This window comes from Comamonas sp. w2-DMI, assembly GCF_040187735.1.
GTDB lineage: Bacteria > Pseudomonadota > Gammaproteobacteria > Burkholderiales > Burkholderiaceae_C > Comamonas > Comamonas terrae.
In genome coordinates, this window is record NZ_JBANEL010000007.1 from 109,765 (window position 1) to 223,972 (window position 114,208).

At 65.9% G+C, this 114,208-nt stretch carries 101 protein-coding genes (1 of these 101 cut by a window edge); 53 read left to right on the top strand and 48 right to left on the bottom strand.

Annotated features, from left to right (window positions below; all coding sequences use genetic code 11):
- From rbbA to V8Z74_RS09785, 17 genes are all read left to right on the top strand, one after another.
- On the top strand, positions 1–2,160 hold the 3' portion of the coding sequence (rbbA, locus tag V8Z74_RS09705) for a ribosome-associated ATPase/putative transporter RbbA (protein ID WP_003050052.1). Its footprint begins 606 nt before the window's first position; only the last 2,160 of its 2,766 coding nucleotides appear in the window; the start codon falls outside the window, past its left edge; it ends in the stop codon at positions 2,158–2,160.
- 1 nt (position 2,161) lies between these two features.
- On the top strand, positions 2,162–3,292 hold the full coding sequence (locus V8Z74_RS09710; RefSeq protein WP_349709022.1) for an ABC transporter permease: 1,131 nt from the start codon (positions 2,162–2,164) through the stop codon (positions 3,290–3,292).
- A 49-nt stretch (positions 3,293–3,341) separates the two neighbouring features.
- Complete coding sequence (locus tag V8Z74_RS09715; RefSeq protein WP_349709115.1) at positions 3,342–3,803, top strand: phasin family protein; 462 nt, start codon at positions 3,342–3,344, stop codon at positions 3,801–3,803.
- On the top strand, positions 3,793–4,539 hold the full coding sequence (phbB, locus tag V8Z74_RS09720) for an acetoacetyl-CoA reductase (protein WP_349709023.1): 747 nt from the start codon (positions 3,793–3,795) through the stop codon (positions 4,537–4,539). The genes V8Z74_RS09715 and phbB overlap by 11 nt, the downstream gene beginning before the upstream one ends.
- A gap of 85 nt (positions 4,540–4,624) precedes the next feature.
- Positions 4,625–7,114, top strand: coding sequence for a DUF3141 domain-containing protein (locus V8Z74_RS09725; protein WP_502879497.1), 2,490 nt, complete (start codon positions 4,625–4,627; stop codon positions 7,112–7,114).
- Positions 7,111–8,535, top strand: a complete 1,425-nt coding sequence (locus tag V8Z74_RS09730) for a bifunctional enoyl-CoA hydratase/phosphate acetyltransferase (RefSeq protein ID WP_349709024.1) — start codon at positions 7,111–7,113, stop codon at positions 8,533–8,535. Before V8Z74_RS09725 ends, V8Z74_RS09730 begins: the two co-directional genes overlap by 4 nt.
- Before the next feature lie 43 nt (positions 8,536–8,578).
- Positions 8,579–9,331: an SDR family NAD(P)-dependent oxidoreductase gene (locus tag V8Z74_RS09735; RefSeq protein ID WP_349709025.1), complete on the top strand. Its 753-nt coding sequence runs from the start codon at positions 8,579–8,581 to the stop codon at positions 9,329–9,331.
- 79 nt (positions 9,332–9,410) lie between these two features.
- The gene (locus V8Z74_RS09740; RefSeq protein ID WP_349709026.1) at positions 9,411–10,649 is read left to right on the top strand and encodes an acetate/propionate family kinase; all 1,239 of its coding nucleotides are present in this window, start codon (positions 9,411–9,413) and stop codon (positions 10,647–10,649) included.
- A complete protein-coding gene (gltS, locus tag V8Z74_RS09745) occupies positions 10,646–11,848 on the top strand; it encodes a sodium/glutamate symporter (RefSeq protein WP_349709028.1) in 1,203 nt (400 codons plus the stop codon). Before V8Z74_RS09740 ends, gltS begins: the two co-directional genes overlap by 4 nt.
- A gap of 143 nt (positions 11,849–11,991) precedes the next feature.
- The gene (locus tag V8Z74_RS09750; protein ID WP_020307805.1) at positions 11,992–13,743 is read left to right on the top strand and encodes a PHA/PHB synthase family protein; all 1,752 of its coding nucleotides are present in this window, start codon (positions 11,992–11,994) and stop codon (positions 13,741–13,743) included.
- An 87-nt stretch (positions 13,744–13,830) separates the two neighbouring features.
- Positions 13,831–14,325, top strand: a complete 495-nt coding sequence (locus V8Z74_RS09755) for a universal stress protein (protein ID WP_018715727.1) — start codon at positions 13,831–13,833, stop codon at positions 14,323–14,325.
- Complete coding sequence (locus V8Z74_RS09760; RefSeq protein ID WP_018715726.1) at positions 14,322–15,395, top strand: lipid A deacylase LpxR family protein; 1,074 nt, start codon at positions 14,322–14,324, stop codon at positions 15,393–15,395. Before V8Z74_RS09755 ends, V8Z74_RS09760 begins: the two co-directional genes overlap by 4 nt.
- A 203-nt stretch (positions 15,396–15,598) precedes the next feature.
- The gene (locus tag V8Z74_RS09765; protein WP_003050021.1) at positions 15,599–16,495 is read left to right on the top strand and encodes a ribose-phosphate pyrophosphokinase; all 897 of its coding nucleotides are present in this window, start codon (positions 15,599–15,601) and stop codon (positions 16,493–16,495) included.
- A 38-nt stretch (positions 16,496–16,533) separates the two neighbouring features.
- A complete protein-coding gene (locus tag V8Z74_RS09770; protein WP_020307802.1) occupies positions 16,534–18,864 on the top strand; it encodes a phosphoketolase family protein in 2,331 nt (776 codons plus the stop codon).
- An 83-nt stretch (positions 18,865–18,947) separates the two neighbouring features.
- A complete protein-coding gene (locus tag V8Z74_RS09775; RefSeq protein ID WP_020307801.1) occupies positions 18,948–20,306 on the top strand; it encodes an MBL fold metallo-hydrolase RNA specificity domain-containing protein in 1,359 nt (452 codons plus the stop codon).
- Positions 20,303–21,820, top strand: coding sequence for a thymidine phosphorylase family protein (locus tag V8Z74_RS09780; RefSeq protein ID WP_020307800.1), 1,518 nt, complete (start codon positions 20,303–20,305; stop codon positions 21,818–21,820). Before V8Z74_RS09775 ends, V8Z74_RS09780 begins: the two co-directional genes overlap by 4 nt.
- 187 nt (positions 21,821–22,007) lie before the next feature.
- A complete protein-coding gene (locus tag V8Z74_RS09785) occupies positions 22,008–22,898 on the top strand; it encodes a LysR family transcriptional regulator (protein ID WP_349709030.1) in 891 nt (296 codons plus the stop codon).
- A gap of 18 nt (positions 22,899–22,916) precedes the next feature.
- Here V8Z74_RS09785 and V8Z74_RS09790 read toward each other — a convergent pair whose 3' ends face one another.
- Positions 22,917–23,210, bottom strand: coding sequence for a helix-turn-helix domain-containing protein (locus tag V8Z74_RS09790; protein WP_003050003.1), 294 nt, complete (start codon positions 23,208–23,210; stop codon positions 22,917–22,919).
- Positions 23,211–23,316: 106 nt separating this feature from the next.
- On the opposite strand from V8Z74_RS09790, the gene V8Z74_RS09795 reads away from it, so the two are divergent.
- The gene (locus V8Z74_RS09795; RefSeq protein WP_020307796.1) at positions 23,317–23,964 is read left to right on the top strand and encodes a substrate-binding domain-containing protein; all 648 of its coding nucleotides are present in this window, start codon (positions 23,317–23,319) and stop codon (positions 23,962–23,964) included.
- Positions 23,965–24,047: 83 nt separating this feature from the next.
- Here V8Z74_RS09795 and V8Z74_RS09800 read toward each other — a convergent pair whose 3' ends face one another.
- The 3 genes from V8Z74_RS09800 to trpE all read right to left on the bottom strand — a co-directional run bounded on the left by V8Z74_RS09800 (position 24,048) and on the right by trpE (position 27,363).
- On the bottom strand, positions 24,048–25,328 hold the full coding sequence (locus V8Z74_RS09800) for a tyrosine-type recombinase/integrase (protein WP_003060765.1): 1,281 nt from the start codon (positions 25,326–25,328) through the stop codon (positions 24,048–24,050).
- Positions 25,329–25,510: 182 nt separating this feature from the next.
- Complete coding sequence (locus V8Z74_RS09805; RefSeq protein ID WP_066475577.1) at positions 25,511–25,867, bottom strand: chorismate mutase; 357 nt, start codon at positions 25,865–25,867, stop codon at positions 25,511–25,513.
- Entirely contained in the window at positions 25,864–27,363 is a 1,500-nt protein-coding gene (gene trpE, locus V8Z74_RS09810) for an anthranilate synthase component I (RefSeq protein WP_349709033.1), read from the bottom strand. Before trpE ends, V8Z74_RS09805 begins: the two co-directional genes overlap by 4 nt.
- 434 nt (positions 27,364–27,797) lie before the next feature.
- Here trpE and V8Z74_RS09815 point away from each other — a divergent pair, with 434 nt between their 5' ends.
- Positions 27,798–28,427, top strand: a complete 630-nt coding sequence (locus tag V8Z74_RS09815; protein ID WP_502879498.1) for a chalcone isomerase family protein — start codon at positions 27,798–27,800, stop codon at positions 28,425–28,427.
- A gap of 24 nt (positions 28,428–28,451) precedes the next feature.
- On the opposite strand, the gene speE is transcribed toward V8Z74_RS09815, so the two are convergent.
- The 3 genes from speE to rpe form a co-directional block, all read right to left on the bottom strand.
- Entirely contained in the window at positions 28,452–29,735 is a 1,284-nt protein-coding gene (gene speE / locus V8Z74_RS09820) for a polyamine aminopropyltransferase (protein WP_349709034.1), read from the bottom strand.
- 125 nt (positions 29,736–29,860) lie between these two features.
- Positions 29,861–30,544 (bottom strand): phosphoglycolate phosphatase, encoded by a 684-nt coding sequence (locus V8Z74_RS09825; RefSeq protein WP_066475572.1) that lies wholly within the window; start codon positions 30,542–30,544, stop codon positions 29,861–29,863.
- 108 nt (positions 30,545–30,652) lie between these two features.
- Positions 30,653–31,336 (bottom strand): ribulose-phosphate 3-epimerase, encoded by a 684-nt coding sequence (rpe, locus tag V8Z74_RS09830; protein WP_066475571.1) that lies wholly within the window; start codon positions 31,334–31,336, stop codon positions 30,653–30,655.
- A 31-nt stretch (positions 31,337–31,367) separates the two neighbouring features.
- Here rpe and apaG point away from each other — a divergent pair, with 31 nt between their 5' ends.
- The 4 genes from apaG to V8Z74_RS09850 all read left to right on the top strand — a co-directional run bounded on the left by apaG (position 31,368) and on the right by V8Z74_RS09850 (position 36,420).
- Entirely contained in the window at positions 31,368–31,775 is a 408-nt protein-coding gene (gene apaG, locus V8Z74_RS09835) for a Co2+/Mg2+ efflux facilitator ApaG/CorD (protein ID WP_349709035.1), read from the top strand.
- Between the two features lie 70 nt (positions 31,776–31,845).
- Entirely contained in the window at positions 31,846–33,810 is a 1,965-nt protein-coding gene (gene tlpB, locus V8Z74_RS09840) for a transporter-like protein TlpB (RefSeq protein ID WP_066475566.1), read from the top strand.
- Positions 33,811–34,007: 197 nt separating this feature from the next.
- On the top strand, positions 34,008–35,306 hold the full coding sequence (locus tag V8Z74_RS09845; protein WP_066475564.1) for a cation:proton antiporter: 1,299 nt from the start codon (positions 34,008–34,010) through the stop codon (positions 35,304–35,306).
- Positions 35,296–36,420, top strand: coding sequence for a YbdK family carboxylate-amine ligase (locus V8Z74_RS09850; RefSeq protein WP_066475563.1), 1,125 nt, complete (start codon positions 35,296–35,298; stop codon positions 36,418–36,420). Before V8Z74_RS09845 ends, V8Z74_RS09850 begins: the two co-directional genes overlap by 11 nt.
- Before the next feature lie 20 nt (positions 36,421–36,440).
- Here the strand turns inward: V8Z74_RS09850 and V8Z74_RS09855 are convergent, their stop codons facing one another.
- The 3 genes from V8Z74_RS09855 to V8Z74_RS09865 are packed head-to-tail and all read right to left on the bottom strand — an operon-like array spanning position 36,441 to position 39,203.
- Positions 36,441–37,421, bottom strand: a complete 981-nt coding sequence (locus tag V8Z74_RS09855; protein WP_349709037.1) for a Bug family tripartite tricarboxylate transporter substrate binding protein — start codon at positions 37,419–37,421, stop codon at positions 36,441–36,443.
- A 37-nt stretch (positions 37,422–37,458) separates the two neighbouring features.
- Complete coding sequence (locus tag V8Z74_RS09860) at positions 37,459–37,824, bottom strand: AtuA-related protein (protein WP_349709039.1); 366 nt, start codon at positions 37,822–37,824, stop codon at positions 37,459–37,461.
- Entirely contained in the window at positions 37,821–39,203 is a 1,383-nt protein-coding gene (locus tag V8Z74_RS09865) for an acyclic terpene utilization AtuA family protein (RefSeq protein ID WP_349709040.1), read from the bottom strand. Before V8Z74_RS09865 ends, V8Z74_RS09860 begins: the two co-directional genes overlap by 4 nt.
- A gap of 70 nt (positions 39,204–39,273) precedes the next feature.
- Between V8Z74_RS09865 and V8Z74_RS09870 the strand changes: the two genes are divergently transcribed.
- From V8Z74_RS09870 to V8Z74_RS09895, 6 genes are all read left to right on the top strand, one after another.
- Positions 39,274–40,191 carry a LysR family transcriptional regulator gene (locus V8Z74_RS09870; protein WP_349709041.1) on the top strand — a complete coding sequence of 306 codons (918 nt, stop codon included), beginning with the start codon at positions 39,274–39,276 and terminating at the stop codon, positions 40,189–40,191.
- Between the two features lie 39 nt (positions 40,192–40,230).
- Positions 40,231–41,169, top strand: coding sequence for a ketopantoate reductase family protein (locus V8Z74_RS09875; protein ID WP_349709042.1), 939 nt, complete (start codon positions 40,231–40,233; stop codon positions 41,167–41,169).
- 12 nt (positions 41,170–41,181) lie between these two features.
- Positions 41,182–42,162, top strand: coding sequence for a thiamine-phosphate kinase (thiL, locus tag V8Z74_RS09880; protein WP_349709043.1), 981 nt, complete (start codon positions 41,182–41,184; stop codon positions 42,160–42,162).
- Positions 42,163–43,083 (top strand): bestrophin family protein, encoded by a 921-nt coding sequence (locus tag V8Z74_RS09885; protein WP_349709045.1) that lies wholly within the window; start codon positions 42,163–42,165, stop codon positions 43,081–43,083.
- A 118-nt stretch (positions 43,084–43,201) separates the two neighbouring features.
- A complete protein-coding gene (locus tag V8Z74_RS09890) occupies positions 43,202–43,678 on the top strand; it encodes a phosphatidylglycerophosphatase A family protein (protein WP_502879504.1) in 477 nt (158 codons plus the stop codon).
- A 17-nt stretch (positions 43,679–43,695) separates the two neighbouring features.
- Positions 43,696–44,187, top strand: coding sequence for a CinA family protein (locus tag V8Z74_RS09895; RefSeq protein WP_349709048.1), 492 nt, complete (start codon positions 43,696–43,698; stop codon positions 44,185–44,187).
- Here V8Z74_RS09895 and V8Z74_RS09900 read toward each other — a convergent pair whose 3' ends face one another.
- Both V8Z74_RS09900 and V8Z74_RS09905 read right to left on the bottom strand, forming a co-directional pair.
- On the bottom strand, positions 44,188–44,505 hold the full coding sequence (locus V8Z74_RS09900; RefSeq protein ID WP_349709050.1) for a helix-turn-helix domain-containing protein: 318 nt from the start codon (positions 44,503–44,505) through the stop codon (positions 44,188–44,190).
- Positions 44,506–44,668: 163 nt separating this feature from the next.
- Positions 44,669–45,505, bottom strand: a complete 837-nt coding sequence (locus V8Z74_RS09905) for a YecA/YgfB family protein (RefSeq protein WP_349709051.1) — start codon at positions 45,503–45,505, stop codon at positions 44,669–44,671.
- Positions 45,506–45,692: 187 nt separating this feature from the next.
- Between V8Z74_RS09905 and V8Z74_RS09910 the strand changes: the two genes are divergently transcribed.
- Entirely contained in the window at positions 45,693–47,396 is a 1,704-nt protein-coding gene (locus V8Z74_RS09910; protein WP_349709119.1) for an FMN-binding glutamate synthase family protein, read from the top strand.
- A 142-nt stretch (positions 47,397–47,538) separates the two neighbouring features.
- Complete coding sequence (locus tag V8Z74_RS09915; protein ID WP_349709120.1) at positions 47,539–48,318, top strand: RIO1 family regulatory kinase/ATPase domain-containing protein; 780 nt, start codon at positions 47,539–47,541, stop codon at positions 48,316–48,318.
- Between the two features lie 85 nt (positions 48,319–48,403).
- On the opposite strand, the gene V8Z74_RS09920 is transcribed toward V8Z74_RS09915, so the two are convergent.
- The gene (locus V8Z74_RS09920) at positions 48,404–49,723 is read right to left on the bottom strand and encodes a dicarboxylate/amino acid:cation symporter (protein WP_349709052.1); all 1,320 of its coding nucleotides are present in this window, start codon (positions 49,721–49,723) and stop codon (positions 48,404–48,406) included.
- A 202-nt stretch (positions 49,724–49,925) separates the two neighbouring features.
- On the opposite strand from V8Z74_RS09920, the gene V8Z74_RS09925 reads away from it, so the two are divergent.
- The gene (locus V8Z74_RS09925) at positions 49,926–52,574 is read left to right on the top strand and encodes a hybrid sensor histidine kinase/response regulator (protein ID WP_349709054.1); all 2,649 of its coding nucleotides are present in this window, start codon (positions 49,926–49,928) and stop codon (positions 52,572–52,574) included.
- A gap of 132 nt (positions 52,575–52,706) precedes the next feature.
- Here V8Z74_RS09925 and V8Z74_RS09930 read toward each other — a convergent pair whose 3' ends face one another.
- The 6 genes from V8Z74_RS09930 to V8Z74_RS09955 all read right to left on the bottom strand — a co-directional run bounded on the left by V8Z74_RS09930 (position 52,707) and on the right by V8Z74_RS09955 (position 60,061).
- Positions 52,707–54,509: a CotH kinase family protein gene (locus tag V8Z74_RS09930; protein ID WP_349709056.1), complete on the bottom strand. Its 1,803-nt coding sequence runs from the start codon at positions 54,507–54,509 to the stop codon at positions 52,707–52,709.
- A 443-nt stretch (positions 54,510–54,952) separates the two neighbouring features.
- Positions 54,953–55,591: a response regulator gene (locus V8Z74_RS09935; protein ID WP_349709057.1), complete on the bottom strand. Its 639-nt coding sequence runs from the start codon at positions 55,589–55,591 to the stop codon at positions 54,953–54,955.
- A gap of 108 nt (positions 55,592–55,699) precedes the next feature.
- Positions 55,700–56,680: a Bug family tripartite tricarboxylate transporter substrate binding protein gene (locus V8Z74_RS09940; protein WP_066475519.1), complete on the bottom strand. Its 981-nt coding sequence runs from the start codon at positions 56,678–56,680 to the stop codon at positions 55,700–55,702.
- Positions 56,681–56,772: 92 nt separating this feature from the next.
- Complete coding sequence (locus tag V8Z74_RS09945; protein ID WP_349709059.1) at positions 56,773–57,039, bottom strand: DUF2783 domain-containing protein; 267 nt, start codon at positions 57,037–57,039, stop codon at positions 56,773–56,775.
- A 148-nt stretch (positions 57,040–57,187) separates the two neighbouring features.
- Positions 57,188–58,861, bottom strand: a complete 1,674-nt coding sequence (locus tag V8Z74_RS09950; RefSeq protein ID WP_349709060.1) for an FAD-dependent oxidoreductase — start codon at positions 58,859–58,861, stop codon at positions 57,188–57,190.
- A gap of 234 nt (positions 58,862–59,095) precedes the next feature.
- Complete coding sequence (locus V8Z74_RS09955) at positions 59,096–60,061, bottom strand: MBL fold metallo-hydrolase (RefSeq protein ID WP_349709061.1); 966 nt, start codon at positions 60,059–60,061, stop codon at positions 59,096–59,098.
- A 148-nt stretch (positions 60,062–60,209) separates the two neighbouring features.
- Between V8Z74_RS09955 and V8Z74_RS09960 the strand changes: the two genes are divergently transcribed.
- A complete protein-coding gene (locus V8Z74_RS09960) occupies positions 60,210–61,037 on the top strand; it encodes an IclR family transcriptional regulator (protein ID WP_066475512.1) in 828 nt (275 codons plus the stop codon).
- Positions 61,038–61,046: 9 nt separating this feature from the next.
- Here V8Z74_RS09960 and V8Z74_RS09965 read toward each other — a convergent pair whose 3' ends face one another.
- On the bottom strand, positions 61,047–61,892 hold the full coding sequence (locus V8Z74_RS09965; RefSeq protein ID WP_349709062.1) for an IclR family transcriptional regulator: 846 nt from the start codon (positions 61,890–61,892) through the stop codon (positions 61,047–61,049).
- 181 nt (positions 61,893–62,073) lie between these two features.
- Between V8Z74_RS09965 and V8Z74_RS09970 the strand changes: the two genes are divergently transcribed.
- On the top strand, positions 62,074–63,060 hold the full coding sequence (locus tag V8Z74_RS09970; RefSeq protein WP_349709065.1) for a Bug family tripartite tricarboxylate transporter substrate binding protein: 987 nt from the start codon (positions 62,074–62,076) through the stop codon (positions 63,058–63,060).
- A 168-nt stretch (positions 63,061–63,228) separates the two neighbouring features.
- On the top strand, positions 63,229–65,580 hold the full coding sequence (locus V8Z74_RS09975; protein ID WP_349709066.1) for a cytochrome P450/oxidoreductase: 2,352 nt from the start codon (positions 63,229–63,231) through the stop codon (positions 65,578–65,580).
- A gap of 15 nt (positions 65,581–65,595) precedes the next feature.
- Here the strand turns inward: V8Z74_RS09975 and V8Z74_RS09980 are convergent, their stop codons facing one another.
- Positions 65,596–67,446: a methyl-accepting chemotaxis protein gene (locus V8Z74_RS09980; protein ID WP_349709067.1), complete on the bottom strand. Its 1,851-nt coding sequence runs from the start codon at positions 67,444–67,446 to the stop codon at positions 65,596–65,598.
- A gap of 158 nt (positions 67,447–67,604) precedes the next feature.
- Here V8Z74_RS09980 and V8Z74_RS09985 point away from each other — a divergent pair, with 158 nt between their 5' ends.
- A complete protein-coding gene (locus tag V8Z74_RS09985; protein ID WP_349709068.1) occupies positions 67,605–68,723 on the top strand; it encodes a 3-deoxy-7-phosphoheptulonate synthase in 1,119 nt (372 codons plus the stop codon).
- 105 nt (positions 68,724–68,828) lie between these two features.
- On the opposite strand, the gene V8Z74_RS09990 is transcribed toward V8Z74_RS09985, so the two are convergent.
- Together V8Z74_RS09990 and V8Z74_RS09995 are read right to left on the bottom strand one after the other, a co-directional pair.
- A complete protein-coding gene (locus V8Z74_RS09990) occupies positions 68,829–69,338 on the bottom strand; it encodes a GNAT family N-acetyltransferase (protein WP_349709069.1) in 510 nt (169 codons plus the stop codon).
- Positions 69,339–69,960: 622 nt separating this feature from the next.
- Complete coding sequence (locus V8Z74_RS09995) at positions 69,961–70,281, bottom strand: DMT family transporter (protein WP_066475500.1); 321 nt, start codon at positions 70,279–70,281, stop codon at positions 69,961–69,963.
- A 273-nt stretch (positions 70,282–70,554) separates the two neighbouring features.
- Between V8Z74_RS09995 and fos the strand changes: the two genes are divergently transcribed.
- Positions 70,555–70,965 carry a fosfomycin resistance glutathione transferase gene (gene fos / locus V8Z74_RS10000; RefSeq protein WP_349709071.1) on the top strand — a complete coding sequence of 137 codons (411 nt, stop codon included), beginning with the start codon at positions 70,555–70,557 and terminating at the stop codon, positions 70,963–70,965.
- On the opposite strand, the gene V8Z74_RS10005 is transcribed toward fos, so the two are convergent.
- From V8Z74_RS10005 to V8Z74_RS10035, 7 genes are all read right to left on the bottom strand, one after another.
- A complete protein-coding gene (locus tag V8Z74_RS10005) occupies positions 70,956–71,462 on the bottom strand; it encodes a putative toxin-antitoxin system toxin component, PIN family (protein WP_349709072.1) in 507 nt (168 codons plus the stop codon). The two genes, fos and V8Z74_RS10005, sit on opposite strands and share 10 nt — an antisense overlap.
- Positions 71,459–72,748, bottom strand: coding sequence for a THUMP domain-containing class I SAM-dependent RNA methyltransferase (locus V8Z74_RS10010; protein ID WP_349709074.1), 1,290 nt, complete (start codon positions 72,746–72,748; stop codon positions 71,459–71,461). Before V8Z74_RS10010 ends, V8Z74_RS10005 begins: the two co-directional genes overlap by 4 nt.
- Positions 72,749–72,905: 157 nt before the next feature.
- Positions 72,906–73,301 carry a D-ribose pyranase gene (rbsD, locus tag V8Z74_RS10015; RefSeq protein WP_349709076.1) on the bottom strand — a complete coding sequence of 132 codons (396 nt, stop codon included), beginning with the start codon at positions 73,299–73,301 and terminating at the stop codon, positions 72,906–72,908.
- Complete coding sequence (locus tag V8Z74_RS10020) at positions 73,298–74,323, bottom strand: ribokinase (RefSeq protein ID WP_349709077.1); 1,026 nt, start codon at positions 74,321–74,323, stop codon at positions 73,298–73,300. Before V8Z74_RS10020 ends, rbsD begins: the two co-directional genes overlap by 4 nt.
- A 143-nt stretch (positions 74,324–74,466) precedes the next feature.
- Complete coding sequence (locus V8Z74_RS10025) at positions 74,467–75,459, bottom strand: ABC transporter permease (RefSeq protein ID WP_349709078.1); 993 nt, start codon at positions 75,457–75,459, stop codon at positions 74,467–74,469.
- A complete protein-coding gene (locus tag V8Z74_RS10030; protein WP_502879500.1) occupies positions 75,456–77,075 on the bottom strand; it encodes a sugar ABC transporter ATP-binding protein in 1,620 nt (539 codons plus the stop codon). Before V8Z74_RS10030 ends, V8Z74_RS10025 begins: the two co-directional genes overlap by 4 nt.
- A 112-nt stretch (positions 77,076–77,187) precedes the next feature.
- Positions 77,188–78,135, bottom strand: a complete 948-nt coding sequence (locus V8Z74_RS10035; RefSeq protein ID WP_349709080.1) for a sugar ABC transporter substrate-binding protein — start codon at positions 78,133–78,135, stop codon at positions 77,188–77,190.
- 189 nt (positions 78,136–78,324) lie between these two features.
- Between V8Z74_RS10035 and V8Z74_RS10040 the strand changes: the two genes are divergently transcribed.
- From V8Z74_RS10040 to V8Z74_RS10050, 3 genes are all read left to right on the top strand, one after another.
- Entirely contained in the window at positions 78,325–78,663 is a 339-nt protein-coding gene (locus V8Z74_RS10040; protein WP_349709082.1) for a tRNA-binding protein, read from the top strand.
- A 24-nt stretch (positions 78,664–78,687) separates the two neighbouring features.
- Positions 78,688–79,920, top strand: coding sequence for a DUF711 family protein (locus tag V8Z74_RS10045; RefSeq protein ID WP_349709083.1), 1,233 nt, complete (start codon positions 78,688–78,690; stop codon positions 79,918–79,920).
- 174 nt (positions 79,921–80,094) lie between these two features.
- A complete protein-coding gene (locus V8Z74_RS10050; protein WP_349709085.1) occupies positions 80,095–81,018 on the top strand; it encodes an aspartyl/asparaginyl beta-hydroxylase domain-containing protein in 924 nt (307 codons plus the stop codon).
- 87 nt (positions 81,019–81,105) lie between these two features.
- On the opposite strand, the gene V8Z74_RS10055 is transcribed toward V8Z74_RS10050, so the two are convergent.
- The 8 genes from V8Z74_RS10055 to V8Z74_RS10090 all read right to left on the bottom strand — a co-directional run bounded on the left by V8Z74_RS10055 (position 81,106) and on the right by V8Z74_RS10090 (position 89,174).
- Positions 81,106–82,722: an RNA polymerase factor sigma-54 gene (locus tag V8Z74_RS10055; protein WP_349709086.1), complete on the bottom strand. Its 1,617-nt coding sequence runs from the start codon at positions 82,720–82,722 to the stop codon at positions 81,106–81,108.
- A 6-nt stretch (positions 82,723–82,728) separates the two neighbouring features.
- On the bottom strand, positions 82,729–83,493 hold the full coding sequence (gene lptB, locus V8Z74_RS10060; RefSeq protein WP_245633329.1) for an LPS export ABC transporter ATP-binding protein: 765 nt from the start codon (positions 83,491–83,493) through the stop codon (positions 82,729–82,731).
- 5 nt (positions 83,494–83,498) lie between these two features.
- Positions 83,499–84,158 (bottom strand): lipopolysaccharide transport periplasmic protein LptA, encoded by a 660-nt coding sequence (lptA, locus tag V8Z74_RS10065; protein ID WP_349709087.1) that lies wholly within the window; start codon positions 84,156–84,158, stop codon positions 83,499–83,501.
- Positions 84,159–84,269: 111 nt separating this feature from the next.
- Positions 84,270–84,920, bottom strand: a complete 651-nt coding sequence (locus V8Z74_RS10070) for a thiol:disulfide interchange protein DsbA/DsbL (RefSeq protein WP_349709088.1) — start codon at positions 84,918–84,920, stop codon at positions 84,270–84,272.
- 173 nt (positions 84,921–85,093) lie between these two features.
- Positions 85,094–85,819 (bottom strand): SPOR domain-containing protein, encoded by a 726-nt coding sequence (locus V8Z74_RS10075; protein ID WP_349709089.1) that lies wholly within the window; start codon positions 85,817–85,819, stop codon positions 85,094–85,096.
- Positions 85,820–85,841: 22 nt separating this feature from the next.
- Complete coding sequence (gene argS / locus V8Z74_RS10080) at positions 85,842–87,551, bottom strand: arginine--tRNA ligase (RefSeq protein ID WP_066475475.1); 1,710 nt, start codon at positions 87,549–87,551, stop codon at positions 85,842–85,844.
- Between the two features lie 81 nt (positions 87,552–87,632).
- Entirely contained in the window at positions 87,633–88,079 is a 447-nt protein-coding gene (locus tag V8Z74_RS10085) for a DUF2214 family protein (protein ID WP_349709090.1), read from the bottom strand.
- Positions 88,080–88,238: 159 nt separating this feature from the next.
- Positions 88,239–89,174 carry a LysR family transcriptional regulator gene (locus V8Z74_RS10090; RefSeq protein WP_066475471.1) on the bottom strand — a complete coding sequence of 312 codons (936 nt, stop codon included), beginning with the start codon at positions 89,172–89,174 and terminating at the stop codon, positions 88,239–88,241.
- A 941-nt stretch (positions 89,175–90,115) separates the two neighbouring features.
- Here V8Z74_RS10090 and V8Z74_RS10095 point away from each other — a divergent pair.
- From V8Z74_RS10095 to V8Z74_RS10110, 4 genes are all read left to right on the top strand, one after another.
- Positions 90,116–92,308, top strand: a complete 2,193-nt coding sequence (locus tag V8Z74_RS10095) for a malate synthase G (protein ID WP_349709092.1) — start codon at positions 90,116–90,118, stop codon at positions 92,306–92,308.
- 228 nt (positions 92,309–92,536) lie between these two features.
- Positions 92,537–92,752, top strand: coding sequence for a cysteine-rich CWC family protein (locus V8Z74_RS10100; RefSeq protein ID WP_349709093.1), 216 nt, complete (start codon positions 92,537–92,539; stop codon positions 92,750–92,752).
- A gap of 48 nt (positions 92,753–92,800) precedes the next feature.
- Entirely contained in the window at positions 92,801–92,989 is a 189-nt protein-coding gene (locus V8Z74_RS10105; RefSeq protein WP_349709094.1) for a 4-oxalocrotonate tautomerase, read from the top strand.
- 77 nt (positions 92,990–93,066) lie between these two features.
- Positions 93,067–93,255, top strand: coding sequence for a 4-oxalocrotonate tautomerase (locus tag V8Z74_RS10110; protein WP_066475458.1), 189 nt, complete (start codon positions 93,067–93,069; stop codon positions 93,253–93,255).
- Between the two features lie 156 nt (positions 93,256–93,411).
- Here V8Z74_RS10110 and V8Z74_RS10115 read toward each other — a convergent pair whose 3' ends face one another.
- From V8Z74_RS10115 to V8Z74_RS10160, 10 genes are all read right to left on the bottom strand, one after another.
- A complete protein-coding gene (locus V8Z74_RS10115; protein WP_502879501.1) occupies positions 93,412–94,302 on the bottom strand; it encodes a 2-hydroxy-3-oxopropionate reductase in 891 nt (296 codons plus the stop codon).
- Positions 94,303–94,327: 25 nt separating this feature from the next.
- The gene (locus V8Z74_RS10120) at positions 94,328–95,116 is read right to left on the bottom strand and encodes an HpcH/HpaI aldolase family protein (protein WP_349709096.1); all 789 of its coding nucleotides are present in this window, start codon (positions 95,114–95,116) and stop codon (positions 94,328–94,330) included.
- Between the two features lie 15 nt (positions 95,117–95,131).
- Complete coding sequence (garD, locus tag V8Z74_RS10125) at positions 95,132–96,694, bottom strand: galactarate dehydratase (protein ID WP_349709098.1); 1,563 nt, start codon at positions 96,692–96,694, stop codon at positions 95,132–95,134.
- A gap of 168 nt (positions 96,695–96,862) precedes the next feature.
- Positions 96,863–97,864: a Bug family tripartite tricarboxylate transporter substrate binding protein gene (locus V8Z74_RS10130; RefSeq protein ID WP_349709099.1), complete on the bottom strand. Its 1,002-nt coding sequence runs from the start codon at positions 97,862–97,864 to the stop codon at positions 96,863–96,865.
- Between the two features lie 52 nt (positions 97,865–97,916).
- Positions 97,917–99,212 (bottom strand): glucarate dehydratase family protein, encoded by a 1,296-nt coding sequence (locus V8Z74_RS10135; protein ID WP_349709100.1) that lies wholly within the window; start codon positions 99,210–99,212, stop codon positions 97,917–97,919.
- 22 nt (positions 99,213–99,234) lie between these two features.
- The gene (locus V8Z74_RS10140) at positions 99,235–100,530 is read right to left on the bottom strand and encodes a TRAP transporter large permease (RefSeq protein ID WP_066475447.1); all 1,296 of its coding nucleotides are present in this window, start codon (positions 100,528–100,530) and stop codon (positions 99,235–99,237) included.
- An 8-nt stretch (positions 100,531–100,538) separates the two neighbouring features.
- Complete coding sequence (locus tag V8Z74_RS10145) at positions 100,539–101,021, bottom strand: TRAP transporter small permease (protein ID WP_066476136.1); 483 nt, start codon at positions 101,019–101,021, stop codon at positions 100,539–100,541.
- Positions 101,022–101,121: 100 nt separating this feature from the next.
- Positions 101,122–102,087 carry a TRAP transporter substrate-binding protein gene (locus V8Z74_RS10150; protein WP_349709101.1) on the bottom strand — a complete coding sequence of 322 codons (966 nt, stop codon included), beginning with the start codon at positions 102,085–102,087 and terminating at the stop codon, positions 101,122–101,124.
- Between the two features lie 79 nt (positions 102,088–102,166).
- On the bottom strand, positions 102,167–103,117 hold the full coding sequence (locus tag V8Z74_RS10155) for an SMP-30/gluconolactonase/LRE family protein (protein ID WP_349709102.1): 951 nt from the start codon (positions 103,115–103,117) through the stop codon (positions 102,167–102,169).
- A gap of 156 nt (positions 103,118–103,273) precedes the next feature.
- Complete coding sequence (locus tag V8Z74_RS10160) at positions 103,274–104,080, bottom strand: NAD-dependent epimerase/dehydratase family protein (RefSeq protein WP_349709103.1); 807 nt, start codon at positions 104,078–104,080, stop codon at positions 103,274–103,276.
- Between the two features lie 61 nt (positions 104,081–104,141).
- Here V8Z74_RS10160 and V8Z74_RS10165 point away from each other — a divergent pair, with 61 nt between their 5' ends.
- The 9 genes from V8Z74_RS10165 (at position 104,142) to V8Z74_RS10205 (ending at position 114,091) form a co-directional block, all read left to right on the top strand.
- Positions 104,142–104,960, top strand: coding sequence for a FadR/GntR family transcriptional regulator (locus V8Z74_RS10165; RefSeq protein WP_349709104.1), 819 nt, complete (start codon positions 104,142–104,144; stop codon positions 104,958–104,960).
- Positions 104,961–105,195: 235 nt separating this feature from the next.
- Complete coding sequence (locus V8Z74_RS10170) at positions 105,196–106,176, top strand: Bug family tripartite tricarboxylate transporter substrate binding protein (RefSeq protein WP_066475439.1); 981 nt, start codon at positions 105,196–105,198, stop codon at positions 106,174–106,176.
- Between the two features lie 45 nt (positions 106,177–106,221).
- Complete coding sequence (gene kdgD, locus V8Z74_RS10175) at positions 106,222–107,133, top strand: 5-dehydro-4-deoxyglucarate dehydratase (RefSeq protein ID WP_066475438.1); 912 nt, start codon at positions 106,222–106,224, stop codon at positions 107,131–107,133.
- A 58-nt stretch (positions 107,134–107,191) separates the two neighbouring features.
- Positions 107,192–108,169: a Bug family tripartite tricarboxylate transporter substrate binding protein gene (locus V8Z74_RS10180; protein ID WP_066475437.1), complete on the top strand. Its 978-nt coding sequence runs from the start codon at positions 107,192–107,194 to the stop codon at positions 108,167–108,169.
- Between the two features lie 233 nt (positions 108,170–108,402).
- A complete protein-coding gene (locus V8Z74_RS10185) occupies positions 108,403–109,368 on the top strand; it encodes a 2-hydroxyacid dehydrogenase (protein ID WP_349709107.1) in 966 nt (321 codons plus the stop codon).
- A 37-nt stretch (positions 109,369–109,405) separates the two neighbouring features.
- Positions 109,406–110,743, top strand: coding sequence for an enolase C-terminal domain-like protein (locus tag V8Z74_RS10190; protein ID WP_349709109.1), 1,338 nt, complete (start codon positions 109,406–109,408; stop codon positions 110,741–110,743).
- A 67-nt stretch (positions 110,744–110,810) separates the two neighbouring features.
- A complete protein-coding gene (locus V8Z74_RS10195; protein ID WP_349709110.1) occupies positions 110,811–112,259 on the top strand; it encodes an aldehyde dehydrogenase family protein in 1,449 nt (482 codons plus the stop codon).
- A gap of 8 nt (positions 112,260–112,267) precedes the next feature.
- Positions 112,268–113,206, top strand: coding sequence for a DMT family transporter (locus tag V8Z74_RS10200; RefSeq protein ID WP_349709111.1), 939 nt, complete (start codon positions 112,268–112,270; stop codon positions 113,204–113,206).
- A gap of 117 nt (positions 113,207–113,323) precedes the next feature.
- Complete coding sequence (locus tag V8Z74_RS10205; protein ID WP_066475431.1) at positions 113,324–114,091, top strand: class II glutamine amidotransferase; 768 nt, start codon at positions 113,324–113,326, stop codon at positions 114,089–114,091.
- Positions 114,092–114,208: the final 117 nt, after the last annotated feature.

Sequence of the window (114,208 nt, forward strand, 5' to 3'; positions counted from 1 at the left end):
GCCACGGCCTACATGGATGAGGCCCAGCGCTTCGACTGGCTGGCCGCCATCGACGACGGCAAGGTCCTCGCCACCGGTACGCCGAAGGAATTGCTGGAGACAACAAACAGCCCGAACCTGGAAGAGGCATTCATCCGCCTGCTCCCGGAAGAGAAAAAGCGCGGACACCAAGCGGTTGTCATTCCGCCTCTGCCTGAGGACGGCGCGGACGATATCGCCATCGAAGCCGAGGGGCTGACCATGCGCTTTGGCGACTTCGTTGCTGTCGACAGTGTCTCCTTCCGTATCCGGCGCGGTGAGATCTTCGGCTTCCTCGGTTCCAACGGGTGCGGCAAGTCCACGACGATGAAGATGCTCACCGGCCTGCTGCCGGCGAGCGAGGGCCGGGCCTGGCTGTTCGGCCACGAAGTGAACCCGCATGATCTGGGCACCCGCCGCCGCGTCGGCTACATGTCCCAAGCGTTCTCGCTCTACAGCGAAATCACGGTACGCCAGAACCTGGAGTTGCACGCCAAGCTGTTCAGCGTGCCCCCGAAGGACATTCCGGGCCGCGTCGAAGAGATGGTGGAGCGCTTCGGCCTGGTGGACGTCATCGACAGTCTGCCGGCCAGTCTGCCTCTGGGCATACGCCAGCGCCTGTCGCTGGCCGTTGCCATGGTGCACAAGCCAGAGTTGCTGATTCTGGACGAACCGACCTCCGGCGTCGATCCGGTGGCACGCGACGCGTTCTGGCGGCTGCTCATCGAGCTGTCGCGGCGCGACCGGGTGACGGTCTTCATTTCCACCCACTTCATGAACGAGGCCGAACGCTGCGACCGCATGTCGATGATGCATGCGGGCAAGGTGCTCGACAGCGACGTGCCCGCCAGACTGGTTGAGAAGCGTGGTGCCAAAACCCTGGAAGAGGCCTTCATCGGCTACCTCGTCGAAGCGGAGGGCGGCACGGCCGCCCCGGCCAGCCAGCCTCCGGCTGCCGACCAGGCGGATCAGCCACCCGCGGTGCCCGCCGAACACGGCGGCGGTCACTCCGCTGGCGGTTTCAGTCTGCAGCGCATGTTCAGCTATCTATGGCGCGAAACGCTGGAACTGCAGCGCGACCCGGTGCGCGCCACGCTGGCGCTGGGCGGTTCGCTGCTGCTGATGTTCGTGATCGGCTTCGGCATCACCATGGACGTCGAGGACCTGAGCTATGCGGTGCTCGATCGCGACCAGACCACGCTTAGCCAGAACTACACGCTGAACTTGGCCGGATCGCGCTACTTCACCGAGCACGCGCCGATCATCGACTACGAGGACCTTGATCGACGCATGCGCAACGGCGAACTGTCGCTGGCCATCGAAATCCCCGCTGGCTTTGCCCGCGACGTGTTGCGGGGCCAGAACGTGCAGATCGGCGCCTGGCTCGACGGCGCCATGCCGCAGCGCGCGGAAACCGTCCAGGGCTACGTTCAGGGCATGCACCAGCACTGGCTGCAGATACAGGCCAGCGAGCGCGGCGGCGCCAGCATGGCTGGCAACACCAACGTCGAGACGCGCTTTCGCTACAACCCCGATGTCAAGAGCCTGCCGGCCATGGTGCCTGCGGTGATCCCTCTGCTGCTGCTCATGCTGCCGGCCATGCTGACCGCGCTGGCGGTGGTGCGCGAGAAAGAGACGGGATCGATCACCAATCTCTACGTGACGCCGGTCACGCGCATCGAGTTCCTGCTTGGCAAGCAGTTGCCCTATGTCGGCCTGGCCATGGTGAACTTCCTGCTGATGAGCCTGCTCGCAGTGACCATCTTCGGTGTGCCGGTCAAGGGCAGCTTCTTCACCCTGGCGCTGGCCGCGCTGATCTTCTCCTTCGCCGCGACAGGCATGGGGCTGCTGGCCTCGGCCGTTACACGCAGCCAGATCGCGGCCATGTTCTTCGCCATGATCGGCACCCTCATACCGGCCACCCAGTTCGCCGGCCTGATCGATCCCGTGTCCTCGCTCGAAGGCTCCAGCAAGTTCATCGGCGAGATCTACCCCGCCACGCACATGATTTCCATCAGCCGTGGCGTATTCAGCAAAGCGCTTGGCCTGGCCGACCTGACAGGGCCGCTGTGGTCGATGCTCATTTCGGTTCCGGTCATTCTCGGCGTGGCTGTTTTGCTACTCAAGAAGCAGGAGCGTTGAGATGCGCAGAAGAAACCTGGCCAACATCTACGACCTTGGTGTCAAGGAGCTGTGGAGTCTTTGGCGCGATCCGATGATGCTTGTGCTCATCGTCTACGTGTTCACCGCGTCGGTCTACACCAAGGCCACGTCCATGCCGGAGACGCTGCACAACGCGCCCATCGCCATCGTCGATGAAGACAATTCGGCGCTTTCCCAACGGATTGCCTCGGCGTTCTACCCGCCGCAGTTCACGCCACCGGCCATGATCGACTATGGAAGCGTAGATCCGGGCATGGATGCCGGGCAGTACACCTTTGCCCTGGTCATTCCGCCCAACTTCCAGCGCGACGTGCTGGCAGGGCGATCACCCGCCGCGCAGCTCAATGTCGATGCCACCCGCATGAGCCAGGCCTTCACCGGCAGTGGTTACATCCAGCAGATATTCACCGGTGAAGTCAACGAGTTCGTCAAACGTTATCGCAGCACCACCGCGCCACCCGTGGATCTGGCCTTGCGCGCGCGCTTCAACCCCGCCCTCGACAAGGCCTGGTTCGGCTCGGTGGTGCAGATCATCAACCACATCACACTGCTGTCCATCATCCTGACCGGCGCAGCGCTGATCCGGGAGCGCGAACACGGCACCATCGAGCACCTGCTGGTGATGCCGGTTACACCCGCGCAGATCATGCTCTCCAAGGTCTGGTCGATGGCCCTGGTCGTGCTGATTGCCTCCTTCCTGTCGCTCACCCTCATGGTGCGCGGCGTCCTGGGCGTTCCCGTCGAGGGTTCCATTGCACTGTTCTTCGCTGGCGCGGCGCTCAGTCTGTTCGCCACCACCTCGATGGGCATCTTCCTCGCCACCCTGGCGCGCAACATGCCGCAGTTCGGCATGTTGATGATGCTCACCATCCTGCCGCTGCAGATGCTCTCGGGTGGCTCCACGCCCCGCGAAAGCATGCCCGAGATCGTGCAGAACATCATGCTGATTGCACCCACCACCCATTTCGTGGAACTGAGCCAGGCCATCCTCTACCGGGGCGCCGGCCTGGAGACGGTATGGCAGCCCTTCCTGGCGCTGGCCCTGATTGGCACGGTGCTGTTTTTCCTGTCGTTGGCACGCTTTCGCAAAACGATCGGCCAGATGGCCTGATCGTTTGACCGCCCGATTGGGCATTTCAATCCAAGCAAGGAGTTTGACCATGAGCAATGAAACCATCCCCCTCAACCTCTTCAAGGCGAACCTGGAACTGCAGTTGCGCCTGCAGCGCCTGATGCAGGAAAACGGCCAGCAATGGCTGGAGAACGCCACGCGCGCGGGCAAAGACGGCATTGCCGAGTCCGGCGCGGAAATCGAAAGCCTGCTCAAGGCCCAGAATTGGCAGGAGTTGGCCACGCTGCCCGCGCAGGCCTTCTGGCGTCAGTTTCAGCACCAGATGGGTGGCGCGCAGGCACTAACGCAAGTCGCAATCAAGAATCAGACCACCTTCACCCAAGGCCTGCAGCAAGCCATTCAGGACTGGCAGAAATCGGTCACGCAGGCCGTAGGCCAGGCAGATGCGATATTGCCGTTCCAGGATATTTTCAAGCAATGGGGAGCGGTGTGGGCCAAGGCACAGGACAAGGACGCACCAGCCAAGACAGGTGGTCGCAATGCCGGCTGAGCAACGCACTGCACTGGTCACCGGCGGCAGCGGCGGCCTGGGCGAAGCCATCGCCCGGGCCTTGCACGATGCGGGCCATACCGTGCTCATCGTCCATTCGCCGGGCAATGCCAGCATTGGCGCGTGGCTGAAAACCCAAGCCGGCGAAGGTTACGACTTCGCCGCCTACGGCGCGGATGTGGCCGACCATGCCTCCTGCCAGGAGCTGGCCGGCCTCATCCATGCAGACGGTCACCACATCGACATTCTGATCAACAACGCGGGCATCACGCGTGATGCTACGTTCCGCAAGCTGAGCTACGCCGATTGGGATGCGGTCCTGCGGGTCAATCTCGACTCCGTTTTCAACGTCACCCGGCCATTCATCGACGGCATGCTCGAACGCGGCTGGGGCAGGATCATCAACATCTCCTCCATCAACGGCTCCAAGGGGCAGTTCGGCCAGACCAATTACTCCGCCGCAAAGGCCGGCATGCATGGCTTCACTAAAGCCCTCGCGCAGGAGGTGGCGCGCAAGGGCGTGACGGTCAACACCGTCTCGCCGGGGTATCTGGATACGAAGATGGTGACGAGCATGTCGGAGGAAGTGGTTAAGCAGGTGGTTGCCGGTATTCCCGTGGGTCGTCTGGGACGGCCTGAGGAAATCGCCGCACTGGTTGCATTCATCGCCAGTGAGTCTGCGGGGTTCATGACCGGCAGCAACGTGTCGATGAATGGTGGCCAGCACATGTACTGAGTGAGGAAGGGCCGGCAAGACGATGTGCCTGCGGCCCCTTTCCATTCAATTTTTCAGTTTCATCATAGAGGGAGTGCCCATCGCCATGAATCGAGACACCACGACATCACCAGCGGCCGATTGGGGGCAGTTGCTGTGGGACCCGTTGCGACTATCGGCGATGGCAAGCGAGTATGCAGTGGATGCCTGGCAGCGATCCATTCTGTATGCCGACGTTCGCCGCCAACGCGGCAACCAGTACCAGGAGCATTTGCAGGAGCAGACGCCGAACGTACTCGACTTCGCCTCTGAGGTCATCATGTCCGGGCTGGACCTTCCGCAGCCGGTCAACTATGGCCTCGTACGTATCCTGCCGCCAGCCGACACGACGAGCGATCCCCACAAGCGACCGTTCGTGGTGGTCGATCCACGCGCGGGCCACGGCCCAGGCATCGGCGGCTTCAAACCCGATAGCGAGGTCGGTGCTGCTCTGAAGGCAGGCCATCCCTGCTACTTCGTAGGCTTTCTGCCCGATCCCGTTCCCGGCCAGACCGTCGAAGACGTCATGCGCGCCGAAGCGGCCTTCGTGCGCAAGGTCGGCGAGCTGCACCCCGACAGCCGCGGCAAGCCTGCGGTCATCGGCAATTGCCAGGCAGGCTGGCAGATCCTGATGGCAGCCGCCGTCTGGCCCGAACTGTTCGGGCCGATCATCGTGGCCGGCGCGCCACTGTCGTACTGGGCGGGCGACATGCCGATGCGCTACGCGGGCGGTCTGACCGGCGGTAGCTGGTTGACGGCATTGACCAGCGATCTGGGCGCCGGCCGCTTCGACGGCGCCTGGCTGGTACAGAACTTCGAGAACCTGGACCCGGCCAATACGCTGTGGAGCAAACAGTACAACCTGTACGCCAATGTCGACACGGAAGGCCCGCGCTACTTGCAGTTCGAAAAGTACTGGGGCGGCCACGTCTTCCTGAATGACGTGGAGATGCAGTACATCGTCGATAACCTGTTCATCGGCAACAAGCTGAGCACCGCCCAACTGATGACATCCGATGGCGTGCGCATCGACCTGCGCAATATTCGCTCGCCGATCGTGGTGTTCTGCTCCTATGGGGACAACATCACGCCACCGCCCCAGGCCCTGGGCTGGATCACCGACCTGTACCGCAACGACCTGGACGTGCTGGGACATGACCAGACCATCGTCTACGCTACCCATGACAGCATCGGACATCTGGGAATCTTCGTCTCCGGCAGCGTCGGGCGTAAAGAGCACCAAGAGTTCGCCGCCAACATCGACGTCATCGACGTGCTGCCGGCCGGTATCCACCGCATGCTGGTCGATGAAAATCCAGACGGGTCGCAGGAAGGCGAGCCGACCGGGAACGCCTACCTGACTCGGATCCAGCGCAGCAACATCGATGAAGTCCGTGAGATCGTCCGTCCCGACCCTGAGAACGATCGCCGGTTCGCCGCCGTTGCGCGGATCTCCGAGGTCAACCTGGCTTGCTACCGCAGCTTCGTGCAGCCATGGATGCGTGCCCTGGTCACGGACCAGGGTGCGAAGTGGCTGGAGCCGCTGCATCCGCTGCGCATGGGCTATGAATTGTGGTCTGACAGGCATCCGCTCGCCGCCGCAGTACATGAGGCTGCGCAACACGTGCGCGACCATCGTCAGCCCGTCTCCGAGGCCAACCCTTTCCTGCAACTGCAGGCGCAGTTTTCCACCGCCGTCGAACAGATGCTGGATCAATTCCGTGATTGCCGCGACCAGATCTACGCACAGGCGTTTGACACGCTGTACAGCCTGCCGCTGGTGCAGGCCATGACTGGACAGAGCCTGCACGACGATGCACCGCCGCGACCCCGTCCCAGCGAGACGCCCGAGCATCGCCAGTATCTGGCGCAAGAGTTGACACGGCTCGAAGCGGATATTCACAGCGGCGGGATCACCGAAGCCTCCATACGGGCGCTGTTCTTTGTGCTGGCCGCGCGTGGCGAGGCCGACGGGCGGCACTTCCGGCACGCAGAGCAACTGGTGCGTCCCCACCTGGGCAGCGACTTCGACATGCAGGCCTTTCGCCACCTCGTGCGTCGTCAGGCTTTGCTCATGAGGCTCGACAAGGACGCCACGGTGTCCGCCATCCCCGGATTGCTGAACGACATAGCGCCTGATGAGATCCGCCAGGTGGCGGGAATGATCGTGCAAGTGATTGGCAGCGGCGGTGTGCTGTCCGCACAAGAACAAACCAGGCTGGAACAGGTTTCTACCTTGTTCGAGCAGGCCGAGCGCCAAGCGCAGGCGGCTTCGGCGCCCGCCGTGATAAGTCCCGCCACTGATACCTCCGCTACGGTCGTGGACGCGAAGTCGACAACCGCCATGCCACGCTCTGCCAGTGGCACATCCGCTGCGGTCGAGGATGCGAATGCGGCGCCAGCCATGCCGAGCTCCGCCAGTGACACCTCCGCTCCGGCCATAAACACGACCTCCAAGACATCCTCTCCAAAGCCTAAGGCGCCTCAGAAGAAAACGGCGTCGAAGACGCCAGCCGCGCCGCGGACAAGTCAAACACGGCGAGGGAAAGACAAATGACGACGTCCTCCGCACCGGTCGATGGCGCCGCCGACGCATTGCAGGTTTTGCGCAACCGCACCTTCGACGAGATCGCCATTGGCGACAGCGCCAGCCTCGAACGCGCGTTTTCGCCGCAAGACATCCAGATGTTCGCGCTGCAATCGGGCGATGATGTGGATCCGGAATCTTCGGTGTCTTCGCCCTCGCGGGACACCACCGAGGCCATTTGTGCAAACGTCCTGATCTCGGCTGTGCTGGGAACACGCCTGCCGGGGCCTGGAACCCAATATGTCAGCCAGAACCTGCGCTTGCTCGGAGCCGTTCGGCCCGGCGACAGGCTGACCGTGCAGATGCAGGTGAGCAGCAAAGACACGGCCACCCATCACGTCACGCTGGACTGCACCTGCACCAGCCAGGAGGGGGTGGCGGTTTTCCAGGGCCAGGTAGAGGTCGTAGCGCCCACTGAGCGCATTGAAAGAACGCGCACGGCGTTGCCGGAAATCCACCCGGATGCGCAGGGCCACACAGGCCTGCAACGCCTGCTGGCGCACGTCGCGCACTTGCAACCGATTCGGGTGGCCGTCGCCCATCCCTGCGATGCCCCCAGTCTGTCCGCTGCGCTCGAAGCACGCCACGCGGGGTTGATCGAGCCGGTGCTGGTCGGGCCACGAGGGCGGCTCGAAGCAGTCGCCACCGAGGCCGGGCTGGATCTGGCCGACGTCGCCATTGTGGACGTCCCGCACAGCCACGCCGCTGCGCAGCAAGCCGTCGCCTTGGCAGCCGCAGGTGAAGTCGAAGCCCTGATGAAAGGGAGCCTGCACACCGACGAACTGATGTCCGCGCTGGTTTCGGCAGCAGCGGGGTTGCGCACCAAGCGCCGGGTCAGCCATTGCTTCCTGTTGCAGACACCGGCCTATCCGCGCCCGTTCATCGTCACCGATGCAGCGATCAATATCGCCCCGACTCTGGAACAGAAGGCAGACATCATCCGCAACGCCATCGAGCTGGCGCAGGTGATCGGCGTGCGCGAACCCAAGGTCGCAATCCTGGCCGCAGTCGAGACGGTCAGCCCGACGATGACGGCCACGCTGGACGCTGCGGCGCTGTGCAAGATGGCCGATCGCGGCCAGATCACTGGCGGCCTGCTCGACGGGCCGTTGGCCTTCGACAACGCGATCTCCATCGCCGCTGCGCGCACCAAGGGGATCGTCTCCGAGGTCGCCGGGCAGGCCGACATCCTTGTCGTGCCTGACCTGGAGAGCGGCAACATGCTTGCCAAGCAGTTGATATTCCTGGGCGGCGCAGCCAGCGCCGGAATCGTCCTCGGAGCGAAAGTGCCGGTCATTCTGACCAGCCGCGCCGACTCGCGCGATACACGCATCGCCTCATGCGCGATTGCACTGATGCTGGCGCACCACTATCGGCTGTCACCCCCGTGAATCGACTTATCAGCAACGTATCCACCCCATTGGAGGAAACACTATGAAGTACTCATTTTCTGGCCGCGTAGCCCTGGTCACCGGTGCAGGATCCGGCATTGGCGAGGCCATCGCGCGACTTCTTGCGAGTAACGGCTTGAGTGTCGTCGTCTCGGATGTCAGTGCCGACAATGCCGAGCGCGTCGCCAAGCTCATCAACACCGATGGCGGCCAAGCCGTGGCCAATGTGGCCGACGTGGCATGCATCGATGAGGTCCAGGCTGCCGTGGCCTGCGCGGTCGATACGTTCGGCGACCTTCATTTTGCCGTCAACAACGCCGGTATCGGTGGCGACCAGAGCCCGGCGGGAGAACTGGACCCTGCCGCCTGGCGCCGGGTGATCGATGTCAACCTGAACGGCGTGTTCTATGGCCTGCGCCATCAGATTCCCGCCATCCTGCGCTCGGGAGGCGGCGCCATCGTCAACGTCTCCTCCATCCTGGGGGTGGTGGGCGACGCAGCGAACCCTGCGTACGTCGCAGCCAAACATGGCGTGACCGGGCTGACCCGCTCGGCAGGACTGGCCTATGCGTCCAAGGGAATCCGGATCAATTCGATTCATCCCGGTTACGTGCGTACGCCCATCCTGGATTTCCTGGATGAATCGGCCCTCCAGAAGGCCGTTGACCTGCATCCGATCGGTCGTCTGGGTACATCGGACGAAATCGCCCATGCCGTGGCGTTTTTGCTGTCGGAAGGAAGCAGCTTCCTTGTGGGCACCCAGCTCATCGCCGATGGCGGCTACACGGCGCGCTGAGTCTGAAGACGATGAGACAGCAGACACCCCCGCACACCTCGGCGAAGTCGCGCGGACGGCGCGCAGAGAGGACGACCTGATGGACGTCACCATGGCCCGCTCCGGGCGCCGCGAACACGGACTGATCCTTGTGCTGAACTGCGGTTCATCCAGCATCAAGTTTGCGGTGTTCGATTCCTCGGCCGCGCCACTGCCGCGTCAGGCATTGTGGAATGGCAAGGTGCAGGGAATCGGCGGCGCCAACCCGGATTTCGGAGAGACCGGAGTTGCGCCGTTCTCGATCGAACTGGACACGGCACATCCGTATCGCGCCGCACTGCGCCTCATCCGCGATCGTGTCAGCCAGCGGCTCGACGGCCGCCGGATCGGTGCGGTCGCCCATCGTATCGTCCACGGCGGCAGTAAATACTTCATGCCCGTGCGCGTGGACGCGAATGTCCTGGCCGACCTCAAGGGCTACATTCCTCTGGCCCCGCTGCACCAGCCATTCGCGCTCGAAGCCGTGGAGATCCTGCTGCGGGAGCAGCCCGATCTGCCACAGATGGCCTGCTTCGACACGGCCTTCCACCACACTTTGCCCCAGGTCGAGAAGGTCCTGCCGTTGCCCTATGCCGCATGGGAGCGCGGTCTGCGTCGGTACGGGTTTCACGGCCTGTCGTATGAGTACATGGCAGTGGCCTTGCCCGAACGCCATGGCGACGCCGCGCGCGGTCGCACCGTCGTTGCCCATCTGGGCAGTGGCGCCAGTCTGTGCGCCATGCGTGGACTCAAAAGCGCGGCCACCACCATGGGCTTCTCCGCGCTTGACGGCCTGATGATGGGCACCCGCACCGGCGCGCTCGATCCGGGTGCGGTGCTCTACCTGATGGAAATCGAGAAGCTCTCACTGGAGCAAGTGGGGCGCGTCCTCTATCACGAGTCCGGCCTGCTCGGCGTTTCGGGAATCTCGGCCGAGCCGCGCGTCATTGTCGGACACGAGAACGATGCAGGCGAAACGGGGGAGCGAGCGCGCTTGGCACTGGCCCTTTACGTGCGCCGCATCGTACGCGAGATCGGGGCCTTGGTCGCCGTGCTGGGTGGCCTGGACATGCTGGTGTTCACGGCGGGTGTCGGTGAACACAATGCGTTCATTCGCGAGCGCATCTGTGCGGCGCTGGGCTTTTTGGGCATTGCCTTGGATACCGATGCCAACGCCAGCCACGCGGCGACGATTTCCAGCGATCACAGTCAGGTCACCGTGGCGGTCGAGCCCACCAACGAAGAGTGGATAGCCGCCAGCCACGCACTGTCCTGCCTGGACAGGGAGAAGGCGCGATGACGATCGATGCCTTCCATGGATTCACGCTCGCCATCCTGCTGTTGTTCGTGGGCAAGGGCTTGGTTGCGCGTTGGGGCATCTTGCGTCGATACAGCATCCCGGAATCCCTGGTGGGCGGCTTGGCCTGCGCCCTGGTTGTCTTCGCCCTGTACTACGGTGCGGGGATCGTCATCAGTTTCGATCTCGAAGCGCGTGACGCGCTGCTGCTGTACTTCTTTGCGGCCATTGGCCTGGGTACCGACGCCCGCACGCTGCGCCATGGTGGACGGCCCTTGCTGATCCTGTCGGGGTTGGCCATCGGGTTCATGGTGCTGCAGAACCTGGCCGGGATGGAGATGGCACGCGCCTTCGGCCTGGATCCGCGCACCGGGCTGATGGTGGGATCGATTTCCCTGACAGGAGGCGTGGGCACCACCTTGGCCTGGTCCGATCACTTCGTTCACAACCTCGGCATTGCGCAAGCGCAGGAACTGGGATTGGCAGCGAACATGATCGGCCTGATCGCGGCCTGCACCATCGGCGGCCCGATCGCAAGCCTGCTCATGCACAGGCATCGGCTTCAAGCCGGAGACAGCGCCCTGGAAATTGGCACGCTGCACAGCAATGAGCAGCATGCCCGCCTGGACTACTACGGCGTGCTGCTGGCATTGCTCTGGCTCAACTTGGCCTTGATGCTGGGATACGGAATCAATGCCTTGGTAGCGCGTACCCCCGTCACGCTGCCCGCCTTTGTGGGCTGCCTGCTGGCCGGAATTCTCCTGCGCATGGTGGCCGACTGGATGAGGCCGAGTGGGCGCGGGCGTCTATGGAACTGGCCGAGCATGCAGCCGGGCATCGCTTTGATCTCCGACATGTCATTGGGCCTGTTTCTGACCATGGCGCTGATGGGCCTCAGACTCTGGGAGCTGCAGCCTGTACTTGCCTTCATCACCGTGGCAATGCTGGTGCAGATCATCCTGGTCATCGCATTCGTGCTTCTGATCGTTTTTCGGGCAATGGGCAGGGATTACCAAGCCGCAGTGATGTGCGCCGGTTTCGGCGGAATCGCGCTGGGATCTACCGCCACCGCCATCGCCAACATGACGGCGGTCACTCGGGAGCATGGCGCTGCGCGCGAGGCGTTCATTGTGGTGCCCTTGGTATGTGGGTTCGTCATCGATATTGCGAACGCACTGGTAATCAGCCTGATGGCCGGTTAGGCGAAGCGAAACAGCGGAGCGAGCTGGCAGATGGATACATCGCTGACGCGCTGGCGAGGCGTCGTCGCCCAGGAAATCGCAATCGACTCCCGTTTTCAAGCAAGGGGCTCTTTCTACTTGTGCAGAAATAGAGGTAATACGCTTTGACGAATAAAAAGAACGGCAATATCGACTCAGCCATCAATCCGAAGTTGGATGGGGATGCCCATGTCGCTTGGGCACAGGCTTGGTCGTCTATTTCGCCGGAGACATCGTTGCTCGCGTGGGTGGACTGGGCGAGCCATTTAGCAAACAGTCCTGGCAAGCAAGCCGAGCTTTTGGCGTTTGCAGCCTCCCTGTCCGAGCAATGGATGGCCGTATTGAAGAAGAATCCGGCCAACCCGGACCGGGGAGCCACCGCTCCTGACCGGTCACCTGTCAATGACCGCCGCTTCAACGATCCTGCATGGGATCAATGGCCCTACGACCTTTTCCGCAGTTCATTCGTCAATCAGACCAAATGGTGGGAGCAGGCCACGCAGGGGGTGTGGGGAGTGGATCCGAAACACCAACGCCTGCTGGCGTTTGGCGCCAAACAGTGGCTGGAAATGCTTTCGCCCGCCAACGCTGCGGTTTTCAACCCCGTTGTCCTGAAAAGAACCATCGCAGAGCAAGGCGCCAATCTAGCGCGGGGGACGTCCAACTTTCTCGACGACTTGCGTCGGCAACTATCCGGCCAGCCTCCCGCGGGAACGGAGAACTTCGTCGTTGGGCGCGACGTAGCGGTCACGGAAGGAAAAGTCGTTCTGAGAAATCGACTGATCGAACTGATTCAGTACACGCCCACTACCGAGAAAGTCCATCCCGAACCGATCCTGATCATTCCTGCCTGGATCATGAAGTACTACGTACTGGATCTGTCACCGCATAACTCGCTGATACGGTATCTGGTTGCGCAAGGGCATACGGTTTTTTGCATCTCCTGGAGAAATCCGGATGCTGAGGATCGAGATTTGGGCATGGATGAGTACCTGGAGTTCGGCCTGCATGCAGCGCTGGACGCTGTGACTTCCGTCGTCCCCGGGCATGGAGTCCACGCGGCTGGTTATTGCCTGGGCGGAACGCTACTGGCCATTGGTGCTTCAGCCATGGCGCGTGATGGCGATACGCGGCTGGTGTCGGTAAGCCTGCTTGCCGCACAGACGGACTTCAGCGAACCGGGCGAGCTGAGTCTTTTCATCAACGAGAGTCAAGTGGCGCTGTTGGAAGCCAGCATGGCTCAAACCGGTTATTTGACCTCCGACCAGATGAGCGGAGCTTTTCAGCTACTGCGTTCCTACGATCTCATATGGTCTCGCATGATTGACGAATACCTATTGGGCGATCGCCGGGCAATGACCGACCTGATGGCTTGGAATGCCGATGGGACTCGCCTCCCCGCGAAGATGCATTCGCAGTATCTCCGACGCCTTTACCTGAATAACGATCTCAGCGCGGGGCGTTATCCCGTCACGGGTCGCCCCGTTTCAGTGGGAGACATCGCTGTACCGGTGTTTTGCGTCGGCACTGCCTCGGATCATATTGCGCCTTGGCGCTCGGTTTACAAGCTGCATCTCCTGTCTTCGGCCGAGCTGACTTTCGTGCTGACCACTGGAGGACACAACGGCGGCATCGTGAGCGAGCCCGGCCGAGGTAACCGCCAATATCAAATCCATACCCGCGCGGCCGGTGATGGATACATGGCGCCGGATGAGTGGCAAGCGACGATGCAGACGCATCCGGATTCCTGGTGGCCCGCATGGTCGGCGTGGCTGCGAGAGCGTTCCGGTGATGTTGTTGCGCCTCCGCTCATAGGTGCTGAATCCAGTGGATACCCCACTGTTTGCGACGCCCCAGGGGAATATGTACGCAACTGAATAAGCGTATCCCGCGTCCGCTATTGCGACACGGTATACGCAATATCTGTTCGTCATCCCGTTCTACTCTGATAACTGGAGACATTCATGTACTCAAGAATCCTGGTTCCGCTCGACGGAAGTCCTACTGCCGATTTGGCGCTCCACCACGCTGCGGTGCTGGCACGCCTGAATGGCGCAACCATCGTCTTGCTGCACGTCATCGAGGAGATGAAGCACAGCAACGGCTTCGAGAGGCCGAGGATCTATATTGAAGAAGTGAGGCCGGGCTTCCTGGCGGCCGGGCAGAAGCTGCTGGACGAGGCGGCGCTGCGGCTGAGGCAGGAAGGCCTGGCGGTTGAGACCGTCCTTCTGGAAAGCAAGGGCGAGCGCGTCTCGGTGCTCATCGCTCAGCAGGCACTGACCACTCAATGCGAGTTGGTGGTGTTGGGTACTCACGGACGCCGGGGCGTGGACAGGCTGCTGATGGGAAGCGATGCAGAGCAGCTCGCTCGCATCGCACCAGTTCCGGTGATGCTGGTGCGCCAGCCCCAATCGGTCATTGCGACTGCAACCCCTGGGCAGGGTGGCACGCCAGCGTGACGAAGGTTCAGTCCACCGACCAAACTGAATGGAGGCTGAAAGTCGCAGCCCCCTTGCTGCTGCTATTGCTGAGCGCCTCCGCACAGGCCCAGTCCTGCCACCAGGACAACCCGCTGCGCTCAACGGGAACGCTCAATCTGCGGATCGACAACGACATGTTCGGCGGCATTGGACAAGACCAAGGGTACTCCAACGGGTTTCTCGCCAGTTGGGTTTCCCCCAACCTCGTGGACTATAGCGATGACCCTTGTCTACCGCGTCTCGTCCGTGGGCTGAATCGCTTTCTCACGATGCTCCAACCCCAAGGCTTCGACGAACAGAACATGACCATCGGCTTCGGGCAGATGATGTACACCCCGAACGACAAAACGCGCAGCGATCTCATCAAGGATGATCGTCCTTTCGCGGGCGCCTTGATGTTGAGCCTTGGCTATAACGCGAGGCGGGGCGATACGCTGCGCACTTCGCAACTCCGCGTGGGGGTGGTGGGGCCCTCCTCCCAGGCCAGGCAAGTCCAGAACTGGTGGCATGACACCGTCGGAGTGGACAGATTCAATGGCTGGAGACATCAACTGCGCGACGAACCCGTGCTGCAGTTGCTCCACGAACGCCGAACACGAGTCATCAGGCAAGAAAACGTCAGCGGTTGGGGTTGGGATCTGACCCGCCACTGGGGCGGCAGCTTGGGCAATTTCGCCACCTACGCGAATGTCGGCGGAGAACTGCGCTATGGCCTACGCCTGCCGGACGACTTAGGCACCGCACCGCTGCGCCCGGCTGGAGAAAACACCTCGCCCGTGCGTAAGACCGCTGGCAGCAACTGGAACGGGCACCTGTTCGTGGCACTCGACGGTCGCTGGGTTTTGCACGACATCACGTTGGACGGCAATACGTTCAAGTCCAGTCATAGTGTTGATAAACGGCCATTCGTGGCCGATGTGGGCTATGGCATCGCGATGACTCAGGGCAACTGGCGCATCGCGATAGCCCGCTACCACCGCACCCGCGAATTTCGTGGACAAAAGGAAATCCCGGTCTACGGAACGATCACCGTAGGACGGCGATTCTGATGCAGATCGATTCCTTGAACGCCATGCAAGCCACTCTGTTGCTGTTCATGACAAGAGCCTGGTTGCTTGTGGAGCTACCACGTCGACGCAGTACTGCCAATGCCGTCGTCATTAGCCAGTTGGCAAGGTGAACACAGCGAGCTGAACGATAAGGCACCCGCGCTCGATAAGAGACCAAGGACAACAAATAAGGAGATAAATGGATGCAACGACTCACCCTGGCCCTACCCGGCAATGAAGATCTGGCCCGCGGCATCGCGCAGGCATGCGGCAGCGAAGCCGGCCGCATCGAAACGCGCCGATTCCCCGATGGCGAGAGCTATGTCCGGTTGCATGGCGAACCTGCCGATCGGATCGTGGATGTGATTTGCACGCTGGCCCATCCTGATCCGCAGTTCCTGCTTCTGGCTTTTGCCGCTGACGCGGCGCGCGAACTTGGCGCGCAAGAGGTGAACCTGATCGCACCGTATCTGGCCTACATGCGCCAGGACAAGCGATTCCATGACGGAGAAAGCGTGACGTCGCGGTCCTTCGCACGTCTGGTCTCATCGACCTTCGACAAGCTGCTCACGGTGGATCCGCATCTGCACCGCTATCCGACACTATCAGCGGTCTACACGATCCCCACCATCACCTTGCATGCCGCACCACTGCTGGCCGACTGGATCGCGAATCATGTCGAAGAACCTTTGATCGTGGGCCCCGACGAGGAAAGCGAGCAGTGGGCCGGCGCCATCGCGTCCCGCATCGGCGTACCGCACGCTGTGCTTCGCAAGACACGCCATGGCGATCGCAGCGTGGACATCGATGTTCCCGACCTGTCGATCTGGCGCGGCAGAACGCCGGTGCTTGTGGACGACATCGCATCATCAGGCCGCACGCTCGCCGTCGCGGCGCGCAAGCTCGCCGAGCAAGGAATGCGCAAGCCGGAGTGCGTAGTGGTGCATGCCCTGTTCGCCGAGGATGCCTGGGCCCAATTGACACCGTTGTTTGCCCGAATTACGTCCACCGACGCAGTACCGCATCCGAGCAACCGGATTGGTCTCGCTTCGCTGATTGCCGACGCTCTCTCTAGCGGGAAAACCGATCCGCGAGGCTGATCTTTTTATCGATCCAACTATTTTCAAGGAGACCTGAAATGTCCTCTCAAGCTAACCTCGCAACCGATTGGCGTGCTGGTTACGGGCCCATCGCGCACAGGTCTGAAACCATCGAACGTATGCAGGCCCTAGTGCAACGTCTGGTCGCGCAAAGGCGTATAGCAGACGAAGCCTCGGCCCATGCGCTGCTGGCTGCAGCCGACCGGGTGGCCTGCACGGCCATGAGCGTAGTGGCGCATATGACCTATGCCCGGCGCATCGACCGAAGCGGCTGCCCACTGGGCTCCGATGATTTCAAACAAACGCCCGAAGGCCACACCGGCGGCTCGCTCAACATGGTGCCAGCCTTCGTGGGTTATCTGTTGGCCAACGCGCTGACCGGGACGACACGCGGCTGGCTCATGGGGCAGGGGCACTGCGTGGCCGCGATCGAGGCGGTGAACGCACTGACCGGCGATGTATCCGCCGCCCAGCGTGGACGCTACGACCGCAGCGAGGCGGGCCTGTCGCGTTTGATCGCGGACTTCTACTCCTATGCCATCGATAAGCAGGGTCGGCCCGCGGTACCGCTGGGTAGCCATGCCGGGCCGAACACGGCCGGCGCGATCTCCGAAGGCGGCTATCTGGGGTTCGCCGGGCTGCAGTATGTGCACACGCCGTTGCCGGGAGAAAGCCTGGTGGCATTCCTCAGTGATGGCGCTTTCGAGGAACACCGTGGCTCGGACTGGGCGCCGCGCTGGTGGCGCGCCGAGGACTGCGGCTTCGCCATCCCGGTCATGATTCTCAACGGACGGCGCATCGAGCAGCGCACCCAGATCGTGCAGGAAGGTGGCGCTACCTGGCTGGCCGAAGATCTGCGCCACAACGGCTTCGATCCCGTCATCGTTGATGGACGTGATCCGATGGCGATCGCATGGGCCATTGTTGAAGCCGAAGACACGCTGAGCGCCTTCGCCGCACGCTCGGATCGGCGCTATCCGGTCAAGCTGCCCTACGTGATCGCCGAGACGGAGAAAGGTTTTGGCTTCCCGGGCGCGGCGACCAATGCCGCCCACAACCTGCCGCTGAACGGCAATCCGCGCGAGGATGCGCAGGCACGCGAGGCCTTCAACGCAGGGGCTGCGGCGCTGTTCGTGCCCGAGAGCGAACTGGAAAACGCGCTCACCGTCCTTGCGAATCACGGCCAGAGCCAGCGCTCGCGCGAAAGCGAGCACCCCATGGCCCTACGCCATCCAGCGAGCCCTCATCTGCCGATGCCGGCCTGGGCGCCAACGGAGGTATCGGGCAGCGCCATGTCCGCACTGGACCGTTGGTTCGTGGAGCTGGTGCAGGCAAATCCACAGTTGCGCATCCGGATCGGCAATCCCGACGAACTGGCCAGCAACAAGATGGGGGCCACTCTGGCGCTGCTCAAGCACCGCGTCAACGTGCCCGAACCCGGCGTCCCGGAATCGACGGATGGCTCGGTGGTCACCGCACTCAATGAAGAAGCCGTTGCGGCCGCCGCCCTCGCCAACAAAGGGGGGCTGAACCTGATCGTCAGCTACGAGGCATTCGCGGTCAAGATGCTTGGATTGATGCGCCAGGAGATCATCTTCGCGCGTCGGCAGAAGGAGCTGGGCCAGCCGCCAGGCTGGATCTCCGTCCCGCTGATCGTCACATCCCACACCTGGGAGAACAGCAAGAACGAGCAGTCACACCAGGACCCGACCATTGGCGAAGCATTGCTGGGGGAGATGTCGGACACCGCACGCGTGTTGTTCCCGGTGGATGAAAACACGGCGTGCGCCGCGTTGCGAGCGGTCTACGCCAGCCGCGGCCAAGTGGCTTGTGTGGTGGTCTCCAAGCGCGACACGCCGAATCACTTCAGTGCCGCCGCGGCTCAATCGCTGATCGAGCATGGAGCAGCCCATGTAGCCGGCGATCCGTCCACCGCACAACTGCAATTCGTAGCGATTGGCGCCTACCAGTTGGAGGAAGCGCTCAAAGCCCATGCCCGCCTGGAGCACCATGGGCTTGCGTCGTGCATCACCGTGGTGGTCGAGCCCGGCCGTCTACGCATTCCGCGAGACGAACTTGAGGCCGCCTTCGTGCTCGGTGACGAATCCCTGCAAGCGCTCTTCCCGCCTCACCTGCCGCGCGTGTTGATAAGCCATACCCGCCCTGAGCCGATGCTGGGCGTGCTTCGCCGCATTGACAGCGGCCCTTCGAAGACGCGGGCTTTGGGCTACATCAACCACGGCGGCACCCTCGATGTGGCTGGAATGCTGATCGCCAATCGATGCACCTGGGTGGATGCCATCTATGCCGCTGCGCAAGTGACCGGCTGGAACAGTTCGCAGGCTGCTGCTGCCGCGACCGACGCGTGAATTTCAAGTGGTTCTGACACGGTCCGCAGTGACCGCGCCAGCTCCTGATTTCACAACCCACCAACAAGCGAGGAGACAACTTCATGCTCTCACTGACCAGCCTGGGCGGTGCCGGTACCGTCACCGGCTCCAAACACCTGATCACATATGGCAGTACCCGCATCCTGATCGACTGCGGACTTTTCCAAGGACTGAAGAACCTGCGCGAGCTGAACTGGCAGCATCTTGTCGTTGAGTCCAAGGACATCGATGCGGTTGTACTGACGCACGCGCACCTGGATCATTGTGGATATCTCCCCCGATTGGTGCTGAACGGGTTCCGCGGGAAGATTTTCTCGACGCCAGCCACACGGGACGTCGCCGAACTCATCCTGCTCGACAGTGCTTGGTTGCAGGAGAAGGATGCCGAGTTCGCCAACCGGAAGGGATTTTCCAAGCACAAGCCAGCCCTTGCCCTGTATCGGGTCCGAGATGCCGAACGCACGCTCTTGCAGTTCAAGCCCGTGCCACTGCATCAGGAGACGGTATTGCCGGGCGGTGCACGCCTGGTTCTACGCAGGGCCGGCCACATTCTTGGAGCGGCGACGGCGCAGATCGACATCGGCGGCAAGCGTTTGGTGTTCTCCGGCGACCTGGGCCGCTATGACGATGCGGTCATGCCTGATCCTGAACCCGTCACGGAAGCGGACTACATCATCATCGAGTCCACCTATGGCAATCGTCATCATGACCGTTCCGATGCCGTCGAAGCGCTAGGCGACATCATCGAGCGTACGACTCGCCGCGGAGGCACCGTAGTGATTCCCGCTTTTGCCGTAGGACGCGCGCAGTCGTTGATCTATGACCTATGGCTGTTGCGACAGCGCGGTCGGCTCCGCAACGTGCCCGTCTATCTGGACAGTCCCATGGCCACCAGCGCAACTGCGCTGCTGCACCGCCATGCCGACGACCACAAGCTCGCTCAACACGATTTCGAGACGGCATTCTCAGAAGTCACATACGTGCGCGACGTTGAAGAGTCCAAGGCGCTATCGGCGAATCGATACCCCAAGGTGATTATTTCCGCCAGCGGCATGGCCACCGGCGGCCGCGTGCTGCATCACATAGAAGCGTTTGGCGGTAGCCATCAGAACACGCTGCTGTTCTCTGGATTCCAAGCAGCAGGTACGCGCGGGCGCAAGCTGCTTGAGGGCGCTCGCGAAGTCAAGATCCATGGACGCTGGATGCCGATCAAGGCAGAGGTCGCCGAGCTTGCGATGTTGTCGGCTCATGCCGACAGCGATGAGCTGATGCGATGGCTGCGCGGCTTTACCAAGGCGCCGGAAAGAGTGTTCATTGTTCACGGTGAATCTGATGCCTCTGAGGCGCTGCGCGAACGTATCCAGCGCGAACTCAATTGGCACGCATCGGTGCCCATGCAAAACCAGGAGTTCGCCCTGTGAGTGCCCGCATCACGCCCCAGACACCCGCCTTGCAAGCATTGCGCATGCGACTGCATGCCCAGCATCAACCCGTCGTCTTGATGCGTACCGATTGCCATGTCTGCCGTGCCGAAGGGCTGGCACCGCGGTCACAGGTACTGATCATTGCCGGCGACCGCACTGTGCAAGCGCTACTGTACCAAATCGACAGCGATCTGCTCAAAACCGGACAGATCGCTCTGTCCGAGGCCGCCTGGGATGCCCTGGACATTCATGAGGGCGATCTTGTGCAGGTTCGGCATCCTCCGCTGCTCGAATCGTTGTCGGCCGTGCGTGCGCGAATTCACGGCCACCGACTGCAAACGACGGAGTTGCAGGCGATCGTCCGTGATGTGGTCGATGGTCGCTATACCGATGTCGCACTTTCGGCCTTCCTGACCGCAACGGCGGTACTGCCTCTGGATATGCAAGAGACCATCCATCTCACCCGTGCGATGGTCGATGTCGGGGATCACCTGCAATGGCAGGCTCCGATTGTTGTGGACAAGCATTGCGTGGGCGGATTACCGGGAAATCGCACCACGCCGTTGGTGGTTGCCATCGCCGCAGCCAATGGATTGGTGATGCCCAAGACCTCATCACGCGCCATCACCTCTCCCGCTGGCACCGCGGACACCATGGAAACGCTGGCTCCTGTAGACCTGGACCTGGATACGCTCAGAAAGGTCGTGGAGAAAGAGGGTGGATGCGTGGCGTGGGGCGGCGCGATGCACCTCAGCCCCGCGGACGACATCTTCGTGCGTATTGAGCGTGAACTGGATATCGACACGCAAGGACAACTGATTGCCTCGGTGTTATCCAAGAAGATTGCAGCAGGGGCGACCCACATCGTGATCGATATTCCGGTTGGGCCAACCGCAAAAGTCCGCAGCCGGGAAACTGCCGAGCATCTTGCGCATCACCTTTCGGAAGTCGCCGCGTCATTTGGCCTTGTATTGCGTTGCCTGTTTACAGACGGGAATCAGCCTGTCGGCAGAGGTATCGGCCCGGCGTTGGAGGCGCGCGACGTGTTGGCCGTATTGCGCAACGAGGCGGATGCGCCGCAAGACCTATGTGACCGCGTGGCGTTGGTGGCGGGCGCGGTGCTTGAGCTTGGCGGCGTCGCCAAAGAAGGGGAGGGACTTCGGTTGGCTCATGAGACGATCAGCAGTGGCCGCGCGTGGGAAAAATTTCAGAGAATCTGCGCGGCTCAGGGGGGATTTCGTGAGCCGCCCCAAGCTCTCTATGTCGAACCGCTTTTGGCAACCACTTCAGGCCGAGCAGTACACATCGACAACCGTAAGCTTTCTCGTTTAGCCAAATTGGCCGGTGCGCCTGAGAGTCCAGCCGCAGGGATTCAATTGCAGGTGCGCTTAGGTGACGAGATAACACGCGGACAACCATTGATGTTTTTGCATGCGCAAACCTCTGGAGAGATGGCCTATGCACTCGCATACGTACAAGGCATTGGGGACATTGTAAAGATTGAACCTTAGCGCCGTGGATAAACAGGGCTCTTGAATGCTCGGTCAAACACAGCCCGGCCTCTCGTTTGGAAAAGTTGAACGCCTACATCTCATGCTCAAGAACATATGAAAAAACATCGCTTAAAAGAAGTTTTCAACCTGCATCGCGTGGAGCAAACAGAAGGAGGTCGTCAGCGCCTGAATAGGAACATTGCTCATGGAACTGCGGCACCTGCGTTGCTTTATCGTTTTGGCCGAAGAACTTCATTTCACACGGGCGGCTGAGCGTCTTCACATTGAGCAACCTCCTCTGTCCCGCGCCATCAAGGAGCTTGAGGACGAGTTAGGCGCTGTGCTCTTCGACCGGGACCGCCGGGGCACCCGACTGACCGCTGCGGGTGCCGTGTTCCTGCAGGACACTCGCCGGCTATTCACCGTCCTGGAGCAGGCCCGCGAGAACGTCAAGGCTGTCGCGGCGGGCTTGCGAGGCAGCCTGCGCATCGCCGTATCCGACGGCGCGCTCGATCCCCGGCTGTCGGCGTTTCTAGCCCGTTGCCGTGCCGAAGAACCCGAGATCGAGATACGGATGTCCGAAGTGCCTTTGGCCGAGCAGTTGCGCGGCCTGCGCTCGGGCGACTTCTGCATCGGATTCGCTCATACCGCCGACGTCGGTGATGGCATCGTCGCCGAACCTATCTGGCAGGACCCGCTGGTGGTCGCCTTGCCAGCCCGGCACGCACTGCTCGTCCACAAGGAGGTTCCACTCCATGAACTCCGGGGGCATCCTCTTGTCCTGTGCGATCCCCAGGTGTGCGAAGGCTACTGCCGCGAGTTGGCGCGCCTCCTGCAGACCCAGGAACACAAACTGAATGTCGTTGAGGAGGTTTCCTCGCTGGACATGATGCTCACCTTGGTCGGTGCCGGCTACGGCGTGGGCTTCATGACGGCGACCAAGATTCCGGTCAGCCAGCGACCGGACGTGGTGATCCGTCCATTGGCGCTGGATACAGCCGTGATCACCACCTACCTGCTTCGACTCGAAAGCAGCAACTCATCGGCTTCGCTGATGCGATTTATCGACCGCCTCCGGGACCCTTCGAGCGACTGACGCAACGGACCGCACCACTTAAGATTGGGCATCGGCACGAAGATTGCGTTCCGTTGCACTCATCAGCTCTGCCGCACTTATGCTGAGGGCAGCGGAGATTTTCAGTATCAATGCGAGCGTGGGCATGTGCTCCCCACGCTCGATCTTGCCCATATGCGAGCGAGCTATACCAGCCATGGACGCGAATTCATCCTGAGCGACTCCCTGCGCCAAGCGGGCAGCACGCACCGCTTGGCCGAAGGCCAGTGCCGGCTCGGCTTCATAGGTGGTTGTGCCAGGGGGGCGGCCCGGTTGAACGCTGCGCTTCTGCATCACCAGAAGCGTCGATCAATCGACCGAATTTAACCACGTTAAAGATATCTCTTTTGGCTATCATGGTGGCTCGCCTTTTTGATCCGATCGCTTTGTGGGGGCTCTCATGCACGACGCCACCAGCCAGTTTTCCTTTTCCAATTTCAGGCTTGCCATAGCGCCTGGCGTACCGTCATCGCATCTTTCGGCATTGCTTGCGTTGCAGCGTGCGGAAGAGCCGGAAGTCACCATTTCGTTTCATGAGGTCACAGCCGATGATTTGATTGCGGGACTTCGGGAAGGCCGCTACGACGCGGGCATGACGCTTGAAGGATCGAGCGATCCGTCGCTGAAAAGCCAACCTCTATGGACCGAGAACATGGCCGTCGCCATGCCGTTGCGCTTTCCCTTACTTGACCAGGCGAAGCTCACGATCGCCGAACTGTTGGACTACTCCGTCTTTCGCTGGCCTGCAGAGAATTGCCCTTTGCTGGATCAGCGGCTGCCTTCTCTTCCCGCGGTGAGTCAACAGAACATTCAGCGTGTCTCTTCCTTCGAGATGATCGCGCTATGGGTCGCTGCCGGCTACGGCGTCGGGGTATCCGCGCAATCGCGCATTGAGCATGCGCAGGGATGGGGCATTCACACACGGCCGCTGTCTGACGGACCCTACGAGATCGTGACCCACCTGCAGCGGCCCTGCGGACAAGCCGACGTTGTTTCAGAGCGGTTCGAGCGCAGAGCACTGCAGGTCGCCAAGAATGCTCCAACCTAGTCGAGTGCCAATGTCCTCGTTCTGCGTCTTCAGTTCAAGGTGCTACACGTGCATTAGGCATTCCACTCGCCAAGCAGCAGACATCACTCGCGCTCTATGACACGGAGCAGCGCCGTTCTACGCTTCGACATGGGGCCAAACGCCTTCGTGACCCCTTCAACGGGTTTCCCTGCCTGCAATGAGTCAAGGATGTCAGCCCAGTCCTGCATGATTACCTTGCGGGACTCCACAAACTTCGTGTGATCGTAGGGCGCGCGCGATGAGTCCTTGCTCTTTTTGGAATGAGCGAGTTGAAGATCGACCCGCTTCTCCGGATATCCCAACAGTCCAAGGATCGTCGTTGCGGTCGAGCGGAAGCCATGGGACGAAAACCGTCCGCCATAACCCATGCGCTTGAGTGCTTGATTGAGCGTCGTTGCCGACATCACTTGTCCCGGCTTTCTGTAGCTCGGGAACAATACTTTGCCGCCGCCAGTTAGAGCATGTAGTTCCCTAAGAGCGGCCACCGCCTGCCGTGACAGGGGAACCAGATGGGGGCGTCGCATCTTCATGCGCTCGGACGGAATCGACCACATGGCGTTGTCCAGGTCGAACTCTTCCCAGGAGGCCTTGCGCAGTTCTACGGTGCGCACGTAGGTCAAAGCCATCAGCTTGAGGGCGAGGACTGTCGTCTGGTAACCCCCTTCGTTGTCCACACGATTGAGAAAGTCCGGGATCTCTGCCCATGTCAACGGAGGGTTGTGGCGGACCTGAGGGCGCTTGACCAGTCCCTTGAGCAAGGCGGCAGGATCGTATTCGCAGAGACCTTGGGCAGCCGCATAACTGAAGATTTGCCCACACCACTGGCGGATGAGGATCGCCACAGTCTTCGCGCCACGAGCCGCCACATCCTTGATGATGGGGCGCAGATGTGGAGCCCTGATGCTGCTGATCGGCAACTTGCCAATCCGGGGGAAAACATCCTTCTCAAGGTAGCTGGTGACCTGGTTGGTGTAGTACTCGCTCCAGTGAGCATTGCTGACGATCCACTCCCGAGCAACGGTCTCGAACGTGCGTTCGTATGTGTCGGCCTGGAGGGCGATCGCCGCCTTTTTCTCCACGATGGGGTCGAGGCCCTTCTTGACCAACGCCTTTGCCCGGTCCCGTTCCGCACGGGCTGCCTCCAGCGTGACCTTTGGGTACACCCCGATTGAGTACACCTGTTCAGCGCCGCCCAGCCGGTAGCGGTACCACCAGAGCTTGGAGCCGTTGGGCTGAACGCGCAAAAAGAGGCTGCCTCCGTCCCGGAGTTGGTACACCTTGGGCCTGGGCTGCGCCGTTTCCACTTTGCGCGCCGAGAGAAGATTGAGTGCTGTGAGTGCCATGTGTATAACGCCTCCAGTTTGGCCCGTTACACACTCCATTACACACATGAGCACTGGATTTGTCCAGCTTTCAGAATCGCTCGATGGACGATCAACCCTTTAAAAACATAGACTTAGAGTTGTTCCATGGAGGTTGATAGACGCCAGTAGACCTCAATCGTAGTTATCGATCATCAGGAGCTTCATGCTTGCTCTCCGGCGAGTTGATCGGAGCCCGGCCCGCGCGAACCTGCGCGCAGGCGGACAAATTCGCGGTGCTCGTAGGCGATGCAGGCCTCCATCAGCTGGCGGTAGACGGCCTCCATCACATCGGGCTGGCCGCCCTCCTGCTCGGTGCGCTCGCGCACGCGCTGCACGATGGCCTCGATGCGCGCCTCGTCGCGCACCTGGTTCACATCGCCCTTGATGCGCGCGGCCTGCGTCATGTAGCCGATGCGCGTGACCAGCAGCGGCACCAGCACGTCGTCCAGCGCGTTCACTTGGCGGCGCACATCTTCCATGGTGGTGCAGCGCTGCACCAGATCGATAGCCTTGCTCATTCCAATCCCTCTTCCACCAGTTCCGCGGCGCGCAGCAGGGCGCGGGCCTTGTGCTCGGTTTCCTTCCATTCCAGCTCCGGCACGGAGTCGGCCACCACACCGGCCGAGGCCTGCACGTAGAGCGTGCCGTCCTTGATCACGCCGGTGCGGATGGCAATCGCCAGATCCATGTCGCCCGCGAAGCTCAGATACCCGCAGGCGCCGCCGTAGATGCCGCGCTTGGTGGGCTCGAGCCGGTCGATGATTTCCATGGCATGCACCTTGGGCGCACCGGTCAACGTGCCCGCGGGGAAGGTGGCCTTGAACACGTCCATGCTGTCCATGCCGTCCTGCAGAATGCCTTCCACGTTGCTCACGATGTGCATGACGTGGCTGTAGCGCTCCACGGCGAAGGCCTCGGTCACCTTGACCGTTCCGGTCTTCGCGATGCGGCCGATGTCGTTGCGCGCCAGGTCGATCAGCATCACGTGCTCGGCGCGCTCCTTGGGGTCGGCCACCAGTTCCTGCTCGGTGGCCTTGTCGGCCTCGGGAGTGGCGCCGCGCGCCCGCGTTCCGGCCAGCGGGCGGATGGTGATCTTCCGCCCCTCGGGCGTGTTTTCCTGGCGCACCAGGATCTCGGGGCTGGCGCCCACCACATGGAAGTCGCCCAGGTGGTAGAAGTACATGTAGGGGCTGGGGTTGAGCGAACGCAGCGCGCGGTACAGCGACAGCGGCGAGGCCGTGAAGCGCTTGTGGATGCGCTGGCCCACCTGCACCTGCATGAAGTCGCCCGCGGCGATCAGCTCCTTGGCCTGCTGCACGGCGGCCAGATAGTCCTGCTTGTCGAAGCTGCGCTGGGCCGGATGGCTTTCGCCGGCGCGGATCTGCGGCGCGCTCACCGAATAGCGCAGCTGGTCCTTGAGCTGGCGCAGCCGCTTCTTGGCGCGCGTATAGGCCTCGGGCTCGCCGGGGTTGGCGTAGACGATGAGGTAGAGCTTGCCCGACAGGTTGTCGATGACGGCCACCTCCTCGCACTGCAGCAGCATGATGTCCGGCGTGCCCAGCGAGTCCGGCGGGCAGGACTTCTCGAGCTTCTTCTCGATGTAGCGCACCGCGTCATAGCCGAAGTAGCCGGCCAGGCCGCCGCAAAAGCGCGGCAGCCCGGGCGTGAGCGCGACCTTGAAGCGCTTCTGGTAGGCGGCGATGAAGTCCAGCGGGTTGCCGCCGGCCGTCTCCACCACCTGGCCGTCGGTCACGACCTCGGTGCGGGCCTCGTCGCCGAAGCCGCTGGCACGCACGAAGCTGCGCGCCGGCAGGCCGATGAAGCTGTAGCGGCCGAAGCGCTCGCCGCCCACGACGGATTCCAGCAGGAAGCTGTACTTGCCGTCGCCGTTGGCATGGGCAAGCTTGAGGTAGAGGGAAAGCGGTGTTTCGAGGTCCGCAAAGGCCTCGATCAGCAGCGGGATGCGGTTATAGCCTTGGGCCGCGAGAGATTTGAATTCCAGTTCCGTGATCACGGGACAGCTCCGGGATACATGGCGCATCACTCACCTGCACGAATGCCTTCGGAAAACGCAGGTGACGCTTGCTGTGCTGGTAATGCGCCGGTTCATTCCAATTGGCCCGGGACGGGCCTCGGGTGCACGCCGGGCTCGTGCCGGAGTGCGTTCAGCGGTTCATGTGGGCAGGCTTGCGCCAGGGCCAGGCTCCCCGGTCTCCACAACCTGTAATGAACGTACGGTGAATGAACATGATGCGCGCAAGTGTAGCGCATCCCTGTGGCACCACCCAAAGACCCGCAGCCCCGCTCCCCGGAACAACCCGTATTGCTGCGTGCCGGCCCCGACGCCATCATGCGCCGCACGCAAAACAGCCACGGCCTGCGCAAAACAGTTTCACCGGTCACGCACCGGATGCGGCGCAGGTCCGGCACAAGAATGGAGGAGACAGCATGCCCATCCCCACCCCCTGCCGCGCTGCCTGGGCGGCCGCCACGCTGGCCGGGCTCCTGGCCGCCGCGGCACCGGCCATGGTCCGGGCCGCCGACAACGCCAACGCGGCCGTGCAGACGCTGCATGGCGTGCGCTACGAGCCGCACGCCGAGGTCGGCGGCCAGAAGCTGCGGCTCAACGGCGCGGGCACCCGCTACAAGGCTGTCTTCAAGGTCTATACCGCCGGCCTGTACCTGGAAAAGCCGGCCCGCAGCCTGCAGGAGATCGCAGCCCTGCCCGGCCCCAAGCGCATGAGCGTGACCATGCTGCGTGACATCGACTCGTCCGAACTGGGCAAGCTGTTTTCGCGCGGCATGGAGGACAACATGGAGCGCGCGGCCTTTTCCAAGCTGGTGCCGGGCGTGCTGCGCATGAGCCAGATCTTCACCGACCACAAGAAGCTGCTGGCCGGCGAGACCTTCACCGTCGACTGGATTCCCGGCCACGGCACGCAGGTCACCGTCAAGGGCCAGCCTCAGGGCGAGCCGTTCAAGGAGCCGGAGTTCTTCCAGGCCCTGCTGGGCATCTGGCTGGGCCCGCATCCGGCCGACGAGCAGCTCAAGAAGGCATTGCTCGGCGAGGCCTCCTGACACGGCAGCGCAGGCCGCTGCGGATCACTCCGCGTTCAGCAGATCGCGGTAATAGCCGGGCAGGGCGAACAGCGCGCCATGCACTTGCGCGTTGTAGTACCGCAGATCGCCCACCCGGCGCTGCTGGAGCCGCTCGGCCACCTGCTGCGCCGTCAGCGCCGTGGGGTCCAGGCTGTCCGAAGCCACGGCCAGCCCCCAGTAGGCCCCGTACAAGGGGATGTACAGGCCGTAGCAGCGCACCACCGCAAACTGCGCGCGCAGGCGGCGCGTCAGAGCGGCCACCTGCGGGCCGTGGAATACCGGGCTGCCCAGGTGCAGCACCAGCGCGCCATCCGGCTCCAGCACACGCTTCATGCGCTGCAGCGCGGCCGGCGCATAAAGGCTTTCGGCCGGCGTATCGGGATCGGTCAGGTCCATGAGCACCAGGTCGAAGCGCTCCTCGGTACGGTCGACCAGGGCCATGCCGTCGCCGATGCAGATCTGCACGCGTGCATCGTCGAGGGCGCCGCGGTGCACGGCCTGCAGGTGCTGGCGCGCGCACTGCACCACGGCCTCGTCGAGCTCGGCAAGCACCACCCGCTCCAGCCCGTGCTTGAGCAGCTCCTCGGCCGCACCGCCGTCGCCGCCGCCGAGGATCAACGCCTTGCGCGGCGCGGCATGCGCCGTGGCGGCCGGGTGCACCAGCGCCTCGTGATAGAAGAACTCCTCGCCTTCCGAGGTCATGAAGCGCCGGTCCAGGCGCAGCACCTTGCCGAACTGCGGCGTGTGCAGCAGCTCCAGCTGCTGGTAGGCCGTCTGCCGGGTTTCGCAGGGCACGGCCTCGTAGCCGAAGCGCGCATGCGGCGCCAGCTGCTCCATGGCCCATTGCGGCGCAGCATCTGCCGCGGCAGCGGGCACGCAGGCCGCCACTTCAGGCGGGCGGGCCGCCGCCAGGCCGATATCGCCGCGCATCAGCTGCTGGCGCACCGCGCGGGCCGGCGCGTAGGCGGCAATCACGCCCTCCATCAGGGCCCGGGCCTTGCTGGAGTTGTCGGCCGAGAAGTTGCACACATAGACGTCGATGGTGACGCTGCCGGTCTCGGGCCAGGTATGGATGGCCAGATGCGACTCGGCCAGCAGCACCGTGCCGGTCACGCCTCCGGGCTGCCCGTCATAGGGCGGGAACTTGACCCACTTGTCATCCACCAAGGTCAGGCCCGAGGCCTGTGTCTGCTCGCGGCACAGCCGGGCGATGGCGTCGGCATCGAGCATGTAGCGCTCGTGGCCCGAGCATTGGTAAAGATCGGCGGTCAGGTGCAGTCCGTGCATGTCGCGTGAGTCCTCCTTTGTTCCACGCCGGACCCGGGTCCGGCGCTGACGACACAAAGCCGACGACTCTAGCAAACAGGCCTATCCGCACCTTTTCCTGCCAGAAATGCGGACAAAAATCCCTATCACCCCGCAAGCTGCGCCAGGCTGTCCAGATGCGCCTGCGCCGCCACGGCCGTGATGGGCTGGCCATGGTTGTAGCCGTAGGTCATGAGCACCACGGGGCAGCCTGCGGCCTGGGCGGCCTGGGCATCGTTGCTCGAATCCCCGACCATCAGCGTACGTGCCGGCTGGCTGCCCAGGGCCTCGCAGGTCTTGAGCAAAGGCATGGGATCGGGCTTCTTGCGCTCGAAGGAGTCGCCGCCGAACACCTGATCGAAGAAACCGTCCAGGCCCTTGGCCGCCAGCAGCGGCCGGGTGAAGGACAGCGGCTTGTTGGTCAGGCAGGCCAGGCGCAGCCCGCGTGCCTTGAGCGCCTCCAGGCCTTCGCGCACGCCCGGGTAAACGTCTGCGAATTGGCCGTTGATGGCCAGGTAGTGGTGCTCGTAGCGCTGCCAGGCCCGCGGATACGCACCTTCCACGTCCTGGGCGCCCACATGCGCGAGCACGGAGCGGATCAGGTGTTCTGAGCCCTTGCCCACCATGTGTTCGATGGCCTGTGGTGCGATCGGCGGCAGCTGCAGGTCGGCCAGCATGCGGTTGAGCGCCTCGGCGAAATCGCCCAGCGTGTTCACCATGGTGCCGTCCAGGTCCACCATCACGGCGTCGAGTTCCAGAGCCTGGCTGGAAGCGGGCAGGTTCAGTTGCATGACTATCAATTCAATAGCTATCAGCGCTTGATGGCAGAGCGCCAAATACCAAAAAAACCAGGAATCCTGCAAGCTCCTGGCCTGCAGGCTCCCGCGCGCAAGGCCCGGTCAACCGGCCAGGTTGGCGCGCATGGCGTTGATCACGGCCTTGTAGTCGGGCCTGCCGAAGATGGCGCTGCCGGCCACGAAGGTGTCGGCGCCGGCATCGGCCACGGCGCGGATATTGCTCTCCTTGATGCCGCCGTCCACTTCCAGGCGGATGTCCTTGCCGCAGGCCTCGATGCGCTTGCGCACGGCCTCGATCTTGCGCAGCGTGCTGTCGATGAAGCTCTGGCCGCCGAAGCCCGGGTTCACGCTCATCAGCAGGATCAGGTCGAGGTCCTCGATCACCCAGTCCAGCACGTCCAGCGGCATGGCGGGATTGAAGGTCAGGCCGGCCTTGCAGCCGTGGGCCTTGATGTTCTGGATGCTGCGGTGCACGTGGGCCGAGGCATCGGGGTGGAAGCTGATGTAGTCGGCCCCCGCCTTGGCGAATGCCGTGGCCAGTTCGTCCACAGGCTGGATCATCAGATGCACGTCGATGGGCACGGGCCGGCCGTCGGGCGTCACGGCATGGGGCTTCAGGGCCTGGCAGACCATGGGGCCGAAGGTCAGGTTCGGCACGTAGTGGTTGTCCATCACGTCGAAGTGGATCCAGTCGGCGCCGGCGGCGATGACATTGCGCACCTCTTCACCCAAACGGGCGAAGTCGGCTGACAGGATGGAGGGGGCAATACGGTAGGTGGGGCTCATGGGGCAGGATTGTCGCAGTTACCATTGCACCATGCCGATGAACGAGTTTCTGGTCCAAGTCCAGCCCGCCTACCTGCCCGAGCAATCGGCGCCGGCCGCTGGCGTCTATGTGTTTTCCTACACCATCACCGTCACCAATGCGGGGGACGTGCCTGCGCAGCTGATCGCGCGGCACTGGATCATCACCAACGAACTGGGCCATGTGGAAGAGGTCAAGGGCCTGGGCGTGGTGGGGCGCCAGCCGCTGCTGCAGCCGGGCGAATCGTTTGAGTACACCAGCGGCTGCCAGCTGCGCACGCCCACGGGCACCATGCAGGGCACGTACCTGTGCGTGAATCATGAAGGTGAAACCTTCAGCTGCGAGATTCCGCTGTTCGTGCTGCAGATGGACGGCTCCTGCGACCTCATGCCCACACCCGAAAAGCGCGTGCTGCATTGATGAGCACCGCCTCCCACCCGATCTTTTCCTTTTCCGGCGGCCGCCACGGCGCACTCCTTACTCACCGCGCATGAAGCGAACCACTCTCGACCTGGAAGGCCTGATCGCCCAGCTCAACCCCGAAGCGGACCTGGCCCAGCGGCATCTGTGGCTTATCCACCTGTTCGAATGGATACGCGCGCCCAAGCCGTCGACCGACCTGGCCGTGGAGCGCGTGCGCACCGTGGTCGAGGCCTTCGAGGCGCGCCCCGAGGCGCGCGCACGGCTGCAGGCCTGGTGGCTCAAGCTGATCTCCACGGTGGACATCACGGCGCTGCTGGCCGACTTCGGTTTTGCGCCGCGCACGGCCATGATGAGCGAGGTGGCCGAGCGCATGCGCTACAAGCTGCTGCCCAGCACGCCCGAGACGGTGGACGCCTCGGAACTCTTCATGCTCGCCCTGCCCGATGAATTCGACGCGCGCTGGCTGCATGCCGTGGACGCCGAGCTGATGCAGCGCATCGCCGCGCTGATCGCGCCCCATGAGGAAAACACCGTCAGCTTCTGGGAAACCAGCCTGCTGGATGCCATCACCTATTGCGCAGGGCAGATCCTGTCCAGCGGCTTTGCGCCCGAGCTGCGCCTGCGCATGAGCGAGAAGGACCGCGAGGAAAAGCCCTTCCATGCGCTGATCCACGATGTGGAGAATTTGCGCGTGGAGGTGCTGCTGCCGCTGCGCACCAACGACCGGCGCGACGCCGCCGCGGCCCGGCTGCGCGAGCGGCTGGATGCGTGCCGCGCTGCCGTGGCCTCGGTCTATTCCTACTTCGAGGCCGAGGGCATTTCCGTGGGTCTGGTGTTCCGCCTGCGCCAGCTGCGCGCGCGCATTCTGCGCGTGCGCCGCCTGCTCGACTGCCTGCTGGCCGCCAACCGCGCCTACGAGACTTCGGAGCTGCTGGCCAACCTGGTCTCCGTGGGCATAGAGCGGCGCAGCGTGCGCGCCCTGCTGTCCACCAATACCTCGCTGCTGGCCGCCAAGGTGGCCGAGCGCAGCGCCGAGACCGGCGAACACTACATCACGCGCGACGGCTCCGAATACCGCCGCATGCTGGCCAAGGCAGCAGGCGGCGGCCTGGTGATGGCCTTCACCACGCTGGCCAAGTTCGCGCTGTATGCGCTGGGCCTGTCGGTGTTCTGGTCGGGCTTGGCGGCGGGCCTGAACTACGCCATCAGCTTCGTGCTGATCCAGATGCTGCACTTCACGGTGGCCACCAAGCAGCCGGCCATGACGGCGCCCGCCATGGCGGCCAAGCTCAAGGACCTGCAGAACGAGGAATCGATCACCGCGTTCGTGGACGAGGTGGCCCACCTCGTGCGCTCGCAGGTGGCGGCCATCTTCGGCAACGTGCTGGTGGTGGGCCCGGCCGCCCTGCTGCTGTCGCTGGGCTTTGCCCGGCTCGCCGGCCATGCGCCGCTGGACGGGCCCCATGCCGTGGGCGTGCTCAGCTCGCTAAGCCTGCTCGGTCCCTCGGTGCTGTTTGCGGCCTTCACGGGCGTGCTGCTGTTCGTCAGCAGCCTGATCGCCGGCGGCGTGGAAAACTGGTTCGTGCTGCGGCGCATCGATTCCGTGATCCGCTTCAACCCCGCCATCACGCGCGCCCTGGGTAGCACGCGCGCCAACCGCTGGGCGCTGTTCCTGCGCAAGAACATCTCGGGCCTGGCCTCCAATATCTCCCTGGGCCTGATGCTGGGGCTGGTGCCCGCATTCGCCGGCTTTTTCGGCCTCGGCCTGGAGGTGCGCCACGTCACGCTGTCCACCGGGCAGATCGGCGTGGCCGCGGCCACGCTGGGCTGGGAGGCGCTGCATACCCACATTTTCTGGTGGGCCGTGGCCATGCTACCCTTTAACGCAGCACTGAATGTTGGCGTGAGCTTCTACCTCGCATTCCGCGTGGCGCTGCGCGCGCACAACGTCAGCGGCGTGGACCGGTCGCGCATTTATGCGGCCATCCGACGGCGCATGTGGCGTTCGCCACTGAGTTTCTTCTGGCCATAGGGCCTGCGCCACACAGCCAGACTTCACGATCCGGGAGCGGTACTTGCCTCCGCCCCCTGGCCCCGATCCCAGGCCTTCCGCCGGGCCCGCCCTCAGCGGGATCTGCACGGCAAACGCCAGGCGTTGCCAGGGACGGGGCAATCTTTGCGGCGGAGCGCCTGCGCGCCGCCGCGCCACGACAGAGCAAAGGAGAGCCTATGAACGACATCCTGAATCTCTGGTCACAGTGGCTGCGCCCCTCGGCGGGGCTCGCAGCCGTGCACTGGGCCATCTTGCTGGCACTGGCCTCGATCGCGGGCTATCTGTGCCAGCGGCACATGGGCATGCCCAAGGTCGTCGGCTATTCGCTCGTGGGCGCGCTGGCCGGCTTCCTGGGCTTTTCGGGCGTGCAATGGCCGCTGCAGGGCGCCGTGCTGTTCCTCGTGGAGCTGGGCGCCTCGGTGGTGCTGTTCGAATGCGGCGGCCGCATCACGCTGCGCTGGTTCCGCCACAACCCCATGGTGCTGGTGCAGAGCATTCTGGAGTCCGCGCTCAGCTTCACGGCGGTCTATCTGCTGCTGCGCCTGATCCAGCTGGATGCCAAGATCGCTGCCCCCCTGGCCATCATCGCCATGGCCTCCTCGCCCGTGCTGCTGCGCCGCGTGGCCGAGGACATGCATGCGGCCGGCCCCGTGACCGACCGGGCCATGGTGCTGGCCACCCTGTCCACGCTGTACATGCTGACGCTGGGCAGCGCACAGGCGCAATCGGTGGCGCGGCCCGAGGCATCGCTGCTGGGCACGCTGGCCTCGATCATGGTGGTGCTCGGCGTCTCCGCGGCCATGGCCGTGCTGCTGGGCCTGCTGATGCGCCTGTCGCTGCGCATCATGAGCCCGACCAGCGAGAACACGTCCATTCTGATGCTGGCGCTGATCGCGGCCACCACGGCCGTCTCGTCCCACCTCGGCGGCTCTGCCCCGCTGTCCGCCCTGCTCGGCGGGCTGCTGCTCAAGCACCTGCACCCGCGCCCCTGGGCCTGGCCGCGCCAGATGGGCACGGCCTCGACGCTGCTGACCATGCTGATGTTCGTGCTGGTCTCGGGCGTGGCAGCCACGGCATCCTGGGGCGGCACCGTGGTGCTGGCCGTGCTGGCCCTGGTGGGCGCGCGCCTGCTGGCCAAGACCGTGGGCGTGACGCTGGGCAACCTGGGCTCGGGCACGAGCTGGCGCCAGTCGATCTGGGTAGCCTGCGCGATGACGCCCATGTCGGCCGTGGCCCTGCTGATCACCTCGCAGTATGTGCTGGCCATGCCCCAAGCCGGCCCCCTGATCGCGGGCATTGCCCTGCCCGTCATCCTGCTGCTGGAGCTGGCCGGATCGGCCGTTGCCACCTGGGCGCTGCACCGCGCCGGCGAAGGCGCCGGCTGGCGCGAGATACGCCACGAAACCGGCACGCCCAGCCAGACTGCGCCCGCACCGCTGATGCCCGACACCTCGGAGGACCGCCATGCCGCTTGAGCCATTCCACGATTCTTCGCCGCTGACGCTGGGTGTGGAGCTGGAGCTGCAATTGCTCAGCAGCCACGACTACAACCTGGCCCCTTACGCGCCCGACATGCTGCGCCTGATGCACAAGGAATCCGTGCCCGGCAGCGTGGTGCCCGAGATGACCAGCAGCATGATCGAGATCTCGACCGATGTCTGCCACAGCGCCTCCGAGGTCCATGCCCAGCTCGCGCAGACGCGCGACGCCCTGGTGCGCAGCGCGGACAAGCTCAACATCGCCGTGGCCGGCGGCGGCACGCATCCGTTCCAGCTGTGGCACCAGCAGCGCATCTACGACAAGCCGCGCTTCCAGGAGCTGTCGGCGCTGTACGGCTATCTGAGCAAGCAGTTCACCATCTTCGGCCAGCATGTGCACATCGGCTGCCCGAGCGCCGATGCGGCACTGGTCATGCTGCACCGCATGTCGCGCTACATCCCGCACTTCATCGCGCTGTCGGCTTCCAGCCCCTTCGTGCAGTCGCAGGACACGGCCTTCGACTCGGCGCGGCTGAATTCGGTGTTCGCCTTCCCGCTGTCGGGCCGCGCGCCCTGCGTGCTGCGCTGGTCCGAGTTCGAGCAGTACTTCGAGAAGATGACGGCCACGGGCGTGGTCAAGAGCATGAAGGACTTCTATTGGGACATCCGCCCCAAGCCCGAGTTCGGCACCATCGAGGTCCGCGTCTTCGACACGCCGCTGACCATCGAGCGCGCCGCGGCCCTGGCCGGCTATGTACAGGCGCTGGCGGCCTGGTTCCTGGATACGGAGCCCTTCACGCCGCAGGAGGACGACTACCTGGTCTACACCTACAACCGCTTCCAGGCCTGCCGCTTCGGCCTGCAGGCCGTCTATGTGGACCCGGCCACGGGCCAGCACATGCCGCTGGCCGAGCACATCGCGCGCACCATGGATGCCATCGCGCCGCAGGCCGAGCGCCTGGGCGCGGCCAAGGTGCTGCAGACGCTGCGCAGCGACGTGCAGGCCGGCAGCAACGACGCGCGCTGGCTGCGCGACCGCCAGCGCGAGGAGCAGTTGCTGGCCGAGGTTTCGCGCCAGGCATCGCTGCGCTTTCGCGGCACGGCGGCCTGAGGCGGGCGCGGGACAGCAGCCTATTCGGGCTGTATGCCCGCCGCCTGGATCACCTGGCCCCACTTGCGGGTTTCGGCCGCCTGGAAGGCCGCCAGCTCCCGGGGCGACGCGCTCCAGCCCTCGGAGCCCGACATCTCGAAGAAGGATTGGGCGCCCGGGCTGTGCACGGCGTCGGACAGCAGGCGGTTGAGCTTGGCCACCACGGCCTGGGGCGTTCCGGCCGGCGCATAGGCGGCAAACCAGTAGCCCATGTCATAGCCCTTGACGCCGGCCTCTTCCAGCGTGGGCACATCGGGCAGCTGCGGGCTGCGCCTGGTGGTCGAATAGGCCAGCGCGCGCAGCTTGCCGGACTTGATCTGGGGCACGCCGGTCGAGGTGTCGGTGATCATCAGATCGATCTGGCCGCCCAGCAGATCGGTGATGGCCAGCGGATTGCTCTTGTAGGGCACGTGCATCAGGTCCACGCCGGCCAACTGCTTGAGCATTTCGCCAGCCACGCGGCTCGACGAGCTGCCGCTGCCGAACGACAGCTTGCCGGGCTGCTTCTTCGCCGCGGCCAGCAGGTCTGCCACGCTCTTGTACGGCGCATCGGCGCGCACCACCAGCACCTGGCCGCCCTTGCCCAGGCCGGCCACGGGCGCGAAATCCCTGACCGCGTCATACGGCAGCTTCTTGTACAGGTGCTGGTTGGCCGCATGCGTGGTGTTGGTGGTGATCAGCACCGTGTAGCCGTCAGGCGCGGAGCGCGCCACCTGCTGGGCCGCGATCATGCCGCTGGCGCCGCCCTTGTTCTCGACCACCACGGGCTGCCGGCTGGCCGTGCTCACGGCCTGGCCCAGTGCCCGCGCCAGCTGGTCCGTGGCACTGCCGGCCGCAAACGGCACGACAAAGGTGATGGGCTTGGACGGATAGTCCTGCGCCAGTGCGGGCGCCGTGGCCGCCACGGTGCAGGCGGCCAGCGCCAGCAGGTTGCGGCGCGAGAAATGGCGGGAAATGTTCATGTCTGTCTCCTTTGTTGTGGTGAATGGTCCGAGGGGGCTATTCAGGCGCCAGATGCGGCAGCAGCGCGGCCGGCACGTCGACCGGCATCTGCAGCAGCCAGTACGACAGCGCCTTGCCATGGCTGTCGAGGTTGAGCGCGTCGTTGACGCCGCCGTCCAGCATCTCGTCCAGCACCCAGTTCATGGCCTGCAGGCGTTCCAGCACGAAGCGCTGCACGCGCGCAGGCTGCCGCGCCGCGAAATGCGCGGCCACCCGCTGCTCGGTGACCTGCTCCACCAGCACCGGCCAGCAGGCGGCATTCCAGGCGATCAGGCTGATGTTGGAGCGGTTGCCCTTGTCGCCCGTGCGTCCGTGGGCCAGGCGGTACAGCGGCACCGTGCTTGTCTGTGGCGTGCTGTTCATGCAGTGTCCTCCCCGGCCCAGTTCCAGCCCGTGGCAATGCAGTGCTGCGGCAGCAGGCAGGACACCGTGCCCAGCCGCGCGCGCAGCGCCGTGCGCACCCCGCCGCCGCCGGCCGGCCCGCAGGTGTAGAGCGCATTGACCTCGCGCGGCAGGCGCTGCGCCTCGGCCCGGGTGGGGCGCAACCAGGCAGCGCGCAGGCGCACGTCCTGGTGCGTGCCAACCGACGGGGACAGCGCTTCGCGCCAGCGGCCGGCGTCATCGCCCAGCACGCTGGCCACGCCTATCCAGTCCAGGCGCAGGCCGCCTGCGGCCTCGCCGCCCAGGCGTTCGCGCAGCACGTCACCGGCCAGCCGGGCACGCTCCAGTGCCCGCGGGCCGGCATAGGAGATTTCGCCCTCGGCCAGCCAGCCCGAGGCATGGCAGACATTGACCTTGTAGTGGCCGTTGTGCGCATGGCCGCGCACGCCGCTCAGGCGCACGGCGTCGGGCCCCGCCTGGCGCACCTCGGCGTCACGGAGATCGGCCACCACATCGGGCGTGAGGTAGGCGGCCGGATCGTGCACCTCGTACAGCAGCTGTTCCTTGACCGAGCGCTCGCTGACCAGGCCACCCGTGCCCTCGGGCTTGGTGATGGTGCAGTCGCCCGAGCTGTCGATGATGGCAATGGGATAGCCGAGCCGCGCCAGGCCCTGCACGTCCTTGAAGCCGGGATCGGCGAAATAGCCGCCCGTGACCTGGGCCCCGCATTCGAGCAGATGGCCGGCCATGGTTGCGCGCGCCAGACGGTCCCAGTCGTCCCAGGCCCAGCCGAAATGCGCCACGGCCGGCCCCAGGGTCAGAGAAGGGTCGGACACGCGCCCGGCCACCACGATCTCGGCGCCGGCTTGCAGGGCCTCGGCGATCGCCCTCGCACCGATATAGGCATTGGCGCTGACCAGCGCTTCCTCGGGGAAGTCCTTGCCCAGCGCGGACCGCAGCGCCTCGCGGTGCGCCGGGCCGCTGACATCGTCGCCATGCACGACGGCGATGCGCGGCGCACGCAGGCCCAGGCGCCTGGCCAGCCCGGCAATGCAGCGCGCCGCCCCCTGCGGGTTGGCTGCGCCGAAATTGCTCACGATGCGTATGCCGTGCGCCAGGCAGTCGGCCAGCACGGGCTGCAGCAATTCTTCGAGCAGCGGCTCGTAGCCGGCATCGGGTTGCTCGCGGCGCGCAAGCTGGGCCAGGGCCAGCGTGCGCTCGGCCAGGGTCTCGAAAATCAGGCAGGCGGGCTGGCCGCTGGCCGCCAGGGCCTGCACCACGGGCGCGGCCGCGTCGGTGCGGTCGCCCGAGAAGCCGGCCGCGCATCCCACCCGCAATGGAGGTTTTTCCAGGTTCTGCATGGGAGCCAATGTAGGCAACGCCTGTTAATCTGTGAAATCGATTATTCAGATCGACTCATCCAAATTCCAGATGAATATTTCTTCGCGGCAGCTCGACGCCTTCATCGCTTTGGCCCGGCTCAGCAATTTCACGCTGGCAGCCCGGCGCTGCCATCTGTCGCAGCCGGCTTTCAGCGCCTTGATCAAGGGCCTGGAGGACGGAGTGGGGGTGCGCCTGTTCGACCGCAGCACGCGCCATGTGGCGCTGACTCCGGAAGGAGCGCAGTTCCTGGAGGCCGCGCAGCGCATACGCACCGATCTGGGCGACGCCGTGCAGGGCCTGCGCGAGGCGGCGGCCCTGCAGCGCGGGCGCGTGTCCATCGCCCTGCTGCCTTCGCTGGCTGCGGCCTGGCTGCCGCCCGTGCTGGCGCTGTTCCATGCACGCCATCCGGGCATACTGCTGCAGGTGTCGGACCTGCTGTCCGAGCCCTGCATCGCCCAGGTGGCATCGGGCCAGGCGGACCTGGCGCTGGCCGCCATACGCGCCGACACCGAGGAACTGCAGGCCGAGTGGTTCTGCGCCGACCAGTTGCACCTGGTGTGCCGTACCGGCCATCCGCTGGCCGCGCTGGCGGCGCCGCGCATGGCCGATCTGCAGCCCTACCCCTTCATCCAGCTGGCGCGCCACAGCAGCGTGCGCCAGTACCTCGAATCCCAGGCCGCTGCGCCCGCGCTCGACACCCTGCTCGAAGTCGAGCATCTGGCCACGGTGATGGGCATGGTGCGCGCGGGCCTGGGCATCAGCGTGGTGCCGGCACTGGCCCTGTTCCACTTCGGCCAGCCCGATCTCGTGACCCGGCCGCTGGACGATGCCCACCGCCGGCGCGACCTGTATCTGGTGCGCAGGCGCCACCGCAGCCTGTCGCCAGCCGCCCAGGCCTTTCATGCGCTGGCACTGGAGCACCGGCCCCGCACCACCGGCGGGGCGCCAGCGGATGCCGCACAATAGCCTGTACGACTTGCGCAAGTCCCGGCCCGGTTACTGCATATGACTTCCTCTCCTACCGATCTTCCCGCCCCCGCACGCATTGCCGTCATGGGCGCCGGCGCCGTGGGCTGCTACTACGGCGGCATGCTGGCGCGCGCGGGGCACTCCGTGGTGCTCATCGGCCGGCCCGCGCATGTGCAGGCCGTGCAGCGTGACGGCCTGCGGCTGCAGACCCAGAGCTTCGACGAGCGCATACGCCTCGAAGCCAGCTGCGACGCGGCTGCCGTGGCCGGTGCGCAGCTGGTGCTGATGAGCGTCAAATCCACCGATACCGAGGCGGCCGCCGAGCAGCTGCGTCCCCACCTCGCTCCGGACGCCCTGATCGTCACGCTGCAAAACGGCGTGGACAACGCGCGCCGCCTGCGCGCGGCCCTGCCCGGCCAGGCCGTGGCCGCCGCCGTGGTCTATGTGGCGGTGGAAATGGCGGGCCCCGGCCATGTGCGACACCATGGGCGCGGCGAGCTGCTGCTGGAACCGGCGCCGGCCAGCGCGGCAGCGGCCGACCTGCTCCACAGGTCCGGCGTGCCCACGCAGATTTCGGCCGATGCGGAGGCCGCGCTCTGGACCAAGCTCGTCATCAACTGCGCCTACAACGCGCTCTCGGCCATTGCGCGCCAGCCCTACGGCCCGCTCGTGCAGCAGGCTGGCGTGGCGCAGGTGATGGACGACGTGGTCGGCGAATGCCTGGCCGTGGCGCGCGCCGAGAACGTGGTGCTTTCGGAGCCGAAGATACGCGAGGCCGTGCACGGCCTGGCGCGCAGCATGCCCGCACAATACTCGTCCACCGCCCAGGACCTGATGCGCGGCCGCGGCACGGAGATCGACCACCTCAACGGCCACATCGTGCGCCGCGGCGCCGCTCACGGCATTCCCACGCCGGCCAACCGCGTGCTGCATACACTGGTCCACCTGGTGCAGCACCAGCCCTCACACGACTGAAAAGAACCTACCGTGGGTGAATTCGACCTGATCCGCCGCTTTTTCCAGCGCCCCGTGCGCCATGCCGCCCTGGGCGTGGGCGACGATTGCGCGCTGCTCGCGCCCCGGCCCGGCATGCAACTGGCCATCTCCAGCGACATGCTGGTCGAAGGCCGCCACTTCTTTGCCGATGTCGACCCCGCCGCGCTGGGCCACAAGGCGCTGGCAGTGAACCTCAGCGACCTGGCCGCCTGCGGCGCCAGGCCGCTGGCCTTCACGCTGGCCCTGGCCCTGCCCAGGGCCGACGAGGCCTGGGTCGGCGGCTTTGCCCAGGGCCTGCTGGCGCTGGCCGACGTGCATGGCTGCGAGCTGATAGGCGGCGACACCACGCAAGGCCCGCTCAACATCTGCATCACCGTGTTCGGCGAAGTGCCTGCGGGCCAGGCCCTGCTGCGCAGCGGCGCCCGGCCGGGCGACGACATCTATGCCAGCGGCACGCTGGGCGATGCGCGCCTGGCGCTGGAAGCCATGCTGGGCCATGTGGCCCTGCCCCTGGAAGCGCTGCAGGCCGCGCGCCGGCGGCTGGAACGCCCCACGCCCCGCGTGGCCCTGGGCCTTGCGCTGCGCGGCATTGCCAGCAGCGCACTGGACGTGAGCGACGGCCTGACCGGCGACCTGGGCCATATCCTGCGGGCCAGCGGCGTGGGCGCCACGCTGGATGCGCAAGCCACTTCGCAGTTGATAGCTGCCCGCGCACTGTTTACAAGCGCCGACAGCTCTTTGCCGCCAGATCTCCTGCACCAGTGCACGCTGGCGGGCGGCGACGATTACGAGCTGGCGTTTACGGCACCGGCATCCCGCCGCGAGGCCGTGCAGGAGGCCGCCCGGCATGCCGGCGTGCCGGTCACGCGCATCGGCACGGTGGAGGACGCGCCCGGCCTGCGCGTGGTGGACGGCAACGGACAGCCGCTGGCCGCGCGCTACGCCTCGTTCGACCATTTCGGGAGCATCTGAGTGATCGTCCGCGACCGACCCTCCCTGCTGCGCCTGTTCCTCATCGTGCGGGGCTCGGTGATCGTGAGGATCTACCCTCAGCTCCTGCTGCTGTTTGCGCTGTCCTGCCTCGTGATCACACTGCACCGCGCCTACCCGGGCTCGGTGCCGGCCATGCCCAGCGCACCGTTCTCGCTGCTGGGCATCACGCTGTCGATCTTCCTGGGTTTTCGCAACAACGCCAGCTATGACCGCTGGTGGGAGGCACGCAAGGACTGGGGCCAGCTGCTCTACACCATGCGCGACTTCGCCCGCCAGACCCAGCTGCTGGAAGATCTGCCGGACGGCGCGCAGCCGCGGCGCGAACTGCTGCAGCTGGGCGTGGGCTTCACGCACCTGCTTGTCGATCACCTGCGCTCTGCCAATCCGCGCGGCAAGGCCGCGGCCTGGCTGCCGTCCGCGCTGCAGCAGCAATTGCCGGCCAGCCGCAACGCGCCCGATCTGGTGCTGCGCCACATCGGGGCCCGGCTGGCGCAGCTGCGCCGGCAAGGCCGCATCAGCGACATCGAATACAGCCTGCTGGACGCCACCGTGGGCCGCATGTCGCTGGTGCTGGCGGCCTGCGAGCGCATCCGCAACACGCCCGTGCCCTTCGGCTACACGCTGCTGATGCACCGCACGGCCTATCTGTTCTGCTTTCTGCTGCCCTTCGGCTTTGTCGATTCGCTGGGCTGGGCCACGCCGTTCGCCACCACGCTGATCGCCTATACCTTCTTCGGGCTCGACGCGCTGGGCGAGGAACTCGAAGAGCCCTTCCACCTGCACCCCAACGGCCTGGCGATCGCGGCCATGGCCGACGTGATCGAGATCAATCTGCGCGAGGCGCTGGGCGAGACGGACCTGCCGCCGCTGCCCATGCCCGTCGCCGACCTGCTGACCTGACGCAATGACCGACAACCTATCGCAAGACCTGCCGCAAGCGCCCATGCATGCCGCGCCAGACGCTATCCATATAAAAGCGCCACAGGACGCCCCCATCGCGCATCCCTCGGTGGCCTTCATGCTGCGCCACCCGGCCCATCTGATCGCCATCGGTTTCGGCTCGGGCCTGCCGCGCATCGCACCCGGCACCGTGGGCACGCTATGGGCCTGGGTGGCCTACCTGGTGCTGCAACTGTGGCTGGACAAGGCGCAGATCGGCTGGCTCATCGCCGCCGGCATCCCCGTGGGCTGGTGGGCCTGCACGGTCACGGCACGGCACATGCGCGTGGCCGACCCCGGCCATGTAGTGTGGGATGAGATCGTGGCCTTCTGGATCGTACTGTGGCTGACCATGCCCATGGGTTTCTGGGGCCAGTGCGCGGCGTTTGCGCTGTTTCGCTTCTTCGACGCGGTCAAGCCGCAGCCCGTCCAATGGGCCGACCGGCTGTTCAAGGGCTTCGGCCCGCGCGGCGGCTGGGGCATCATGTTCGACGACCTGGTGGCCGCCTTCTGCGCCCTGCTGGTCATGGCGCTCTGGAAGCACTTCACCCACTGACCCGGCAAACTGCACCCATGTCCACGACTACTCCCCAATTGGTAGAACAGCTGGCCGAACGCCTGATGGAAAAAGGCTGGATGCTGGCCACGGCCGAAAGCTGCACAGGCGGCATGATTGCCGCGGCCTGCACCGACCTGGCCGGCTCCAGCAACTGGTTCGACCGCGGCTTCGTGACCTACTCCAACGAGGCCAAGCAGGACATGCTGGGCCTGCCCCAGGCACTGATCGCCGCGCACGGCGCCGTCAGCGAGCCCGTGGCCCGTGCCATGGCCAGCGGCGCCGTGGCGCATTCGCGCGCACGCTGCAGCGTGGCCGTGACCGGTGTGGCCGGCCCTGGCGGCGGCAGCGAGGCCAAGCCCGTGGGCACGGTCTGGTTCGGCTGGCATCTAGAGGGGGACAGTCCGCAAACGCATGCCGAGTGCCTGCGCTTCGACGGCGACCGCGCCCAGGTACGGCAAGCCACCGTGCGGCATGCGCTGCACAGACTGCTGCAGCTGATGGCGTGACTAGGACTTCAAGGCCCTGACGAGCTTGAGCGCAATGTCCTTGAGCGGCGCATCGAGCTGGCGGTAGCTTTCCAGCAGCCGCAGTTCGTCTGCGGGCAAGGCCGCCGGCTCGCTCTCCAGCCCTGCCGTCAGCTCCAGCGCCGTGGTCTGCAGCGCCAGCGCCACACGCGCCAGGGTGTCGTTCCTGAGCGTGCGGATGGCGCCCGATTCGATCTGCGACACGGCCGAGGCCGTGATGCCCGCCGCCTCGGCCAGCCGCGCCTGGCTCATGGCCAGCGCATGGCGGCGCGCGCGTATGCGCTCACCAATATGCTTCATGGTCTGCGTATCTGCCAACAGAAATGGAACCGAGCTGGGCGCTCGAACTCGCGCGCACCAGGCCAGAGACATCGAGCAGGGGCCGCCCCGCAGCGAGGAGGTCGTCCCGTTGCACGTCGCCCCTTACAGGGGGAGCGGTGCAGCCGCTCAGGGGGTGGCTATATCATCCTCCGTGGCACTTCTTGAACTTCTTGCCGCTGCCGCAGGGGCAGGGGTCGTTGCGGCCGGGCTGTTCGCCCTTGACGATGGTTTCCTGGCGCGGGCCCATGCTCTTCCAGATGCGGCGCAGGTCGTACAGCGCCCAGATGGCTTCGCCGAAGGCGTTGACGCGCTCTTCGCTGGTCGAGGCGGGGCCGTCCTCGTCGTACATGCAGATCGTGGGCGTGCCGGTATCGTCCTCGGTCAGGGCCACGATGGCGTCCAGCGCTTCGTCCAGCCACTGGGCGGCCTCCTTGTCGCGCGGCGCAGCCCACTCCTCGGCCCAGTTCTCCACGACGAACATGAAGCCCAGCGCCCAGATCTGGCCGAACGAGGGGATCTCGCCATCCTCGACCTCGGCGCGCTCTTCTTCGGGCAGGCTCAGGATGGCGCCCCGCGTGTCCATGGCTTCGGGGTGGAAGGCGCGCTCGTCCTCCAGCGACTTCACGTCGGCGTCCAGCTGGGCTCGGGCCTCGGCCATGCGCAGCTCGAACAGCTCCAGGAAGCGCGCCTGCTGGGCTTCGTCCTTGAAGACTTCCAGCGTGGGCAGGGCCTCACCGGGCGCGACTTCGAGCGAGGCGCCATCGCCCAGCAGCATGGGCAGGTATTCCTCCGGGCCAATGGGACGGCGCGTGCAGACCAGGGCGGTCAGGAAACCGTCGCAGAACTCCCACTGGGGGATTTCCTCGCCGCGCGTGCGCAGGTCGTCGAGCAGATCGTCCAGCTCTTCGAGGCGGTCGGCGTCGAGCGCAGGTTCCAGGCCGGCTTGCAGTTCGGTATCGGGGGTGGCTTTGTCTTGCATAGGAAGGCTTTTATGATGGTCCGGCGTCCGTCTCCAACAACAGAGCAGGCGCAGGGCCGAAGATGGGGCGCTGCATCGCGCAGTGGATGCAGGTGTCGAGGCTGGCAGTTTAGCGGCCGATCATCAACATGCCCCGCCACAGGAATATCGCAGGAGTTTGCCGGTGCGTCTCAGAGACAGCTTTCCCATGCGCTACAGCGCGTTCTTCATCTGTGCAGCGGTATGCGCGATATCGCTGTACACGACGGCGGTACACGGTCGGGGCCTGTGGTGGCTGCTGGCCTCGGCCATCCTGGTGCTGCTCGGCCTGTGGGACCTGCGCCAGAGACAGCACGCCGTGCTGCGCAACTATCCCCTGCTCGGGCATTTGCGCTTTCTCTTCGAGTACATCCGGCCCGAAATCCGCCAGTACTTCATCGAGGGCGACACCGAAGCCCAGCCTTTCTCGCGCTCGCAGCGCTCCCTGGTCTACCAGCGCGCCAAGAGCCAGGTGGACAACCGCCCGTTCGGCACGCAACTCGATGTCGGCGCGCACGGCTACGAATGGGTCAACCACTCCATGCTGCCGACCAAGCTGGCTTCGCACGATTTCCGGCTCTGGATCGGCGGCTCGCCCGACAGCCCGTCGCCCTCGGTGGAGCCCTGCACCCAGCCCTACCATGCCAGCGTCTTCAACATATCGGCCATGAGCTTCGGCGCGCTGTCGGCCAATGCCATCCTGGCGCTGAACCAGGGCGCCCGGATGGGCGGCTTCATCCACGACACGGGCGAGGGATCGATTTCCGAGCACCACCGCGTGCACGGCGGCGACCTGATCTGGGAAGTGGCATCGGGCTATTTCGGCTGCCGCAATGCGGACGGCACGTTCAGCGAGGAGAAATTTGTCGCCAACGCCACCAGCCCCCAGGTCAAGATGATCGAGATCAAGCTCAGCCAGGGCGCCAAGCCCGGCCACGGCGGCGTGCTGCCCGGAGCCAAGGTCACTCCTGAAATCGCAGCTGCCCGGGGCGTGCCTGTGGGCGTGGACTGCATTTCGCCTTCCAGCCACAGCGCCTTTGCCACGCCCGTGGAACTCATGCATTTCATCGCGCGGCTGCGGCGCCTGTCGGGCGGCAAGCCCACGGGCTTCAAGTTCTGCGTGGGCCATCCGTGGGAATGGTTCGCCATGGTCAAGGCCATGCTGGAGACCGGCATCACGCCGGACTTCATCGTCGTCGACGGAGCCGAAGGCGGCACGGGCGCAGCACCCGTCGAGTTCGTCGACCATGTGGGCGTGCCGCTGCAGGAGGGCCTGCTGCTGGTGCACAACACGCTGATCGGCGTCAACCTGCGCGAGCGCATCAAGATCGGCGCGGCCGGCAAGGTGATCACTGCCTTCGACATCGCGCGCATGATGGCCTTGGGCGCCGACTGGTGCAATTCGGGCCGAGGCTTCATGATGGCCCTGGGCTGCATCCAAGCCCAGACCTGCCATACCGGCACCTGCCCCACGGGCGTGACCACGCAGGACCCGGTGCGCCAGCAGGCACTGGTCGTGCCCGACAAGGCCACGCGCGTGGCCAACTTCCACCGCAACACCCTGCACGCGCTGCTGGAGCTGGTCCAGGCCGCAGGCCTCACGCATCCCAACGAGATCACGGCCCACCATATCGTGCGCCGCATGAACGATACCCAGGTCAGCCTGCTGTCCAACCTGGTGCTGCGCGTGGAGCCCGGCTCGCTGCTGGGGCCGCTGGACCGGCAGCACAAGGTGTTCCAGAACTACTGGCCGCTGGCCGACGCCCACAGTTTCCAGCCACTGCAACCGCCCATGCTGCGCCCTTCGGCGCCAGGCCATTCGGCGGAGGCACAATCGCAGGTTTCGCCTTCGCGCGAGGGCATCTGGACCTGAGGGCGCATCGTAGCCCTCGCCGCCCAGCCCCTCGTGCTTTTTCCAGTCTCCAGCTTTCGCCGTGCCAGCCGCCTCCACACCCCCGCTTTCCGAACACCCGCCCCAGCCCGTGGTGGACTACGACGCCTTTCTGGCCGCGCACATGGCGCAGCCGCACGGCATCATGCGCTACGACCTGGAAAGCGAGACGCTGTGGGTCAAGCGGGCCAACGCGGGCAACCCCGGATGGCATTACCGTCTGCTCGATGTTCTGGCCGGCCTGCTGCGCCTGCCGGTGCTGGAGCCCGTGCCCAATCCCGGCGGAGCAGAAACCATACGCACCGAAGTCCGGCGCCTGCGCAATTTCGCCGCTGCGGGCCTGCGCGTACCCCAGGTGCTGGCAGTCGCGGAGACGGCTTTCGTGATGCGCCACCTGGGCCGTCCCGGCCAGGAGGCGCCTTCGCTGAGCAATGCCATCGAACACGCCATCGCCCAGGGCAGCGAGGCCGTGCTGGCGCTGTGGCGCCAGGGCCTGCTGGCCATTGCCGAAGTCCATACCAGGGGCGAGGTGCTGAGCCAGGCCGCAGCGCGCAACATGGTGTGCTGCGCCGACGGCGTGATCGGCTTCATCGACTTCGAGGACGACCCGGCCGCCCACCTGCCGCGCGCCGTCTGCATGGCGCGCGATGCGCTCAACTATGCCCAGTCCACCGCACTGTTTCTGCAGCAGGCTGGCGCCATGAAACAGGCACAAACGCACTGGGCCGCTTTCGTGCAACGACTGCCGGACGACGCGCAGCAGGTACTGGTCCGCACCGTCAGAAAGCTGAGCTGCGTGCGCTTTCTGCCACGCAGCAGGCGACTGGGCCGCGATACGCTGCGCGTACTGGCCGCCCACGATTTGCTGGCCGCAGCGCCTGTGCAACTGCTTGCAAAGCCATAGCATCCGTCGCCCGGCAATATGCGACCCCATCAAGAAAGCCCCGCATTGCGGGGCTTTCTTGATGGGAGTCATGATGGCAAAGGCTTCAGATCTTCAACGCCAGATCATTCGCATCCTCGACCTGGCCATCCAGCGCCGCATTGAGCTGCTCGTAGTCCAGCGCATTCTCCCAGCGCGACACCACCACGGTGGCCACGGCATTGCCGATGAAGTTGGTCAGCGAGCGGCATTCGGACATGAAGCGGTCCACGCCCAGGATCAGCGCCATGCCCGCCACGGGCACCTCGGGCACCACGGCCAGCGTGGCCGCCAGAGTGATGAAGCCTGCTCCCGTCACGCCGGCAGCGCCCTTGGAAGACAGCATGGCCACCAGCAACAGCGCGACCTGGTGCCCCAACGTCAGATGCGTGTCGGTTGCCTGGGCGATGAACAGCGCTGCCAGCGTCATGTAGATGTTGGTGCCGTCCAGGTTGAAGGAATAGCCGGTGGGAACCACCAGGCCCACGACGGACTTGCTGCAGCCGGCACGCTCCATCTTCTGCATCAGCGAAGGCAGGGCCGATTCGGAGGAGGACGTGCCCAGCACCAGCAGCAGCTCATCCTTCAGGTAGCGGATCAGCTTGAGCACCGAGAAGCCGCAGGCATGGGCCACGGCGCCCAGAACTACCAGCACGAACAGTGCCGAGGTGATGTAGAAGGTCATCACCAGCTCGGCCAGGTTGACCAGCGATCCGAGGCCGAACTTGCCGATGGTGAAGGCCATGGCCCCGAATGCGCCGATGGGGGCCGCCTTCATCACGATGTTCACCAGCTTGAACACGGGCTTGGTCAGCGCTTCGAAGAAGTTCAGCACGGGTTTGCCGGTTTCGCCCGCCAGCGCCAGGGAAACGCCGAACAGCACGGCCACCAGCAGCACCTGCAGGATGTTGTCGCCGACGAACGGACTGATCAGGGTCTTGGGAATGATGTCCATCACAAAACCGGTCAGCGTCATCTCGTGGGACTTGGCCACGTAGCCCTTGACGGCGGTCTGGTCCAGATCGGCCACATTGATGTGCATGCCGGAGCCCGGCTGCATCACATTGGCGACGATCAGGCCCACGACCAGCGCCAGGGTGGAGAAGGTCAGGAAATAGGCCATGGCCTTGCCGAAGACACGGCCCACCGTGCTCAGATGGCTCATGCCGGCAATACCGGTCACGATGGTCAGAAAGATCACCGGCGCGATGATCATCTTGATCAGCTTGATGAAGGCATCGCCAAACGGTTTCATGGCCTCGCCGTAGGCGGGCTCGAAGTGGCCCAGCAGCACGCCGGCGACGATGGCGAGCACCACCTGGAAATACAGGTGGCGGTAGAACGGCAACCGCTCGTGCGGGGCGGCCTGGGGGGAGATGGCTTGCATGATGCGCCTCGATGGAAACAGATGGCGAAAACAAATCGCAGATTCGCACCACGGTGGTGCTGGGTTGTTTCGGTTTGTACTGCGCAAGCCTTTGCCAGCCGATAACCTATTGGTATTAGAGAGGCGTCCTCCCTAGGCAAAACACCCCTCAACCAAGGGTAATCACCTACCCTCTCAATCCTCTTTCCACCTGTCTCTGACCATGCCTGCACCACGCCGACGCCTGTACTGGACCCTGCTGATCGTGACCGCAGGCATGCTGGCGTGCATGCTGCTGGCCAGCCAGGTGGCGCGCCAGCGCTCGCTGCACGGAGAAAGCCAGAACGTGCAGCGCCAGCTCATGCTCTATGCCCAGGCCCTGGGACAGCGCATAGACCGCTACCGCACCCTGCCCGAAGTGCTGGCGCTGGACCCCGAACTGCGCGCCGCCCTGACCCATGCGCTGACACCGGACGAGGTGGACAGGCTCAATCGCAAGCTCGAGCAGGCCAACGGGGCCAGCCAGTCGTCCACGCTGACGCTGCTCGACCTCAGCGGCCGCGCGCTGGCGGCCAGCAACTGGCGCGATGCGCACAGCAACGTCGGCGTCGATTACAGCTTCCGCCCCTATGTGCAGCAGGCGCTGGCCCAGGGCAGCGGGCGTTTTTACGGCATCGGCATGACCACGGGCCTGCCCGGCTACTTTCTGTCCGAAGCCATACGCGACGAACGCAACCGCATCACGGGGCTGATCGCGATCAAGATCGCCCTGCAGGAACTGGAACGCGAGTGGCGCCAGTCGCCCGACATCGTGCTGGCCTCGGACCGCCATGGCGTGACCTTTCTCGCCAGCCGCGACGAATGGCGCTACCGCCTGCTGCATCCGCTGACCCGCCAGGACGAGCAGGAGCTGGAGGCCACGCGCCAGTACGCCGACCAGCCGCTGCAACCCTCTCGCTACCGCATCACGGCGCAGGCCGGCGAGGGCGACGTGCTGGTGCAGCTGGACGAACCGGCGGAGCCAGGACCTTTTCTCTGGCGAAGCCAGCCCTTGGCCGAGACCGACTGGCAGCTGCATCTGCTGCACAACACGCAAGCCACCACGGTGGCGGGCCGCTGGGCCGCGGCTGCTGCGGCCGGCCTGTGGCTGGCCCTTGCCCTGCTGGTGCTGTTCGTGCGGCAGCGCCAGCGCCTGGCAGCCCTGCGCCAGCGCAGCCGCCAGGAACTGGAAACCGTGCTGCACCAGCATGCGCAGGAGCTGCGCACCGCGCAGGACGGCATCGTTCAGGCCGCCAAGCAGGCGGACACGGGGCTGTCGCGCAGCCTGCAGCATCTGCCACAAGGTGTTGTGGTGATAGACAGCGAGCTGCGGCTCGTGGCATGGAACTCGCGCTATGTGGAGCTGTTCCGCTTTCCGCCCGAACTCATGCGCGTGGGCCAGCCCATCGAGGACCTGATCCGCCACAACGCCAGGCGCGGGCTGCTGGGCCCGGGTCCCACGGAGGACGCGATTGCGCGCCGGCTCGCGCATCTGCGCAAAGGCACGCCCCACTTGCATGAAAGCGCCAAGAGCGACGGCACGGTGCTCGAGATCCGTGGCAACCCGCTGCCCGAAGGCGGCTTCGTGACCAGCTATGCCGACATCACCAGCTACAAGAACGCCGCGCGCGAGCTGCGCTCGCTGGCCGACGCGCTGGAGCTGCGCATCGCCGAGCGGACCCGCGACCTGGACCAGGCCCGGCACGAGGCCGAGGAAGCCAACCGCTACAAGACCCGCTTCGTGGCCGCAGCCGTGCACGACCTGCTGCAGCCGCTGAACGCCGCGCGCATGTTCAGCTCGCTGCTGCGCAGCCATCTGCACGACGATGCCGGCCGCCGCGTGGCCGAGAGCATAGACGGCGCCCTGGCCGCGCAGGACGGCATTCTCAACAGCCTGCTCGACATCTCGCGCATGGAGTCGGGCCAGCTCGAAGTGCATGTGCGGGACTTCGCCCTGGGGCCGCTGCTGCAGGTCATGCATCACAACTTCGGCATCATTGCGCAAAGCCGCGGCCTGCGCCTGACCGCTGTGGACTCGCGCTACGCCATCCGCAGCGACGAAGCGCTGCTGCGCCGCATCCTGCAGAACCTGCTGTCCAACGCCATACGCTATACGCCCAAAGGCCGCGTGCTCATCGGCTGCCGGCGCCAGGGCGACCAATTGCGCATCGAGGTACACGACCAGGGCCCGGGCATTCCCGAAAGCCTGCAGCGCGAGATCTTCGAGGAATTCCGCCGCCTCGGCGAAGGCCATGACGAGGACCGCGGCGCCGGCCTGGGCCTGGCCATCGTGGAGCGCCTGGGCAGGCTGCTGGGCCATGAGATCGGGCTGCGCTCGCAGCTGGGCCGCGGCAGCGTGTTCTGGGTCTGCGTGCCGCTGGCCCCGGCCGCGCCGCAGGCGGCGCCAAGCGCTCCGGACGCCATCGCCCGCGAACCCGACCAGGATGCGCCTTTGCTCGGTGCCACTGCCTGGTATGTCGACGACGATGCCCCCAGCTGCGAGGCCGCGGCCGCCCTGCTTCGGCGCTGGGGCTGCAAGGTACTGTTCGCCGGTGGCCCGCAGGCTGCCCTGGACGCAGCCGCGCCGCAAACGGCTCCGCAGCTCGTGCTGCTGGATGTGCGCATGGGGAACTTCCATGGTCCCGACCTGTATCCGCAGCTGTGCGAGCGCTGGCAGCAGTCGCCCCAGGTCATCCTCGTCACGGCCGAGCACAACATCGCGCTGCGCCGCCAGGCCGCCGAGAAATCCTGGGGCTTTCTGCTCAAGCCGGTGCGGCCTGCGGCCCTGAGGGCACTGATCAGCCAGATGCTGCTGAGGACTATGACGCATTGAAAGCCATCGCATGCACTCTACGGTGACATACGCAAACCAACGGCGTTTTCGCAGAAAACGCCAAGCGACGGCATGCAAAACCCCGCTGGCACTTTTTGGCGCCAGCGGGGTATCCGGAGCTGCACTGGCCGATCAGCAATCTTCGCCGCTGGGCAGCTTCAGGCAAACGGCACCGAATACAACGGCATTTCCGACGTTGGATTGGTCAAAGTTGTACATCCAGTTCCCATCGGGATCGCTGGCTTTGACACGCACCAGATAGTTGCCGCTCAGACCCGAGGTCAGGGCACTCAGGTCGATGGACGTCTTGTCTGCAGCCGAAACGTCTTTCACCACAGGAGCACCGACCTTGAAGGCATCGGCCGTCACGGCAGCGATCTGCACTCGATACGTTAAAGGCTTGCCCTCCGGATGGAACGGCGCAGGCCAGTCCCAGCTCAACTTTTGATCCGAGGTGACGCCGACCCAGAAAGGCACTGGACGCTTCAGGCTATCCAGGAATTTTTGGTAATTCACGCCTATGACACTTTGTAGACGCCAGAACTCCTTTTCCCATTGCTGCACCTTGGGATCGCCACCGTAGCTCGCCAGCCCGGACATGTCAGGCTCCCGGCCAATGAAAGGCTTGACCACGGGGTAATAGCTGTCCAGCAATTTCTTGACATTCGCATCTGTCAGGTACTTGTTTCGGATTTCCTCGACAGCCGCCTTGAGGTCCGCAAGATTCTTGCGATTGGAGAGGAAACGCTGATGCAAGGGCACATTCCACCAGTTCCCGATGCCCGTCATGATTTCCGTATCGATGTAACTCACTCCCGGCTGGTCATAAGAGCCCAGCGCTCCATCGTAGTCCCAGGGCAGGAAGTAGAACTTCTCCGTTCCCTTGGGTTGATAGAGACCGAAGTTCTGGTTGACCGTGTCGTGGTTGCCCAGCAGGATGGTCGTCGCGAACCAGGCCAGATAGTTGTTACGGTTGAAGTAATGGGCAAAGGTATCGGCAAAAGGAGCCTGCTCCTCATCCTTTCCCAATGCCTTCACAACATCGATGATCGCGTGGTGGTCTCCTGAATCCGACTCCAGGGAAAGCAGCTTCTCAAACCCGGTGACATCCGTATCGGGAGTCGTGGTCGCCAGCAGCCCGTCGGTTCTGTCAAAGCTGAAATCCTCTGCCTTGTAGACATTGGACCCGGCGACCCAGCCACGCCGCGCCAGATAGCTGTCACCCATTTTTTCCACGTGGGTGAACAGGCCCATATCGCCTTGGTTGCCGTAGGGCACAGCAGTGACGGCTTCGCTGTATTTGATCTGGGTGAACTGGGTGCGCAGACTCTCGTGATACGGAACCAGCCGCATGAGGTCGAAGGCCAGCTTGTTGCGAACCCGGGTGAGATCCCAGGGGTGCTTGTTGAACTGCAAGGTCTGTTCACCGAACCAGGGCGGCGCCGCCTTGTCGAGTTTGATGCGATAAGACTTCTGTTCGGCCTCCCGCGTGCTGCTGCCGCGCACACGCATCTTTGCGTCTGCTGCGACGATATTGCCGTCGTTGCTGGTGATCTTGACCTTGATTTCAGGCACGCAGCCGTCATTTCCATCTTCGTCAAGATTGACCGTACTCAACAGGACCTTTCCGCCCGGATAGCTGTCGGCCGGCGGCGTGGTCAGCGTGCTGTCGCAGCTCTTGTCGGACTTCAGATAAGGCCCTTTCTTGGGTGCGGCGGTGTCCTGGTATTCCACATTCAGTGTCAGCAGCGAGGGCGGCAGCGCGGAGTTGCCATCGACCGGATTACCGTATTCAAGGTACATGGCCGCGAGACGCTCATGGGGCAGGTCTTCGGCGCTGGGTACAAAAGGCGATGCAGTGACAGGCGTTTCCCCCCCCGGTATTGCCTCCTCCGGGACTGCCGCCCCCGGGGTTGCCGCCGATAGGAGTGCCATTCCCTCCGGTGCCGCCGCCATTTCCGGCCGAGGGGGAGCTGTCGCCCCCGCCCCCACATGACGCCAGAAGGAGAGAAGCACCCAGCACGGAAGCCTGAAACCAATGAGCGTGCGCGATTTTGTACACGATAGTTTCTCCCTTTTAAAAATTGATTTTTATTAGCTTTAATCAATTTATTGCACCAAACTGTTTTTTGTGCATCAGGGTTTACATGAGAGAAACCGAACTCATGCCGTGCTTTCCACTCAAAGCACATCCCTCCCTGCCCATTGACCAGGAGCAATCAACACAGGCAGGGTTTGGATTTCCCGCTTCGCAAGCCGGCTTGTTCCGCGTCAAGATGGATGGCCCGAAGCGGGCGGAAACGGGGATGGGCGCCCGGCGCATGCGATGGCCTGGGATGCATGCATGGATGCCCAGGCGAGCAGGCCTCGCGGAACCCTTAAGCCGTGCTTTCCGGCTCCAGGCTCTTGACCAGCACCGCGGCCTGGGTGCGGCTGTAGCACTCGAGCTTTTTTAGAATCGCCGTCACATGCACCTTGACTGTGTTTTCGGCCAGGCCCAGCTCGTGGGCGATCTGCTTGTTGAGCAGGCCGTCGGCAATGCACAGCAGCACGCGGAACTGCTGCGGCGTGAGCTGGGCCAGCTTGGCCGCCAGCGCCGCGTCGGCCTCGGAGCGTTCGGCGGCCATGGGCGGGAACCAGCTGCCGCCGTCGAGCACCGTCTCTATCGCCAGCGCCATGTCCTCGGCCGGCGCCGACTTGGGGATGAAGCCGGCCGCGCCGAACTGCTGGGCACGGCGGATCACGCGCGGGTGCTCGTTGGACGAAACCACCACCACCGGTATCTCGGGGTATTCGCCGCGCACATGCAGCAGCGAGGAAAAGCCGCGCGCGCCCGGCATGGCCAGGTCCAGCAGCACCAGCTCCACCTCGGGATGCTCCTGCAGTGCGGTGCCCAGGGTGGCCGCGCTCGCGGCCTCCACCGTGCGCATCTGTGCAAAGCGCTCGCGCAGCACCTGTATCAGCGCTGTGCGGAACAGCGGATGGTCGTCGGCAACGAGAAAGGTGGGCGCGGGCATGGCCGCAGTCTGCCATGCCCGGGGCCTGCCTGCATGTCGGGAAACGATATCCCGTACCCCGTTGCGCCGCCCGCCTGCAGGATCACCGTTCCCCGGGCTCGGCAGCCTTCAATCCAGCTTGATGTGGTTGGCCGCGATCACGCGGCCCCACTTGCCGCGCTCGCCGCGCACGAACTCGCCCATCTGCTGCGCGCTGCCGGGCATGGGCTCCACGCCCATGGCCGCAAGCCGCGCCTTGGTGCGGGTGTCGGCCAGGGCATGCTGCAGCGACTGGCTGAATCGCTTCACCACCTCGTCGGAGCTGCCCACAGGCACGACGACACCCTGCCAGGCATAGCCTTCGAAGCCCTTGAGGCCTTGCTCCTGCAGCGTGGCGACCTGGGGCAGCACGGAGACGCGCGCGGGACTGGCCACGCCGATGGCTTTCACCTTCTTTTCGCCGAGGAAGGGAATGATGGTGGCGCTGTCGACCCACATGGCCGGAATCTGGCCGCCGATCACGTCCTGCACGGCCGGCGCCGCGCCGCGATAGGGCACATGGGTCATGTTGGCAAGGCCTGCCTGTTCGCGGAACAGCTCTCCGACCAGGTGGTGGGGGCTGCCCAGTCCGGCCGACCCCCAGCTCACGCCTGCTTTCTGCTGCCGGGCCCAGGCGACGAACTCCGTCAGGCTGGAAGCCGGCACGTCGTTGTTGACCACCAGCAGCATGGGAAAGCGCACCAGCATGCCCACGGGCTTGAAGTCGCGCTCGGCGTTGTAGTTGAGCTTGCTGAACAGAAAGGGATTGGCCGCCAGCGTCGCGAAATCGGCCGTGAACATCAGGTTGCCGTAATCGCGCGAGCGGGCGCTGTATTCGGCCGCGATATTGGTGCCGGCGCCAGGCTTGTTGTTGATGACGATGACGCGGCCCAGGTGCTGCCCCATGGACTCGGCGATCACGCGCGCGACCACGTCCGAGCCGCCGCCGGCCGCATAGCCGACCACCCATTCGAGCGGCTTGTCCTGGGCCCAGGCAGCGGGCATGCCGGCGGGTATGACGGCACTAAAGGCCGAGCAGGCCAGAGTGGCCAGAAACTGCTTGCGTTGCATCCTTGTCTCCGTTTTGTATGCGGCGCCCTTGGCTTGGGCGTGGGCGCCTTTGTGGGGATGGCAGGCCGCCGCACGGGCAGCGGCGCGCGGGTTCAGGCGGCCGCGTGCACCGGGGCCACCGGCGTCACGGCGCCGCGCTCGGCCGGGTCCGCGCAGGCAGGCGCGAGTCCTGCACTGCCGCGGGCCAGTTCGAGCGCATGCAGCAAGGTGCCCTGATGGCCGATATGGTTGGCCAGCAGCAGCACGAGGCGGGCATTGAGGGCATGGCTCTGCGCGGTTTCAAGCCCCTGATGCGTGGCGATCAGGGCTTCGTAGAAATCGTCGCAGGCCTGCAGATTCGGATGGGTGGACAGCAGCATGGCGGTCTCCTGGAAAAAAAGGGGGAAATCCTCTGGGGGTGTTGCACTCCACCAGGGACAGCGAGCAAGGGCCTGCGCCGGCCGCGCCGCCCCGCAGCGAGGCTGTCGTCCCCCTCGTGAGGGGGAAGGCGCGTAGCGCCTCAGGGGGTTAAGCACCACAAGCGCGCTCCAGTGCGGCGCGCACGCCGGCCTCGTCGGGGCGGCGCCAGCGCGCGCAGACATGCTGGTCGGGCCGCAGCAGATAGCTGGTGCCGGGCCGTGCATCGAGGCGCCGGGCGGCCAGCCCCTGTGCGTCGATCAGGTCGGCCTGCGCGGCATGGGCTTCGCCCTCGGCCGCGATCGAGAGATTGCGCACGCCGTCCAGCTGCTGTGCCCAGGGCGGCGTGGGGCCGAAATGCAGCAGCGTGAAATCGGGACCCAGCGCGCGCAGCAGCCAGGCCGTGCCCTCCTTGCCGGGCCGGCGCATGGGCGCATCGGCCAGCACGGCGCCGGGCAGCTGCGTGCCCTCGAAGGCATCGCTATCGGGCGTGTTGAGCGCCGAGCCGTGCAGCGTGGCGGGCACCGAGAGCCGGCCGCTGTTGACGATGCGCCGCGCGAATTCATGCTCGCGCGCCAGGTCCAGCACGGCATCGCGGAACAGGCGGCTGATCTCGCTCTTGGGCGTGATGAAGTCGGTGGCCCGCGTGGAGTTGCGGATGTTTTCGTCGGCCGCGTACTCGCGCTCGGCGCCATAGGTCTCGATCAGCGCGGCCGGGGCCTGGCCGCGCAGCACGCGGTCCAGTTTCCAGGCCAGGTTCTCGGCATCCTGCACGCCGCTGTTGGCGCCGCGTGCACCGAAGGGCGAGACGCCATGGGCGCTGTCGCCCGCGAAGACCACGCGGCCGTGGACGAAGCGGTCCATGCGCAGGCAGGCAAAGGTGTAGACGCTGGCCCATTCGAGCTCGAAATCCACCTCCTTGCCCAGCAGCGCACGGATGCGCGGCAGGATGTTCTCGGGCTTTTTCTCTTCTTCGGGATCGGCGTCCCAGCCCAGCTGGAAGTCGATGCGCCAGACATCGTCGGGCTGGCGGTGCAGCAGCACGCTCTGGCCCGGGTGGAAAGGGGGATCGAACCAGAACCAGCGCTCGGTGGGAAAGTCGGCGCGCATCTTCACGTCGGCGATCAGGAAACGGTCGCGGAAGATGCGCCCATGGCTTTCCTGGCCCAGCATGGCGCGCAGCGGCGAGCGCGAGCCGTCGCAGGCCAGCACCCATTGCGCGTCGATCGCGTAGGTGCCGTCGGGCGTCTCCACCGTGAGCAGCGCCCCGTCCTCGCGCGGCGCCAGCGCCGTGACCTTGCTGTGCCAGCGCAGGTCGATCAGCGGCAGCTGCAGCGCGCGCTCGACCAGATAGGCCTCGGCGTAGTACTGCTGCAGGTTGATGAAGGCCGGGCGCTCGTGGCCGTCTTCGGGCAGCAGGTTGAACGGGTACAGCGGCTGGTCCCTGAAGAAGACCTTGCCCAGGTTCCAGGACACGCCCTTGTCCACCATGGCCTGGCCCACGCCCAGGCGGTCCCAGATCTCCAGCGTGCGCTTGGAAAAGCAGATGGCGCGCGAACCCGTGGACAGCTTGCAATCGTTGTCCAGCAGCACCACGCGCTGGCCGCGCTGGGCCAGGTCGATGGCCAGCGACAGGCCCACCGGACCGGCACCGACGATGACCACCGGATGCCGTACCGGCGCCTGCGCGTCCTGGTCCGGATGGCGCACATAGGGAATCTGGATGGCCTGTATGTCTGCGCCGCTGCCGCGCAGGGCATCCAGCGGAATGGCTGTAGTGGACATGGCTTGTGATGCTTTAAATTCAATAGCTTCCAGCGCTTGACAGACCACGATTTCAGCCACTTATCCGGCTGAAACCATTGAAACAAAGGCGCAAGCAGCTCCTGTTTTCTACCCCGGTGCATGCACCGCCCCTTTAGCCTGGGACGGCCCGCAAGGGCCGCCCCGCAGCAGGGGCTGCCCCAGCAAAGGCCGTCGTCCCCCGTCCAGGGGGGAGGCGCGCAGCGCCTCAGGGGGTCAGCCTTCTAATTCCTGCCACATCTCGCGGTCGCGCTCGGCCGTCCAGATGCGCGGGTCGGCATGGCCCGAGGCCTCGTCGTAGGCGCGCGTCACGTCGAAGGGCATGCAGTGGTTGAAGATGACCCAGTGGCCGTATCGGGGCTGCAGCTTGGCGAAGGCGGCTTCATAGACCTTGCGCAGGTCCTGCCGGGCATCGGCGCCGGCCTTGACCTCGTTCCAGAGGTCGCTGATGAAGGCGCGCGTGCCGGCCAGGCCGGCCTGCACGTCGGCCGGCGTCTGCAGCGCCGCGCCGCGGCCGGGCACCAGCTTTTCGGGCTTCAGGGCCGCGATGGCGTCCAGCGTCTGCGGCCAGTCCTGGAAGTAGGCGTCGCCGGCATAGGGCGTGGCATCGAACTCGACCAGGTCGCCGCTGAACAGCACCTTGTCCTGGGGCAGCCAGACCACGGTATCGCCCTTGGTGTGGCCGCGGCCCAGCTGCAGGATCTGCACTTCGAGCCTGCCCAGCCACAGCGTCATCTTGCCGGTGAAGGTGATGGTGGGCCAGGTCATGCCCTCGGGCACGCTCTCCACGCTCTGGAACAGGCGCGGGAAGCGGCCGATCTCGCTGGCCTTGTCCTGCTCGCCGCGCTCGACGATGAGGTCGTAGGTGTCCTGGCTGGCGATGATGTGCTCGCAGCCCTCGGCCTTGTAGGCCGAGGCGCCCAGCACGCGCACCGCGTGGTAGTGGGACAGCGTCACGTACTTGATGGGCTTGTCCGTCACGGTCCGGATGCGGCGGATCACGTCCTCGGCCATGACGGGCGTGGCCTGGGTGTCGATGACCATCACCGCGTCGTCGCCGATGATGATGCCGGTATTGGGGTCGCCCTCGGCGGTATAGGCATAGGCGTGCTCCGAGAGCTTGTCGAAGCTCACCTGCTTGACGTCGAGGTCGGCGGCGGAGGCAAAGGTCTTGGTCGTCATGGGTTGTCCGTTTTTGAATTGAACAAATGCATTTGTTTTTATCGAATGACCGAATGCTAGGCAAAAATTCACCATAGAACAATTCATTCAACCTAATGAAAAACCCCAAGACCCCAGCCCGCTGCCGGCCAGCGGCGACAATCGGGCCATGCGCGATGCCGACACCTCTCCGAACGTCTCCAGCCCTTCCTTCGACGCCGCCGAGGACGAGCCTGCGCGCGGCTCGCGCGGCATCCAGAGCGTGGAAGTAGGCGGCCAGCTGCTCAAGGTGCTGGCGCGCACGGGCCGTCGCATGGCCTTGAAGGACCTGGCCCGCGAAGCCGAGATGACGGCGGCCAAGGCCCATCCCTATCTGGTGAGCTTCTGTAAGCTGGGCCTGATGGAGCAGGACCGCAGCAGCGGCCACTACGGCCTGGGGCCGCTGGCCATACAGATGGGCCTGATCAGCCTGCAGCAGGCCGATCCCGTGCGCATGGCGATCGCCGAGCTGCCCGCGCTGGCGCAGGAGGTGGGCTATACCGTGTCGGTGGCCATGTGGAGCGGCCAGGGGCCGACCATCATCCGCGTCGAGGAAGGGCCCACCCATGTCTACGTGGCCATGCGCCACGGCACGCCGGCCTCGCTGCGCCACACGGCCACGGGCAAGATCTTCGCGGCCTTCGGTGCGCCGCAGCGCATCGAGCCGCTGCTGGCGGCCGAAGGCCACAGCCTGGACGAGCCGGCCTTCGCCCGGGAGCTGGAAACCATCCGCGCCAGCCATCTGAGCGTGGTCGAGAACCAGCTGCTGTCGGGCGTGAGCGCGCTGGCCGTGCCGGTGTTCGACGGCTTCGGCCAGCTGGTGCTGGCGATTGCGGCCATCGGCCCCTCCGTCACACTGGCGCTGGACCCGCAGGGCCTGCCCGCCCAGCGGCTGCAGGCCCAGGCGCGCCGCCTGTCCCAGCGCCTGGGCGCCCCGGGCATGCAGCCCGAGGCCTGAGCTCCAGGTCTAAGGGCGGTATCCCATCGAGGCGCTGACCCGCGCCGCTTCGGCGCGCAGGGCCAGCGCCACCTTGCCTTCGGGCTCGGCATCGAAGCCGCCGCTGGCGCCCAGCGCGCACAGCACGGCCACCACATGGCCCGTGTAGTCGAACAGGGGCGCGGCCACGGCGCTGATGCCGGGCAGATTGGTATCGCGGATGGCGGCGCAGCCGGCTGCCCGTATCTCCTCGCGCAGCGCCTGCAGCGGCTGCCGTGCATCCAGCAGGGCCCGCCGCGCGGGCAGTGCCGCTGCCAGCTCGCGCTCGGCCAAGGCATCGATCTGGGCGCTATCGTCCATGAAGGCAAAGAAGGCGCGGCCCGTGGCCGACCACAGCAGGGACATGACCGAGCCCACGCGCGCATTCACGGTCACGGGCAGGCTGGGCTCCTCGATGCGGACGATGGTGGGTCCCAGATTGCCCATGACGGCCACGAAGCTCGTGACCTGCAGGCTTTCGCGCAGATGCACCAGGGCAGGCTCGGCCATGCGGATCGGATCGTTCTGGCGCATGGCGGCCAGCCCGATGCGGATGGACTCGCGCCCCAGCGCGTACTGGGTGCCGCCGCGGTCCTGCTCCACCAGGCCTTCGGCCATGAGGCTGGCCAGATAGCGGTGCACCTTGGCCGGGCTCTCGTCCAGCGCCGCGCCTATGGCCGTGAGGCTGGCCCGCCCGCCCAGGTCCGCCAGGGCCTTGAGCACGGCCAGGCAGGTCTCGGCGGCCTGCACGCGCTGGCGCCGCGGGCCGCGCTCCGGCCCGGCCTCGCCGCCCTCTGCCGGTACCGGCCCGGAATCTTGTGTTGCATCGGATTTCATAGCTGGCAGTGCATTCCAGGAAACGTTTGCTGCCGATTTTCCCGAGATTTTTGCGGTGTCTCGCGGGTAATCCCTCGGCATAAATTACGCAATGCGTAGAAAAATTACGCAAACGCATTACAACGCAAACGCGAGGCCCGGCGCAGCCCGGTAAACCCGCAATCCCCTGGAGACAACACCGATGCAAAAACGCCTCTTCACCGCCTCGTTCCTGGCCACCAGCCTGCTCTGGGCCGCGGGCGCACCCACAGCCGCCCTGGCACAGGACCGTTTCCCCAGCAAGAACGTGCGCTGGATCGTGCCCTACGCTGCCGGCGGCGGCTCGGATTTCCTGGCCCGCACCATAGGGCAGGCCTGGGGCGGCCAGGTGCACCAGCCCATCGTGGTGGACAACCGCCCGGGCGGCAACACGGCCATCGGCGCATCGGAGACCGCGCGCGCTCCGGCCGACGGCTACACCGTGCTCTCGGCCGACAACGGCACGCTGATCTTCAACCCCGTGCTCTACAAGAGCCTGAGCTACAACCCCGGCAAGGACCTGGCGCCCGTCACGCTCATGGGGCGCTTTCCCATGATCCTCGTGGCCGGCCCCGGCACCCAGGCCAGGACCGCCAAGGAATTCCTGGCCGAGGCCAAGGCCAGCAAGGAAGGCATCAACTACGCCTCGGCCGGTGCGGGCAGCCCGCACCACCTGGCCATGGAGCTGTTCAAGAGCGAGGCGGGCCTCAAGCTCACGCATGCGCCCTACCGCGGCGCGGCGCCGGCCCTGGCCGATGTGGCGGGCGGGCAGATTCCCGTGATGATGGTGGACCTGGCCGCAGGCGCGGGCTTCATCAAGGGCGGCAAGGTGCGCCCCCTGGCCGTGGCCAATGCCACGCGCCTGCCCCAGCTGCCCGATGTGCCCACCTTCGGCGAACTCGGCCTGCCCCAGGTGCAGGCCGCCGCCCTGGTCGGCATGGTGGCGCCCGCCAAGACGCCGGCCTCGGTGATCGCCGCACTCAACAAGCAGGTCGTGGCCGCGATCAACGAGCCCGCCGTCAAGCAAAAGCTCATCGACTTCGGCGTCGAGCCCGTGGGCAACACGCCCGAGCAGTTCCAGGCACTGATCCAGAGCGAGAGCACGCGCTGGCACAAGCTGATCAAGGACCTGAACATCACGCTGGATTAAAACGCTCTCCCTGAGCGGCTACGCCTTGGCGGCCCCGCCGCTTCCCCCTCTCTCGCTGCGCGGGAGGGGGACGACGCCCTCGCTGCGGGGCGGCCCTTGCTCGGCGCCCCTGAGTCGGGACATGCCTAGTCCAGACGCAGCGCCATGGACTATTGACCCGTCTCCACTATGAACGCTTCTGCCGCAAAGACTTGCCCCATAGACCACAGCCAGTTCACCCGGCCTTCGGGCCAGACCGGCCCCACGGGCTGCCCGGTGAGCCACGGCGCCGCCGCCTTCGACCCCTTCAGCGACGGCTACCAGCAGGACCCGCCGGAATACGTGCGCTGGGCGCGCGAGCAGGAGCCCGTGTTCTACAGCCCGCAGCTGGGCTACTGGGTGGTCACGCGCTTCGACGACATCAAGGCCATCTTCCGCGACAACATCACCTTCAGCCCGTCGATCGCGCTGGAGAAGATCACGCCCACGGGCGAGGAGGCCAACGCCGTGCTGGCCTCGTACGGCTTTGCGCTCAACCGCACCCTGGTCAACGAGGACGAGCCGGCCCACATGCCGCGCCGCCGTGCGCTGATGGAGCCGTTCACGCCCGAGCAGCTCAAGCACCACGAGCCCATGGTGCGCCAGCTGGCCCGCGAATACGTGGACCGCTTCATCGACGACGGCCGCGCCGACCTCGTGGACCAGATGCTGTGGGAAGTGCCGCTCACCGTGGCCATGCATTTCCTGGGCGTGCCCGAGGACGACATGGACACGCTGCGCAAATACAGCATCGCCCACACCGTCAACACCTGGGGCCGTCCCAAGCCCGAGGAGCAGGTGGCCGTGGCCCATGCCGTGGGCAACTTCTGGCAGTACGCGGGCAAGGTGCTGGACAAGATGCGCGCCAACCCCGAGGCCGACGGCTGGATGCAGTACGGCATCCGCAAGCAGAAGGAGCTGCCCGAGGTCGTCACCGACTCCTACCTGCACTCCATGATGATGGCCGGCATCGTCGCGGCCCACGAGACCACGGCCAATGCCACGGCCAACGCCGTCAAGCTGCTGCTGCAGCATCCCGAAGCCTGGCAGGCCATCTGCCGCGATCCTTCGCTGATTCCGGGCGCGGTGGAGGAATGCCTGCGCCACAACGGCTCGGTCGCCGCCTGGCGGCGACTGGCTACCAAGGATGTGGTGGTCGGCGGCCAGCCCATTCCCGCGGGCTCCAGGCTGCTCATCGTGACCTCGTCGGCCAACCACGACGAAGGGCATTTCGTCGATGCCGACTTCTTCGACATAGAGCGCGACAACGCCAGCGACCACCTGACCTTCGGCTACGGCTCGCACCAGTGCATGGGCAAGAACCTGGCACGCATGGAGATGCAGATCTTCCTGGAGGAATTCACGCGCCGCCTGCCCCACATGCGGCTGGCCGAGCAGGAGTTCAGCTACGTGCCCAACACCTCGTTCCGCGGCCCCGAGCACCTGTGGGTGGAATGGGACCCGGCGCAGAACCCCGAGCGCACGAATCCCGCGCTGCTGCAGCAACGCCAGCCCGTGCGCATCGGCGAGTCCTCGCATGGCCAGACCAGCCGCAGCATGCGGGTGGACAGCGTGGAGGCGATCGCCGAGGACGTGCTGCGCGTGCGCCTGGCGGCCGCCGACGGCCGCCAGCTGCCGCGCTGGACGCCGGGCTCGCACATCGACCTGCAATGCGGCGATACGGGTATCTCGCGCCAGTATTCGCTGTGCGGCGATCCGCAGCAGGCCGGCACCTACGAGATCGCCGTGCTGCGCGAGGAGCACAGCCGCGGCGGCTCGGCCTGGGTGCACAGCCGGCTCCAGCCCGGCATGCAGGTGCAGGTGCGCGGCCCGCGCAACCACTTCGTGCTCGACGAAGCCGCCCGGCACCTGATCCTGGTGGCCGGCGGCATAGGCATCACGCCCATCGCCGCGATGGCCGCGCGCGCCAAGGCGCTGGGCATTCCGTACGAAATCCACTACAGCGCCAGGCAGCGCAAGCGCATGGCGCTATTGGAATCATTGCAGGCACTGCATGGCGAGCGCCTGCACGTCTATGCCGGCGAGGAAGGCCGGCGCGCCGACTACGGCGCGCTGCTGGCCGCCGTGCGCCCCGGCGCGCAGATCTATGCCTGCGGCCCGCAGCGCATGCTCGACGGCCTGGAGCAGGCCAGCCGCCACTGGCCCGAGGACAGCCTGCGCGTGGAGCATTTCTCCACCACGCTGGGCGCGCTGGACCCGAGCAAGGAACACGGCTTCGAGGTCGAGCTGCGCGAATCGGGCATCACGCTGCAGGTGCGCAGCGACCAGACCCTGCTCGACGCGCTGCGCGGCGCCAACATCGACATCGAGAGCGACTGCCGCGAAGGCCTGTGCGGATCGTGCGAGGTGCCGGTGCTCGCAGGCGATGTGGACCACCGCGACATGGTGCTCACGCGCAGCGAGCGCGCGGCCTGCACCAAGATGATGAGCTGCTGCTCGCGCGCCAGGACGAAGGACGCAAAGATCGTGCTGGGGCTGTAGCCCCGGCATCCGCCTTCAGTCCGCCAGCGCGGGCTCGGGCAGGCTGCGATGCCGGCCTGCCCCCGCATCGTGGGACTGCAGCTTGAAGCCGGCCACCACTTCGGCCAGTTGGTGCGCCTGCTGCTGCAGCGACTGCGCGGCCGCCGTGGCCTGCTCCACCAGCGCGGCGTTCTGCTGCGTGCTCTGATCCATTTGCGTGACGGCGCTGCCGACTTCGGCAATGCCCCGGCTCTGCTCCTGGCTGGCATTGCTGATCTCGGCAACGATGGCCGTGACGCGGTTGACGCTCTCGACCACGCCCTGCATGGTGGTGCCGGCTTCATGCACCAGGCGGCTGCCGGTGCTGACCTGGCTCACGGAATCGTCGATCAGCGCCTTGATCTCCTTGGCGGCCTCGGCCGAACGCTGCGCCAGCTGGCGCACCTCGGCGGCCACCACGGCAAAGCCGCGGCCCTGCTCGCCGGCGCGCGCGGCCTCCACGGCCGCGTTGAGCGCCAGGATGTTGGTCTGGAAGGCAATGCCGTCGATGACCTGGATGATGTCCACGATGCGGCGCGCCGAGGATTCGATGCCGCCCATGGTCTGTACCACCTGGCCCACCACGGCACCGCCCTGCGTGGCCACTTCGGAGGCATTGCCCGCGAGTTCGCTGGCCTGGCGCGCGCTGGCCGCGTTCTGCTGCACGGTGGCGGTCAGCTGCTCCATCGCGGCGGCGGTCTCCTCAAGCGAGCTGGCCTGCTGCTCGGTTCGCGAGGACAGGTCCTGGTTGCCGCTGGCGATCTCGCTGGTGGCGATGCGCACCGATTCCGAGGACTGGCGGATGCGCAGCAACACGGCAGCGATCTTGTCGGTGAAATGGTTGAAGGCCGTGGCGATCTGGGCCAGCTCGTCCTTGCCCGCGGTGTCCAGGCGGCGCGTCAAATCGCCCTCGCCCGAGGCAATATCCTCCAGCGCATCGCGCACGGCAAAGAGGCGGCGCAGCAGGCGGTTCACGCTGGCCGACAGCAGCAGCACCGCCGCCGCCACGCACAGCGCCGCGATCAGCATTTCCATCTGCAGCAGCTTGTTCGCCGCGGCCGTGGCCTCGGCCTTGTCCACGGCCACGCCCAGCAGCCAGGGCGTGCCGTCCACGCGGGCCGCATAGACCAGCTGCGTTGCGCCATCCACGTCCACCTCGGCGCTGCCGCCGTCCTGCGCCAGCTTCTGCAGCAGGGCTGCATCGAGCTGCGCCGCGATGGCGGTGGAAGGCTTCATGACCAGTTCCGCCTTCGCATAGGCCAGGATGTTGGACTGCCCGTCCAGCAAAAACGCAAAACTCTTACCCGTGGCATGGATGGCGTTGACCTTGCGCGTGACGGTGTCCAGGTGCATGTCTGTGCCGACCACGGCCGTGTACTGGCCCGCCGGCCCCACGGGCTCGACGAAGCTGATCGTCAGCTTGCCGGTGCTGGCATCGATGTAGGGCGGCGTCACGCCGGGCTTGCCGGCCTGCACGGCCTGCTTGTACCAGGGTCGCTCCGTGCCCACATAGTTCTCTGGCATGGGATGGGCGAACACATGGGCGCCGCTGGCATAGACGAAATAGGTGTCGTCGAAATCGCCGGCCTGCTTGGCCGCCAGCAGGAAGGGCACGGGCTCCGGCTTGCCCACGGCCTGCTGCAACGAGCTGGTGATGCGCTGCTTGTCGCGCACCCACTCGGCAAGGTCGTCCGCATGCAGCCGCGTGAGCTGGCCTATGCGCTCGTTGAGCGACTGCCCGGCACCGCTGCGCACAGAGAAAAAGGTGGAAAGCGCCAAGGCCAGCAGGGAGAGCGTGGTGATGGCGACGCAGATGCCGATGAGGCGTGCGCGCAAAGTGTGGAACATAAAAAGCGACTCCGGATAGGGTACAAAAATTGTGGCGAAGTCGCAGCAAGAAATATGCCGCGATTACGCGGCGTGCACAGGCCTTTTTCACCGCTTCATGGCAGCCGCCAAGGCCCACGGCCACGCTCGGACGGCGGCAGGCGGCGACAATACCGGCCATGACTTCTTCCACGCCCCACAAGGCGGCCCCCGCCGAGCAGCGTCTGCGCACGCTGGACACCACCCGTATCGACGACACCCGCATCAAGGCCGTGCGCCCGCTGCTGACGCCGGCGCTGCTGCAGGAATGGCTGCCCGCGCCCGATGCCGCCCAGCAACTGGTGGAAAGCAGCCGCGCCGCCATCTCGCGCGTGCTGCACGGCCAGGACGACCGCCTCATCGTGGTCGTCGGGCCCTGCTCCATCCACGACCACGACCAGGCCATGGACTATGCGCGCCGGCTCAAGATCCAGGCCGACGCACTGGCCCAGGACCTGCTGGTCGTGATGCGCGTCTACTTCGAGAAGCCGCGCACCACCGTGGGCTGGAAGGGCTATATCAACGACCCCTACCTGGACGGCAGCTTCGCCATCAACGAAGGGCTGGAGCTGGCGCGCCGCCTGCTGCTGGACGTGCTGGCCGAGGGCCTGCCCGTGGGCACGGAGTTCCTGGACCTGCTGAGCCCGCAGTTCATCAGCGACCTGGTCAGCTGGGGCGCCATCGGCGCGCGCACCACCGAGAGCCAGAGCCACCGCCAGCTGGCCAGCGGCCTGTCCTGCCCCGTGGGCTTCAAGAACGGCACGGACGGCGGCGTCAAGGTGGCCAGCGACGCCATCCTCGCGGCCCAGGCCTCGCATGCCTTCATGGGCATGACCAAGATGGGCCAGAGCGCCATCTTCGAGACGCGCGGCAACCAGGACTGCCATGTGATCCTGCGCGGCGGCAAGCAGCCCAACTACGGCGCGGCCGACGTGCAGGCCGCCTGCGAGATGCTGGAAAAGTCCGGCCTGCGCCCGCAGGTGATGATCGACCTCTCGCATGCCAACAGCAGCAAGCAGCACCGCCGCCAGATCGAAGTGGCCGCCGACATCGCGGGCCAGATCGCCGGCGGCGAGGCGCGCATCACCGGCGTGATGATCGAAAGCCACCTGCACGAAGGCCGCCAGGACATCATGCCGGGCCGGGAACTGCAGTACGGCGTGTCGCTGACCGATGCCTGCATCAGCATGGAGCAGACGATTCCCGTGCTGGAACAGCTGGCGGCGGCCGTGCGCCAGCGCCGGGCCGCACGCGCATAACGCGGCCTGCTATCAAAAGCAAGGCTGCCGGCGCTTGCCGGCTGCCTTGTTCAGTGCAGATTCATTTCAAAACCCGGTACCGGCAAGCGCCTGCCGCTTCGGTTTTCATAGCTCCAGCGTCAGCCTCAGCATGTCCTTGTGCTGCACGCCCCGCTCCCACAGCGGCGTGGTGTAGTTGAGCAGGAAGAAGTCGCGCTCGATGTCGGTCACGCGAAAGCCCGCGCGCTGGTAGAACAGCAGCTGGTCGCCAAAGCTGCCCGTTCCCACCTCCAGCTGCCGGACGCCGCGCTCGCGCGTCCAGGCAATGGCGCGCTGCAGCAGGGCCGAGCCTATGCCGTGCTGCTGCCAGGCCGGGGCCACGGCGATATTCATCAGTTCCCAGGCCTGCTGGCCGTCGCCCAGCGGTACCAGCACGCAGACCCCGACCAGCGTGCCTACGCCGCTGGGCGTGAGCTGCTGCGTCAGCCGGGCGGCAAAGCAGGTGGAGCCGGGCAGGTAGCGCCTGACCTTCTCGCGCGATGGATCGGCCAGCAGCAGCAGCGGCCAGGGCGCCTCGGCCGGATTCATGCTCGTCACATGCCAGGCGGGAGAAGCGGAAGCAGGTGCGGAACTCATGCACACCCTTCCGCCAGGAAAGGCCGCAGGCGCACGGGCCGGGCGCAGCCGCCGGGCGGGGCGGCCCTGCCCGCTGCTGCGTCTGCCTGCTGCAAAGCTTGTTCACGCGCCATGTCCACTTTCCGTGCGGACGACATGCCTGAACGCCGCCCGCCTGTTGCTGTTGTCAATGCCCATAGGGTAGCAGCCGGCACCGCCTGCTGCGCAAAACCGCAGCCGCCATGCAAGAACAAGCTTCTCGCCTTCGGCCGTGCCGGCCTGCACCGGCATCACATGCCGGCGCCGTGCAGCCAAATCGATTGTGGTTTATACTTACCTAGGGTTAATACTTAGTTGTTAACCCGAATGAACGGTGTTGAGATGCCCGCCGTTCCCTGCTTGCAGTGCATCTCCGGATTACCAAAGGAACATTCACCATGCGCCAAGCCATTCAATCCCTGATCAGCTTCATCCAGGAAGCCCGCGAATTCCACCTGGAAGTCGCCAACCAGTAAGCAACAACCAGGTTGCTGCAGAAAGAGCCGCTGATGAAGCGGCTTTTTTGTGCCTGCACGACGCCATGTCGGACAGGGAAGCTGGCAGTTCTGGCGGCCCGGCACAGGCCCGGCAGGCAGCCGCCGCATCAGGAGCTGGACGACAGCTTCATCAGCACCAGCCCCGTGACGATCAGCACGGCCGCGCCGATGCGCAGGGGCGTGACCTGCTCGCCCAGCACGGCAATGCCCACCACGAAGGCGCCCACGGCACCGATGCCGGTCCAGATGGTGTAGGCCGTGCCCAGCGGCAGCGAGCGCATGGCCACGGACAGCAGGCCGAAGCTGGCCGCCATGGCCACCAGCGTGATGAGGCTGTACCTGAGATTGCTGAAGCCCTGGGACTGCTTCATGGTGAAGGCCCAGACCACTTCCAGAATGCCGGCGACCAGCAGATAGACCCATGCCATAACAAACTCCCCCGGATGTCGATGGCCAGGCCGTCCCGGCAAGCGCGCAAGTGCATGCGCATGCGTGCGGCATCTGCGATGCCCTGCAGGGCCGTCCCTGCGCACGATGGAAAGACGATGTTAGGCGGTCATGGCGTACCGGACCAAAACCCGCCGGCCGCTGGGTGGTTGGCATGCCACAAGGGCATCGCGCTTCGCGGGCGCCCCCAAAGGGCCTGAATCGCAGGCACACTTGCACGCCATGCACTTGCTGCCACTTTCCATCGGATCCGCATGCTGACCGGTCTGAACCATCTCACCCTGGCCGTGACCGATCTGCCACGCAGCATCTCGTTTTACGCCCGGGTGCTCGCGTTCAGGCTGGATGCGCAGTGGCATGCCGGCGCATACCTTTCACTGGGCGAGCTGTGGCTTTGCCTGAGCCTGGATCCGTCCCGTGCCATGGCCGAGAGGCCGGACTACACGCACTACGCCTTTTCCGTGGTGCAGGACGACTTCCCGGCCTTCGTGGCCCATGCCCGCAGGCATGGCGTCCGGCAATGGAAGGACAACCGCAGCGAAGGCGATTCCTTCTACTTTCTGGATCCGGATGGACACCGGCTGGAGGCCCATGTGGGCTCGCTGGCATCCCGCCTGGCGCGCTGCCGGCAGCAGCCCTACGCAGGCATGGTTTTCTACGACTGACCGGCCGTGGCGACTTCCACCTCGGCCTCTTGCAGCAGCACGATATTGCCCACCGTGGCCCCGTAATGGGTGGCCACGCGCTTGCGCTGCTTGAGCACGGCCCTGTCCTTGCTGACCAGCACGGCGCGGTGCTGGCTGGCCAGGTCGAGGAAATGCTGGTCGTCCGGATCGGTGCAGGTGAAGCGGATCTTGGGCGCCTCGGCCACGTACTCCACGGCGGCGTCGAACGCGGCCAGCACGCCTTCGGCCGTCTTGCCGTAGAAGGCCACGCGCGGCGCGATCTGGCTGTAGTGCAGCACGCGCTCGAGCTCGATGCGCTGGGCCCGGTCGGCAATCCAGCGCAGCTCGCCGCGGGCCACAAGCTCGCGGATCGGCGGCACATGCGGATCGTCGAAGATCAGCAGATCCAGCACCACATTGGTGTCCAGCACCACGGGGCGCGGCAACGGGCCCTCGTAGCCGTCGTTGCACGACGGCCACTTCAAGACGATCTTCATTGCGCGCCGCCTACGGCGGCCGGTGCGTCGCCGTCGCCCTTGCGGGGCTTGACCGCCCCCTTGACCATGTCGAAGCGGAACAGGCGGCATTCGATGGGGCCGTTCCACATGGGCGTGCGGCGCGATTCCTTGAGGCGCATCTTGCCGGGCAGCTTGAGGTCGGGCGTGAGCATCCAGGCGCTCCAGCCGCTGTAGTTCTTTTTCCAGTGCGCGGCCAGCTGGCTGAAGAACTCGCCGCCGTCTTCGGTCTGCGCGGTCTCGCGGCCCGCGCGCTCGACCTGGCCCATGCGCTCGCGGGCATTGCGGCCGGCGCTGCCGGCCGCGGCGATGCGCTCGCCGTAGGGCGGGTTGAGCAGCATCATGCCGGGCTGCCCGCTGGGCGGCATACGCTGCAGCGCGTCGCCGCCACGCAGCTGCACGGTGTCGGCCACGCCCGCGCGTTCGGCATTGCGCTGGGCAAAGTCCACCATGCGAAAGGAGATGTCCGAGCCGTAGATGCCCACCGGGCTTTCGGGCAGGATGCGGCGCTCGGCCTCGTCCAGCATGGCTTCCCACACATGCTTCTGGAACGGCACCAGCTTCTCGAACGCGAAGCTGCGCAAAATGCCGGGCGGAATGCGGCGTGCGATCTGCGCGGCCTCGATCACCACGGTGCCGCTGCCGCAGCAGGGGTCGTACAGCGGCTGGGGCTGAGACCCGTGCGGGTCCCAGCCCGTGGCGGCGATCATGGCAGCGGCCAGGGTTTCCTTGAGCGGCGCGTCGCCCTTGTCCTCGCGCCAGCCGCGCTTGAACAAGGCCTCGCCCGAAGTGTCGATGTAGATCGTGGCTTCGTCGGTGGTCAGGTGCAGGTGCACGCGCACATCCGGGTGGCGGGTCTCGACGCTGGGGCGCTCGTCGCCGCGCTTGGCGCGGAAGCGGTCGGCGATCGCGTCCTTCACGCGCAGGGCGGCGAAGTTGAGGCTGGTCAGCGGGCTGTGCTGGGCCGTGGTCTCGATCTTGAAGGTCTGGCGCGTGGTGAACCAGATCTCCCAGGCCACCTCGCTGGCGGCACGGTACAGGTCGTTCTCGTTGCGGTACAGCGTCTGCGACAGCTGCACCAGCACGCGCTGGGCCAGGCGGCTGTGCAGGTTCAGAAGCATGGCGTCGCGCCACATGGCGCGCACGTGCACGCCGCCGCGCCCGACCATCAGGTCATGGCCCTTGAGGCCGGTGATGGCATGGACCTCGTCGGCCAAAAAGCCCTCGACGCCGGCGGCGCAGGGCAGAAACAGGTGCAATTGGTTCATAGCAGGGCGCCAAGGATACGCGAGACGCCCCGGCCACGGGGCGCGGTGGGCTACTGCGGCAGGGTGAGGACTCAACGCCGGAATGTGACTGAAAACAGCCTCAGGCACCCATGCACCAAGCGCTTGCAGCTCCTTTTTTTTGACAATCCGTCCTCTTTCAGAACGTCACACCGGAGATCAGCATCACATTGGCATACGGCGTGCATTCGCCGGTGCGCACAATGGCCCGGGCCGTGGCGCACTGGCGCTTGAATTCCTCATGCGGGACGACGGCGCCCAGGCTTTGCGCCCATAGGCCGGGCAGCCAGTCCGGCGGCTGCGTGCGGCCGGCCATGGTTTCCTGCGCCAGCACCACGCGCTCGACCTGCATTTCGGCCGCCACGGCCTCCAGCACCTGGGCCAGCGACGGCACGCCGGGGCTCACGGCCAGGTCGATGCGCTCCACGCCGTCCGGAATCGGCAAGCCCGCATCGCAGACCACCAGCTTGTCGCCATGGCCCAGGCGGGCAATGGCCGAGGACAGCGGCGCATTGAGCAACAGGCCCTTCTTCATGCCTTCGCTCCTTCCATGCGGGCTGCGGCAAAGGCCTGTACCTGCGCGCGCAGCGGTATCGAGGGCTGTGCGCCGGCCTTGCCTATGCACAGGCTGGCCGCGTGGATGCCCCAGGAGACGGCATCGGCCAGCGGGCAGCCTTCGGCCAGATGCGTGACCATGGCGCCCAGAAAGGTATCGCCGGCCGCCGTGGTGTCCACCACGGGCACTTCTGGCGCCGGATGGAGGGAGACATGGGGCGTCCCGGCCGGGCCGCCGAGCGCCACCGCGCCCTGGGGCCCCAGCGTGACGACGACCTGGCGCACGCCGCGCGCCAGCAGGCCAAGGCCCGCGCGCGCGGCGGACTCGGGCGTGTCCACGGCTTCGCCGCTCAGCGCCGCCGCCTCGTGCTCGTTGACCACCAGCGTATGGATCAGCGGCCACCAGTGGGCGGGCACCTCGCGCACGGGCGAAGGATTGAGCACCACGCTGCAGCCGGCCGTGCGGGCCGCGAGCAGCGCCTGCTCGACCACGGGCGGCGGCGTCTCGAACTGCAGCACCAGGAAGTCGGCCTGGCCCAGCGCATTGAGCAAGGCCTCCTCGGGCAGCTCCAGCCGCGCATTGGCGCCGGGCACCACGCAGATGCGGTTCTGCCCGCCGGACTCCACCATGATGACCGCCGTGCCCGTGGGCACGCCCTCGTGCACGCTGACGTTGTCCATGTCCACGCCGTCGCCATGCAGGGCCAGCCGCAGCGTGTTGCCATGGTGGTCGCGGCCCACGCAGCCGAACAGCGAGACCTGAGCGCCGTGGCGTGCGCAGGCCACGGCCTGGTTGCCGCCCTTGCCGCCGGGCAGGTAGTGCAGGCCGCTGGCCGCCACGGTTTCGCCTGCGCCGGGCATGCGCTCGAGCGTGAGCACCACGTCCATGTTGAGGCTGCCGACCACGACGATGCGCGCGCCGCCGTGGGGCAGCAGCGCCTTCTGCGCGGCGTCCAGTCCCGCGCTGCGGGGCAAGGCAGAGGATGAAAGCGGGGCCACCATGGTCTGAACTCCTACTGCGACGTTACAAAAGACCGCATGCCATTCTCGCGCACGCGCTGCAAGGACTGGCGCGCACCCTGCCAGAGACGCCCGGCAACGGCCGCCGGGCAGCTGGGCAGCCACTCCGCCTCGATACAGGGGCATCACCCGGACCTGCGCTGGCGCACGGTATCCACGATCACGGCCACCACGATCACCGCGCCGGTGATGATGCGCTTGCTGGGTTCGCTGGCACCGATCTGCGCCAGCCCGGCTTCGAGCACCGCAATGATGAGCACGCCGAAGAAGGTGTTGACCACCGAGCCGCGTCCGCCCATCAGGCTGGTGCCGCCGATCACCACGGCGGCGATCACCTGCAGCTCCATGCCCAGGCCGGCATTGGGATCGGCGGCCTCCAGCCGCGCCGACTGCATCAGCCCGCCCAGGCCGGCCAGCAGTCCCGTGAGGGCGAACACGGCAATGCGTATGGGGCGCGGATCGACGCCGGCCAGGCGCATGGCCTCCTCGTTGGTGCCTATGCCCACCACGTAGCGGCCGAACACCGTGCGGCTGAGCACCAGCTGGCCCACGGCCACCACCAGCAGCGCGATGAAGAACGCGGCCGACAGGCCGCCGACCCACGGCGCGGCCAGGGCCCCCATGGCATCGCCCACATACTGGGTGCGCGAATCGGTGACCAGATAGGCAGCCCCGCGCACGGCTTCCAGCATGCCCAGGGAGACGATGAAGCTGGGCAGCTGCCATGCCACCGCGATGCCGCCCGTGGCCGCGCCGCAGGCCAGCCCCACCAGCAGGCCCAGCGCGGCCGCGCCCCAGGGGCTGAAGTGCCACTGCAGCACGGCCGCCGCGCTGATGGCCGCGCTCAGCGCCAGTACCGAGCCCACGGACAGGTCGATGCCCGCGATGATGAGCACAAAGGTCATGCCCACGGCCATCACGGCCAGCGCCGGGATCTCGTTGGCAATGGACAGCAGCGTCTCGCGCGTGAGGAAGTATTCGGACAGGCTGCCGAACAAGGCCATCATGGCGGCCAGCACCACCAGCAGGCCCAGGTAGGTGCCCAGTTCCTGCCGCCAGGCACTGCGTGGCGCAGGCATATCGCCGGCAGAGCGGCTGGAAGACGTGGATGGATTCATGGCTGCGCCCTCTCCGCCTGCTTGCTTGTTGCGTTCCCGGATCCTTGCTCGCCGGGCGCCGCCTCGCCAAAGGCGGCTTCCAGCAAAGCCTGCGCAGTCCACTGGCCGCGCTCGAAGGTGGCGACGATGCGGCCCTCGTGCATGACGCTGATGCGGTCGCACAGCTCCATGAGCTCGCGCAGGTCGCTGGAGACCACCATCAGTGCCTTGCCCCGGGCCGCCATGGCGTCCAGCTCGGCATACAGGTCGGCGCGCGCGCCCACGTCCACGCCGCGCGTGGGCTCGTCCAGCAGCACCACCGGGCAGTCGCGGTGCAGCCAGCGCGCAAAGATCACCTTCTGCTGGTTGCCGCCGCTCAGGGTGCCCACGGGCTGCTCGGTATCGCGGGCGCGGATGCGCAGGCGCTTGACCATGCGCTGCGCCAGCCCGGACTCGGCCGCCGGGCGCAGCCAGCCGCCCCGGGCCACGGCCTGCATGCCGCTGAGCGAGGTGTTCACGCGGATCGACTGGGGCAGCAGCAGGCCCTGGGCCTTGCGGTCCTCCGTCACCAGCGCAATGCCGGCGCGCATGGCCTGCATGGGGCTGCGCCAGTTGGGCACGGCCTTGCGCGCCGCCGTTCTCGCGCCCTGCGCCATGCCCTCTCCGGTCAGCTCGATGCTGCCGGCCTCGGCCCGGTCCGCGCCATAGAGCAGGCGCAGCAGCTCGGTGCGGCCGGCGCCCACCAGCCCGGCCACCCCCAGCACCTCGCCGGCGCGCAGCTCCACATCCACGCCCTGCACCTGCTTGCCGCGCCGCAGGCCACGAGCACGCAGCAGCACGGGCCCCGCCGTTCGCCGCGGCCGGGCATCCAGCGTCTCCACCGCATGGCCGACCATGCGCTCCACCAGCGCAGGCTCGCTCAGGCCCTGCATGGGCAGCACGTCGACCAGATGTCCGTCGCGCAGCACGGCCACGCGCTCGGCCACGCGCTGCAGCTCTTCCAGCCGGTGCGAGACATAGACCAGGGCCACGCCCCGGGCCTTCATCAGGTCGATCTGCGCGAACAGGTGCTCGATCTCCCTGGACGTGAGCATGGCCGTGGGCTCGTCCAGCACCAGCACCCGGTTGCCGTCGCGCAGATTGCGCGCGATCTCCACCATCTGCTGCAGGCCTATGCCCAGCTGCCCCACGGGCGCCATGGGGTCGATGTGCTCCAGTCCCATCTTGGCCAGCTGCATGCGGGCCTGGGCGGCCAGCGCGCCACGGTCCACCCAGCCCAGGCGCTGGGGCAGGCGATCCAGCAGCAGGTTCTCGGCCACCGTGAGCGTGGGCACCAGGCCCAGCTCCTGCAGCACCATGCGCACGCCCAGGGCTTCGGCCTGGGTGCGCGAGCGCGGCGCAAACGGCTGCCCGTCCAGCGCCATGCGTCCCCGCGTGGGCTCCACCAGGCCGCACAGCATCTTGGCCAGCGTGGACTTGCCAGCGCCGTTCTCACCCGTCAGCGCCAGGCATTCGCCCGCGCGCAGCTCTAGCGTGACGCCATCGAGCACGGTGCTGGGGCCGTAGTCCTTGCCCATGCCCTCCAGCGTCATCGCCACTGCACCGCGCCCGGGCCGAAGATCATTCATCGCAGCCATCTCGGCACTCCCGCATGCCCCGCATGCATCGTCATCGCATGACACTGGCGCCGCCTCGCAGCAAGGCTGCCGTCCCCCGCAGGAACGGTGCCGAAGGCGACTCGTGGGGAGGTCATTTCGTCACGAGCACCACGTCGGTCTTGACCTCGGCCGGCATCTGGGCCTGCGGGGTCTTGTTCTTGACGGCCTTGAGCGCTTCCTCGATGCCGAACACCGCCTGCTTGGCCGCGAACTGGTCGGCCGTGGCCAGCACCCGGCCGTCCTTGAGCATGGGGTGTATGGCCTGGATGTTGTCGTAGCCCACGACGAACACCTTGCCTGCCTTGCCCGCGGCCTTGACGGCCGCCACCGCGCCCAGCGCCATGGAGTCGTTGCCGGCCAGCAGAGCCTTCAGGTCCGGATGCTCGCGCAGCATGCCGGCCGCCACGGTGTTGCCCTTGTCGATTTCCCACTGGCCGGACTGCACGCCCACCACGGTCATCTTGCCGGCTTCCATCGCATCCTTGAAGCCCGCCGTGCGCTGCTGCGCATTGGTGGTGGTGGAAACGCCCTCGATGATGCCCACCTTGTCGCCGGCCTTGAGCTGCTTGGCCAGGTAGTCGCCCACCAGCCTGGCGCCGGCGCGGTTGTCCGGGCCTACAAAGGGGATCACCAGGCCTTTTTCCTGGAGCGCGGCGGGGTCCAGCCGGTTGTCGATGTTGACCACGCGCACGCCGCGGTCCACGGCGGTCTTGAGCACGGGCACCAGCGCCTTGGAATCGGCCGGAGCGATCACCAGCGCATCGACCTTCTGCGCCACCATCTGCTCCACCATCTTGATCTGGGCGGCGGTGTCGGTCTCGTTCTTGATGCCGTTGCTCAGCAGCGTGTATTCGCTGGCGTGGGCCTTCTGGTGGGCCTTGGCGCCGTCCTCCATGGTGCGGAAGAACTCGTTGGCCAGCGACTTCATGACCAGGGCCACCTTGGGCTTGTCCTGGGCCCGGGCCGCAGGGCCCCAGGCACCCGCCAGAGCCAGTATCGACAGGCCCACCGTAACCACCGCATGACGACGTTGCAACATAGCGCTCTCCCGGGCCTGGGCCCTTGTGACGTGGATGAAACCGGCCGCTCGCATGCGCCGGCGAACGCTCTCTTATAGGCCCTGGGCTTGCCGCAAGGAGTAGGAGAAATCCTCTGCTACCCACCACAAGCGTTGCTCTACAAACGCGCGCCGCGGCAGCGGCATGATGGACGCCAAGGAGAAAACCGCATGGAAGAAATCAGCTGGAACGACTTCATGAAAGTGGAGCTGCGCGTGGGCCGCGTGGTGCAGGCCGAAGTATTCAAGGAGGCACGCAAGCCTGCCTACAAGCTGCAGGTGGACTTCGGCCCCGAGCTGGGGTTGCGCAAGTCCAGCGCCCAGATCACCCAGCTCTACCAGCCCGGGGACCTGGTGGGCCGCCTGGTGGTGGCCGTGGTGAATTTTCCGAAGAAGCAGATCGGCCCCCTGATGAGCGAATGCCTGGTGACGGGCTTTCACAATGCCGACAGCCATGTGGCGCTGTGCGTGCCCGATGGCGATGTGCCGCTGGGCACGCGGCTGCTGTAGCCGGCCGCAGGCAAAATGGGCTTCATGGACACTGCATTCAATCCCCTGGTACGCGTTCGCACCGTCACCGCCTTCGTCAACATGCCCGCAGATGCCGTGCTGTGGCAAAGCTGCCTGACCCAGGCCAAGCAGCAGTGCGATGCCGTGGCCGATGCCATCGAAGCCCGGGGCTACCAGGTGCAGTCCATACGCATCGTGAGCAATCCGTTCGGGGAATTCATCGACGTTTCGGGTCTCGAGCCCGCATTGGCGGATCTGCAGCGCATCACGCAAATGCTCGGCGCCATCAACACGGGCAAACGCCGTATCCGCTTTGCCATCGGCGAGGCGCGCACCGCGCAGGAAATCGCGCTGCTGCCCCGGCTGATTGCCGCCCACGGCGACCTGTGCAATGCCTGCGTCAACATCGGCCTGGACGGCAATGGATTCCTGCAGGGCGAGCTGCTGCAGGCCAGCGTGCAGGCCATCCAGGAGATCGCCCGCAGCACGCCGCGCGGCGAGGGCAATTTCAATTTCACGGTCAACTTCAACTGCGCACCCGGCATTCCCTACTTCCCGGCCAGCTACCACCGCGGCCGGCACCACGGCGCCCTGGTGCTGGGGCTGGAAACGCCGGACCTGCTGGTGGCCGTGCTCGCCGGACTGCAGGCGCAGCGCCGCCAGCTGGACCACGCGGCCTGGCTGCAACTGGCCTTCGATCATCTGAGCCGCTCGCTCACCGAACATGCCACCGCCATCCAGCACTGCGCCGACCGGGTGGCGCTGGCCGATGGCTGGCTTGTCGCGGGCATGGACACCTCGGCCGCGCCGTCCAGGTTCTGCGCCTCCATGGTCGATGTCTACCGGCTGCTGGGCGTGCCCTACTTCGGCGCCAGCGGCACCGTGGAAGCCTCGGCGCTGCTGACGCGGGTGTTCAAGTCGGTGGCCGGCGTCACGCAGACAGGCTTCAGCGGCCTGATGCTGGCCGTCACCGAGGACGAGGGCCTGGCCCGGGCCAGCCTCGACGGCGAGTTCGACATCCGCGCCCTGCTGACCTACAGCAGCGTCTGCGGCATTGGACTGGACACCGTGCCCATTCCCGGCGACAGCAGCGCAGAGCAGATCGCCGCCGTCATGCGCGACACCGGCACCATGGCCTTCCGCCTCAACAAGCCGCTGACGGTGCGGCTGTTCCCCGTGCCCGGGCTGGCGGCCGGCGACCGCACGGCCTTCGAGAGCGCGGACCTGTGCAACTGCGCCGTGCTGGCATTACCTTGATTCCCCCGAGTCGCTTTGCGCCTTCCCCCTAAAGGAGGACGACGGCCTTTGCAGGAGCAGCCCCTGCTGCGGGACGGCCCTTGCCGGCCGTCCCTGGCTTGGAGCGCGCCCATCTCAAAGGCAACTTGATCTGCCCCATGTCCCTGCTGGAGGTGATCGGTAAAATCCGGGGTTATGGCAAAAATCATCGTCCTGGCACTGGTGCTGCTCTTTTTCGGCTGCGGGCTGTACATGCACCTGCGCGGCAAGGTCCGGCACAAGGTGCTGCGCCAGCTGTTCGACCACTCGACGTTCACGGCACCGTTCAACGTCTTCATGCTGATGTTCAGCAAGGTGCCGCGCACGCCTTACCTGCCCACCAGCACCTTCCCCGAGCTGGCACCGCTGCAGGCCAACTGGCGCGAGATCCGCGAGGAAGCCGTCAACCTGCACAAGAACATGCAGATCAAGGCCGCCGCCAACAACGACGACGCCGGATTCAACTCCTTCTTCAAGACCGGCTGGAAGCGCTTTTACCTCAAGTGGTACGGCGATGCCCACCCCTCGGCCATGGAGCTGTGCCCCAGGACCACGGCCCTGGTCAAGTCCATTCCCAGCGTGAAGGCGGCCATGTTCGCCGAGCTGCCGCCGGGCGCCAAGCTCAACCTGCACCGCGACCCGTATGCGGGATCGCTGCGCTACCACCTGGCCGTGCTGGCGCCCAACGACGACCGCTGCATGATCGAGGTCGACGGCCAGCCCTACAGCTGGCGCGAGGGCGAGGGCGTGATCTTCGACGAGACCTATATGCACTGGGCCGAGAACCGCAGCGAGGGCAACCGCATCGTGCTGTTCTGCGACGTGGAGCGGCCCATGACCAACCGCTTCGCGCAGTGGCTCAACCACTGGCTGGGCAAGAACGTGGTGGCCGCGGCCAGCTCGCCCAACAACGAAGGCGATCCGCGCGGCTTCATCAGCCGCATCTTCAAGATCTCGTTCTACATGGGCCAGTACCGCCGCCGCTTCAAGGCCTGGAACAAGACGGTCTACAAGATCACCAAGTTCGGCCTCATGCTGGCCGCGCTGGCCCTGCTCATCTGGTGGCTTGTGCCGAGCTGACGCGCTGAAGGCCTGCGCGCGCTGCGCCGCCGAGGGCCCGATCCCGGGCCCGCCAAAAAACCGCCCTGCGCTGCAGAGGCGGTTTTTTTACAGCGCCTTGCGCAAGGTCGTGGTCGGGATCTTGAGCTGCTCGCGGTACTTGGCCACGGTGCGGCGCGCGCATTCGATGCCCTGTTCCTTGAGCATGTCGGCCAGCTTGGCATCCGACAGCGGCTTCCTGGGGTCCTCGGCATCGACGAACTGCTTGATCAGCGCGCGCACCGCCGTGCTGGACGCGCTGCCGCCGGTCTCCGTGCCCAGGCCCGAGCCGAAGAAGTACTTGAGCTCGAACGTGCCCTGGGGCGTGGCCATGTACTTGGCCGTGGTCACGCGGCTGATCGTGGACTCGTGCAGGCCCAGCGCATCGGCGATGTCGCGCAGCACCAGCGGGCGCATGGCCAGCTCGCCATGCACGAAGAAGTTCTTCTGCCGCTCCACGATGGCTTCGGACACACGCAATATGGTGTCGAAGCGCTGCTGGATGTTCTTGATGAACCAGCGCGCCTCCTGCAGGCGCTGCTGCAGCAGGCCGTGGCTTTCCTCGCCGCGGTGGCGGCGCAGCACGCCCGCATAGACGTCGTGCACCTTGAGCTGGGGCATGACGTCCGGATTCAGCCGCACCGCAAACTCCACGCGGCCCGCACCTGCGCGCACCGGGCGCACGATGACGTCCGGCACCACGATCTGGCGCTCCACATTGGCAAAGCGCCTGCCCGGGCGCGGCTCCAGGCGCGCAATCAGGGCCATGGCCTCGCGCAGCGCTTCCTCGCGCGCGCCGCACAGGCCGGCCAGCTTGCGCACATCGCGCCGGGCCAGCAGGTCCATGGGCTGGGCGCAGATGGATTGCGCCAGCTGCAGCAGGGACAGGCGCGCGGGCGTCGTGCCTTCGTCCTCGGCCTGCTGCAGCAGGTCGCGCAACTGCAGCTGCAGGCATTCGGCCAGATCGCGTGCCCCCACACCGGCGGGCTCCAGGCTCTGCAGCAGCTTGAGCGCGATGGCAAAGCGCTGCTCCAGCTCCTCGCGCTCTTCCAGGTCGCCACCGGCCAGGCCGGCGGCCAGCTCTGCCAGCGGCTCCTCGAGGTAGCCGTCGTCGTTGAGCGATTCGATCAGAAAGCTCAGCGCCGCGCGGTCTTCCGCGCCCAGGTGCAGGCTCAGCGCCTGGCGGTGCAGATGGTCGGTCAGGCTTTCATGCTCGCACGCCAGGCTGATGGCGTCGTTTTCTTCGTCATCCGCCTGGCGGCCCTTGGCCGCCGGGGCTGCAGAGATATCCCATTCGCTGCTGCCCTCGCCGCCCCATTCCCCGTCCAGACCGCCGGCGTCGCCGTCGTCCGGGCCGTCATTGCCGCCGGTGTTCCATTCCAGCGTTTGCGGAGTTTCGGCGGGTGCGGGTTCCGCTATGAATTCGGAAGCTGCTTGCGCCTGGTATTCCGAATTCTCAGAGCGAAATTCATCTGCAATCAAGGATTCATTGGCGCTGGCAGCTATTGCTTCGTGAGCATCGGCTTCGCCTTCCGTCTCCCGTTCGAGAAACGGATTGTCGTTGAGCATCTGCTCCACTTCCTGCGCCAGCTCCAGCGTGGACAGCTGCAGCAGCTGGATGGACTGCTGCAGCTGCGGCGTGAGCGACAGATGCTGGGAGACCCTCAGCGACAGGCCAGGCTTCATGGACGCCTACATCCTGAAGTGCTCGCCCAGGTACACGCGGCGCACGTCGGCGTTGTCCACGATTTCCTCGGGCGTGCCCTCGGCCAGCACATGGCCGTCGCTGATGATGAAGGCGTGGTCGCAGATGCCCAGCGTCTCGCGCACGTTGTGATCGGTGATGAGCACGCCGATGCCGCGGTCCTTGAGGAAGCCGATGATGCGCTGGATCTCGATCACGGCAATGGGGTCGATGCCGGCAAACGGCTCGTCCAGCAGGATGAAGCGCGGCTGCGTGGCCAGGGCCCGGGCGATCTCCACGCGGCGGCGCTCGCCGCCGGACAGCGCCAGCGCGGGCGACTGGCGCAGGTGGTCGACGCGCAGCTCCTTGAGCAGGCTGGTCAGCCGCTCCTCGATCACTTCGCGCGTCAGATTTTTGCCCTGCTCGTCCTTTTGCAGCTCGAGCACGGCGCGCACGTTGTCTTCCACGTTGAGGCGGCGGAAGATCGACGCCTCCTGCGGCAGATAGGACAGACCCAGGCGCGAGCGCTGGTGGATAGGCATGTTGCTGACGTCATGCTCGTCGATGAAGATCTGCCCGCCGTCGCTGCGCACCAGGCCCACGATCATGTAGAACGAGGTGGTCTTGCCCGCGCCGTTGGGGCCCAGCAGGCCCACGACTTCGCCCTTCTGGACGGAAAGCGAGACATCCTTGACCACCTTGCGGCTGCCATAGGACTTGGCCAGGTGCCGGGCCTGCAGACGGCTTTCGGCCACGGCGTTGCTGCTGTCCATGCTCATTATTTCTTCTCGCCGCCGATGGTCAGGCTCTGGCGCAGGGGTTCGCCGGCAGGCACGGCCGGCTTGGCCGCGGCCCCCGGGGTCGCGCCCGGCGTGCCTTCCTTGGGCGCCATCACGGCGCGCACGCGGCCGCCCTGGCCCACCGAGGAGCTGGGCAGCCCGCCGCTGGTCTTCTGGCCGTCGACGGTGTAGACGTCGGTGATATTGTTGTAGACGATGATCGAGCCCGTCACCTCGTCGCTGAGCTGGCCGCCACGGTAGCGGCGCATCTCGCCGCGGCGGATGAACTTGACGATATCGGCCTTGCCGTCGTACTCGATGGTTTCGCCCTCGCCTTCGATGAATTCATCGGGCTGGCCGCGTTCGGTATCGCGCTTCTGGCGGAAAAAGGCGCGCTTGCCCGGCTCGGCCTTGACCACTCCGTACTGGTAGCCTTCGGCATCCTGGCGCACGTCCAGCTGGGCGCCGCGCAGCACGATGGTGCCCTTGGTCATCACCACATTGCCGGTGAAGACGCTGGTCTGCGCCAGCTCGTCGTGGCGCAGCGCGTCGGCTTCGATGTTCATGGGCTTGGCGCTGTCGGCCTTTTCGGCCTGCGCCATGCCGGCAAAGGCGGCCAGGGCCGCTGCCAGCACGAGGGGGGAAAGTCGTTTGGTCATGGAGGGCACGTTTCTTGCATACATTGTAGTCACACCCTTGGTCCGGACCCCGCCAGAAAAAAGCCCGCACAACGGCGGGCTGTCTGCAAAGCGCTGGCGCAGCTTGGTGAATCAGGCCTTGCGGCTGGAGGCGATCAGCTGGTCCACCACGCGCAGCACATTGGTCATGTTGCCGGCCTTGGTGCCATCGGTGTAGTAGCGGCCGGCCACGCCCAGAGCGGGTACGCCTTCCAAATCATATTCCTGCTGCAGCTGCGTGGCCTTGCGCACCTGGTTGGCCACGGAGAAGGAGCCGAACATCTCCTTGAACTTGGCCATGTCCACGCCCTGCTTGCCCATCCAGTCGAAGATCTGGTCTTCCTTTGACAGGTTGATGCGCTCCACGTGGATGGCATGGAACACCTTGGCATGCATGGTGTTCACGAGGTTCATGCCTTCCAGCGTGTAGTAGAGCTTTTGCTGGGGTACGAAGGAGGCATTGAAAGCCACTGGTACGCGGTGCACGACCACGTCGGCCGGCGCCGCATTCTTCCAGGCCGCAAACTGGGGCTCGAAGGCATTGCAGTGCGGGCAGTTGTACCAGAAGAATTCGATCACCTCGACCTTGCCGGCAGGTGCGCTGACCTGGGCTGGCTTGGCCAGCTTGACATAGTCCTTGCCTTCCTTGGGCGCGGCGGCCTGGGCCCAGCTGGCGGAGGTGCCCAGCGTCAGGGCGCTGGCAGCGGCAGCCGAAGCGGCCAGGGAAAAATTGCGGCGTTTCATCTCAACAAACTCCTTGAGTTCAAGTCTGCAATATCTGAGGCGCCTGCCTCACAAAAGTTCAACCAGCGCACCAAACTGGCACACCCAAAGCAAGAACCGCCCGCAGTAAAGGCCGTCGTTCCCCTTGAGGGCGCCTGGCTAGGGGAAGCCGCGCAGCGGCTCAGGAGGCAACGCTACTTTGCCGCCCGCACCAGTGTCGATTCCACGCCGGCGCCGTCGAGCTTGCCCTTGAGTTGCTCGGCATCGTCGCGCTTGGTGAACGGGCCTACGCGCACGCGAAAGACGGTGATACCGTTCTGCTCGCGCTCGCTGATGCGGGCTTCCCAGCCCAGCATGGCCAGCTTGGCGCGCTGGGCCTCGGCTTCGTTCTGGCGGCGGAAGGCGCCGGCCTGGACGAAGTAGTTGAAGCCGCTCTCGGCGGCCTGGGCCGCCTGCGCTGCCTTGTCCTTTTCCGCCTTGGCCTTGTCGGCTTTGTCGGCGGCGGCGGAGCGCTGGCGCACCAGGTCGCCCAGCGGGTCCGTGGAGGACGGCGCCCCATGGCCTGCGGCCGGCGTGCCAGGTACCGCAGGCACGGCCGGCACCGCGGGCGTACCGCCGGCCACGGCTGGCGGCTGCACGATGGCCGGTGCGGCGGTGCCGGGCGCCGGCTCGTTTGCGCCTGGGGCTGCCGGAGCCACGGCCGGGGGCAGCGGCGCCTTGCTTTGCAGCGGCGCGTTCGGGTCCCAGTTGCGGTTGCGTTCGGCTTCTGCCGCATCGCGGTCCGTGTTGTTGCCGCCCTTGTTCAGGAACGGAACCGGCACCTTGGTCACATACACGGCGACGGCCAGCGCAGCGCCCAGGCCGATGATCATGCCGAAGATGAGCCCCAGGATGGTGCCGCCACGTTGCTGTTTCTTCATAAGTCGCTTATCGCAGTGTCGATTACATGCGCTCGGGTGCGTCCACACCCAGCACGGCCAGACCATTGTGCAACACCTGGGCCGTGGCGGCGACCAGGGCCAAGCGAGCCAGCCTGACCTTTTCGTCATCGACCAGGATGCGCTCGGCGTCGTAGTAGCTGTGGTAGCTCGATGCCAGGTCGCGCAGGTAGAAGGTCACGTCGTGCGGCGCATTGCCTTCGGCGGCGGCCGTCAGCATCTCGGGGTACTTGGCCAGCATCAGCATCAGGGCCTGGGCCTGCGGGCCTTCCAGCGCCGACAGGTCCACGTCCTGGAGGGCTTCGACTCCCGCGCCCCCCTGCTCCTGCCAGCCACGCAGCACGGACTGGATCCGCGCATGGGCATACTGCACGTAGTACACGGGGTTGTCGTTGTTCTGGGCCACGGCCAGGTCCACGTCGAAGGTGTACTCGGTGTCGGGCTTGCGGCTGAGCAGGAAGAAGCGCACCGCGTCCTTGCTGGTCCACTCGATGAGGTCGCGCAGCGTGACGTAGGAGCCCGCGCGCTTGCTGATCTTGACCTCTTCGCCATTGCGCACCACGCGCACCATGGTGTGCAGCACATAGTCAGGATAGCCGGCGGGAATGCCCACATCGGCGGCCTGCAGGCCGGCGCGCACGCGGGCGATGGTGCCGTGGTGGTCCGTGCCCTGGATGTTGACGACCTTGGTGAAGCCACGCTTGAACTTCTGGATGTGGTAGGCCACATCGGGCACGAAGTAGGTGTAGTGCCCGTCGGACTTGCGCATCACGCGGTCCTTGTCGTCACCGTAGTCGGTGGACTTGAGCCACAGCGCGCCGTCCTGCTCGTAGGTATGACCGTTGGCGATCAGGCGCTGCACCGCGTCCTCGACATAGCCGTTGGTGTAGAGGCTGGACTCCAGGTAGTACTGGTCGAAGCGCAGGTTGAAGGCCTGCAGGTCCTTGTCCTGTTCGTTGCGCAGGTAGGCCACGGCGAACTGGCGGATGTTGTCGTAGTCCTCGACATCGCCGTTGGCTGTGAATTCGCGGTCGTCGGCCTTGACGGTTTCCTTGTTCAGGAAGGCCTGGGCGATGTCGGCGATGTAGTCGCCGTTGTAGAACTTCTTGGATTCCGGATTCTCCGGATCGGTGGGCCAGCATGCGTCGCCGGGCTTGAAGCCCTTGGCGCGCAGCTGCGTGCTCTTGGTCAGCGTGTCGATCTGCACGCCCGCGTCGTTGTAGTAGAACTCGCGGTGCACCTTCCAGCCCTGGGTGGCGTAGAGGTTGCTGATGGCGTCGCCGATAGCGGCCTGGCGGCCGTGGCCCACGTGCAGCGGGCCCGTGGGATTGGCCGAGACGAATTCGACCAGGATGTTTTCACCGCGGTCGGCCTGGTAGCCGAACCTGGCTCCTTCAGCGAGCACTTCGCGCACCACCTGCTGCTTGGCGGCGGGCTTGAGGCGGATGTTCAGAAAGCCGGGACCGGCGATCTCGATGGCATCCACCCATTGCCGGAAGGCCGGCGTGGCTTCGAGTGCGGCCTTGAGCTGTTCGCCCAGTGCGCGCGGATTGGCCTTCAGGGGCTTGGCCAGCTGCATGGCCGCCGTGCAGGCGAAGTCGCCATGGGCTGCCACCTTGGGATTTTCAAACGCAGCGCGTGCGCCGGCGCCGGGCGATAGTGTTTCGAGCTCGGCAGCCAGGGCCGCGAGCAATTCCTGTTTGACGGAGAGCATCGGGCGATTTTACGTGGGCGCCCGCATCCATGCTGCGGCCAACGGGCAATTGCGCGGTGCACGGGCCACAGCGCGTTGCCGCTACATGCCGCGCGCCCAGAAGATGGCGACCACGGCGATCACGGGGATCACATGGGCCTGCCACATGACCCAGCGGCGGGTCTGGGCGATGGCGTCCTCGGAAGGCAGCTGGCCCGAGGCGTCCAGCGCCCGTTTCCAGCGCCGGAACGCGAGGGTGGGCTTGATGGACAGCAGCGCGCCGACGACGAACAGGCTCATCTTGAGATGGAACAGGGGCGAGCCCGTATAGCCGGCAAGGCCCTTGACGCCCCAGAACAGGCGGGCCAGACCGGTGAGCAACAGCAGCACGGCAACGATGCCGTAGATGGCATCGAGCCGCGCCAGGCGCTGCACCACCGCGGCATTCATCCATTCGCTGCGGCACAGCGCCGCCTGGCTGGTCACAAAAACCACCAAGGTCAGGATCGCCAGCAGGTGAAGGCTGGCCAATACGGCTTCAAGCGTCATGGTTTGTCTGTAGATGCTGCAGGTGCGCCACACTATCGCACAGGAGCCGCGGCCCAGGCAAAGGCGCCCGACCCCATTCGTGCGCCTTTGCGCCTGCGCAACCGGCTGCATCGGCGGCCGCAAGCCAAACCGCCCTTCAAGGGGCCGTGGTCGCAGAGGTCAGCTCTCGGGGCCGGTGCGCCAGAAATCGGGCTGGTCGTAGTGGTGCTTGAGGTAATCGATCCACATGCGAACGCGCAGCGGCATGTGCTTGCGCTGGGGAAAGATCACGAAAATGCCGTTGGGCGGCGCCGCGAACTCCTCCAGCACCGGCACCAGGCGGCCGGCGGCGATCTCGGACTCCACCTCCCAGGTGCTGCGCCAGGCAATGCCCCAGCCCCCCAGGCACCAGTCGTGCAGCACCTGGCCGTCCGAGCAGTCCAGCGGGCCGCCGGGCTTGAAATGCACGACTTCGCTGGTGCCGCTTTCGGGATGCGGAATGCGGAAGGCCCAGCCGCGCGTCTGCGAGGCATCGCTGGACAGGGTCAGGCAGTCGTGCTGTGTCAGTTCGCTGGGATGGCGGGGAATGCCGCGGCGCTCCAGATAGCCGGGCGTGGCCACGCACAGGCGGCGGTTGTCGGCAATGCGCACGCTGACCAGGGCCGAATCGGGCAGGTCGCCCACGCGCACCGCGCAGTCGAAGCCTTCGCCGGCCAGGTCGACCACGCGGTCGGACAGGTTCAGCGAGATCGTCACCTCGGGATGCAGGTCGCGAAAACGCGGCACCAGCGGCGCCACATGGCGGCGGCCGAACCCCGCCGGCGCCGTGATGCGCAGATGGCCCGTGGCCTTGACGCCGCCGGCCGAGACGCTGGCCTCGGCATTGGCCACGTCGGACAGCAGGCGCTGGCAGTCCTCCAGGAAGGCGCTGCCTTCGTGCGTCAGGGAGATGCGGCGCGTGGTGCGCACCATGAGCTTGACGCCCAGATGCTCTTCCAGCGCATCGAGGCGCCGCCCCATGATGGCCGGCGCCACGCCTTCGGCCTTGGCGGCCGCCGTCAGGCTGCCGCGCGTCGCCACTGATACAAAAGACTCAAATGCTTTGAGCTTGTCCATGACTGCTCCTGTATGGTTCTTTCTTGTCTCCTGCACAAAGCATGCGCTATTGATTCAAGAGCGCATACCGCACAAGCAGCCTTTATTTCAGGGATAACTTATTCTTTATTTCTTCTAACTCGGGCGTCAGGCGCTATCAATTTCCGCATCTTGTTGAAAAGCAGAAATTTCGACGCACTGTCATATGAAACGCATTTTTCGTCTATTTTTACCCACAAGTCATGAGTTAGTTAGAAATTTGTGAATTTATATACCTAAATATAAAAATTTGCACAAGCCTGACGCGTCCAGTCATGCAGCAAGGCCTATCCGGCCGGAGCTGCCGCATTTTTCTCAACAGCGACAATCATTTGGCGCCCGCACCTCCTTGGTCTGACATACAGATTTCGAGCAATGCACTCGGCCTTTGGGGCATTCCCCTGCCCCATGCACGCTCCCGCAGGGCCGGCCGGACGGCCGATACGCGCGGGCGGCGATACAAACAGCAACAAAGTGAGCCGCCACAGCCTGCTGAGTCGGCCCCTACTTCCGCAGCAAGCCTGCATTGCCCGTATCCATTGTGCGATGGGCCCGGATACGGCAATCCCATGGAAATACCAAGCCGGCCTCTTTGGCGGCCCTGTCGGCACGGCATCGCGGCTGCAGCCCCGGGCATGACGTTCAGGTATCGGCGGCACGATCCGCGAGCACGGGGAGCCATAGGAGCCGGCCCGATGGAAGCAGTGTCTGCAGGGCATGCGCCCACTGGCCGGGGAGCGGAGCCTGCATCCGCAAATACCCGATGATTAGTTACTTAAATATCATTAGTTTCCAACTTTTTTGAATATTTACGTACTCGAATAATTCAAATACAGTGCCGGAACAAGCTGCCCATGCTGGGCATGTGCAGCGCGTTAGATATAGATATCTCCAACAGACAAAGTATCCATCCGAGGTTTCCAATGACTGATCGCACTCAAGTCCACGGCCTGCAAGTCGCCACCGAGCTGTACAACTTTGTGAACACGCAAGTGCTGCCCGGCACCGGCGTGAACCAGGAGGCCTTCTGGAAGGGCTTTGACGAAATCGTCGCGGACCTGGCTCCCAAGAACGCCGCCCTGCTGGCCGAGCGCGACCGCCTGCAGGCCGAGCTGGACACCTGGCACAAGGCCAACCCCGGCCCCATCACCGACATGGCGGCCTACCGCCAGTTCCTGACCACCATCGGCTATCTGGTCGAGTCGCCCAAGGGCGCCAAGGCCACGACCGAGAACGTGGACGCCGAGCTGGCCGTCCAGGCCGGCCCGCAGCTGGTGGTGCCCATCCTGAACGCCCGCTATGCGCTAAACGCCGCCAACGCCCGCTGGGGCTCGCTGTATGACGCGCTGTATGGCACCGACGTGATCAGCGAAGAAGGCGGCGCCGAAAAGGGCAAGGGCTACAACCCCGTGCGCGGAGCCAAGGTCATCGAGTTCGCCCGCAACTTCCTGGACCAGGCCGTGCCGCTGGCCGCCGGTTCGCACAAGGATGCGACCGCCTACGCCGTCGAAGGCGGCAAGCTGGTGGTGACGCTCAAGGACGGCAGCAAGACCGGCCTGAAGGACGCCGACAAGTTCGTGGGCTACCAGGGCGATGCCGCCGCGCCCAAGTCGGTGCTGCTGAAGAACAACGGCATCCACATCGACATCGTCATCAACAAGTCCACGCCCATCGGCAGCTCCGACGCGGCCGGCGTGTCCGACGTGGTGGTGGAAGCCGCGCTGTCCACCATCCTGGACCTGGAAGACTCCGTGGCCGCCGTGGACGCCGAGGACAAGGTGCTGGGCTACAGCAACTGGCTAGGCATCCTCAAGGGCACGCTGACCGAATCCTTCGAGAAGGGCGGCAAGACCGTGACCCGCGGCCTGAACGCCGACCGCGAGTACACCGGCGCCGACGGCAAGCCCCTGAAGCTGCACGGCCGCTCGCTGATGTTCGTGCGCAACGTGGGCCACCTGATGACCAACCCCGCCATCCTGTGGGGTTCGGAAGGCAAGGAAATCCCCGAAGGCATCATGGACGCCGTCGTGACCACGGCCATCGCCATCCATGACCTCAAGGGCAACGGCGCCAACGGCATCCGCAACTCGCGCACCGGCAGCGTCTACATCGTCAAGCCCAAGATGCACGGCCCCGCCGAAGCCGGCTTCGCCAACGAGCTGTTCGGCCGCGTCGAGAAGCTGCTGGGCCTGCCCGAGAACACCGTCAAGCTGGGCATCATGGACGAGGAGCGCCGCACCTCGGTGAACCTGAAGGCCGCCATCGCCGCCGCGCCCGCCCGCGTGGCCTTCATCAACACCGGCTTCCTGGACCGCACCGGCGACGAGATGCATACCGCCATGTATGCCGGCCCGATGGTGCGCAAGGCCGACATGAAGGGCTGCGCCTGGCTGCCTGCCTACGAGAAGAACAACGTGCTGGTCGGCCTGGGCCTGGGCCTGCGCGGCCGCGCCCAGATCGGCAAGGGCATGTGGGCCATGCCCGACCTGATGAAGGCCATGCTGGAGCAGAAGATCGCCCAGCCCAAGGCCGGCGCCAACACCGCCTGGGTGCCCTCGCCCACCGGCGCCACGCTGCACGCGCTGCACTACCACCAGGTCAACGTGGCCGAAGTGCAGAAGGAGCTGGAAAAGACCGACGCCGACGCCGAGCGCGACAACCTGCTCAACGCCATCCTGCAGGTGCCCGTGTCCACCAACCCCCACTGGAGCGACGCCGAGAAGCAGCAGGAAGTGGACAACAACGTCCAGGGCATCCTGGGCTACGTGGTGCGCTGGATCGACCAGGGCGTAGGCTGCTCCAAGGTGCCCGACATCCACAATGTGGGCCTGATGGAAGACCGCGCCACGCTGCGCATCTCCAGCCAGCACATCGCCAACTGGCTGCAGCACGGCATCGTGACCGAAGCCATGGTGCGCGACAGCTTTGCGCGCATGGCCAAGGTGGTGGACGAGCAGAACGCCGGCGACCCCGCCTACAAGAGCCTGGTGGCCAACCCCAACGGCGCCGCCTTCCAGGCCGCGCTGGACCTGGTGTTCAAGGGCAAGGAACAGCCTTCCGGCTACACCGAGCCCCTGCTGCACGCCTGGCGCCTGAAGGTCAAGGCCGGCGCCTGATCCGCCAGCCGGCTGCTCATGCAAAAACATGAGCAGCTTGCACTGGACAGCCAAGGACTTCCATTCAAAATCCACCTCAAATCCTTGGCTCACCAGCGCAGCCAGCTATGGAAATGCACTCCCAGCGCCCTGATAACGGGTTCTTGCGAGTGCATTTTTCCTGGCGCTGCGGCCGGTCCACGAGCCGCCTACACTGGCGCTTTCACAGCACCAGTCCAGGAACCTGCCATGAGCCTCGATGCCAGCCACTGCCCGCTATGCGGCCAGCCCAACCGGTGCGCCATTGCGGCCGGCCTGCCGGCCGAAAGCTGCTGGTGCATGCGGGCCGAGATCCCGCGGCAGGCGCTGGCCCGCGTCCCCGAGGCGCAGCGCGGCAAGGCGTGCATCTGCCCGGCCTGCGGCCGCCGCCAGCCCGGCGATGAACCGCCGCCTTCCGCCGCGTGAGCCAGCGGCGGACGCCACCGAATTCCACAATCTGTTTCAGGAGACCTCATGCCCACCTATCACGTCGAACTGTTTGAAGGCCGCACCGTCGAGCAAAAGCGCAAGCTGGTCGAGGAGATCACGCGCGTGACCTCCGAAGTGCTGGGCAGCGCCCCCGAGTCGGTGGACATCATCATCACCGACGTCAAGCGCGAGAACTGGGCCACGGGCGGCAAGCTCTGGTCCGAGCAGGCATAAGGCAAGAGCCGCTGCCGTACCGATATCATCGGCAACGCAACCGCTTTTCAAACGCCCAACGCATCCAAGGAGAAACCATGCCCACCTACCACGTCGAAATGATGGAAGGCCGCACTGTCGAGCAAAAGCGCAAGCTCGTGGAAGAGATCACGCGCGTCAGCGTGGAAGTGCTCGGCGGCTCGCCCGAATCGGTGGACATCATCATCACCGACATCAAGCGCCACGACTGGGCCACCGGCGGCAAGCTCTGGTCCGAGCGCCAGTAGAGCGGGCACGCGCCCCATGAAAAAAGCAGCTTTGAAAGCTGCTTTTTTTATCGGCGGGCCGCCACAAGATGAATGGCCGCCCCTCGCGCAAGGGCAGCGTCCCCACGCAGGGGGAGCGTGGGCAACCTTCCTTCGAGGACGAAGCGGGATGCGGCCTCAGCCGATCTCGTGGTCCGCCATCAGCTCCAGCGCCTTGACCAGCGCGGAGTGGTCCAGCTGGTCATCGCCATGGGCGGCGCAGGCCTGCATCAGCTGCGCGGCGCCGGCGGTCTGCGGCAGCGCCAGCCCCAGCTCGCGCGCGCCCTGCAGCGCCAGGCCCAGGTCCTTCTGGTGCAGGGCGATGCGAAAGCCCGGCGCGAAAGTGCGCTTGATCATGCGCTCGCCGTGCACCTCGAGAATGCGGCTGGACGCAAAGCCGCCCATCAGCGCCTCGCGCACCTTGGCCGGATCGGCTCCGGCCTTGCTCGCGAACACCAGCGCCTCGCCCACGGCCGCGATGTTCAGCGCGACGATGATCTGGTTGGCAACCTTGGTGGTCTGGCCGTCGCCGTTGCCGCCGACCAGGGTGATGTTCTTGCCCATCTTCTCGAGCAGCGGCCGCACCTTCTCGAACACCGCCGGCTCGCCGCCGCACATGATGGTCAGCGAGGCCGCCTTGGCGCCCACCTCGCCGCCGGACACCGGCGCATCGATGTAGTCTGCGCCCAGCGCGTTGATCCTCTTCGCGAAGGCCTTGGTCGCCATGGGCGAGATCGAGCTCATGTCCACGACGATCTTGCGCTCGCCGCCGGCACCTTCCAGCGCCGCAGCCACGCCGTTGTCGCCGAACAGCACGGACTCGACATCCGGCGTGTCGGGCACCATCAGGAAGATGACTTCGGCGTTGCGGGCCACTTCCTGCACCGTGGCGCAGGGAATGGCGGCCGAGGCCTTGATCGCATCGGGCACGCGGCGGACCGCGCTCACGTAGACCGTGTGGCCAGCGTTGATGAGGTGCAGCGCCATCGGCGCGCCCATGATGCCGAGGCCGATAAATCCGAGCTTCATGTTTTGTCCTTGAAGTTGAGGCATTTCAATACGAGTCCGGAGCGGGCGCCGGGGCGCTCGCGCGCATGGTCTGCAGGATCTGTTGCGAGCCTGCGGCCATCAGCCGCGCGTCGGAGCTCACGGTGGTGAACTGGAAGCCCTGGGCAATCCGCCCCAGCGCGCTTTCGGGCGTGCCGTTGTGGATGCCGGCCACAATGCCGTGCGCCTTGGCGCGCTCCAGGATATGGTCCACGGCCTGCTGCGCCTTCGGATCCAGCCCGTCGAACACCGGCCTGCACCCCAGGGACAGCGACAGGTCGCTGGGCCCGATGTAGACCGCGTCCAGCCCTTCCACGCCCATGATAGCGTCGAGGTTGTCCAGTGCCTGCGCGGTCTCGATCATGGCGAAGGTCACGATGGTGTCGTTGGCATGCGCGGGGTAGTCGGCGCCGCCGTAGAGCAGCGCGCGCACCGGACCGAAGCTGCGCGTGCCGCGCGGCGCATAGTGGGTATAGGCCACGAGCTTTTGCGCGTCCTCGCGCGTGTTGACCATGGGGCAGATCACGCCGTAGGCGCCGGCATCCAGCGTCTTCATCAGAATGCCGGGCTCCAGCCATGGCACGCGCACCAACGGCACCGTGGCCGTGGTCGAGATGGCCTGCAGCATGGACACCATGGCCTGGTAGTCGACCACGCCGTGCTGCATGTCTATGGTCAGCGTATCCCAGCCCTGGTGGGCCATGGTCTCGGCCGCAAAGCCGTTCGGTATGGCCAGCCAGCCGTTGACGGCAGCGCCGCCGGCCTGCCAGATTTCCCTGAGTCGATTGGATCTCATTGCCTGCTCCTGATGTCAAGTGACTGGTGCGGGGTTGAACAGCACCAGGGCGTTGTGCAGCTTCCACTGCTCGGCCCAGGTCTTCTTTCCGCTGGCCACGTCGAGCATGAGCCGGAACAGCTCCCAGCCCAGCTCCTCGATCGTGGCCTCGCCATCGGCGATGCGGCCGGCGTTCACGTCCATCAGGTCGTGCCAGCGCCGCGCCAGGTCGCTGCGCGTGGCCACCTTGATGACCGGCACCTGCGCCAGCCCGTAGGGCGTGCCACGCCCCGTGGTGAACACATGCAGGTTCATGCCGGCGGCCAGCTGCAGCGTGCCGCAGATGAAGTCGCTGGCGGGCGTGGCCGCATAGACCAGGCCGCTGTGGATGCCCCGGTCGGTAAGTTTCTGCCCCGGCGAGAGCACGCCCGTGATGGGCGCGGTGCCGCTCTTGATGATGGAGCCCATGGCCTTCTCGACGATGTTCGACAGGCCGCCCTTCTTGTTGCCGGGCGTGGTGTTGGCGCTGCGGTCCACGCGGCCCTTGTCGAGGTAGGCGTCGTACCAGGCCATCTCGTCGATCATGGCCTGGGCCACCTCGGGGCTGGACGCGCGCGCGGTGAGCTGGTCGATGCCGTCGCGCACCTCGGTCACCTCGCTGAACATCACGGTGGCGCCCGCGCGCACCAGCAAATCGGTGCAGAAGCCCACGGCCGGGTTGGCGGTGACGCCGCTGAAGGCATCGCTGCCGCCGCACTGCACGCCCACCACCAGGGCGCTGGCGGGCACGGTCTCGCGCCGGCGCCGGTTCAGGCGCTCCAGGTGCACCTGTGCACGCTCCATGATGGAGCCGATCATGGACATGAAACCCACATGGGCCTCGTCCTGCAGGCAGACCACGTCCAGTTCGGGCTCGCGCTCGTCGACGATGGGAAACGAGCCCGGCGGCAGCAGGCGCTCGGGCTGCAGCTTCTCGCAGCCCAGGCTGACCACCATGACCTCGCCGCCGAAGTTCGGGTTGCGGCTGATGTTGCGCAGCGTGCGCTGCGGTATCTCGGCGCCCACGGCATCGATGGCCACGCCGCAGCCGTAGCTGTGCTCCAGCCCGACCACGTCGTCCACATTGGGATACCGGGGCAGCAGCTCGGCCTTGATGCGGCGCACCGCGAAGTCGAGCACGCCGGCCACGCACTGCACCGTGGTGGTGATGGCCAGGATGTTGCGCGTGCCCACGCTGCCGTCGGCATTGCGGTAGCCCTCGAAGGTATGGCCTTCGAGCGGCTCCAGCACCGGCGGCTTGACGGTAGCGATGGGCAGGCCCTGCAGCGAGCGCGCCTCGGGCATCTGCAGCAAGCGCTCGTGCACCCAGCTGCCGGCCGCAATGGCTTTCAGCGCATAGCCTATGACCACGTTGTAGCGGCGCACCGCGCCGCCTTCGGGAATGTCCGCCAGCGCCACCTTGTGCGCCTGCGGCACCTTGTCGCGCAGAACCAGGCCCGAGGGCAGCACGCTGCCCGCGGGCAGGCCGCCGTCGTTGGCGACGATGGCGACGTTGTCTGCCGGGTGCATGGCGATGGAAAGCGGGGTTCGGGTACTCATGGCGATCTCATCTCGGTTTTCTATGGGCGCTTCGCGCCGTCCGTAGTTCATGAAACTGGCGCACCCCATCAGCGGACACCGAGGAAGGGCCGCCCCGCACCGACGGTGTCGTCCCCTCCCGAAGAGAGAGGGGGAAGCGGCGCAGCCGCTCAAGGGGGTGCCTCATATTCACTCCGCCTTGATGCCGGCCGCCTTGATGACCTTGGCCCACTTGGCCACCTCGGCCTTCTGGTAATCGGCCAGCTCGGCCGGCGTCATGCTCGAGGGCAGCATGCCGAAGGCCTTGAGGCGGGACTGGACCTCGGGCGTGGCGACGATCTTCATGATCTCGGCGTGCAGGCGGTCGACGATGGGTCTGGGCGTGCCGGCCGGCGCGAACACGGCCTGCCACGAACCCATGTCGAAGCCTTTTTCGCCGGCCTCGGCGATGGTGGGCACATCGGGCAGCGACTCCAGGCGCCTGGAGCTGGTCACGGCGATGGGGCGCAGCTTGCCGGACTGGATGTGCGGGCCGACGACCAGCGCGGTGTCGAACATCATGTCCACCTGGCCGCCGATCACGTCCTGCACGGCCGGGCCGCTGCCCTTGTAGGGCACGTGGGTGAACTTCACGCCCGTCTGGTAGGCCAGCAGCTCCAGCGCCATGTGGTTGGAGGTGCCGCTGCCGGGCGAGGCCGAGGACAGGCCTCCGGCCGCCGCCTTGGCCTTGCTCGCGGCCAGCACGTCGGCCAGCGTCTTGTAGGGGCTGGCGGCCGGCACCACCAGCACCAGCGGGCCCGAGCCCAGCATGGCCACCGGCGTGAAGGATTTGACGGGGTCGTAGTCGAGCTTGGAATACAGGCTGACGTTGATGGCATGCGAGCTGATGGTGCCGCCGAGGATGGTGTAGCCGTCGGCCGGCGCGCGCGCGGCCAGGGCCGAGCCCACGCTGCCGCCGGCGCCGCCCTTGTTCTCGATGACCACCGGCGTGCCCAGCGCCTTGCCCAGCGGTTGGGCGATCACGCGCGCCAGCGTGTCGGTGTTGCCGCCGGGCGGGAACGGCACCAGGTAGGTGATGGGCTTGCCCGTGGGCCAGCCGCCCTGCGCCAGCGCGGGTGCTGCGGCAAAGCCGGCACCCAGCAGCAGGGCACCGGCGGAGAGAGAGCATTGGATCAGCGTGCGGCGTTGCATGGTGGTTGTCTCCTGTGGGGTGATAGCGTCTTGGCGCGCTTGGGAATAGGCTTCAGAAACGGGGCTGCCTGCCGGTGAAGCCGGGGTCGTACTTGCGCATCTGCCCGAGGTCGTCGCGGTTGCGGATGCCGCAATGCAGGTAGTTGTCGTGCAGGCGCGCCAGCGCCTCGCGGTCCAGCGTCACGCCCAGGCCCGGCGCGGTGGGCACGCGCAGGCTGCCGTGCTCGAAGCGCAGGCGGCTGCCCTCGACCACCTCCTCGTCCTGCCACGGGTAGTGCGTGTCGCAGGCATAGGTCAGCAGCGGCACGCTGGCGCACAGGTGCGTCATCGCCACCAGGCTCACGCCCAGGTGCGAGTTGCTGTGCATGGATAGGCCCAGGTCGAAGGTGCGGCACAGCGTGGACAGGCGCTGCGTGGCGCGCAGCCCGCCCCAGTAGTGGTGGTCGCTGAGCACGATCTTCACCGGGCAGCCCATGTCGGCATTGCGGCGGAATTCGGCGAAATCGGTCACCACCATGTTGGTGGCCAGCGGCACGTCGCACTCTCGCGCCACGGCGGCCATGCCGTCCAGGCCCGGCGCCGGGTCTTCGTAGTATTCCAGCACGCCGCGCAGCTGCTGCACGATCTTCAGGCTGGTCGCCACCGTCCAGTTGCCGTTGGGATCTATGCGCAGCGGCGTGCCCGGGAAGGCCTCGGCCAGCGCCAGGATGCCCGCGGCCTCCTGCTCGGGCGGCAGTGTGCCGGCCTTGAGCTTGATGCTCTGGAAGCCATACCGGTCGATCATGCGCCGCGCCTGGGCCACCAGTTGCTGCGGCTCCAGGGCCTCGCCCCAGGCGTCGGGCGCATAGGGTTGGTCGATGTGCTCGGAGTACTTGTAGAACAGGTAGGCCGAGAACGGCACGCTGTCGCGCGCCGCGCCGCCCAGCAGGTCGACCACCGGCGCCTGCGCGAGCTGGCCCTGCAGGTCGAGCATGGCGACCTCGAAGGCGCTGACCACCTTGGCCACGGTCTTGGACACGTGGGTGCCCGGCGCCAGCGACACCTGCTGGCCCAGGAACTCCGAGGCCGTCAGCTTGGGGGGCGCCACCAGGGCCGCGACGCGGCTTTCCATCTCGTTGAGCGCCCAGGGCGACAGGCCCACCAGGGCCGGCGCGGCCTTGGCCAGTGCATCGAGCATGGGCTGGTCGCCGTAGCTTTCGTTGATGCCGACCAGGCCCGAGGCGGTTTCGATCTCGATGATGGAGCGCAATGCCCAGGGCTCGTGGATGCCGGCGGCATTGAGCAGCGGCGGATCGCGGAAGGCGATGGGCGTGACGCGGATGTGGCGTATGGCGTGCGAGGTACTCATGGGCAATCGGTGTGGCGCAAGCTCAGCTGACCTTCATGAACATGCCGGGCAGCCAGGTGGAGAACGCCGGCACGAAGGTGACCACGGCCAGCGCGAAGATCAGCGCGCCGTAGAACGGCCAGATGGTGCGCATCACCGTGCCCACCGAGACGCCGCCGATGGCGCAGCCCACGAACTGGGTCGTGCCCACGGGCGGCGTGTTCAGGCCCAGCGCGCAGTTGATCAGCATCACGATGCCGAACTGCACCGAGCTCATGCCGTAGTGCTGGGCGATGGGCAGGAAGATGGGCGTGCACAGCAGGATGGTGGCCGCCATGTCCAGAAAGGTGCCCAGCACGAACAGGATGATGTTGATCAGCAGGAAGATCACCCAGGGCTTGCTGGTGACCTGGGCCAGCATCTGGCCGGTGAGCTCGGCCACGCCGTACAGGCTGATCAGATAGCCGAAGGTGCTGGAGATGCCGATCAGCAGCAGGATGATGCCCGTGGTGCGCACGGCCTTGGAGGCGGCCTTGATGAAGGCCTCCTTCGTCAGTGTGCGGTACAGGAAGAGGGTCAGCGCCAGCGCGTACAGCACGGCCACGGCGGCCGACTCGGTGGCCGTGAAAATGCCCGACAGAATGCCGCCCAGGATCAGCACCACGACCATCAGGCCCGGCAGCGCCGAGGCAAAGCTGCGCGCCACGATGCTCCAGCCCGGGAACGAGCCCGCGGGATAGCCGCGGCGCACGGCCACCAGATAGGCCGCCACCAGGTTGGCCACCGTGAGCACCAGGGCCGGCAGCAGGGCTGCGAGGATCAGCGCGGCGATCGAGACCTTTCCGCCCGCGGCTAGCGCGTAGATGATGAGGTTGTGGCTGGTGGGCATCAGCGCGCCGACCAGGGCCGCATGCGTGGTCACGTTGACCGCGTAGTCGGCGTGGTAGCCCTCCTTCTTCATCATCGGGATCATCACGGCGCCCATGGCGGACACATCGGCCACGGGCGAGCCCGAGACGCCGCCGAACAGCGTGCAGGCCACGACGTTGGACATGCCCAGGCCGCCGCGCACATGGCCGATCAGGGCGCGCGCGAAGTTGACGATGCGGTCGGCGATGCCGCCATACAGCATGAGTTCGCCGGCAAAGATGAAGAACGGAATGGCCAGGAAGGAGAAGATGCTCATGCCCGAGGTCATCTGCTGGAAGCCCACCTCCAGCGGCAGGCCCTCGTACAGCAAGGTGGCCAGGGCGGACAAGCCGATCGAGAAGGCCACGGGCACCCCGAGCAGCAGCAGCAGTGCGAAGCTCACGCACAGAATCAGCAATGGAATCGTCATGGCGCCTCTTAATTGGCTTGTACCTCGCGGCCGTGCGCGAGTGCGATGAGGTGTTCGATCGAAAAGAGCACGATCAGCACCCCGCAGATGGAGGCCGGCACGTACTTCCACCCTTCGGAGATGCCCAGCGTGGGCAGGCGGTAGTCCCAGACGGATTCGGCCAGCGAGATGCAGCTCCAGGCCATGGCCGCGCCGAACAGCAGGATCAGGCCGTGGATCAGGAACTCCATCTTCAGGCGCAGCCAGTCCGGCGCCAGCACCAGAAAGGACTCCAGGCCGATATGGCCCGAATCGCGCACGCCCACGGCGACGCCGAACATGGTGACGTACAGCACCAGCAGCAGGGCCAGGCTTTCGGCCCAGGTCGGTGTGTCGTTGAGCACGTAGCGGCCGAACACCTGCCAGCTGACCGCGGCGATGACCGCGATCAGGCCCAGGACGCCCAGCCACATGCACAGGCGCGCCAGCACGCCGCAGATCTTGGTGTACATGTTCTTGGATTCGACAGGCCGCAAGCGCTTTGTTCATCGGCGCAAGCAGCTATTGTTTTTGATATGCAAACGGCTCCGCAGGGGCCGCCCGCAGCCGCCGTTACTGGACTTCCTGCACCCGCTTGACCAGGCTCTTGAGCTGGGCGTCGGTGATGAACTTGTCGTACACCGGCTTCATCGCGGCCTGGAAGGGCGCCTTGTCGATCTCGATGATCTCGGCACCGCCGGCCTTGACGGTGGCCAGCGAACGGGCCTCGCGATCGGCCCACTGCTTGCGCATATAGGGCACGGATTCCTTGGCGGCCTGGCGGATCCAGCCCTGTTCCTCGGCGGAGAGCCTGTCCCAGGCGCGCTTGGAGAACAGCAGGATCTCGGGTGCCATCGAATGCTCGGTCTTGGTGAAGTACTTGGCCACCTCGAAGGCGCGCGCGCTTTCATAGGTCGGGTAGTTGTTCTCGGCCGCGTCGATCAGGCCGGTCTTCAGGCCCGTGTACACCTCGCCCATGGGCATGGGCGTGGCGTTGGCGCCCATGGCCTCCAGCATGCTCACCCACAGGTCGGACTGCTGCACGCGCACCTTCATGCCCTTCATGTCCGCAAAGCTGCGCACCGCGCGCTTGGCCGTGAACATGGAGCGCGCGCCGCTGTCGTAGAACGCCAGGCCGACGAAGCCCTGCTTCTCGCAGGCCTTCAGGATGTCCGCGCCGATCGGGCCGTCCAGCACCTTGTGCAGGTGGTCCACCGAGCGGAACAGGAAGGGCATGGTGGGCACGATGGTCTCGGGGCAGACATTGTTCATGGCACCGACATTGACGCGCACCATCTGCAGCGCGCCGATCTTGGCCTGCTCTATGGTTTCCTTTTCGCCGCCCAGCGCGCCGCTGGGAAAGACCTTGATCGTGTGCTTGCCGCCGGACAGCTGCTTGAGGCGCTCGCCCATGAAGCGCACGGCCGTGACCGTGGGGTAGTCGTCGGGATGGATGTCGGAAGAGCGGAACTCGGTGGCCGCCGCCGTCAGGGATACCAGGCTGGCCGCAACGGCTGCCCATATTTTTCTGCAACGCATTTGTCTACCTCTTTCTCCGTGTGTGGATCCGAATCGGCAGGCCTCGCTGCATTGCCCAGGCCGCCCTTTTAAAGCGAGATCAAGACTCTCGGGACTTCCCATGGAGGGCGGCCCGAGGCCGGAACGCAGGTTCCGGCAGGCCCTGGACGCCCGGCCGCAGCGCAAACACGCCGCCGGCCAGCGGCTGATCGGACAGATCGATGTGATCCGGACGAATCGATGTGACGTACAGCACGTCGAGACCGGGGCCGCCGAAGGCGCACATGGCGGGCTTCTTGACCGGCACGGCCAGCGAGCGGTCCAGCCGCCCCTCGGGCGTGAAGCGGTGCACCAGCCCCGCATCGTTGCCGCAGATCCAGTAGCAGCCGTCGCTGTCCACGGCCGCGCCATCCGGGCGTCCGGGCAGCGGCTGCATGTCCACGAACAGCCGGCGGTTCGACGGCGTGCCGCTGTCCACGTCGTAATCGAAGGCCCAGACGGCCTGCACCTGCGGGTGCGAGTCCGACAGGTACATGGTCCGCCCGTCGGGGCTGAAGGCCATGCCGTTGGGCACGATGAGCGGACCCAGGTCCAGATCCGTGCAGACACCGGCCGCCTGCTCCCGAGCACCGAACCGGTAGACCCTGCCCACGGCCTGCGCTGCGCCCATGTCCTGCAGCATGGTGCCCGCGAGAAATCGGCCCTGCCGGTCGCAGCGCCCGTCGTTGAAGCGCATGCCCGGCATGGCATGCCGCACAGGCGCCAGCCGCTGCGCATCCAGCGCTCCGCCCTCGCTGCCCAGCCCGTGCGACAGAAGGTACAGGCCATCTTCCAGGCCCGCGATCCAATGGCCCGGCGCGCCATCCCAGGCCGCCAGGCAGGCCAGCATCTGGGGCGCCTGCCATTGGGTCTTTTGCGGCTGCGCGGCCTGCCAGCGATGCAGGATGCCGCGCGGTATATCGGCCCAGTAAAGCGCCTGCTCCGCAGCGCGCCAGACGGGGCTTTCGCCGGTGGCGCAGCGGGCATCGACAACCAGTTCAGCACTCACCATTTCAGTCACTCCACTCTGTACCGTGCCACGCACAGCGCATGAAGCTGGTGCGCTCCATCAGCGGACACCGAGGAAGGGCCGCCCCGCACCCCTCCCATAGCGCGCAGCGCGTAGAGAGAGGGGGAAGGCGCGAAGCGACTCAGGGGGTGCTTCATTTCAGAACGGCCCCTGCGCCGTGAAAGCGCCGCCCTGGTAGACCGCCACCGGGTCGCTGGCTGCGGGCGCGGGCTGCGCTTCCACCCTGGCACGCCAGGGTTCGGAGCTGTCCTTGGGCACATAGCCCAGGTGCGCGGCTTCGCGGTTGTCCCACCAGACGTCGCGGTTGGCCGAGGCACCGTAGACCACGGTATGGCCGACGCCGGGCGTGAACAGGGCCTTGGCGATCAGCTGCACCAGATCGTCATAGCTGAGCCAGGTGCTCATCATGCGGCGGTCCCTGGGCTCGGGAAAGGACGAGCCGATGCGGATGCTCACGGTCTCTATGCCGTAGCGGTCGAAGTAGAACGAGGCCATGTCCTCGCCGAAGGACTTGGACAGGCCGTAGTAGCCGTCGGGCCGGCGCCGCGCCGAGGCATCCAGTGTTTCACCCTGCCTGTAGAAGCCGATCACATGGTTGGAGCTGGCAAACACCACGCGCTGGACGCCGTGGCGGCGTGCCCCCTCGTAGATGTGGAAGACGCCCTTGATGTTGGCCTCCAGCACTTCCTCGAAGGGCCGCTCCACCGAGACCCCGCCCATGTGCACGATGGCATCGCAGCCCCGGACCAGCGCATCGACGGCCGCCTTGTCCGCCAGATCGCAGGGCACCACTTCCTGCGCGGCATCGCGCGCCGGCTCCATGCCCGCAATGTCCGACAGCCGCAGCACTTCGGCAAAAGGCTGCAGGCGCTCGCGCAGCACTTTTCCCAGGCCGCCAGCGGCACCGGTCAGCAACAGTCGATGGAATTTCGAGGACGGATTCATAGGAAATGCGCCATGGTTAGTGATATGTTGTCATACAACGCAGACCGATTATCATCAGCACATGAGCAGCCCCACCCCGGAATTACCCGAGCCCCACCCCGTTTTTTTGCCGGCCCACGGAGAAGCCTTGCGCAAAAAAGCGGCGCGGGGCAGCCGCAACCTGGGCAATCTGCTCTATGAGGAATTCGAGAACAAGATTCGCCAGGGCCTGTTGCAGGAAGGCGAAAAGCTGCCCACCGAGTCCGAGCTGGTGCGCACCTACGAGGTCAGCCGCACCGTGGTGCGCGAGGCCATCTCCAAGCTGCAGGCCGCCGAACTGGTGGAGACCCGCCATGGCATTGGCACTTTCGTGCTGCCGGCGCGCCAGAGCGCCAGCCCGGTGCTCAGCGCCCACGAACTCAGCGAATCCGTGGACGTGCTGGCCGTGCTGGAGCTGCGCATCAGCCTGGAGACCGAAGCCGCCGGCCTGGCCGCGCAGCGGCGCCAGGCCGCCCACCTGCGCGCCATGGGGGAAGCGCTGCAGGCCTTCGAGCACAACTCCGGCAACGGCGGCGACACGGTCACGCCCGATCTGGCCTTTCACCTGAGCATTGCCCAGGCCACGGGCAACCGCTACTTCCAGGAAATACTGCAGCATTTCGGCTCGCTGCTGATTCCCCGCAACCGCATCACGTCCATCCATACCCCGGCGCGCGACCCTGACTACCTGCGCCGCGTCAACCGCGAGCACGAGGAAATCTATGCGGCCATCGAGCGCCAGGACGCGGACTCCGCACGCGCGGCCATGCGCATCCACCTGACGAATTCGCGCGAGCGCCTGCGCCTGGCCCAGCGCCTGAGCCAGGCGCAGGACAGCGGCATCGAAGCCCACGGCAACTGAGCACCGCCTTCCTTGCTTGCGCCCTTCTGGACAGGGGCTGCACCCCATGCCGGATCATAAAAACCCATAGCAGCCGGCACTGCCTACTCCTTGGCTTTCAGCACTTTTCGCCCCAGGTCGCAGGCACGCAGGCAGTGCCGCGCGCATGGCCGCTGATCTTTGACCTGGTGGAAAAACGCTAGACAACGACACCTCAAGTTGTATGATGACTGACAATAAATAGGAGGCAAAGCATATGCGCCGCTCGAATTTTCTGCGCTCCCTGGTGGCCGCGACGGCCGCGGGCCTGCTGTCCGCGCCGCTGCTGGCGTCGGCCGCCGAACAATGGCCTGCCAAGCCCATACGGCTCATCGTTCCCTATCCGCCGGGGGGCAGCTCCGACATCATTGCGCGCTCCATCGGCAAGGTGATGTCGCAAGAGCTGGGCCAGCCCATCGTCATCGACAACAAGCCCGGCGCCAACGGCAACCTCGGCGCCGAGTTCGTCGCGCGCGCCCAGCCGGACGGCTACACCTGGCTGCTGTGCGACCTGGGCGCGCTGGCCATCTCTCCCTCGGTCTACACCAAACTCGGCTTCGATCCGTCCAGGGACCTGCGCGGCACGGCCATGCTGGCCTACTCGCCGCACATGCTGGTGGTCCACCCCTCGGTGCCGGCCAGCAACCTCCAGGAACTGGTGGAACTGTCCAGGAGCAAGGACCTGAACTTCGCCGTGACCGCCACGGGCAGTGCGCCGCATCTGGCCGGCGTGGAACTGGCCCGCCTCACGGGCGCCAAGTGGGTCTACGTCCCCTACAAGGGCGGCGTGCAGTCGGTGCAGGACACCGTGGCCGGCCAGACCCAGGTGCTGATGAACGGCATGCTGGCCACCTATCCGCAGGTGCAAAGCGGCAAGCTCAAGCTGCTGGGCATTTCCAAGAGCACGCGCATGCCGCTGATCGCCGATGTGCCCACGCTGGCCGAGCAGGGTGCCAAGGGCTTCGAGTCCGGCACCTGGCAGGGCGTGATGCTGCCGGCCAGGACGCCCGAATCCGTCGTGCAGCGCGTCAACCAGGTGCTGCTGGCCGCCATCCGCTCGCCCGAAGTGCGCTCCCGGCTGACGGCGCAAGGCGCCGAGGTGGTCACGATGACGCCCGCCGAAACCCACAAGTTCTTCAACGCCGAGCGCGCGCGCTGGCGCACCGTGGTCCAGGCCGCCCACCTGCAGCTGGACTGAACTCTCCAACTCCCCGCCCCATTGCTGCTCCCCTGAAAGGTATTCATGAGCCCCCAAGAAGTCAAAAACGTGATGAGTTCCGGTCTGCTGTCCTTCCCCCTGACCGACTTCGACCGCAACGGCGACTTCAACGCCAGAGGCTATGCCGAGCGCCTGGAATGGCTGGCCCCATTCGGCGCCAGCGCGCTGTTCGCGGCCGGCGGCACCGGCGAATACTTCTCGCTGACCGGCGAGGAATATCCGCGGATCATCCAGACCGCCGTGGATACCTGCAAGGGCAAGGTGCCCATCATCGCGGGGGCCGGCGGCCCCACGCGTTTTGCCATCGAGTGCGCCCAGGCCGCCGAGAAGGCCGGCGCCCACGGCATTCTGCTCATGCCCCACTACCTAACCGAAGCCGGGCAGGAAGGCCTGGCCGCGCATGTGGAAGCCGTCTGCAAGAGCGTGAAGTTCGGCGTCATCATCTACAACCGCGGCGTCAGCCGCTTTGCGCCCGAGACCGTGGCGCGCCTGTGCGAGCGCAATCCCAATCTCGTGGGCTTCAAGGACGGCGTGGGCGACATCGAAGCCATGTCCGCCATGTACCTGACCATGGGCGACCGCCTGGCCTACCTGGGCGGCCTGCCCACGGCCGAAGTCTATGCCGCCGCGTACAAGGCGCTGGGCACGCCGGTGTACTCGTCCGCAGTCTTCAACTTCATCCCCAGAACCGCGATGCAGTTCTACGAAGCCGTGCGCACGGACGACCACGCCACCCAGCACCGCCTGCTCAAGGACTTCTTCATGCCCTACCTGAAGATCCGCAACAAGGGCCAGGGCTACGCGGTCAGCATCGTCAAGGCCGGCGCAAGAATCGTCGGCCACGATGCCGGCCCCGTGCGTGCGCCGCTGACCGACCTCAAGAGCTCGGAGGTCGAGGAACTGGCCGCCCTGATCGCCAGGCTGGGCCCGCAATAAACGGCAAACCGCGCAGCGGGGGCGTCAGACCTCCGCGCCCATTCCAAGGAGACAAGACATGAAAAAATTGCTGATCGCGCTAGGGGCCGCACTGGCCCTGGGCGCACAGGCGGCGGGCACTGCAGGCGCCACAGGCCAATGGCCCGAAAAGGCCGTCAATATCATCGTGCCCTTCCCCGCCGGCGGCTCCACCGACACCGTGGCGCGGGCCATGGCCCAGAGCATGGGCGAACAGCTGGGCAAGCCCTTCGTGGTCGAGAACCGGCCCGGCGCTACGGGCACCATAGGCGCCGGCGCCGTCAGGCGCGCACCGGCCGACGGCTACACGCTGCTCGTGGCATCGCTGGGCCCCTTCGTCGTGACGCCGCACCTGGTGAAGAACGTGCCCTATGACGCGGCGCGGGATTTCGACTACATCACCGTTCCCGTGCAGGCGCCCAACGTGCTTGTGGCCAGCCCGCGCCAGAAGGCCCGCACCGTGGCCGAGGTCATCGCCGCGCTCAAGGCCAACCCGGGCAAGCTGAGCTTTGCGAGTTCGGGCAACGGCTCCTCCGACCATCTGTCGGCCGAGCTGTTCTGGCAGCAGACCGGCACCGAAGCCATGCACGTGCCCTACAAGGGCGGCGCGCCCGCCATCACCGACCTGCTGGGGGGCCAGGTGGACTTCTCGTTCCAGAACGTCAACGCCGTGCTGTCCCACCTGCGCAGCGGCAAGCTGCATGCCATTGCCGTGACCGGCACGCGGCGCTCGCCCGTGCTGCCCGATGTGCCCACGCTGGAAGAAGCCGGTGTCAAGGGCGCCGAGGTCTATTCATGGCAGGGCCTGGCCGCCCCCAGAGGCCTGCCGGCCGACGTGAAGGCCAGGCTGGCCAAGGCCGCCATCGCCGCCGTGAACCAGCCCGATATCCGCAAACGCTTTGTGGAGCAGGGCCTGGAAATCGTGGGCAACACGCCCGAAGAGTTCACGCGCTTCCAGGCCCAGGAAAACGAGCGCTGGAAGCAGCTGATCCAGGCCCGCAAGATCACGGCGGACTGAAATGAAACACCCCCTGAGTCGCTTCGCGCCTTCCCCCTCTCTCGCTTTGCGGGAGGGGGACGACACCTTCGGTGCGGGGCGGCGCGGCCGGCCCGGGCCCGTCCCCGGTGCCCCTCGCCTTTGGCCGCGCCAGTTTCGAACTTGGCTCTGATCATCTGCGCAAGCTCTTTCATCTGCGCAAGCCTTTTTCACCGGCGGGCTTTCAGCCCCGCAAGTTCCAAGGATTCCAAGGCATGGCGAACATCCGACCACGCGTTCTCCAGTACGGCAGGATGCCGCTGCCCCAGCTCGACGCCGAGCTGGCCCAGGCCTATGAAGTGACGCTGCTGTCCGAACAGCCCGACCGCGAGCGATTTCTCGCCGAGCAGGGCGCGCAGTTCGAATACCTGGTCACCTCGGCCGCCATGGGACTGCCCGCGCATGTGGTCGATGCCCTGCCCCGCCTCAAGTTCGTCAGCAGCTTCGGCGTAGGCTTCGATGCGCTCGACCGGGACGCGCTGCTGCGCCGCGGCGCGCGCGTGGGCTACACGCCCGGCGTGCTCGACGACTGCGTGGCCGACATGGCCTTTGCGCTGCTGCTCGACGCGGCGCGGGGCCTGAGCGAATCCGACCGCTTCGTGCGCCGCGGCGAATGGGCCCAGGCGCGCTTCGGCGTGCGCACGCGCGCCAGCGGCAAGCGCCTGGGCATCCTCGGCATGGGCCGCATCGGCAGCACCGTGGCGCGCCGCGCCGCCGGCTTCGACATGGAGGTGGCCTACCACAACCGCCGCCCGGTCGAAGGCTCGCCGCACCGCTACCTGCCCTCGCTGCTGGAACTGGCGCGCTGGTGCGACTTCCTGGTCATCACCGCCGCCGGCGGCGAAGGCACGCGCCACCTCGTCAATGCCGAGGTGCTGGCCGCGCTGGGTCCGCAGGGCTTTCTCATCAACGTGGCCCGCGGCAGCGTGGTCGACGAAGCCGCGCTGGCCGATGCGCTGCAAACCCGCCGCATCGCCGGCGCCGGGATCGACGTGTTCGAGCACGAACCGCGCCCGCTGCCCGCCTTGCTGGCGCTGGACAACGTGGTGCTCGCGCCCCACATCGCCAGCGGCACGCACGAAACCCGCCGCGCCATGGCCGACCTGGTGCTGCGCAACCTGCAGCAGTTCATCGCCACCGGCCGCCCCGCGGCCGAGGTGCCGTGGTCCGCCGCGCAGTGACCGCCTTTTTCCTCCGCATCTGTTGAACGAGCCTTCCATGTCCACCACACCGACCATCACCGAGATCGAAGTCATCCCCGTCGCCGGCCGCGACGGCATGCTGATGAACCTCAGCGGCGCGCATGCGCCCTTCTTCACGCGCAACATCGTGCTCATCCACGACAGCAGCGGCCACACCGGCGTGGGCGAGGTACCCGGCGGCGAAGGCATCCGCCAAGCGCTGGAGGACAGCAAGCGCGTGCTGCTCGGCCAGCCCATCGGCCAGCACCTGCAGCTGCTGCAGCGCGTACAGAAAGCCCTGGAAGGCCGCGACACCGGCGGGCGCGGCCTGCAGACCTTTGACCTGCGCATCGCCGTGCATGCGGTCACGGCCGTCGAATCCGCGCTGCTCGACCTGCTGGGCCAGCACCTGGGCGTGCCCGTGGCCGCGCTTCTGGGCGAAGGCCAGCAGCGCGACCGCGTGGAGATGCTGGGCTATTTGTTCTTCATCGGCCCCAGCCACCAGACCGACCTGCCCTATGTGAAGCCCGGCGAAGACAAGCTGGGCAGCGACGAATGGACCCAAGTGCGCCACATGGAGGCCATGACGCCCGAAGCCATCGTGCGCCAGGCCGAAGCCGCGCATGCGCGCTACGGCTTCAACGACTTCAAGCTCAAGGGCGGCGTGCTGGCCGGCGAAGAGGAAGTCGAGGCCGTGACCGCGCTGGCCAAGCGCTTCCCCGGAGCCCGCGTCACGCTGGACCCGAACGGCGGCTGGCTGCTGAAGGACGCCATCCGCCTGATGCGCGACATGCGCGGCGTGCTCGCCTATGCCGAAGACCCCTGCGGCGCCGAGGGCAGCTTCTCGGGCCGCGAGGTGATGGCCGAGTTCCGCCGCGCCACCGGCCTGCCCACAGCCACCAACATGGTCGCCACCGACTGGCGCCAGATGGTGCATGCGCTGTCGCTGCAGTCGGTGGACATCCCGCTGGCCGACCCGCACTTCTGGACCATGGCCGGCTCGGTGCGCGTGGGCCAGACCTGCCGCGACTGGGGCCTGACCTGGGGCTCGCACTCCAACAACCACTTCGACATCTCGCTGGCCATGTTCACCCACGTGGCCGCCGCCGTGCCCGGCAAGGTCACGGCCATCGACACGCACTGGATCTGGCAGGACGGCCAGTATCTGACGACGAACCCGTTCCAGATCCGGGACGGCTTCGTCGACGTGCCGCAGACCCCGGGCCTGGGCGTGACCGTGGACCGCGCGGCACTGCAGCGCGCCAACGCGCTGTACCTGGAGCACGGCCTGGGTGCGCGCGACGACGCCATCGCCATGCAGTACCTGATTCCGGGCTGGAAGTTCGACAACAAGCGTCCCTGCATGGTGCGCTGATCAACTCTTATTTCAATAGCTGCCGGCGCTTGTCCCGTATGCGCTGGGGCCTGAAAAGCAACAAGCCATGAACCAACACCACAACCTCATCAACGGCCAGTGGACGCCCGGCCAGTCCTATGCCTCCAACATCAACCCCAGCAACCTGTCCGATGTGATCGGCGAATACGCCCAGGGCGGCTCCGAGGACGTGCAGGCGGCCGTCGCCGCTGCCACTGCCGCTTTTCCCGCCTGGTCCACCTCGGGCATCCAGGCGCGCTCCGACGCGCTGGACAGGATCGGCAGCGAAATCCTCGCGCGCAAGGAAGAGCTGGGCGACCTGCTGGCTCGCGAAGAAGGCAAGACCCGCCCCGAAGCCATGGGCGAAGTGGCCCGCGCCGGCCAGATCTTCAAGTTCTTTGCCGGCGAATGCCTGCGCTTGGCCGGCGAGACCCTGCCCTCGGTACGCCCCGGCATAGCCGTGGAAATCACACGCGAGCCCATCGGCGTGGTCGGCCTGATCACGCCCTGGAACTTCCCCATCGCCATCCCCGCCTGGAAGATCGCCCCGGCCCTGGCCTTCGGCAACTGCGTGGTTCTCAAGCCCGCCGACCTGGTGCCCGGCAGCGCCTGGGCCCTGGCCGACATCATCCACCGCTCGGGCATTCCCGCCGGCGTGTTCAACCTGGTCATGGGCAGCGGCCGCGTGATCGGCGAGGCCCTGGTGAATCACCCCGAGGTGGCGGCCATCAGCTTCACGGGCTCGGTGGGCGTGGGCCGCGGCATTGCCGAAGCCTGCGTGAAAAGCGGCAAGAAGGTGCAGTTGGAAATGGGCGGCAAGAATCCCCAGGTCGTGCTCGACGATGCCGACCTGGCCCAGGCCGTGGAGCTGTCGGCCCAAAGCGGCTTCTATTCCACGGGCCAGCGCTGCACGGCATCCAGCCGCCTCATCGTCACCGACAAGATCTACCCGGCCTTTGTCGAAGCCCTTCAGGCGCGCCTGGCACGGATCAAGGTGGGCGATGCGCGCGCCGCAGGCACCGACATGGGCCCCGTGGTCAGCCAGGCCCAGTTGGAGCAGGATCTTTCCTATGTGGAAATCGCCAGGGCCGAAGGCGCGCGGCTGGCTGCCGGCGGCAGCCGCGTGGCCTGCCACACGGGCAGCGGCCAGAACGGCTTCTTCATGGCGCCCACGCTGTTCGTGGATACCGAGGCCGGCATGCGCATCAACCGCGAGGAAGTCTTCGGCCCCGTGGCCAGCGTGATCCGCGTCAAGGACTATGAGGAAGCGCTGACCGTGGCCAACGACACGCCGTTCGGCCTGTCGGCCGGCATTGCGACCACCAGCCTCAAGCACGCCACGCACTTCAGGCGCCACAGCCAGGCCGGCATGGTCATGGTCAACCTGCCCACGGCGGGCGTGGACTACCACGTGCCCTTCGGCGGGCGCAAGGGCAGCAGCTACGGCCCGCGCGAGCAGGGCCGCTATGCGCAGGAGTTCTACACCACGGTCAAGACGGCCTATACCTTGGCATGAATACGGTAGTGGCTTCCCCTGCGTCCCAGGCCTGCGGCTGGAGCCGGCCGCTCACCGTGGCCGCCGTGGCGCTGCTGTGCTGCCTGCTGTGGGGCAGCTCCTATCCGGCCATCAAGAGCGGCTATGCGCTGTTCTCCATTGCGCAGGCCGATCTGCCGGGCAAGCTGCTGTTCGCGGGCTGGCGCTTTGTGCTGGCCGGCGGCTTCGTGCTGGTCACCGCCGCCGTCATGGGCAAGCCGGTGCTTCGCACCCTTGGTCGGCATCCACGGCAGCTGCTGGCCCTGGGCTGTGCGCAGACCACGCTGCAATACGTGTTCTTCTATCTGGGCCTGGCCTACACCACGGGGGTCAAGGGCTCGATCATGAATGCCACGGCCACCTTCTTCAGCGTGCTGATTGCGCACTGGTTCTATGCCAACGACCGTCTCTCTACGGCCAAGGCCCTGGGCTGCGCCGTCGGCTTTGCCGGCGTGCTGACCGTGACTCTGGGCGGCAATGGCGAGCTGGGCTCCGGCTTCAGCTGGCTGGGCGAAGGCTCGGTCGTGCTCGCGGCCCTGATCCTGGCCGCCTCCAGCATCTACGGCAAGCAGCTGTCGCAGCGCATGGATGCCATGGCCATGACCGGCTGGCAGCTGGGCCTGGGCGGGCTGGTACTGGTGCTGATAGGCGGCCTGAGCGGCGGCGGCATGGGCCTCCCGTCGCTGCAGGCCCTGGTGCTGCTGGTCTATCTGGCTCTGCTGTCGTCCGCTGCCTTTACCCTGTGGAGCCTGCTGCTCAAATACAACCGCGTGAGCCAGGTCACCATCTACAACTTCACGGTGCCGGTGTTCGGCTCGGTGCTGTCGGCCCTGTTCCTCGGCGAGACCCTGTGGGCCTGGCACTATGTGCTGGCCCTGGCCATGGTGTGCCTCGGCATCGTGCTAGTGACGCGCGAGCCCGCCCGTTGAGAGCGAGGCGGCAAGCCGCTTGCGCTCTTGCCGCCACGCCCCACGGATTGATCTACACTGGATTTCGGGCGCTCTGCGCCGCCCTGTATAGATCCATCTGAAGAGAAGATTTCCGCCATGTGCCAATTGCTGGGGATGAACTGCAACACGCCCACCGACGTGCGGTTTAGCTTTTCGGGCTTCACCCAGCGTGCCGGCAACACCGGCGATCACACGGACGGCTGGGGCATTGCCTTCTTCGAGGACAAAGGCCTGCGCCACTTCGTCGACCACGAGCGCGCCATCGACTCGCCGGTCGCCAAGCTCATCCGCGAATACCCGATCAAGAGCACCAACGTCATTGCCCATATCCGCAAGGCGACGCAGGGCGTGGTCAGCCTGCAGAACTGCCATCCCTTCGTGCGCGAGCTCTGGGGCCGCAACTGGGTGTTCGCCCACAACGGCGATCTCAAGAATTTCGCTCCCAAGCTGCATGCCCACTTCCATCCGGTCGGCAACACGGACAGTGAGCAGGCGTTCTGCTGGATCATGCAGGAGCTGTGGAAATCCCATGCGGGCCTGCCCAGCGTCAAGGAACTTACCCACACGCTGCGCGAACTGGCCGCCCGCATCTCGCCCCATGGCACCTTCAACTTCCTGCTGTCCAACGGCGAAGCGCTGTGGGCCCATGCGACCACCCATCTTTGCTACATAGAGCGCCGCCATCCGTTCTCGCAAGCCCATCTGTCCGATGAGGACCTGAGCGTGGACTTTGCCCATGAAACCACGCCGCAGGACAAGGTCGCCATCGTCGTCACCGCCCCGCTGACCAACAACGAGACATGGACCCCCATTGCATCGGGCGAACTCAAGGTCTTTGTCCAGGGCGAATGCCTGAAGCTCTGAGCCAAGCCCTTGCGCTGCACAAATAAAAAGAGAGCGCCTTGCGCTCTCTTTTTATGGGTTTCCGTTTCGCTTCGCTCCGGAACCGCCGCCCGCCTTGCGCAAGCCGCTATGGTTTTC

Bases quoted from the DNA above. Each gene is read 5' to 3' on its own strand.
- V8Z74_RS09710 (WP_349709022.1), top strand. From the start codon at position 2,162: ATGCGCAGAAGAAACCTGGCCAACATCTACGACCTTGGTGTCAAGGAG.
- V8Z74_RS09715 (WP_349709115.1), top strand. From the start codon at position 3,342: ATGAGCAATGAAACCATCCCCCTCAACCTCTTCAAGGCGAACCTGGAA.
- phbB (WP_349709023.1), top strand. From the start codon at position 3,793: ATGCCGGCTGAGCAACGCACTGCACTGGTCACCGGCGGCAGCGGCGGC.
- V8Z74_RS09725 (WP_502879497.1), top strand. From the start codon at position 4,625: ATGAATCGAGACACCACGACATCACCAGCGGCCGATTGGGGGCAGTTG.
- V8Z74_RS09730 (WP_349709024.1), top strand. From the start codon at position 7,111: ATGACGACGTCCTCCGCACCGGTCGATGGCGCCGCCGACGCATTGCAG.
- V8Z74_RS09735 (WP_349709025.1), top strand. From the start codon at position 8,579: ATGAAGTACTCATTTTCTGGCCGCGTAGCCCTGGTCACCGGTGCAGGA.
- V8Z74_RS09740 (WP_349709026.1), top strand. From the start codon at position 9,411: ATGGACGTCACCATGGCCCGCTCCGGGCGCCGCGAACACGGACTGATC.
- gltS (WP_349709028.1), top strand. From the start codon at position 10,646: ATGACGATCGATGCCTTCCATGGATTCACGCTCGCCATCCTGCTGTTG.
- V8Z74_RS09755 (WP_018715727.1), top strand. From the start codon at position 13,831: ATGTACTCAAGAATCCTGGTTCCGCTCGACGGAAGTCCTACTGCCGAT.
- V8Z74_RS09765 (WP_003050021.1), top strand. From the start codon at position 15,599: ATGCAACGACTCACCCTGGCCCTACCCGGCAATGAAGATCTGGCCCGC.
- V8Z74_RS09770 (WP_020307802.1), top strand. From the start codon at position 16,534: ATGTCCTCTCAAGCTAACCTCGCAACCGATTGGCGTGCTGGTTACGGG.
- V8Z74_RS09775 (WP_020307801.1), top strand. From the start codon at position 18,948: ATGCTCTCACTGACCAGCCTGGGCGGTGCCGGTACCGTCACCGGCTCC.
- V8Z74_RS09785 (WP_349709030.1), top strand. From the start codon at position 22,008: ATGGAACTGCGGCACCTGCGTTGCTTTATCGTTTTGGCCGAAGAACTT.
- V8Z74_RS09790 (WP_003050003.1), bottom strand. From the start codon at position 23,210: ATGCAGAAGCGCAGCGTTCAACCGGGCCGCCCCCCTGGCACAACCACC.
- V8Z74_RS09795 (WP_020307796.1), top strand. From the start codon at position 23,317: ATGCACGACGCCACCAGCCAGTTTTCCTTTTCCAATTTCAGGCTTGCC.
- V8Z74_RS09800 (WP_003060765.1), bottom strand. From the start codon at position 25,328: ATGGCACTCACAGCACTCAATCTTCTCTCGGCGCGCAAAGTGGAAACG.
- V8Z74_RS09805 (WP_066475577.1), bottom strand. From the start codon at position 25,867: ATGAGCAAGGCTATCGATCTGGTGCAGCGCTGCACCACCATGGAAGAT.
- V8Z74_RS09815 (WP_502879498.1), top strand. From the start codon at position 27,798: ATGCCCATCCCCACCCCCTGCCGCGCTGCCTGGGCGGCCGCCACGCTG.
- speE (WP_349709034.1), bottom strand. From the start codon at position 29,735: ATGCACGGACTGCACCTGACCGCCGATCTTTACCAATGCTCGGGCCAC.
- V8Z74_RS09825 (WP_066475572.1), bottom strand. From the start codon at position 30,544: ATGCAACTGAACCTGCCCGCTTCCAGCCAGGCTCTGGAACTCGACGCC.
- rpe (WP_066475571.1), bottom strand. From the start codon at position 31,336: ATGAGCCCCACCTACCGTATTGCCCCCTCCATCCTGTCAGCCGACTTC.
- apaG (WP_349709035.1), top strand. From the start codon at position 31,368: ATGCCGATGAACGAGTTTCTGGTCCAAGTCCAGCCCGCCTACCTGCCC.
- tlpB (WP_066475566.1), top strand. From the start codon at position 31,846: ATGAAGCGAACCACTCTCGACCTGGAAGGCCTGATCGCCCAGCTCAAC.
- V8Z74_RS09845 (WP_066475564.1), top strand. From the start codon at position 34,008: ATGAACGACATCCTGAATCTCTGGTCACAGTGGCTGCGCCCCTCGGCG.
- V8Z74_RS09850 (WP_066475563.1), top strand. From the start codon at position 35,296: ATGCCGCTTGAGCCATTCCACGATTCTTCGCCGCTGACGCTGGGTGTG.
- V8Z74_RS09855 (WP_349709037.1), bottom strand. From the start codon at position 37,421: ATGAACATTTCCCGCCATTTCTCGCGCCGCAACCTGCTGGCGCTGGCC.
- V8Z74_RS09860 (WP_349709039.1), bottom strand. From the start codon at position 37,824: ATGAACAGCACGCCACAGACAAGCACGGTGCCGCTGTACCGCCTGGCC.
- V8Z74_RS09865 (WP_349709040.1), bottom strand. From the start codon at position 39,203: ATGCAGAACCTGGAAAAACCTCCATTGCGGGTGGGATGCGCGGCCGGC.
- V8Z74_RS09870 (WP_349709041.1), top strand. From the start codon at position 39,274: ATGAATATTTCTTCGCGGCAGCTCGACGCCTTCATCGCTTTGGCCCGG.
- V8Z74_RS09875 (WP_349709042.1), top strand. From the start codon at position 40,231: ATGACTTCCTCTCCTACCGATCTTCCCGCCCCCGCACGCATTGCCGTC.
- V8Z74_RS09890 (WP_502879504.1), top strand. From the start codon at position 43,202: ATGCTGCGCCACCCGGCCCATCTGATCGCCATCGGTTTCGGCTCGGGC.
- V8Z74_RS09895 (WP_349709048.1), top strand. From the start codon at position 43,696: ATGTCCACGACTACTCCCCAATTGGTAGAACAGCTGGCCGAACGCCTG.
- V8Z74_RS09900 (WP_349709050.1), bottom strand. From the start codon at position 44,505: ATGAAGCATATTGGTGAGCGCATACGCGCGCGCCGCCATGCGCTGGCC.
- V8Z74_RS09905 (WP_349709051.1), bottom strand. From the start codon at position 45,505: ATGCAAGACAAAGCCACCCCCGATACCGAACTGCAAGCCGGCCTGGAA.
- V8Z74_RS09910 (WP_349709119.1), top strand. From the start codon at position 45,693: ATGCGCTACAGCGCGTTCTTCATCTGTGCAGCGGTATGCGCGATATCG.
- V8Z74_RS09915 (WP_349709120.1), top strand. From the start codon at position 47,539: ATGGCGCAGCCGCACGGCATCATGCGCTACGACCTGGAAAGCGAGACG.
- V8Z74_RS09920 (WP_349709052.1), bottom strand. From the start codon at position 49,723: ATGCAAGCCATCTCCCCCCAGGCCGCCCCGCACGAGCGGTTGCCGTTC.
- V8Z74_RS09925 (WP_349709054.1), top strand. From the start codon at position 49,926: ATGCCTGCACCACGCCGACGCCTGTACTGGACCCTGCTGATCGTGACC.
- V8Z74_RS09930 (WP_349709056.1), bottom strand. From the start codon at position 54,509: ATGGCACTCCTATCGGCGGCAACCCCGGGGGCGGCAGTCCCGGAGGAG.
- V8Z74_RS09935 (WP_349709057.1), bottom strand. From the start codon at position 55,591: ATGCCCGCGCCCACCTTTCTCGTTGCCGACGACCATCCGCTGTTCCGC.
- V8Z74_RS09940 (WP_066475519.1), bottom strand. From the start codon at position 56,680: ATGCAACGCAAGCAGTTTCTGGCCACTCTGGCCTGCTCGGCCTTTAGT.
- V8Z74_RS09945 (WP_349709059.1), bottom strand. From the start codon at position 57,039: ATGCTGCTGTCCACCCATCCGAATCTGCAGGCCTGCGACGATTTCTAC.
- V8Z74_RS09950 (WP_349709060.1), bottom strand. From the start codon at position 58,861: ATGTCCACTACAGCCATTCCGCTGGATGCCCTGCGCGGCAGCGGCGCA.
- V8Z74_RS09955 (WP_349709061.1), bottom strand. From the start codon at position 60,061: ATGACGACCAAGACCTTTGCCTCCGCCGCCGACCTCGACGTCAAGCAG.
- V8Z74_RS09960 (WP_066475512.1), top strand. From the start codon at position 60,210: ATGCGCGATGCCGACACCTCTCCGAACGTCTCCAGCCCTTCCTTCGAC.
- V8Z74_RS09965 (WP_349709062.1), bottom strand. From the start codon at position 61,892: ATGAAATCCGATGCAACACAAGATTCCGGGCCGGTACCGGCAGAGGGC.
- V8Z74_RS09970 (WP_349709065.1), top strand. From the start codon at position 62,074: ATGCAAAAACGCCTCTTCACCGCCTCGTTCCTGGCCACCAGCCTGCTC.
- V8Z74_RS09975 (WP_349709066.1), top strand. From the start codon at position 63,229: ATGAACGCTTCTGCCGCAAAGACTTGCCCCATAGACCACAGCCAGTTC.
- V8Z74_RS09980 (WP_349709067.1), bottom strand. From the start codon at position 67,446: ATGTTCCACACTTTGCGCGCACGCCTCATCGGCATCTGCGTCGCCATC.
- V8Z74_RS09985 (WP_349709068.1), top strand. From the start codon at position 67,605: ATGACTTCTTCCACGCCCCACAAGGCGGCCCCCGCCGAGCAGCGTCTG.
- V8Z74_RS09990 (WP_349709069.1), bottom strand. From the start codon at position 69,338: ATGAGTTCCGCACCTGCTTCCGCTTCTCCCGCCTGGCATGTGACGAGC.
- V8Z74_RS09995 (WP_066475500.1), bottom strand. From the start codon at position 70,281: ATGGCATGGGTCTATCTGCTGGTCGCCGGCATTCTGGAAGTGGTCTGG.
- fos (WP_349709071.1), top strand. From the start codon at position 70,555: ATGCTGACCGGTCTGAACCATCTCACCCTGGCCGTGACCGATCTGCCA.
- V8Z74_RS10005 (WP_349709072.1), bottom strand. From the start codon at position 71,462: ATGAAGATCGTCTTGAAGTGGCCGTCGTGCAACGACGGCTACGAGGGC.
- V8Z74_RS10010 (WP_349709074.1), bottom strand. From the start codon at position 72,748: ATGAACCAATTGCACCTGTTTCTGCCCTGCGCCGCCGGCGTCGAGGGC.
- rbsD (WP_349709076.1), bottom strand. From the start codon at position 73,301: ATGAAGAAGGGCCTGTTGCTCAATGCGCCGCTGTCCTCGGCCATTGCC.
- V8Z74_RS10020 (WP_349709077.1), bottom strand. From the start codon at position 74,323: ATGGTGGCCCCGCTTTCATCCTCTGCCTTGCCCCGCAGCGCGGGACTG.
- V8Z74_RS10025 (WP_349709078.1), bottom strand. From the start codon at position 75,459: ATGAATCCATCCACGTCTTCCAGCCGCTCTGCCGGCGATATGCCTGCG.
- V8Z74_RS10030 (WP_502879500.1), bottom strand. From the start codon at position 77,075: ATGGCTGCGATGAATGATCTTCGGCCCGGGCGCGGTGCAGTGGCGATG.
- V8Z74_RS10035 (WP_349709080.1), bottom strand. From the start codon at position 78,135: ATGTTGCAACGTCGTCATGCGGTGGTTACGGTGGGCCTGTCGATACTG.
- V8Z74_RS10040 (WP_349709082.1), top strand. From the start codon at position 78,325: ATGGAAGAAATCAGCTGGAACGACTTCATGAAAGTGGAGCTGCGCGTG.
- V8Z74_RS10045 (WP_349709083.1), top strand. From the start codon at position 78,688: ATGGACACTGCATTCAATCCCCTGGTACGCGTTCGCACCGTCACCGCC.
- V8Z74_RS10050 (WP_349709085.1), top strand. From the start codon at position 80,095: ATGGCAAAAATCATCGTCCTGGCACTGGTGCTGCTCTTTTTCGGCTGC.
- V8Z74_RS10055 (WP_349709086.1), bottom strand. From the start codon at position 82,722: ATGAAGCCTGGCCTGTCGCTGAGGGTCTCCCAGCATCTGTCGCTCACG.
- lptB (WP_245633329.1), bottom strand. From the start codon at position 83,493: ATGGACAGCAGCAACGCCGTGGCCGAAAGCCGTCTGCAGGCCCGGCAC.
- lptA (WP_349709087.1), bottom strand. From the start codon at position 84,158: ATGACCAAACGACTTTCCCCCCTCGTGCTGGCAGCGGCCCTGGCCGCC.
- V8Z74_RS10070 (WP_349709088.1), bottom strand. From the start codon at position 84,920: ATGAAACGCCGCAATTTTTCCCTGGCCGCTTCGGCTGCCGCTGCCAGC.
- V8Z74_RS10075 (WP_349709089.1), bottom strand. From the start codon at position 85,819: ATGAAGAAACAGCAACGTGGCGGCACCATCCTGGGGCTCATCTTCGGC.
- argS (WP_066475475.1), bottom strand. From the start codon at position 87,551: ATGCTCTCCGTCAAACAGGAATTGCTCGCGGCCCTGGCTGCCGAGCTC.
- V8Z74_RS10085 (WP_349709090.1), bottom strand. From the start codon at position 88,079: ATGACGCTTGAAGCCGTATTGGCCAGCCTTCACCTGCTGGCGATCCTG.
- V8Z74_RS10090 (WP_066475471.1), bottom strand. From the start codon at position 89,174: ATGGACAAGCTCAAAGCATTTGAGTCTTTTGTATCAGTGGCGACGCGC.
- V8Z74_RS10095 (WP_349709092.1), top strand. From the start codon at position 90,116: ATGACTGATCGCACTCAAGTCCACGGCCTGCAAGTCGCCACCGAGCTG.
- V8Z74_RS10100 (WP_349709093.1), top strand. From the start codon at position 92,537: ATGAGCCTCGATGCCAGCCACTGCCCGCTATGCGGCCAGCCCAACCGG.
- V8Z74_RS10105 (WP_349709094.1), top strand. From the start codon at position 92,801: ATGCCCACCTATCACGTCGAACTGTTTGAAGGCCGCACCGTCGAGCAA.
- V8Z74_RS10110 (WP_066475458.1), top strand. From the start codon at position 93,067: ATGCCCACCTACCACGTCGAAATGATGGAAGGCCGCACTGTCGAGCAA.
- V8Z74_RS10115 (WP_502879501.1), bottom strand. From the start codon at position 94,302: ATGAAGCTCGGATTTATCGGCCTCGGCATCATGGGCGCGCCGATGGCG.
- V8Z74_RS10120 (WP_349709096.1), bottom strand. From the start codon at position 95,116: ATGAGATCCAATCGACTCAGGGAAATCTGGCAGGCCGGCGGCGCTGCC.
- garD (WP_349709098.1), bottom strand. From the start codon at position 96,694: ATGAGTACCCGAACCCCGCTTTCCATCGCCATGCACCCGGCAGACAAC.
- V8Z74_RS10130 (WP_349709099.1), bottom strand. From the start codon at position 97,864: ATGCAACGCCGCACGCTGATCCAATGCTCTCTCTCCGCCGGTGCCCTG.
- V8Z74_RS10135 (WP_349709100.1), bottom strand. From the start codon at position 99,212: ATGAGTACCTCGCACGCCATACGCCACATCCGCGTCACGCCCATCGCC.
- V8Z74_RS10140 (WP_066475447.1), bottom strand. From the start codon at position 100,530: ATGACGATTCCATTGCTGATTCTGTGCGTGAGCTTCGCACTGCTGCTG.
- V8Z74_RS10145 (WP_066476136.1), bottom strand. From the start codon at position 101,021: ATGTACACCAAGATCTGCGGCGTGCTGGCGCGCCTGTGCATGTGGCTG.
- V8Z74_RS10150 (WP_349709101.1), bottom strand. From the start codon at position 102,087: ATGCGTTGCAGAAAAATATGGGCAGCCGTTGCGGCCAGCCTGGTATCC.
- V8Z74_RS10155 (WP_349709102.1), bottom strand. From the start codon at position 103,117: ATGGTGAGTGCTGAACTGGTTGTCGATGCCCGCTGCGCCACCGGCGAA.
- V8Z74_RS10160 (WP_349709103.1), bottom strand. From the start codon at position 104,080: ATGAATCCGTCCTCGAAATTCCATCGACTGTTGCTGACCGGTGCCGCT.
- V8Z74_RS10165 (WP_349709104.1), top strand. From the start codon at position 104,142: ATGAGCAGCCCCACCCCGGAATTACCCGAGCCCCACCCCGTTTTTTTG.
- V8Z74_RS10170 (WP_066475439.1), top strand. From the start codon at position 105,196: ATGCGCCGCTCGAATTTTCTGCGCTCCCTGGTGGCCGCGACGGCCGCG.
- kdgD (WP_066475438.1), top strand. From the start codon at position 106,222: ATGAGCCCCCAAGAAGTCAAAAACGTGATGAGTTCCGGTCTGCTGTCC.
- V8Z74_RS10180 (WP_066475437.1), top strand. From the start codon at position 107,192: ATGAAAAAATTGCTGATCGCGCTAGGGGCCGCACTGGCCCTGGGCGCA.
- V8Z74_RS10185 (WP_349709107.1), top strand. From the start codon at position 108,403: ATGGCGAACATCCGACCACGCGTTCTCCAGTACGGCAGGATGCCGCTG.
- V8Z74_RS10190 (WP_349709109.1), top strand. From the start codon at position 109,406: ATGTCCACCACACCGACCATCACCGAGATCGAAGTCATCCCCGTCGCC.
- V8Z74_RS10195 (WP_349709110.1), top strand. From the start codon at position 110,811: ATGAACCAACACCACAACCTCATCAACGGCCAGTGGACGCCCGGCCAG.
- V8Z74_RS10205 (WP_066475431.1), top strand. From the start codon at position 113,324: ATGTGCCAATTGCTGGGGATGAACTGCAACACGCCCACCGACGTGCGG.